The organism is Bacillus sp. FG16 (assembly GCF_057809515.1).
The window spans coordinates 1-100,852 of sequence record NZ_JBMDKC010000005.1; the positions used below are offsets into that span (position 1 = coordinate 1).

111 protein-coding genes, 3 pseudogenes and 1 riboswitch are annotated in these 100,852 nt (G+C 33.1%); of the genes and pseudogenes, 86 read left to right on the forward strand and 28 right to left on the reverse strand.

Features of this window, described 5'->3' with window-relative positions:
• Positions 1–88: 88 nt before the first annotated feature.
• Positions 89–934, reverse strand: a complete 846-nt coding sequence (locus ACODS7_RS03240) for a CPBP family glutamic-type intramembrane protease (RefSeq protein ID WP_016081288.1) — start codon at positions 932–934, stop codon at positions 89–91.
• Between the two features lie 333 nt (positions 935–1,267).
• On the opposite strand from ACODS7_RS03240, the gene ACODS7_RS03245 reads away from it, so the two are divergent.
• Complete coding sequence (locus ACODS7_RS03245; RefSeq protein WP_016081289.1) at positions 1,268–3,343, forward strand: HelD family protein; 2,076 nt, start codon at positions 1,268–1,270, stop codon at positions 3,341–3,343.
• Between the two features lie 116 nt (positions 3,344–3,459).
• Here ACODS7_RS03245 and ACODS7_RS03250 read toward each other — a convergent pair whose 3' ends face one another.
• The gene (locus tag ACODS7_RS03250; RefSeq protein ID WP_043935636.1) at positions 3,460–4,188 is read right to left on the reverse strand and encodes a hypothetical protein; all 729 of its coding nucleotides are present in this window, start codon (positions 4,186–4,188) and stop codon (positions 3,460–3,462) included.
• Between the two features lie 81 nt (positions 4,189–4,269).
• On the opposite strand from ACODS7_RS03250, the gene ACODS7_RS03255 reads away from it, so the two are divergent.
• The 16 genes and pseudogenes from ACODS7_RS03255 to ACODS7_RS03330 all read left to right on the forward strand — a co-directional run bounded on the left by ACODS7_RS03255 (position 4,270) and on the right by ACODS7_RS03330 (position 16,632).
• Complete coding sequence (locus ACODS7_RS03255) at positions 4,270–4,605, forward strand: DUF952 domain-containing protein (RefSeq protein WP_000629081.1); 336 nt, start codon at positions 4,270–4,272, stop codon at positions 4,603–4,605.
• Positions 4,602–4,663: riboswitch (Fluoride riboswitch) on the forward strand. It overlaps the preceding gene by 4 nt.
• A 925-nt stretch (positions 4,664–5,588) precedes the next feature.
• A complete protein-coding gene (locus ACODS7_RS03260) occupies positions 5,589–5,936 on the forward strand; it encodes a PadR family transcriptional regulator (protein WP_000380295.1) in 348 nt (115 codons plus the stop codon).
• Positions 5,923–6,923 (forward strand): annotated as a pseudogene (locus ACODS7_RS03265) (HAAS signaling domain-containing protein). The gene ACODS7_RS03260 and the pseudogene ACODS7_RS03265 overlap by 14 nt, the downstream one beginning before the upstream one ends.
• 80 nt (positions 6,924–7,003) lie before the next feature.
• On the forward strand, positions 7,004–7,516 hold the full coding sequence (locus tag ACODS7_RS03270) for a GNAT family N-acetyltransferase (RefSeq protein WP_029442545.1): 513 nt from the start codon (positions 7,004–7,006) through the stop codon (positions 7,514–7,516).
• A gap of 163 nt (positions 7,517–7,679) precedes the next feature.
• Positions 7,680–8,435 (forward strand): serine hydrolase, encoded by a 756-nt coding sequence (locus ACODS7_RS03275; protein ID WP_488826307.1) that lies wholly within the window; start codon positions 7,680–7,682, stop codon positions 8,433–8,435.
• Entirely contained in the window at positions 8,432–8,803 is a 372-nt protein-coding gene (locus tag ACODS7_RS03280) for a hypothetical protein (protein ID WP_016081293.1), read from the forward strand. Before ACODS7_RS03275 ends, ACODS7_RS03280 begins: the two co-directional genes overlap by 4 nt.
• Before the next feature lie 28 nt (positions 8,804–8,831).
• The gene (locus tag ACODS7_RS03285; protein ID WP_029442543.1) at positions 8,832–9,248 is read left to right on the forward strand and encodes a GNAT family N-acetyltransferase; all 417 of its coding nucleotides are present in this window, start codon (positions 8,832–8,834) and stop codon (positions 9,246–9,248) included.
• A gap of 35 nt (positions 9,249–9,283) precedes the next feature.
• A complete protein-coding gene (locus ACODS7_RS03290; RefSeq protein WP_098629023.1) occupies positions 9,284–9,688 on the forward strand; it encodes a GNAT family N-acetyltransferase in 405 nt (134 codons plus the stop codon).
• A 16-nt stretch (positions 9,689–9,704) separates the two neighbouring features.
• Positions 9,705–10,058, forward strand: coding sequence for an MmcQ/YjbR family DNA-binding protein (locus ACODS7_RS03295; RefSeq protein WP_043935627.1), 354 nt, complete (start codon positions 9,705–9,707; stop codon positions 10,056–10,058).
• Positions 10,059–10,079: 21 nt separating this feature from the next.
• Entirely contained in the window at positions 10,080–10,787 is a 708-nt protein-coding gene (locus ACODS7_RS03300) for a class I SAM-dependent methyltransferase (RefSeq protein ID WP_016081297.1), read from the forward strand.
• A gap of 65 nt (positions 10,788–10,852) precedes the next feature.
• Positions 10,853–11,239: a ribosomal maturation YjgA family protein gene (locus tag ACODS7_RS03305; RefSeq protein ID WP_029442542.1), complete on the forward strand. Its 387-nt coding sequence runs from the start codon at positions 10,853–10,855 to the stop codon at positions 11,237–11,239.
• A 24-nt stretch (positions 11,240–11,263) separates the two neighbouring features.
• A complete protein-coding gene (locus ACODS7_RS03310; RefSeq protein ID WP_029442541.1) occupies positions 11,264–12,193 on the forward strand; it encodes a phosphotransferase enzyme family protein in 930 nt (309 codons plus the stop codon).
• Positions 12,190–12,693, forward strand: coding sequence for a DNA topology modulation protein (locus ACODS7_RS03315; protein WP_029442540.1), 504 nt, complete (start codon positions 12,190–12,192; stop codon positions 12,691–12,693). The genes ACODS7_RS03310 and ACODS7_RS03315 overlap by 4 nt, the downstream gene beginning before the upstream one ends.
• Positions 12,694–12,854: 161 nt before the next feature.
• Positions 12,855–13,535 (forward strand): formylglycine-generating enzyme family protein, encoded by a 681-nt coding sequence (locus ACODS7_RS03320; protein WP_043935625.1) that lies wholly within the window; start codon positions 12,855–12,857, stop codon positions 13,533–13,535.
• Between the two features lie 91 nt (positions 13,536–13,626).
• Positions 13,627–14,820, forward strand: coding sequence for a macrolide family glycosyltransferase (locus ACODS7_RS03325; protein WP_243168218.1), 1,194 nt, complete (start codon positions 13,627–13,629; stop codon positions 14,818–14,820).
• 444 nt (positions 14,821–15,264) lie between these two features.
• Positions 15,265–16,632, forward strand: coding sequence for a lytic polysaccharide monooxygenase (locus tag ACODS7_RS03330; protein ID WP_001065160.1), 1,368 nt, complete (start codon positions 15,265–15,267; stop codon positions 16,630–16,632).
• Between the two features lie 126 nt (positions 16,633–16,758).
• Here the strand turns inward: ACODS7_RS03330 and ACODS7_RS03335 are convergent, their stop codons facing one another.
• The 3 genes from ACODS7_RS03335 to ACODS7_RS03345 all read right to left on the reverse strand — a co-directional run bounded on the left by ACODS7_RS03335 (position 16,759) and on the right by ACODS7_RS03345 (position 18,289).
• Positions 16,759–17,193, reverse strand: coding sequence for a GNAT family N-acetyltransferase (locus tag ACODS7_RS03335; protein ID WP_243168217.1), 435 nt, complete (start codon positions 17,191–17,193; stop codon positions 16,759–16,761).
• Positions 17,194–17,301: 108 nt separating this feature from the next.
• Entirely contained in the window at positions 17,302–17,964 is a 663-nt protein-coding gene (gene rpiA, locus ACODS7_RS03340) for a ribose 5-phosphate isomerase A (protein WP_243168216.1), read from the reverse strand.
• Between the two features lie 4 nt (positions 17,965–17,968).
• Positions 17,969–18,289 (reverse strand): 2Fe-2S iron-sulfur cluster-binding protein, encoded by a 321-nt coding sequence (locus ACODS7_RS03345; RefSeq protein ID WP_001125388.1) that lies wholly within the window; start codon positions 18,287–18,289, stop codon positions 17,969–17,971.
• Positions 18,290–18,432: 143 nt separating this feature from the next.
• Between ACODS7_RS03345 and ACODS7_RS03350 the strand changes: the two genes are divergently transcribed.
• Both ACODS7_RS03350 and clpP read left to right on the forward strand, forming a co-directional pair.
• Complete coding sequence (locus ACODS7_RS03350; protein ID WP_000337521.1) at positions 18,433–19,119, forward strand: RNA polymerase subunit sigma-70; 687 nt, start codon at positions 18,433–18,435, stop codon at positions 19,117–19,119.
• A gap of 21 nt (positions 19,120–19,140) precedes the next feature.
• Positions 19,141–19,722: an ATP-dependent Clp endopeptidase proteolytic subunit ClpP gene (gene clpP, locus ACODS7_RS03355; protein WP_000991610.1), complete on the forward strand. Its 582-nt coding sequence runs from the start codon at positions 19,141–19,143 to the stop codon at positions 19,720–19,722.
• A 43-nt stretch (positions 19,723–19,765) separates the two neighbouring features.
• On the opposite strand, the gene ACODS7_RS03360 is transcribed toward clpP, so the two are convergent.
• A complete protein-coding gene (locus ACODS7_RS03360; protein WP_243168215.1) occupies positions 19,766–20,623 on the reverse strand; it encodes a glycine betaine ABC transporter substrate-binding protein in 858 nt (285 codons plus the stop codon).
• Between the two features lie 171 nt (positions 20,624–20,794).
• Here ACODS7_RS03360 and ACODS7_RS03365 point away from each other — a divergent pair, with 171 nt between their 5' ends.
• Both ACODS7_RS03365 and ACODS7_RS03370 read left to right on the forward strand, forming a co-directional pair.
• Positions 20,795–22,000: a quaternary amine ABC transporter ATP-binding protein gene (locus ACODS7_RS03365; RefSeq protein ID WP_050843913.1), complete on the forward strand. Its 1,206-nt coding sequence runs from the start codon at positions 20,795–20,797 to the stop codon at positions 21,998–22,000.
• Positions 21,993–22,829 (forward strand): ABC transporter permease, encoded by an 837-nt coding sequence (locus tag ACODS7_RS03370; RefSeq protein ID WP_029442536.1) that lies wholly within the window; start codon positions 21,993–21,995, stop codon positions 22,827–22,829. Before ACODS7_RS03365 ends, ACODS7_RS03370 begins: the two co-directional genes overlap by 8 nt.
• 53 nt (positions 22,830–22,882) lie before the next feature.
• Here ACODS7_RS03370 and ACODS7_RS03375 read toward each other — a convergent pair whose 3' ends face one another.
• Positions 22,883–23,119, reverse strand: coding sequence for a hypothetical protein (locus ACODS7_RS03375; protein WP_224980252.1), 237 nt, complete (start codon positions 23,117–23,119; stop codon positions 22,883–22,885).
• Between the two features lie 217 nt (positions 23,120–23,336).
• Here ACODS7_RS03375 and ACODS7_RS03380 point away from each other — a divergent pair, with 217 nt between their 5' ends.
• From ACODS7_RS03380 to ACODS7_RS03400, 5 genes are all read left to right on the forward strand, one after another.
• Positions 23,337–23,504 (forward strand): glycine zipper domain-containing protein, encoded by a 168-nt coding sequence (locus ACODS7_RS03380; RefSeq protein WP_000508401.1) that lies wholly within the window; start codon positions 23,337–23,339, stop codon positions 23,502–23,504.
• Between the two features lie 113 nt (positions 23,505–23,617).
• On the forward strand, positions 23,618–24,442 hold the full coding sequence (locus ACODS7_RS03385) for a PP2C family serine/threonine-protein phosphatase (RefSeq protein WP_080990795.1): 825 nt from the start codon (positions 23,618–23,620) through the stop codon (positions 24,440–24,442).
• Between the two features lie 68 nt (positions 24,443–24,510).
• Positions 24,511–24,834, forward strand: a complete 324-nt coding sequence (locus ACODS7_RS03390; RefSeq protein WP_080990794.1) for a DUF4181 domain-containing protein — start codon at positions 24,511–24,513, stop codon at positions 24,832–24,834.
• Between the two features lie 28 nt (positions 24,835–24,862).
• Positions 24,863–25,303, forward strand: a complete 441-nt coding sequence (locus ACODS7_RS03395; RefSeq protein ID WP_243168214.1) for an NUDIX domain-containing protein — start codon at positions 24,863–24,865, stop codon at positions 25,301–25,303.
• Between the two features lie 21 nt (positions 25,304–25,324).
• Positions 25,325–25,705, forward strand: coding sequence for a DUF4181 domain-containing protein (locus ACODS7_RS03400; protein WP_029442532.1), 381 nt, complete (start codon positions 25,325–25,327; stop codon positions 25,703–25,705).
• Positions 25,706–25,809: 104 nt separating this feature from the next.
• Here the strand turns inward: ACODS7_RS03400 and ACODS7_RS03405 are convergent, their stop codons facing one another.
• Together ACODS7_RS03405 and ACODS7_RS03410 are read right to left on the reverse strand one after the other, a co-directional pair.
• Positions 25,810–26,319 carry a GrpB family protein gene (locus tag ACODS7_RS03405; RefSeq protein ID WP_088115347.1) on the reverse strand — a complete coding sequence of 170 codons (510 nt, stop codon included), beginning with the start codon at positions 26,317–26,319 and terminating at the stop codon, positions 25,810–25,812.
• Between the two features lie 40 nt (positions 26,320–26,359).
• On the reverse strand, positions 26,360–27,205 hold the full coding sequence (locus ACODS7_RS03410) for an oxidoreductase (RefSeq protein ID WP_206781376.1): 846 nt from the start codon (positions 27,203–27,205) through the stop codon (positions 26,360–26,362).
• Between the two features lie 135 nt (positions 27,206–27,340).
• On the opposite strand from ACODS7_RS03410, the gene ACODS7_RS03415 reads away from it, so the two are divergent.
• From ACODS7_RS03415 to lpdA, 8 genes are all read left to right on the forward strand, one after another.
• Positions 27,341–28,300: a helix-turn-helix domain-containing protein gene (locus ACODS7_RS03415; protein WP_243168213.1), complete on the forward strand. Its 960-nt coding sequence runs from the start codon at positions 27,341–27,343 to the stop codon at positions 28,298–28,300.
• Positions 28,301–28,410: 110 nt separating this feature from the next.
• Complete coding sequence (locus ACODS7_RS03420; protein ID WP_224413913.1) at positions 28,411–29,607, forward strand: MFS transporter; 1,197 nt, start codon at positions 28,411–28,413, stop codon at positions 29,605–29,607.
• A gap of 41 nt (positions 29,608–29,648) precedes the next feature.
• Entirely contained in the window at positions 29,649–30,128 is a 480-nt protein-coding gene (locus tag ACODS7_RS03425) for a DinB family protein (RefSeq protein WP_000233794.1), read from the forward strand.
• A complete protein-coding gene (locus ACODS7_RS03430) occupies positions 30,121–30,267 on the forward strand; it encodes a hypothetical protein (protein WP_016081313.1) in 147 nt (48 codons plus the stop codon). The genes ACODS7_RS03425 and ACODS7_RS03430 overlap by 8 nt, the downstream gene beginning before the upstream one ends.
• Before the next feature lie 30 nt (positions 30,268–30,297).
• A complete protein-coding gene (gene acoA, locus ACODS7_RS03435; protein WP_243168211.1) occupies positions 30,298–31,296 on the forward strand; it encodes an acetoin:2,6-dichlorophenolindophenol oxidoreductase subunit alpha in 999 nt (332 codons plus the stop codon).
• A gap of 17 nt (positions 31,297–31,313) precedes the next feature.
• Positions 31,314–32,348 carry an acetoin:2,6-dichlorophenolindophenol oxidoreductase subunit beta gene (gene acoB, locus ACODS7_RS03440; RefSeq protein ID WP_043935606.1) on the forward strand — a complete coding sequence of 345 codons (1,035 nt, stop codon included), beginning with the start codon at positions 31,314–31,316 and terminating at the stop codon, positions 32,346–32,348.
• A gap of 27 nt (positions 32,349–32,375) precedes the next feature.
• On the forward strand, positions 32,376–33,575 hold the full coding sequence (locus ACODS7_RS03445; protein ID WP_224980268.1) for a dihydrolipoamide acetyltransferase family protein: 1,200 nt from the start codon (positions 32,376–32,378) through the stop codon (positions 33,573–33,575).
• A gap of 15 nt (positions 33,576–33,590) precedes the next feature.
• Positions 33,591–34,970 (forward strand): dihydrolipoyl dehydrogenase, encoded by a 1,380-nt coding sequence (gene lpdA / locus ACODS7_RS03450; protein WP_243168210.1) that lies wholly within the window; start codon positions 33,591–33,593, stop codon positions 34,968–34,970.
• An 85-nt stretch (positions 34,971–35,055) separates the two neighbouring features.
• Here the strand turns inward: lpdA and ACODS7_RS03455 are convergent, their stop codons facing one another.
• Positions 35,056–35,649, reverse strand: coding sequence for a hypothetical protein (locus tag ACODS7_RS03455; protein ID WP_016081317.1), 594 nt, complete (start codon positions 35,647–35,649; stop codon positions 35,056–35,058).
• A gap of 220 nt (positions 35,650–35,869) precedes the next feature.
• On the opposite strand from ACODS7_RS03455, the gene ACODS7_RS03460 reads away from it, so the two are divergent.
• From ACODS7_RS03460 to ACODS7_RS03470, 3 genes are all read left to right on the forward strand, one after another.
• Positions 35,870–36,493: a DUF4085 domain-containing protein gene (locus ACODS7_RS03460; protein WP_224980272.1), complete on the forward strand. Its 624-nt coding sequence runs from the start codon at positions 35,870–35,872 to the stop codon at positions 36,491–36,493.
• An 85-nt stretch (positions 36,494–36,578) separates the two neighbouring features.
• The gene (locus ACODS7_RS03465; protein ID WP_000877649.1) at positions 36,579–36,980 is read left to right on the forward strand and encodes an Rrf2 family transcriptional regulator; all 402 of its coding nucleotides are present in this window, start codon (positions 36,579–36,581) and stop codon (positions 36,978–36,980) included.
• An 89-nt stretch (positions 36,981–37,069) separates the two neighbouring features.
• Complete coding sequence (locus tag ACODS7_RS03470; protein ID WP_243168209.1) at positions 37,070–37,675, forward strand: class I SAM-dependent methyltransferase; 606 nt, start codon at positions 37,070–37,072, stop codon at positions 37,673–37,675.
• A 61-nt stretch (positions 37,676–37,736) separates the two neighbouring features.
• Here the strand turns inward: ACODS7_RS03470 and ACODS7_RS03475 are convergent, their stop codons facing one another.
• Complete coding sequence (locus ACODS7_RS03475) at positions 37,737–38,234, reverse strand: hypothetical protein (protein ID WP_224980276.1); 498 nt, start codon at positions 38,232–38,234, stop codon at positions 37,737–37,739.
• Positions 38,235–38,484: 250 nt separating this feature from the next.
• Between ACODS7_RS03475 and ACODS7_RS03480 the strand changes: the two genes are divergently transcribed.
• From ACODS7_RS03480 to ACODS7_RS03505, 6 genes and pseudogenes are all read left to right on the forward strand, one after another.
• On the forward strand, positions 38,485–39,270 hold the full coding sequence (locus ACODS7_RS03480) for a DeoR/GlpR family DNA-binding transcription regulator (protein ID WP_000493642.1): 786 nt from the start codon (positions 38,485–38,487) through the stop codon (positions 39,268–39,270).
• Positions 39,267–39,863 (forward strand): GNAT family N-acetyltransferase, encoded by a 597-nt coding sequence (locus tag ACODS7_RS03485; protein ID WP_000635672.1) that lies wholly within the window; start codon positions 39,267–39,269, stop codon positions 39,861–39,863. The genes ACODS7_RS03480 and ACODS7_RS03485 overlap by 4 nt, the downstream gene beginning before the upstream one ends.
• The gene (locus ACODS7_RS03490) at positions 39,836–40,174 is read left to right on the forward strand and encodes an NIPSNAP family protein (RefSeq protein ID WP_000499988.1); all 339 of its coding nucleotides are present in this window, start codon (positions 39,836–39,838) and stop codon (positions 40,172–40,174) included. The genes ACODS7_RS03485 and ACODS7_RS03490 overlap by 28 nt, the downstream gene beginning before the upstream one ends.
• 314 nt (positions 40,175–40,488) lie before the next feature.
• Positions 40,489–42,339 (forward strand): sigma-54-dependent Fis family transcriptional regulator, encoded by a 1,851-nt coding sequence (locus ACODS7_RS03495; protein ID WP_224980285.1) that lies wholly within the window; start codon positions 40,489–40,491, stop codon positions 42,337–42,339.
• Between the two features lie 114 nt (positions 42,340–42,453).
• Positions 42,454–42,711, forward strand: a complete 258-nt coding sequence (locus tag ACODS7_RS03500) for a DUF3977 family protein (RefSeq protein ID WP_000873841.1) — start codon at positions 42,454–42,456, stop codon at positions 42,709–42,711.
• Between the two features lie 513 nt (positions 42,712–43,224).
• Positions 43,225–44,321: pseudogene (locus tag ACODS7_RS03505) on the forward strand (L-dopachrome tautomerase-related protein).
• Between the two features lie 302 nt (positions 44,322–44,623).
• Here the strand turns inward: ACODS7_RS03505 and ACODS7_RS03510 are convergent.
• Positions 44,624–45,412 (reverse strand): arylamine N-acetyltransferase, encoded by a 789-nt coding sequence (locus tag ACODS7_RS03510; protein WP_095690746.1) that lies wholly within the window; start codon positions 45,410–45,412, stop codon positions 44,624–44,626.
• Between the two features lie 96 nt (positions 45,413–45,508).
• Between ACODS7_RS03510 and ACODS7_RS03515 the strand changes: the two genes are divergently transcribed.
• The gene (locus ACODS7_RS03515) at positions 45,509–45,946 is read left to right on the forward strand and encodes an NUDIX hydrolase (protein WP_075718747.1); all 438 of its coding nucleotides are present in this window, start codon (positions 45,509–45,511) and stop codon (positions 45,944–45,946) included.
• Between the two features lie 35 nt (positions 45,947–45,981).
• Here the strand turns inward: ACODS7_RS03515 and ACODS7_RS03520 are convergent, their stop codons facing one another.
• Entirely contained in the window at positions 45,982–46,593 is a 612-nt protein-coding gene (locus tag ACODS7_RS03520; RefSeq protein ID WP_000798537.1) for a TetR/AcrR family transcriptional regulator, read from the reverse strand.
• 159 nt (positions 46,594–46,752) lie between these two features.
• Between ACODS7_RS03520 and kynU the strand changes: the two genes are divergently transcribed.
• The 5 genes from kynU (at position 46,753) to ACODS7_RS03545 (ending at position 51,220) form a co-directional block, all read left to right on the forward strand.
• Positions 46,753–48,039, forward strand: coding sequence for a kynureninase (gene kynU, locus ACODS7_RS03525; RefSeq protein ID WP_029442519.1), 1,287 nt, complete (start codon positions 46,753–46,755; stop codon positions 48,037–48,039).
• 2 nt (positions 48,040–48,041) lie between these two features.
• Entirely contained in the window at positions 48,042–48,671 is a 630-nt protein-coding gene (gene kynB / locus ACODS7_RS03530) for an arylformamidase (RefSeq protein ID WP_000858074.1), read from the forward strand.
• Between the two features lie 32 nt (positions 48,672–48,703).
• Entirely contained in the window at positions 48,704–49,543 is an 840-nt protein-coding gene (gene kynA / locus ACODS7_RS03535; RefSeq protein WP_000661957.1) for a tryptophan 2,3-dioxygenase, read from the forward strand.
• Between the two features lie 119 nt (positions 49,544–49,662).
• Positions 49,663–50,580: a serine hydrolase domain-containing protein gene (locus tag ACODS7_RS03540; protein ID WP_243168208.1), complete on the forward strand. Its 918-nt coding sequence runs from the start codon at positions 49,663–49,665 to the stop codon at positions 50,578–50,580.
• 16 nt (positions 50,581–50,596) lie between these two features.
• On the forward strand, positions 50,597–51,220 hold the full coding sequence (locus tag ACODS7_RS03545; protein WP_224980289.1) for a Pr6Pr family membrane protein: 624 nt from the start codon (positions 50,597–50,599) through the stop codon (positions 51,218–51,220).
• 101 nt (positions 51,221–51,321) lie between these two features.
• Here the strand turns inward: ACODS7_RS03545 and ACODS7_RS03550 are convergent, their stop codons facing one another.
• A complete protein-coding gene (locus ACODS7_RS03550; RefSeq protein ID WP_000749154.1) occupies positions 51,322–51,654 on the reverse strand; it encodes a DUF3889 domain-containing protein in 333 nt (110 codons plus the stop codon).
• A gap of 145 nt (positions 51,655–51,799) precedes the next feature.
• Here ACODS7_RS03550 and sleB point away from each other — a divergent pair, with 145 nt between their 5' ends.
• The 7 genes from sleB to ACODS7_RS03585 all read left to right on the forward strand — a co-directional run bounded on the left by sleB (position 51,800) and on the right by ACODS7_RS03585 (position 57,270).
• Complete coding sequence (sleB, locus tag ACODS7_RS03555) at positions 51,800–52,579, forward strand: spore cortex-lytic enzyme (RefSeq protein WP_001249053.1); 780 nt, start codon at positions 51,800–51,802, stop codon at positions 52,577–52,579.
• Positions 52,580–52,594: 15 nt separating this feature from the next.
• Entirely contained in the window at positions 52,595–53,935 is a 1,341-nt protein-coding gene (gene ypeB / locus ACODS7_RS03560; RefSeq protein WP_016081334.1) for a germination protein YpeB, read from the forward strand.
• Positions 53,936–53,961: 26 nt separating this feature from the next.
• Positions 53,962–54,558, forward strand: coding sequence for a YhcN/YlaJ family sporulation lipoprotein (locus tag ACODS7_RS03565; protein WP_043315256.1), 597 nt, complete (start codon positions 53,962–53,964; stop codon positions 54,556–54,558).
• Positions 54,559–54,664: 106 nt separating this feature from the next.
• The gene (locus tag ACODS7_RS03570) at positions 54,665–55,021 is read left to right on the forward strand and encodes a hypothetical protein (protein WP_016081336.1); all 357 of its coding nucleotides are present in this window, start codon (positions 54,665–54,667) and stop codon (positions 55,019–55,021) included.
• Between the two features lie 11 nt (positions 55,022–55,032).
• On the forward strand, positions 55,033–55,545 hold the full coding sequence (locus ACODS7_RS03575; RefSeq protein WP_141542537.1) for a GNAT family N-acetyltransferase: 513 nt from the start codon (positions 55,033–55,035) through the stop codon (positions 55,543–55,545).
• Positions 55,546–55,649: 104 nt separating this feature from the next.
• Positions 55,650–56,705 carry an aromatic acid exporter family protein gene (locus ACODS7_RS03580; protein WP_088115353.1) on the forward strand — a complete coding sequence of 352 codons (1,056 nt, stop codon included), beginning with the start codon at positions 55,650–55,652 and terminating at the stop codon, positions 56,703–56,705.
• Positions 56,706–56,733: 28 nt separating this feature from the next.
• On the forward strand, positions 56,734–57,270 hold the full coding sequence (locus ACODS7_RS03585) for a DUF1697 domain-containing protein (RefSeq protein ID WP_000177384.1): 537 nt from the start codon (positions 56,734–56,736) through the stop codon (positions 57,268–57,270).
• Positions 57,271–57,314: 44 nt separating this feature from the next.
• Here the strand turns inward: ACODS7_RS03585 and ACODS7_RS03590 are convergent, their stop codons facing one another.
• The gene (locus ACODS7_RS03590) at positions 57,315–57,719 is read right to left on the reverse strand and encodes a hypothetical protein (RefSeq protein ID WP_001093141.1); all 405 of its coding nucleotides are present in this window, start codon (positions 57,717–57,719) and stop codon (positions 57,315–57,317) included.
• Positions 57,720–57,928: 209 nt separating this feature from the next.
• Here ACODS7_RS03590 and ACODS7_RS03595 point away from each other — a divergent pair, with 209 nt between their 5' ends.
• Both ACODS7_RS03595 and ACODS7_RS03600 read left to right on the forward strand, forming a co-directional pair.
• Positions 57,929–59,098 (forward strand): ParM/StbA family protein, encoded by a 1,170-nt coding sequence (locus ACODS7_RS03595; protein ID WP_000025622.1) that lies wholly within the window; start codon positions 57,929–57,931, stop codon positions 59,096–59,098.
• A gap of 11 nt (positions 59,099–59,109) precedes the next feature.
• Positions 59,110–59,445, forward strand: a complete 336-nt coding sequence (locus ACODS7_RS03600; RefSeq protein ID WP_001257761.1) for a hypothetical protein — start codon at positions 59,110–59,112, stop codon at positions 59,443–59,445.
• A 119-nt stretch (positions 59,446–59,564) separates the two neighbouring features.
• On the opposite strand, the gene mleBCA is transcribed toward ACODS7_RS03600, so the two are convergent.
• A complete protein-coding gene (gene mleBCA / locus ACODS7_RS03605) occupies positions 59,565–60,419 on the reverse strand; it encodes a BCA family alpha/beta fold macrolide esterase (RefSeq protein WP_075718767.1) in 855 nt (284 codons plus the stop codon).
• A 256-nt stretch (positions 60,420–60,675) separates the two neighbouring features.
• Between mleBCA and ACODS7_RS03610 the strand changes: the two genes are divergently transcribed.
• A complete protein-coding gene (locus ACODS7_RS03610) occupies positions 60,676–61,602 on the forward strand; it encodes an NADP-dependent oxidoreductase (RefSeq protein WP_029442511.1) in 927 nt (308 codons plus the stop codon).
• Between the two features lie 127 nt (positions 61,603–61,729).
• Here ACODS7_RS03610 and pdxR read toward each other — a convergent pair.
• Positions 61,730–63,210: pseudogene (pdxR, locus tag ACODS7_RS03615) on the reverse strand (MocR-like pyridoxine biosynthesis transcription factor PdxR).
• A gap of 148 nt (positions 63,211–63,358) precedes the next feature.
• Here pdxR and ACODS7_RS03620 point away from each other — a divergent pair.
• The 3 genes from ACODS7_RS03620 (at position 63,359) to ACODS7_RS03630 (ending at position 66,330) form a co-directional block, all read left to right on the forward strand.
• Complete coding sequence (locus ACODS7_RS03620) at positions 63,359–64,276, forward strand: DMT family transporter (protein ID WP_098139596.1); 918 nt, start codon at positions 63,359–63,361, stop codon at positions 64,274–64,276.
• Between the two features lie 200 nt (positions 64,277–64,476).
• Complete coding sequence (locus tag ACODS7_RS03625) at positions 64,477–65,640, forward strand: FAD-dependent oxidoreductase (protein WP_088115356.1); 1,164 nt, start codon at positions 64,477–64,479, stop codon at positions 65,638–65,640.
• 24 nt (positions 65,641–65,664) lie between these two features.
• The gene (locus ACODS7_RS03630; RefSeq protein WP_016081346.1) at positions 65,665–66,330 is read left to right on the forward strand and encodes a TetR/AcrR family transcriptional regulator; all 666 of its coding nucleotides are present in this window, start codon (positions 65,665–65,667) and stop codon (positions 66,328–66,330) included.
• Between the two features lie 88 nt (positions 66,331–66,418).
• On the opposite strand, the gene secY is transcribed toward ACODS7_RS03630, so the two are convergent.
• Entirely contained in the window at positions 66,419–67,723 is a 1,305-nt protein-coding gene (gene secY / locus ACODS7_RS03635) for a preprotein translocase subunit SecY (RefSeq protein ID WP_243168207.1), read from the reverse strand.
• A 504-nt stretch (positions 67,724–68,227) separates the two neighbouring features.
• Between secY and ACODS7_RS03640 the strand changes: the two genes are divergently transcribed.
• The 5 genes from ACODS7_RS03640 to pulA all read left to right on the forward strand — a co-directional run bounded on the left by ACODS7_RS03640 (position 68,228) and on the right by pulA (position 76,914).
• On the forward strand, positions 68,228–68,716 hold the full coding sequence (locus tag ACODS7_RS03640; RefSeq protein ID WP_098139598.1) for an AraC family transcriptional regulator: 489 nt from the start codon (positions 68,228–68,230) through the stop codon (positions 68,714–68,716).
• A 117-nt stretch (positions 68,717–68,833) separates the two neighbouring features.
• A complete protein-coding gene (locus tag ACODS7_RS03645; protein WP_029442506.1) occupies positions 68,834–69,349 on the forward strand; it encodes a DinB family protein in 516 nt (171 codons plus the stop codon).
• Positions 69,350–69,875: 526 nt separating this feature from the next.
• Complete coding sequence (locus tag ACODS7_RS03650) at positions 69,876–71,828, forward strand: bifunctional metallophosphatase/5'-nucleotidase (RefSeq protein ID WP_243168206.1); 1,953 nt, start codon at positions 69,876–69,878, stop codon at positions 71,826–71,828.
• A 339-nt stretch (positions 71,829–72,167) separates the two neighbouring features.
• Entirely contained in the window at positions 72,168–73,871 is a 1,704-nt protein-coding gene (locus tag ACODS7_RS03655) for a M4 family metallopeptidase (protein WP_098139602.1), read from the forward strand.
• Between the two features lie 484 nt (positions 73,872–74,355).
• Complete coding sequence (gene pulA, locus ACODS7_RS03660; RefSeq protein ID WP_243168205.1) at positions 74,356–76,914, forward strand: type I pullulanase; 2,559 nt, start codon at positions 74,356–74,358, stop codon at positions 76,912–76,914.
• Between the two features lie 318 nt (positions 76,915–77,232).
• On the opposite strand, the gene ACODS7_RS03665 is transcribed toward pulA, so the two are convergent.
• Positions 77,233–78,234: an alpha/beta hydrolase gene (locus ACODS7_RS03665; protein ID WP_043939241.1), complete on the reverse strand. Its 1,002-nt coding sequence runs from the start codon at positions 78,232–78,234 to the stop codon at positions 77,233–77,235.
• Between the two features lie 580 nt (positions 78,235–78,814).
• On the opposite strand from ACODS7_RS03665, the gene ACODS7_RS03670 reads away from it, so the two are divergent.
• Both ACODS7_RS03670 and ACODS7_RS03675 read left to right on the forward strand, forming a co-directional pair.
• Positions 78,815–80,239, forward strand: a complete 1,425-nt coding sequence (locus ACODS7_RS03670) for an ABC transporter permease (protein ID WP_098139608.1) — start codon at positions 78,815–78,817, stop codon at positions 80,237–80,239.
• An 11-nt stretch (positions 80,240–80,250) separates the two neighbouring features.
• Positions 80,251–80,919 (forward strand): ABC transporter ATP-binding protein, encoded by a 669-nt coding sequence (locus ACODS7_RS03675; protein WP_243168204.1) that lies wholly within the window; start codon positions 80,251–80,253, stop codon positions 80,917–80,919.
• A 297-nt stretch (positions 80,920–81,216) separates the two neighbouring features.
• Here ACODS7_RS03675 and ACODS7_RS03680 read toward each other — a convergent pair whose 3' ends face one another.
• From ACODS7_RS03680 to ACODS7_RS03695, 4 genes are all read right to left on the reverse strand, one after another.
• Positions 81,217–81,399, reverse strand: coding sequence for a hypothetical protein (locus ACODS7_RS03680; protein WP_029442500.1), 183 nt, complete (start codon positions 81,397–81,399; stop codon positions 81,217–81,219).
• Between the two features lie 201 nt (positions 81,400–81,600).
• Positions 81,601–82,137: a DinB family protein gene (locus ACODS7_RS03685; RefSeq protein WP_029442499.1), complete on the reverse strand. Its 537-nt coding sequence runs from the start codon at positions 82,135–82,137 to the stop codon at positions 81,601–81,603.
• A gap of 309 nt (positions 82,138–82,446) precedes the next feature.
• On the reverse strand, positions 82,447–83,919 hold the full coding sequence (locus tag ACODS7_RS03690; protein WP_224980428.1) for a sensor histidine kinase: 1,473 nt from the start codon (positions 83,917–83,919) through the stop codon (positions 82,447–82,449).
• On the reverse strand, positions 83,912–84,577 hold the full coding sequence (locus ACODS7_RS03695; RefSeq protein WP_000800739.1) for a response regulator transcription factor: 666 nt from the start codon (positions 84,575–84,577) through the stop codon (positions 83,912–83,914). Before ACODS7_RS03695 ends, ACODS7_RS03690 begins: the two co-directional genes overlap by 8 nt.
• Positions 84,578–85,024: 447 nt before the next feature.
• Here ACODS7_RS03695 and ACODS7_RS03700 point away from each other — a divergent pair, with 447 nt between their 5' ends.
• From ACODS7_RS03700 to ACODS7_RS03715, 4 genes are all read left to right on the forward strand, one after another.
• Entirely contained in the window at positions 85,025–85,717 is a 693-nt protein-coding gene (locus tag ACODS7_RS03700; protein WP_243168219.1) for an HAD family hydrolase, read from the forward strand.
• A 180-nt stretch (positions 85,718–85,897) separates the two neighbouring features.
• The gene (locus tag ACODS7_RS03705; protein WP_029442497.1) at positions 85,898–86,266 is read left to right on the forward strand and encodes a DUF4180 domain-containing protein; all 369 of its coding nucleotides are present in this window, start codon (positions 85,898–85,900) and stop codon (positions 86,264–86,266) included.
• Positions 86,267–86,374: 108 nt separating this feature from the next.
• The gene (locus tag ACODS7_RS03710) at positions 86,375–86,878 is read left to right on the forward strand and encodes a MepB family protein (RefSeq protein ID WP_029442496.1); all 504 of its coding nucleotides are present in this window, start codon (positions 86,375–86,377) and stop codon (positions 86,876–86,878) included.
• 138 nt (positions 86,879–87,016) lie between these two features.
• Positions 87,017–87,784: an arylamine N-acetyltransferase family protein gene (locus tag ACODS7_RS03715; RefSeq protein ID WP_098139613.1), complete on the forward strand. Its 768-nt coding sequence runs from the start codon at positions 87,017–87,019 to the stop codon at positions 87,782–87,784.
• A gap of 20 nt (positions 87,785–87,804) precedes the next feature.
• On the opposite strand, the gene ACODS7_RS03720 is transcribed toward ACODS7_RS03715, so the two are convergent.
• The gene (locus ACODS7_RS03720) at positions 87,805–87,987 is read right to left on the reverse strand and encodes a hypothetical protein (RefSeq protein ID WP_098139615.1); all 183 of its coding nucleotides are present in this window, start codon (positions 87,985–87,987) and stop codon (positions 87,805–87,807) included.
• Positions 87,988–88,130: 143 nt separating this feature from the next.
• Here ACODS7_RS03720 and ACODS7_RS03725 point away from each other — a divergent pair, with 143 nt between their 5' ends.
• From ACODS7_RS03725 to ACODS7_RS03740, 4 genes are all read left to right on the forward strand, one after another.
• Positions 88,131–88,784, forward strand: a complete 654-nt coding sequence (locus ACODS7_RS03725; RefSeq protein WP_029442494.1) for a YdeI/OmpD-associated family protein — start codon at positions 88,131–88,133, stop codon at positions 88,782–88,784.
• A gap of 126 nt (positions 88,785–88,910) precedes the next feature.
• Positions 88,911–90,026, forward strand: a complete 1,116-nt coding sequence (locus tag ACODS7_RS03730) for an NAD(P)/FAD-dependent oxidoreductase (protein ID WP_016081365.1) — start codon at positions 88,911–88,913, stop codon at positions 90,024–90,026.
• Between the two features lie 216 nt (positions 90,027–90,242).
• On the forward strand, positions 90,243–90,683 hold the full coding sequence (locus tag ACODS7_RS03735) for an NUDIX hydrolase (protein ID WP_048564750.1): 441 nt from the start codon (positions 90,243–90,245) through the stop codon (positions 90,681–90,683).
• Between the two features lie 378 nt (positions 90,684–91,061).
• Positions 91,062–91,721 (forward strand): protein kinase family protein, encoded by a 660-nt coding sequence (locus ACODS7_RS03740; RefSeq protein WP_016081367.1) that lies wholly within the window; start codon positions 91,062–91,064, stop codon positions 91,719–91,721.
• 344 nt (positions 91,722–92,065) lie between these two features.
• Here ACODS7_RS03740 and ACODS7_RS03745 read toward each other — a convergent pair whose 3' ends face one another.
• Positions 92,066–92,245, reverse strand: a complete 180-nt coding sequence (locus ACODS7_RS03745) for a hypothetical protein (RefSeq protein WP_000026312.1) — start codon at positions 92,243–92,245, stop codon at positions 92,066–92,068.
• 91 nt (positions 92,246–92,336) lie between these two features.
• A complete protein-coding gene (locus tag ACODS7_RS03750; RefSeq protein ID WP_043938421.1) occupies positions 92,337–92,594 on the reverse strand; it encodes a hypothetical protein in 258 nt (85 codons plus the stop codon).
• A 136-nt stretch (positions 92,595–92,730) separates the two neighbouring features.
• Between ACODS7_RS03750 and ACODS7_RS03755 the strand changes: the two genes are divergently transcribed.
• The 4 genes from ACODS7_RS03755 (at position 92,731) to ACODS7_RS03770 (ending at position 95,969) form a co-directional block, all read left to right on the forward strand.
• Positions 92,731–94,161: a PQQ-dependent sugar dehydrogenase gene (locus tag ACODS7_RS03755; RefSeq protein ID WP_043938420.1), complete on the forward strand. Its 1,431-nt coding sequence runs from the start codon at positions 92,731–92,733 to the stop codon at positions 94,159–94,161.
• A gap of 181 nt (positions 94,162–94,342) precedes the next feature.
• On the forward strand, positions 94,343–94,915 hold the full coding sequence (locus ACODS7_RS03760; protein ID WP_243168203.1) for a hypothetical protein: 573 nt from the start codon (positions 94,343–94,345) through the stop codon (positions 94,913–94,915).
• Positions 94,916–94,947: 32 nt separating this feature from the next.
• Positions 94,948–95,511: a GNAT family N-acetyltransferase gene (locus ACODS7_RS03765; RefSeq protein WP_016081371.1), complete on the forward strand. Its 564-nt coding sequence runs from the start codon at positions 94,948–94,950 to the stop codon at positions 95,509–95,511.
• A gap of 77 nt (positions 95,512–95,588) precedes the next feature.
• The gene (locus ACODS7_RS03770) at positions 95,589–95,969 is read left to right on the forward strand and encodes a nucleotide excision repair endonuclease (RefSeq protein ID WP_001048947.1); all 381 of its coding nucleotides are present in this window, start codon (positions 95,589–95,591) and stop codon (positions 95,967–95,969) included.
• Between the two features lie 57 nt (positions 95,970–96,026).
• Here ACODS7_RS03770 and ACODS7_RS03775 read toward each other — a convergent pair whose 3' ends face one another.
• On the reverse strand, positions 96,027–96,233 hold the full coding sequence (locus ACODS7_RS03775; RefSeq protein WP_243168202.1) for a hypothetical protein: 207 nt from the start codon (positions 96,231–96,233) through the stop codon (positions 96,027–96,029).
• A 132-nt stretch (positions 96,234–96,365) separates the two neighbouring features.
• Between ACODS7_RS03775 and ACODS7_RS03780 the strand changes: the two genes are divergently transcribed.
• From ACODS7_RS03780 to ACODS7_RS03800, 5 genes are all read left to right on the forward strand, one after another.
• Complete coding sequence (locus tag ACODS7_RS03780) at positions 96,366–97,145, forward strand: undecaprenyl-diphosphate phosphatase (RefSeq protein ID WP_016081372.1); 780 nt, start codon at positions 96,366–96,368, stop codon at positions 97,143–97,145.
• Between the two features lie 82 nt (positions 97,146–97,227).
• Complete coding sequence (locus ACODS7_RS03785) at positions 97,228–98,550, forward strand: FAD-dependent oxidoreductase (protein WP_050843848.1); 1,323 nt, start codon at positions 97,228–97,230, stop codon at positions 98,548–98,550.
• A gap of 63 nt (positions 98,551–98,613) precedes the next feature.
• Positions 98,614–99,141: a GNAT family N-acetyltransferase gene (locus ACODS7_RS03790; protein WP_243168201.1), complete on the forward strand. Its 528-nt coding sequence runs from the start codon at positions 98,614–98,616 to the stop codon at positions 99,139–99,141.
• A gap of 16 nt (positions 99,142–99,157) precedes the next feature.
• Positions 99,158–99,679 (forward strand): YfiT family bacillithiol transferase, encoded by a 522-nt coding sequence (locus ACODS7_RS03795; protein ID WP_000999062.1) that lies wholly within the window; start codon positions 99,158–99,160, stop codon positions 99,677–99,679.
• Between the two features lies 1 nt (position 99,680).
• Positions 99,681–100,154 (forward strand): GNAT family N-acetyltransferase, encoded by a 474-nt coding sequence (locus tag ACODS7_RS03800; protein ID WP_000406643.1) that lies wholly within the window; start codon positions 99,681–99,683, stop codon positions 100,152–100,154.
• 120 nt (positions 100,155–100,274) lie between these two features.
• Here the strand turns inward: ACODS7_RS03800 and ACODS7_RS03805 are convergent, their stop codons facing one another.
• Positions 100,275–100,652 carry a PH domain-containing protein gene (locus tag ACODS7_RS03805; RefSeq protein ID WP_243168200.1) on the reverse strand — a complete coding sequence of 126 codons (378 nt, stop codon included), beginning with the start codon at positions 100,650–100,652 and terminating at the stop codon, positions 100,275–100,277.
• Between the last annotated feature and the right edge of the window lie 200 nt (positions 100,653–100,852).

The window sequence follows — 100,852 nt, forward strand, 5'->3', positions numbered from 1 at the left end:
AATTTAGCCATAGAAAAACTGCACCTCCAATTGTTAGACTGTGTCTAACAATTGGGGTGCAGTTCATAAATCCTTACTCTTTTTACTTTTATTGTGTGAATAAATGTCGTTCTCTTTTTATTCTTATAGTTCTTAGTACGATTCCAATTCCGAGAAATAAAACAGTAGCAGCGACCCCGCTAATAGGGTTTAACCAAAAATCACTACTGTTTGTAAGAGTAATAATCCCTGTTATTGTAACTAAAACAGTAGGAACAGCATCCTCGATCGCATGCATGATAACGCATGGCCAGACTGATTTTGTAAGTCTATATATTTCAACATACATAATTGACCAACAAACCATAAGGATACAGCCAGATAAAAGCGTATTTAATCTTGAGATAGATTCAAAATATTCATTTGGCAAAAAGACTATATAATATGCAGCATGCCAAAGTGCCCAAATTAAACCAGAAATAATATAAATGTACCAATCGTTTAGATTTAGTTCAATCAACTTTGGAGTTAAATAACCACGCCAAGAAAACTCTTCAAAAATATTTTTAATAAAGTTACCAATAGTAGACATGACTATGAGTGACAATAACGTGGATATATCAAAACTAGAAATATGAGCTACTCCAAAAATGAGCGATATGCTTATCGTTATTACTGTAACGAATGGATAAATAAGTAGTGCAGTGAAATACCATATAAAGTTTCCTTTTAAATTGGGCTTGATGCCAAAATCATTCCAATCTCGGCTAATGACTCTAAGGAAAATGCTTACGAGGAAAGGGAATATTAGCCATAATCCCATACCTAAAGTGTTTCCTTCAGGTTGATCTGTTAGAAGAAAATCTAGAAATACCCCAATCCATCCACTGGCCAAAACAATGAATACAAAAATAAGTAAATATAACTTTAGCGGTTTCTTTTTCGCGACTTTCATTTGAATAGACTCCTTTACTTTAATTTATCCTACTATTTGTGGGCAGTAAAACCACACTTATAAAATTTTCACTTTATGTATCTTTGACTTTTACATTGTTTGTCAATATATAAATTAAATAGGTGACAAATAAAAAGTGGTATCTTTTGTATGCATCACTATACTATATGTGTAGTGATGTGATTTAGATGTTGTATATATCTTTAAAATTAGAAAGATAAAAAGTAAGTTTTTTCGGAAAATTTAAATTGAAACTATTGACTTTATGATTGAATTTTTAATACAATGATAATTCGACTGAAAAATTAGAACGGACAGGAGGGAATCGTCGAAATGAGCAACATATTTGAAGATGAGTTACAAAAAATGAAGGATACTTTACATACGATGGATGAGCAATTGGATAAGCTTGAAAAAATCCCAGTTTATTATGGGGAAGATTTTAAGGAGCAAATTCTTGAAAGTATGAGAGAGTCTAATAGACAAAATTTACGTATTGGTGTGCAAGAGCCGTACTTTGGAAGGTTAGATTTTCAGGAAGATGGTAAAGAAGCAGTTATGCCGATTTATATTGGAAAAGTAGGGGTTTCGGATATGGACACGATGAAACCAATCATTATTGATTGGAGAGCACCTGTCGCAAGTATGTTTTATTCATTTACCGGTGGAGAAGAATTAGCATTTTATCAATCACCAGATGGGTTAGTAGAAGGTGATGTGTATTTAAAACGAAACATTTCTATTCGAAAAAGAGAACTTGAACGTGTTGTTGATACATATGTAAAAGGAAATGAAGATGTATCGCATGCCGATGATTTTCTTCTATATCGATTAGGTGAGAATAAAGATAATAAGCTAAAGGATATTGTTTCAACGATTCAATCGGAACAAAATGATATTATTCGTGCGGAAAGAAACTTGCCATTATTAATTCAAGGGGTTGCAGGGAGCGGAAAGACAACAATCGCTTTACATCGCCTTGCTTTTTTAATTTATGAATATCGTGAGCAGCTAGAAGCTGAGAGAATGATTGTATTCGCTCCAAACAGTTTATTTTTAGACTACATTTCCAGCGTACTTCCTGAATTAGGGGTAGGAAATATTAGTCAAACAACGTTTCCAGATTGGGCATTACGTACATTAGAGGGTTCCGTGAAACTAAAGCAGACAGAAGAAAAATTGAAAGAAGCCTTTTCAATTAATCGCGATGAAAGAAAGATTATGATCGGTAAATTAAAAGGTACGCTAGAATTTAAGGCGTTTATAGAAGAAAGAATGACTCAATTTGAAAACGATTTAGTGCCAACAAAAGATTTTGAGGCATGGGATAAAGCTGTTATTCCAGTGGAAGACGTTAAAAAATGGATGCAAGTGGAATATAAACATTATCCATTAAAGAAGAGAAGAGAACGTTTAGTCGGCCGTATGAAACGTTGGATTGAAATTGAACTTAAAAAGTATGGAGAAACAAACGAGAAAAAGTTACTAAAAAAAGAAGCAACAAAGAGATTGAACACCTATATGAATTTTTGGCCAAAAATGAGCCCACTTTCACTATACAGTTCAATGTTGAAAAGCAAAGAAATACTCGAAGTATTACCTGAAGAACTTGTTCAAGAAACAGAAAAGAGTTGTCGTAAAAAAGAAGTGTATGTAGAAGATTTACCAGCTTTAATATACATACATCATCGTATAACAGGGATTGAAATCGGGCAGAAGTTTCATCACGTTGTTATTGATGAAGCGCAAGATTTTTCGCCTTTCCAAGTTTATGTATTAAAAGAAATTACACTAGGTAATTCTTTCACTATATTAGGTGATTTATCGCAAGCGATTTATGATTACCAAGGAATTGAAGATTGGAGTGCTTTTAAGGAAGTATTCCAAGAAACAGGATATTATGAACTGACAAGAAGTTATCGTTCTACAAAAGAAATTATTGAATTTGCTAATGAAATAATTAAAAATGCAGAAATTCCAGTAGGACTCGCAACACCAGTCTTCCGCAGTGGAGAAGATGTGAAAGTGATTTATGCAGAAGATCAATTTATTGAAATTGTGAAGACGATAAAACATTTGCAAAATGCAGATGTGAAAACAATTGCGGTAATAGGAAGAACAGAAGATGAATGCCGTCATATGTATGAGAAATTAACTGATGCAGGTTTAACAGTAAACGTCATTGAAGCAAACCAAAGTAAATATGAAGGCGGTATTTCTGTAGTACCTGTCTATTTAGCGAAAGGTTTAGAATTTGATGCAGTGCTTTTAATTGATGTAGATGAGGAACATTACAAAAATACAAAACATGATGCAAAGTTACTATATGTCGGATGTACGAGATCACTTCATGATTTATGGATTTTCCATAGCGGAAAAGCGTCACCTTTAATTAAAGGATTAAAATAAAGTGAAACTATAATCAGTGGGGAGTTTTACTGCAAGTTAATGTGGGATAAATATAAAAAGAGGATTTTCTAGTACAGTATGAAGATCCTCTTTTTTATATTGAAATGGTAGACGAATTAATGACTTGAGCTGTTGTTTAAATGATATACGATGCTTTTTTCTAATTCCTTAGTTTGTTCTTTTTCCCATATACGAACAGCATCTACTGGAGTTTGTGTATGTTTTAACCAATCTAGAATTGAGTGTAGTTGTTCTTGTAATTGCCCAATATTTCGTTCCTTACTGTTCTTATTCTGAATTCTATTAGTTAATTGAAGCATGTAGGGTAGTTTTTCTATACATTCGCTTAAATCTCCGCAATAACCTGACGGGAATTCATGTGTACCAAATTCTAAAGTATTGATGTAATTAGAAACTAGGTATATCATGGCTTTTTGTTCGGTATCACCACCTAATTCAATCGCTTTTCGAAGGAATTTTTCTAAATCGTCTTCTTTATTGCTAGAATTCATATAAATTCCTATCCATCTAAAAGGTCTTGAATCAATCGGGTTGTTTTCTGTCCATCTATATAGAATGTCAATTAGAAAACTATTTAGTGAGAAAGTTAACACCTCATCTTTTTCGTTTAATGCATCTAAAATAGTAAACAGCGAAATGGCAAACTCTTCTTGATCTTTTGATTTCCATTTCTTTGCATTTGAAATAAATACCTCTAAATGTTTATAAGCTAATTTTCGAAGTCCCGCTTCGCGATGCTGACAGTAACAAATAAAATCATGCCAATGCTCATTTGTATTCATATGTATAATAATAGTTTGTAATGTAGTGAGAGGTTTATCCATTATAAGTCCCCAATCTATTAAGAACGTGTTGAAAATTTAGTGTTATTATATCATTACATAAATTAAAAAGGGAGAGTTACTATGATTACAAAAGTAATTACGAAAAGTAATTGGGAAATCGCAAAAATAATTGGAAAAATTAATGAAGATTCCCTTATAGAAGAGGGATTTATTCATTGTTCATTAGTAGATCAAGCTTTAAGAGTTGCAGAAAAATATTTCAAGCATGAAGAAGATGTTTTATTACTTACAATTGATCCAGCCCTATTAAAAGCAGAAGTAAAATATGAACTTGCTTCAAACGGTCAAGAATATCCGCATGTTTACGGAGTAATTAATGTTGAGGCGATTGTAGAGGTTGTTCCATTTTCTAAAGAAAACGGGGAATTTATATTACTTAAATCAGTTCGACTTTAGTAATAGGCGATGGAGTTCGCTATAATTGCTATATATAGCTAATGAATCCTATTGATAAACGAGATTTTTTGTTTATCAGTAGGATTTTTAATTTTATTCGAACAGACTTAAAAAGAGCAGTTAGAGTGGGAAGAATTTAAGATGGATTTTATTGGTCACGGGATCCAATCGATTGGTAATGAAGCAGTTCTAACAGGACTCATTATAGACTTTGAAGATGAAACGTAAAAAAATTATTATGTTTATCTGAATATTGAGGGAATTCAAAAGTTTTATTTATCTAATTTTTAGAAAACATAGACTATAACATTGATAAATGGTATAATTTCCTTGTTATTGGAATTAAAATGAAAATATTAGAAGAAAAAGGATTGGGTTGGTTTTAATGGGGGATTCTGATCACAAAGAAACAAAGGCGATATTAAAGTTATGGTTTATTTATATACCACTTGCATTTGGAGAGTTTGTCTTTTCGAATATCATAGGTTATTTAAAAAAATAAAGATTTTGCATTTGAAAAACAATTAACCTAATTTAATTGTTTTTTTATTTTACTTTAATAAACCAAATAAAAATAGAGATTTTGAACAAGATGAAGTTTATGAAGGAAATAACGTTGATTAGGTGCTGAAAACAGTGTGAAATCAACAGTGCCTAAAGAATAAAACAGGAATCATTCAACCATGGTAATTTTCCGTTTTATTAGCTTCCTATAGTGATATGTTATGGTCACATCATATGTGTACGATACTTGTAACTTAATATAGCATTACTGGAATTTCAAAATTAGTAGTTAAGGTTGCTACCTTTTAGAGTGTTATAGATATATATAACTTAGCTAAAAAAGCACAAATCATATAATTTGCGCTTTTCATTATCTGTTTTTGGTAAAAAAAGCACAGTTTTTGTCACACTAATACTGTACGATACATAGTATAAAACACATACTGTATGACATATAGTAATGGAAATGAGGTGAGTGAATGGATACTTTATTAAACTCGTTAATTACTGAGTTAAGAAGAGGGACATTAACGTTAGCTGTTTTAAGCCAATTAAGAACGCCACAGTACGGATATTCACTTGTCCAGTTATTGGAGCAATCAGGGATTACAATTGATCAAAGTACTTTATATCCACTACTTCGCAGATTAGAAAAGCAGGAGCTAGTAACGAGTAGTTGGGATAAAACGGAGAGTAGACCTCGTAAATATTATGTTTTAAGTGAATATGGATTAGAAATATTTTTGCAGTTAAAAAAGGAATGGATAAAGGATTCGAAAGAACTTTATAACTTATTAAAGGAGGAGGAAGAGAATGAATTTAATTGATCTCTATATCCAGGAAGTTGCGAAGAGATTACCTGAAAAAATCGTGAAGATATTACACTTGAACTAAGGTCAACTATAGAGGATATGTTACCTGAAGATTATAATGAAGAAGATGTAAAGAGCGTTCTCGAAAAATTGGGGAGTCCGGTTTCATTGGCTAATGGTTATTTGGATAGACCGATGCATTTAATTGGACCACGTTATTTTGATGTATATACGACATTGTTAAAAATGATTATACCAATCGCAGCAATCATTGCACTCATATCAATGGTTGCAGAAAATTTTATAGGCTATAGTGGTGATCAAGCGGTATTAAATGTTATTTTACAATTGATAGGTAAAGGTATTGGGGAAATTTTTGAAGTGGGTCTTCATGTATTTTTCTGGTTGACACTTGTGTTTGTTATTTTAGAAAGAACAGATAAAGACAAAGGTATTCAGCCGTTGACGACAAGTTTTAAAAAATGGACACCAGATGATTTGAAAAATATCTCGTATATCCCAAAGAAAAAAATAATCTCGAAGTTTGAAGTTTTTGGAGGTTTAATGTGGACAGCAGTTTGGGCTACACTTTACTTTTATGCGAATCATCTTGTTGGCGTATATCATGGTACGGCAAATGGACTGAAGTTTGTCTCGCCAACTTTTAATCAAGATGTTTTACTGCAGTACTGGCCAATCGTTGTAATTATGATCGTTTTTGAAATAGGTATATCCCTTTATAAATTAGTGCAAGGACAATGGACGCAAAGATTGGCGATTGGAAATGCTATTCTTCAAGTAGCTGGGACGATAGTATTCATTGTAATTGTAGTAAATCCACATTTATTTAACGCAGGATTTATTACGTATTTGGCAAATGCATTTACTATTTCCCCAGAGGAGTTTAAAACGTGGCTCATTGGGGGAGGAATTTTCTTCTATATGTTATCTGCTGTAATAAATATATTTGATGGTTTCCGAAAAGCTAGTATTCGTATGTAGATAAAAATCGGAAATTTCGATAAAATAAAACTATTAAAAAGATAGTGAAATAAGATGAACATGATGAAAGGAAGAAAATAATGATAAGGGAAGCAACGAAAAGAGATTTAGCATACATTTTAGATATTTATAACGAAGCGATACTTTATACAACAGCTGTATATGCGTATAAACCTGTAACCCTTGAAAATAGAATAGATTGGTATGAACAAAAAAAGGCTGAAGGGTATCCTATTTTCATATATGAATTAGATAATAAAGTAGTAGGATTTGCGACATTCAGCCCATTTAGAGCGTGGCCTGCTTATAAATATTCAGTTGAACATTCTGTGTATGTAGATAAGGCATATAGAAAAAATGGCATTGGGTCTTCATTAATGAAAGAATTAATCAAAATTGCGAAGGAAAGAGAGTATATGACCTTAATTGCTGGAATTGATGCAGAGAATGAGAAAAGTATTGCCTTGCATCAAAACTATGGATTTGTTCATGCAGGGACAATAAAAAAAGCTGGTTATAAGTTTAATAAATGGCTAGATTTAGCTTTTTATCAGCTGGAGCTTAACGGTCCTGAAAATCCTATAGAAGGATAAATATTTTTCGGTAGCAAGAAAAAATTCATGCTACCTTTTTCTTATTTTAATAGCTGATGAAAAGGTTTTTTATATTCAATATTGAATTATTAGAAGTTAATATAACGATATGAAAAGAGGGATGGAAATGGAAACTGTCATAAATAAAATAAAATAAAATAAAATAAAAGAGGTACAATCTAATTATGTGGGAATGGCAATTTATTCTACAAAAAACAATCGTATAGTTGCTTCATATAATAGTGAATTAAATATTCCGTTAGCATCAGCAGCAAAATTAGTTATTGGATTTGTAGTAGCACAAATGGTGAGGGAAAATAAACATAATTGGAATGATATACTTCATCACATTAAATTTAATCCGCATGAAGATAGTGCGCAGTTATATCCGCATTTACAAGGAAGAACTTCTTTAACACTTAGTCAAGCGGTCGAGGTAATGATAGCTTGTCATGATAGTTACGTTGCACAGTCAGTTGTAATGCACTGTGGTGGATGGGATGCTGTGAAAATGTATGTACAAACGTACTTTTCAAAAATTCATATACAAGAGAATGCTAGAGATGAGAAAAATATTGGAGACTTAAATGAAGTTCTTGCCCTTTTCATACAAACCTTTCAAGGTTATAAATTAGAACCAGAATTATGGGAACCAATTATTAGTGGCATGGTAAGACAACAAGGAGAGTATGAAGAAATCCCATATTATCATTTAGCTCATATGACAGGTGGATTGCTCACAGCTACAATAAATATTGGTATAATAGGAATGTTTAACGAATTTCCGCTTCTTTATGTAATTGGGGGAAAAGATTTACCGAATCGACGTGAAAATAAAGAGGTAGATGAAGCTTTTGCAGTAGTTTTAAAGTACATATACAAAGAATATAGTGAAAGCATGCTAGGAGTAAGCGATTGAAAAGAAACTTAAAGACTTCAACAATCATTATTTTAATTTTAACGATTATTGCTCTTGAAGTTGGAATCGCACTATATAATCACAATTTGTCATTAGATACAATTTACTTTGCAGCGATCCTTATTTGTATTGTATTGCTTTTTGGCACACGTGTTTCTGAAGAGAAAGAAAGTAAATCGAAACGAGGGCGAAGAAAAACAGCTCTTATATTTTGGCCATCTATTTTATTGTCTATCGCTTGTTTTGCAGTTATAAGTTACATAAGGATAGGCTATGTCTCTGTACCAGGGATAATTGGCTTTTCATGCTTTGTTACATATGGTGGATTCGTATGTATTAGTATTTTAAAGAGAAAAAATAAAATGTAGATTACTAAGCTGAAAGGAAGCAATGTATATGAAACATATAGAGAACGGTACACGTACTGAAGGAGAATATATTAAAAATAAAGTTATTCAATATAATATGTCCATCTTAACAGATGAGGCAAGACAGACGATGGAAGAAGTAAGCCTCGTAGTAAAAAATGAAGAAGGAAAAATTTTTGGTGGCGTAACAGGTACGATGTATTTTTATCACCTTCATATCGACTTTTTATGGGTTGATGAATCAGTTCGTCATGACGGTTATGGCAGTCAACTTTTACATGAAATTGAAGGGATTGCGAAGGAAAAAGGGTGTAGATTAATACTACTAGATTCATTTAGTTTTCAAGCACCAGAATTTTATAAAAAGCATGGTTACAGGGAGTATGGAATTGTTGAAGATCACCCGAAAGGTCATAGTCAGCACTTTTTTGAAAAGAGATTATAATAATATTATGTATACTGTTTGATGGGAGAAAGAATATGTACACGTATAAATTGCAACAAGAACAACCAATCTGTGCAGAAAAAATAAAAAAACTTTATGATTCTGTCGGTTGGTGGCCAGAAAGAAAAGAAGTCGATATTGAAAAAATGTTAAAGAATAGCATAGCCATTGGAGTATGGGAAGAAAATGAATTAGTTGGATTTGCTAGAGTCGTTTCTGATGGTGTTTTTCGAGCATACATTGAAGATGTTGTCGTACATGAGAGTGTAAGAAGTAAAGGTATTGGAGAGAAGATGCTTAAAATATTACTTCGAGAAATATCACATATTGATATTGTTAGTCTATTTTGCGGAGAGAAGCTAATAAACTTTTACGGTGAGCAGCAATTTCAAGCGACGAAGCAAATTGTGATGCACCGCAATCAAATAGGGAAAGAATAAAGAGGTGCCAATTAAAATGAATGCAATAAGAGCGTACTGTTTATCGAAAAAAAAAGCGACAGAAGATTCTCCAGATGGTTGGAGTGCAACATGTATGAGGCTTAATAATAAAATATTTGCGATAGTAAATCATGAAGAAGGTGAAAAAGCTGCGATTACATTGAAGTGTGATCCAGAAGTCGCATTAAGAATAAGAGAAGATTATCCAGAAACAATTATTCCAGGGTATCATATGAATAAAAAACATTGGAATACCGTTTATATTCATAAGGGTATAGAACAGGAGCAAATAAATAAAATGATTGATTGGTCGTATGATTTAGTACTACAATCATTTTCAAAGAAAAAGCAGCAGGAGTTAATGGATTAATATGTATTAGGAGTGTGTGTAATGAAAGATTCGATTAAAGATACGTATGATAAATTGGCGAGTACATATAAAGAAAATCTAGATTTCGCAAATCCATATAACAGTTATTATGAAAGACCGGCGATGATGGAGCTTATTCCAAAGGAACTAGAAGGAAAAAAGATACTAGATGCTGGATGTGCAGCTGGATGGTATACTTCTCAATTCATAGGAAGAGGAGCAAATGTTACAGCAATTGATGTAAGTCCTGAAATGGTAAAAGCCGCGAAAGAAAGTATAAGGGACAAAGCAACGCTCCTTTGTCATGATCTGCAAGAAACATTGCCATTTGAAGATAATACGTATGATGTGATTGTAAGTTCGTTAACTCTTCATTACTTAGAAAATTGGAATCAAGTATTTCAAGAATTTCGTCGCGTATTGAAGCCGGGTGGAGAACTTATATATTCTATCCATCATCCTTTTATGGATTTCACAAAGTTTCCATGTGAAAGTTATTTTGAAAAACAGTTATTAATAGATACTTGGGTTAAACCGAACATTACAATTGAAGTCGAATTTTTCAGAAGGTCACTACAAGACATAATAAATGAAACTACAAATTATTTTGTATTAGAAGAGATAGTGGAACCGAAGGCAGTTGAAAAGATGAAAGAAGTAGACGAAAAATCATATTATTATCTAAATACGAATCCACATTTTCTTATCATAAAAGCAACTAATAAATAGCTAGTAAAATAACTTTATTTTACTAGCTATTTACAGTTATACATTATATATTAGGAGACTTTAAAATGAATACGAAACGAAATAGAGTATTATATGCACTATTTACTATAGTTGTTATTATTTTAGGTCTTAGCTCAAGAAAATTTTCTTTTGCACTACCACATCTATTAAATGATTACTTAGGCGATGCTTTATGGGCATTAATGATTTTCAATGGCTTTGGATTTTTGTTTCCTAAAACAGAGACGAAGAAGTTGGCTTTTATTAGTTTAATGTTTTGCTACGGGATTGAAGTGAGCCAATTGTATCATGCGGAATGGATAGACAGCATTCGTGCAACGACTTTGGGCGGACTCGTGTTGGGATACGGTTTTTTGTGGAGTGATTTAGTGGCTTATACAATTGGTGTTGGAGTGGGGATACTGTGTGAGGTTATTTTTCGGAAGAAATAAGAATTGTAAAAGGGGTATTTATAAATGGAACAAACACTGGAAATTGCAAAGTTTTGGTTTCAAAATAAACATGTCACAGTTACTGTAATTCAACCAAAAACAGCGAAGGTTATATGCAAGAATAAAGAGTATATTTTAAAGAGAACGGGATCGATAAAGCAACTTCTAGTTGAATTCGATGTTTTGGAGCAACTGTATGAAAAGGGAATTAAAGTACAGAGAGTAGTAAAGACAGAAAATGATGAACGATATGTATTATATAAAGAAAAATATTATTGCTTATATGAGTATATTGCCGGAAGTGTTTTAGAAATAAAAGATACGAATAAGCTGGAAGGGCTAGCAAGTACAATTGGAGAAGAAATAGCTAATCTGCACAAAGCATTACATTCGGTGAATAGTGACCATGAGTTAATAAAAAGAGATTTACATAAGATGGTATTTGAATGGGCTATACCGATTTTAGAAAAGAATGAGCATGTTCATCGAGAGGTAATTCAAAAGTTGGAGCGAATGCACACAGTTTTCAAGGAAACGGTCCATCCATTACCGAGACAAATTATTCATCGTGATATGCACCTATCGAATGTAATCTTTAAAGATGATAAACTGGAAGGGTTTATAGATTTCGAAATTTTAGAAAATAATGTAAAAACATTTGATTTATGTTATTGCTGTACAAGTATATTAAGCGAGCTATTTAGTGATGAAAGATTAAGAGGGAAATGGTTACATATCGTTAGCAAAGTCTTTGAAGGTTATTATAAACAAAATGATTTAACCAAAGAAGAACTAAAAGCCATTTGGTATGTTATGCTTTCAATTCAAATTATCTTTATTGCTTATTTTGTCCAGTTACCAGATTTATTAAAGTTAAATGAAGAAATGTTCTTCTGGATTTTTGCTAATAAGGAAGATATTGAAGAAGTTATAGAAGGTATCGTAAAGGTATGAAAAAAATAATATTAATTGGTTCTGGTGGTTCAGGAAAATCTACATTAGCAAGGAAGTTAGGGAATAAATTAAATATTAAGGTGCATCATCTTGATGCATTATTTTGGAAACCGAATTGGGAAGGTGTTCCGAGAGAAGAACAAATAACAGTTCAAAATAACTTAATTAAAGATGAGAAATGGATTATTGATGGGAATTACGGCGGGACGATGGGTATAAGACTGAATGCAGCTGATACAATTATCTTCCTTGATATTCATAGAACAATTTGTGTTTATAGGGCTTTTAAAAGAATTGCAAAATATCGAAATAAAACTAGACCGGATATGGGCGCGGGATGTGAAGAAAGATTTGATTTACAATTTTTTAAATGGATATGGGAATATCCTAATGCTAAACGACCTACAATTTTAAAAGAGTTAGAGCAATTGTCCGAAGAGAAAAAGGTTATTGTTTTAAAATCTCCAAATGAGGTTTGGAAATTTTTAGAGCACATATAATAATAGAATGTGACACAACAATTCTTTGTGGATCTTACCGATTAGTTTAATTAAACTAATCGTTTTTTATTATGAAAAATTTAACGCTTTTTGAAAAATGCATTTTGTAATGAGTATATGACTTTAAGTTCATATAAAATGAACGTTTGGAGGAATAGAAAATGACTAACGATTTAATTCAACTAATCGATTCATTAATGGTCAATATTCCAGCTGGAGAGGTAGTATTAAGAGATGATCGAATAAAAAAAGAATGGCTAGTACAAATTCAACCATTTCTTCTTGCAAAGTATGCTGTAACAATGGAACTATATGATGCTATTACAAATAGTACATTAAATAATTTTGATAAAAATCATAAACCAGTTGTCAATATTTCATGGAACGATGCCATTGCGTTTTGTAATGTACTTTCAAAAAAAGCGGGATTAAAAGAATATTATTCTATTAGTGATGGTGGTCAAATTGTGAAATGTAATTTAGATTCAAATGGCTACCGATTACCATCTGAGGCAGAGTGGCAATATGCATGTAAAGCAAGTACAACCGGATATACATACGGGAAACTTTATGATATAGCGTGGTATAATGAAAATTCAAATGGAGAGATTCATGACGTTGGCCAAAAAGAACCGAATGCATGGGGACTTTATGATATGCTAGGGAACGTTTGGGAATGGTGTTATGATTTGTATGATGAAACAGTGTACGGATCATACCGTATTTTTCGTGGTGGTAGTTGGGCTGAAACAGCGAGAGGGTGCGGCGCTACTTGTCGTCGTCGAAGCCATCCTACATTTCATATAGATGATCTCGGTTTTAGACTCGCTAGGTCAATTTAGCAGGAATATGATACGAACAACTAAGAAAAGAGTATGGAGAGAATCCGTACCTTTCCAACATAGAAATGATTTAACGTAAGGAGTGTTTATAATGGCGCGTGTTTTATTTATTAACGCTGGATCAGAAGGACATATAAATCCAACTTTGCCAGTTGTAGAAGAGTTGATTTCTCGCGGTGAAGAGGTCGTTTATTTTTCAATAGAAGCTTTTAGGGAACGAATTGAGAAGACAGGTGCTACTGTACGAACGATTGACGATCAAAAATTTATAAAAGCGTTTCTATCTGGAGGCAGAAATTATTTACAGGAAAGAATAAACGGTCTTCTACATACAGCAGATGTTGTTATACCTAATGTTCTAGAACAAATTGAAGGTGAACATTTTGATTACATACTTCATGATTCTATGTTTGGCTGTGGGCACTTAATTGCTCAAATTCTTAAATTGCCATCCATAAATTCATGTACATCTTTTGCGCAGGATGAAAAATCTTTTGAGCAAATGTTAGGTCATCTGTCAAAAAATATCCCAGTAGAAATTCATGATAAAATACAGAATGATTTTCAAAACTTAACGAAGGGAATTGCTGAAAAATATGGTGTTGAAATAAAATCATCGTATGAAGTTTTCTGTAATCCTGCACCCCTTACTATTGTGTATACAATTAAGGAGTTCCAGCCTTTTGGTGATACGTTTGATGAAACATATAAATTTGTAGGACCATCTATCTCTACACAAATGAAAAACAGAGACGTTGATTTTACTTCGATTGAAGAAAAAAGTCCGATTTATATTTCATTAGGTACTGTTTTTAATGAAGCGATTGACTTTTATAAACTGTGTATGAAGGCCTTTGAGAATAGTGAGCATACAATTGTTATGTCTATTGGTAATAAAACAAAAATAAGTGATCTAGGCGAAATCCCTAAAAACTTCATTGTGAAAAACTATGTACCCCAAACTGAGCTGCTTACATATACGAAACTATTTATTACACACGGCGGGATGAACAGTGCGCATGAAGGACTGTATAACGGGGTTCCGCTCGTTGTAATACCGCAAAGTGCAGATCAGCCAGTAGTCGCAAAGCAAGTGGAGAGTCTTGAGACGGGAGTTCAGTTACAGATGAAGGAATTAACTGAAGAGCAACTACGTGAAAATGTGGAACTAATTTTAAATAATCCTTCATATAAAGAAGCTGCTTTGAATTTGAAGGAATTTTTCCAAAAATCAGGTGGATATAAGGAAGCTGTTGATGAAATTTTTATATTTGTAGGTCAGTGAAAAAAATGAAATTATACATTAGAAAAGCATCTAAATAGGATGCTTTTTATTTAACTTTATAATTCTTATTTTTAATATCTAGTATGGTTAAAACTAAGGCACTGAAAGATATAAGTATAAGAATAAAAGTTAACCAGTTAAATATATTGTTAATTATGAAGTAAAGATGATAGATAAATATATTCAAATTGTATTTTAAAATGTTAGGACTTAGTTTTACGTGTTAGTAATAATTTCACTATTTCTGCACAACTTCTGCACATGTTTTGGCGATTTCTATGTCATGATATATTCATAAAGTGAAATATTTCACAAGAAAAAAATATATTTTCACTGCGGTGTATGCATAATTAACACATACATCGGTACAAGTTTGTCTCTTGTTATTCTTTTACATCAAAGCCCACATTCCACTACAAAGTATAACAAGAAGGAGACATGAACATGAATAATCGATTTTTAAAACAACTACAAAATATGAAAATGAACAAAAAAAGTTTAGGAGCTGTAGCATTAACAGCTGGAATTATTAGTACGACACTTATTCCTCAAAATGCTTATGCGCACGGTTTTGTTGAAAAGCCCGGTAGCCGATCCGCTTTATGTAGTTCAACTTATGGTGCGCTAAATGTAAACTGTGGAAGTGTTATGTATGAACCACAAAGTTTAGAAGCTCCAAAAGGGTTCCCACAAGGTGGTCCAGTAGATGGACAAATTGCTTCAGCAGGCGGAAAATTTGGTGGTATTTTAGATCAACAAACAGCAAATCGTTGGTTTAAAAATACAATCACTGGTGGGGAAAATACATTTACTTGGAAGTATACTGCGCCTCACTTAACGAGTAAGTGGCATTACTATATTACTAAAAAAGGGTGGAATCCAAATAAAGCGCTAACAAGAGCAGATTTCGAACCAATTGGAACTGTACAACATGATGGTTCTGCAGCTTCAAATAATTTAACTCATAAAATCAATGTACCTACTGATCGTAGTGGATATCATGTGATTTTAGCAGTATGGGATGTAGCTGATACAGCAAATGCATTCTATAATGTAATTGATGTTAATCTTATTAATGATGTGAAACCAGACATAGAAGCGCCAAGTATTCCAAATGGACTTCAGACGCAAAAAGTAACAGCAAATAGTGTAGAACTAACATGGAACGCTTCTACGGATAATGTAGGGGTAAAAGGATATCAAATCTTCCGTAACGGAGAGATGATTGATACAGTAATAGGCACTCATTTTATTGATAAGAAATTACAACCAAGCACAGAATACTCTTATACTGTAAAAGCAATTGACGCAGCTGGCAATGTATCGAAGGAAAGTACAGCGCTTACAGTAAAAACAACAGTTGAGATTCCTGATACAGAAGCACCAACACAACCAAAAGGATTACATAGTATGGGAACGACAGCGTCAAGTGTGGATTTAATGTGGAGTCCATCTGACGATAATATTGGTGTAGACCATTACGATATTTATAGAGAAACAGAAGGATCAATGAAAAAGATTGCAACATCCAATACAACTTCTTATATGGATAAAAATCTGCTCGCTAATACTACTTATAAATATGTAGTAAAAGCTGTTGATGTAGCTGGAAATGAATCCGTACAGAGTGATATATTCACAATTACTACAAAAACTGAAAGCGCTTCATATGAAGCGTGGGATGCAAAAAAAGCATATAAAAAGGGAGATAGAGTTCTACACGAAGGAAAAGTATATGAAGCAGTCCAGAGTTATCAAGGAAATGGTGATCCGAACTGGATTTATGCATTATCATTATGGAAAACAGTGTAAGCTTTACCTAGATATGAACTAAGAGATGATGGGCTTTGATGAAAAAGGGAATCTTGAGAATTCACTTTTCTATTAATAAAAAAGGGTAGTGTATGAATACATAAGATTCATACACTACCCTTTTTATTATGATAACATTTTCGTCATAAGTATATGCGGAATGCCATCTTCCATAAATATATCAGAAGAAGTTTCATAACCTAATTTTTTATAAAATCCTTCAGCATGTGTTTGCCCGTGTAGTTTCACTTTTGTAGCTTGTTCGTTACGAGCAATTTCTTCTAACGTTTGAATGATGACTTTACCTAATCCGTATGTACGATAATCTTTTAAAATGCAAATACGTTCTAATTTTCCGAAGCCATCAACAAATCGTATACGCCCTGTACCTACAGGAAGCTCATTATAATAAACTAAAATATGTTTACATTGCTCTCCGATTTCATCGAATGTATCGAATTCATCTGCAAGAGGGACACCTTGTTCTTTTACAAATACTTCTTTTCGAATATGAAAGGCAGTTTCTAAATCAGTAAGTTCTGTTATAAGTTTGGATTGCAAAATGTTCAGTCCTTTCTAGTATGATGTGTTTTCATAGTATATCATAATAAAGCGCTATCAAGAGAAAAAGAACACACTAAAAAGCCAACTTTAAAAAGTTAGCTTTTATTACAATTCCTTTATCCCATTTTTAGCGCCGATAATTACTTTACTCGTCATACTTATAAACAACCCTGTTTCAACTACACCAGTAATCATTTTTAATTGAGTGTGTAAATGGGCAGGATTAGAAATATGATTAGGGAATATACAATCGATAATCATGTTATTGTTATCGGTTATATAGGTTTCATTATTTTTCAAACGTAATGTTGTTTGACATCCTAAAGACTGAATTTTATTTTCGGTTTGTTTCCATGAAAAAGGGATGATTTCAATAGGTAATGGAAAAGTACCTAAATGTGTTACAAGTTTCGATTCATCAGCAATGATAATTAGTTCTTTAGAGGAAGAGGCAACGATTTTTTCACGAAGTAATGCACCGCCACCGCCTTTTATAAGTTGTAAATTTGAATCAATTTCATCCGCTCCATCAATTGTAAGATCAAGACTTTGTACGTCGTTTAACGAAATTAGGGGGATATTTAGTTGATGTGCTAATGCTTCAGTTTCTTTTGATGTCGGTACAGCTTGAAATGATAATCCTTCTTTTAAACGCTCACCTAATTTTTGTATTGTCCAATATACAGTAGAACCAGTACCAAGCCCAATCTTCATGCCATCGTTTACAAAGTTAGCAGCATATTCGCCAGCGAGCTGTTTTAAATTCATCGCTTTACTCCGCGGGACGTGGCCCAGCATCAAGACCTGAATTTTCAACTGTAAGTACCGGACGAACGACTATATCTTTATGTACACGCATTTGACAAGATAATCGTAAATGATCTTCAATCCCTTTTTCCGTCATTGCATGTTTCTCATTCGCACTCGCTTCACAGAAATCACCTGCTAGTATTTCTACTCTACAAGTTGTGCAACGTGCATTCCCGCCGCAACGATGAAGAATGTTGACACCGCTATCTTCAATTGCTAATACTAACTTCGTTCCTTCTTTTACATCAAATGTTCCCGCACCTTCAATTGTTAATTTTGGCAAATTTGTTCCTCCTCACGTAAAATTGTACATAACATATTTATGACCGCGAATTATTGAACATAAACATTATTTTTTTTATATCCCCGTAACTTTTTTTAATGTTGAATCGTTTATTAAGTAAGCGCTGAAAAGGAGTGGTTATTTTGTGCACAAAAGTAACTCATGTTTTAAAGAACCGTATCGATATGAATCATTCAAATATAAACTTTTTAATTGAACAATATGGAGAGTTAAAAAGATACTGTACTTTTTTAACGAAAAACAAATGGGATGGGGAAGATCTCGCCCAAGAAACAGTGTGTAAAGTGCTTCAAAAATATAGAAATAAAGATATTTGTATGACACTCGTCTATAAAATAGCAAGAAATCGTTGGTTAGATCAGATGAAGTCTAAGTCTGTTCATGAAAAAATCAGAGAACAAATCACTTTTGAAGAACCACATGAGAACATTGCAGATTTGCATGAAATGGTAGGGAAAGTATTGTCTTCATTAAATGTACAGCAATCCGCAATTTTATTATTAAAAGATGTTTTTCAATATAGTATCGCTGATATTGCTAAAGTGTGTTCTGTATCAGAAGGTGCAGTGAAAGCTTCTTTATTTCGGAGTAGAAATAGGCTGAAAACTGTAAGTGAAGAAGGGGTCGAGATAGTCGAATTCACAGATGATATGGAAGTTGTAGTAACGTCTATTCGAGAAGAGAGACCGGAATTATTAACGAAACTGCTTCCGTCAATAGATTTTACTAAGTTACCATCTAAACAGCCAGTCTTACTATTTAATGTGAAACAACCTTCTTCCTACAGTTGTATGCTTTGCGCAGCATAACAAGTATTGGAGGGATTTAAAATGAATGCAATTCCATATGTAGTAGAACAAACAAAATTAGGAGAACGTTCCTATGATATATATTCAAGGTTATTAAAAGACCGCATTATTATTATTGGTTCAGAAATTAATGATCAAGTAGCGAGTAGTGTCGTAGCTCAATTATTATTTTTAGAAGCAGAAGATGCAGAGAAAGATATATTCTTATACATCAATAGCCCCGGCGGTTCAACGACAGCAGGTTTTGCAATATTAGATACGATGAATTTAATTAAACCAGATGTGCAAACGCTGTGCATGGGCTTTGCGGCATCATTTGGTGCATTGCTATTATTATCTGGAGCAAAAGGAAAACGATTTGCGCTCCCTAACAGTGAAATTATGATTCATCAGCCGCTTGGTGGTGCACAAGGGCAAGCGACAGAAATTGAAATAACAGCAAAAAGAATATTAAAGTTAAAGCATGATATTAATAAAATGATTGCAGAAAAAACAGGCCAACCGATTGAAAGAGTAGCACATGATACAGAAAGAGATTATTTTATGACTGCAGAAGAAGCGAAGGCATATGGGATTGTAGATGATGTTGTTACGAAAAAATAAGATGAAAAAGGCTAGAGGATATGTTAATTCTCTAGCCTTTCTATTAATCCTTTACCCATTCATCAACTAATGCTTGATTTTTTTTAATCCATTTTCGCGCAGCTTCTTCAGGATCTTTTGTTTTATTTAACATGACCATTAACGTACCGAGCTGTTCATCGTTCATTTTCCATTTATCAAAGTATTTTATAACATCTGGGTGATCTTTTTCGAAACCTTTACGAACGGAGTAATAAATGTCATCTTTTTCACCATATACTTTCTTAGGGTCTTTTAAATATTTTAAGTCAAATTCTGAAAAACCCCAATGCGGATTCCAAAGCGTAACAGCGATTGGTTTCTTTTTCGTATATGCTTTTTTTAGTTCACTCATCATCGCAGCTTCTGAGGATTGGACAAGTTTTAGTTTTATATCATATTCTTTCATTGCTTTATTCGTTAAATTCATAAGACTACTACCGGGTTCGATACCGACAATTTTATTATCTAGTTCATCTTTATAAGCATTTAAATCTTCGATACTGTTTATGTTTTTCATATAAGAAGGTACGACTAGACCAAGTCCAGTACCTTCGTACCATTTTGACTTTAAGACAATATCATCTTTATAACGATCGTTTAGCGGCTTATCCGTAACAGGTAGCCATACTTCTAAATTCGCATCAACATCACCACGAGCAACACCAGTCCAAATTGCAGCTTTTTCTAAATACATAAGCTCAACTTTGTAGCCTTTTTCTTCTAATAAAACTTTCCACATGTTTGCAGTTGCAATATTTTCTTTCCAACTTGTTACACCAAGTTTAATTTTTCCTTTCGAATTTGCATTTGTTGCATTACATGAAGTGAAAATCATAGTAATAAATAATGCAAGGCATATAAACCAAATTTTCTTTCGCATCGAAAACCTCCTAAGTAACGTTTGCCTTATAAAATAAATGTATAAGTAAGCATTCTTATTATGAACGGAAACGAGAATTTTAAAGAAATCTTATGAATGTCATTTTTATGTAATATTTCTTTGTAAAATCGCAACACTATGTGAATAGATGGGTAGAAAAGGAGTAGTGACATGGATAATACAAAGGTGCGTGTTGAAAACGTAACAAAAGTATTCGGGAAACATCCGCAAAAAGCCCTTTCCTTATTGAAAGAAGGAAAAAATAAATCGGAAATTTTAAAGGAGACAGGAATGAACGTTGGTGTGAAAAAAGCAACGTTTGAAGTATACTCTGGAGAAATTTTCGTTATTATGGGTTTGTCTGGTAGCGGGAAATCTACGCTAGTTCGTATGTTAAATCAATTGATTAAACCAACCGCAGGTCATATATACATAGATGGTGAAGACATCGCAACGATGGGAAAAGAAGAGTTACGGAGAGTAAGAAGAACGAAAATGAGTATGGTATTTCAGAAGTTCGCTCTATTTCCGCATCGTACGGTTATACAAAATGTTGCATATGGTTTAGAAATACAAGGAGTTCCGGTTGAAGAGCGAGAGAAAAAAGCGTTAGAATCGCTACAGTTAGTAGGACTCGATCATCATAAAGATAACTATCCAAGTCAACTTAGTGGTGGTATGCAGCAGCGCGTTGGAATCGCAAGGGCACTAACGAATAATCCAGATGTATTACTAATGGACGAGTCATTCAGTGCATTAGATCCACTTATTCGAAAAGAAATGCAAGATGAATTGTTAGAGTTACAAGATAAAATGGAAAAAACAATTATATTTATTACGCATGATTTAGATGAAGCGCTTCGAATTGGAGATCGTATCGCATTAATGAAAGATGGAGAAATTGTCCAAATTGGAACGCCAGAAGAAATTATGATGAGCCCCGCTAATGAATTTGTAGAAAAGTTTGTTGCGGACGTGAATTTAGGAAAAGTAATTACGGCGGAGTCTATTTTAAAACGACCAGAAACTTTATTAATTGATCGTGGGCCTCGTGTAGCCCTTCAAATTATGAGGAATGCTGGTGTTTCAACTGTATATGTTGTAAACAAAAAGTATGAGTTTTTAGGTATATTAACTGCGGATGATGCGAGTAAGGCAGTACAAAAACAGTGGCCGATTGCTGATTTATTACTTAATGATATTCCACATGTGTATTTAGATACTTTACTGGAAGAGACGTATGCAAAAATGGCGGAGATGAAATATCCGTTACCAGTAATCGATGAGAAGAAAAGGCTAAGAGGAATTATTAAACGTGAAAGTGTCATTCAAGCTCTTGCAGGAAACATTGAGGAAGAGGTGAAAGACGATGAATAGTATACCGCGTATTCCATTAGGGGAATGGGTCGACTCATTTGTTGCAAGTTTATATGAGCACTTTGAAGGATTATTCCGAGGATTCTCTTATATTATCGGAGGATTTGTTGATTTACTCACTAATTTTTTAACAATAATACCTGCCATATTGATGATTATTATCTTATGTTTCCTCGTTTGGTACACAACGAGGAAACTATCTTTAGTCATTTTTACGCTTATTGGATTATTATTTATTTTGAATATTAACTACTGGGCACAAACGATGCAAACATTGGCACTCGTACTTACGTCAGTTATTATTTCAATTATTGTCGGAATTCCAATTGGTATATTAGCATCTCAAAATGAACGTTTCTCAAAATTTTTAAAACCAACATTAGATTTTATGCAAACAATGCCTGCATTCGTATACCTTATTCCAGCGATCACATTTTTCGGAGTAGGTGTAGTACCTGGAATTATTGCATCAGTAATCTTTGCAATGCCACCGACAATTCGTTTTACTGACTTAGGAATTAGACAAGTTCCAGAAGATTTAATTGAAGCAGCGAATGCATTTGGATCCACTGCATCACAAAAACTATTTAAAGTACAATTACCACTTGCAACCGGAACGATTATGGCTGGTGTGAACCAAAGTATTATGCTTTCGTTATCGATGGTTGTAACAGCGTCACTTGTAGGAGCTCCTGGACTTGGAGTTGATGTATATCGCTCGGTAACACAAGTTAATATCGGAATGGGATTTGAAGCTGGATTAGCTATCGTAGTAATCGCAATTATATTAGACCGAATTACACAAGGGTTCCATACGAAAAGAAAATAATGACCAAAAAACACACTTTTATACTACAAAGTGTGTTTTTTATTGCATCCAGTTTACATACGAACGATAACAGAACCTCCAGCTGGTGCACAAACTTGGTTTTGCTGTTGTTCCATGGATTTAATTAATTGATTATTTTCTTCGATTAATGAGATTAATTTAGCTAACTGCCTTTCAAGGCTAGCGATGCGCTGCATCATATATTGTGAATCATGATGCAATGTATTCCTTACAGGATGGGGGGAATAAACATACTGTTGATTTATATTTGGATTCCAATGAGGATGCATTTGAATCGTTCCTCCTTCAATAAATTACGGATCTTTCTTATAGTAAATGCCTATATATATTTAATGGTTACTTGAAATTTTTTCATTATAAAAGGAGTATGTACAGAAAATGGAAAATATTATATATGAAGTTAAAGTGCATTTTTTGAAAAGATTCAAGCGAGATAGTGCGTATATTAATACATTTAAGTGAATGCATGTTGTTTAGGGAGAAATGATGGGAGGAGATGCAATTTTGGCTAAAAATAAAAAAAGAAATGATGCTTTGGCAATAGGTGTCGGTATAGGGGTTGTAATCGGTGTATTTCAAGGGCACTTTACAAATAATTTAGTAATCGGAATTGTGATTGGGATTATAATTGGGATTGCGTTTTTGAAGAAATAGTGAGTATTAAATTTATTTCAAAAATTACCTGATTAAAAGAATGAATTTTCGGAATATAAATCCTGTTTTTCCTTTTTTTATGATATTATATATGAAAAGGTTGGTGAGTGAATATGCATACAACAAATAATAGACAATACTCATGGGTTGGAAATAAGAAGATGTGTTTAGACGAAGTTTCAGTAAAACAATATGGTGATATCGTACTCGGTATATATGGCGGTAATATAAACGCTGGAGCAAAAAAGAACGAAGATGGCGCGTTAGTTTGGTCAAATGATGATTGGGAATTTGCAGCTATTTTAGATGGACATAATAGTGCGGAAAGTGTTGATTTAGTAGTAAATACAATCCAAAAAGAATATGAAAATATAAAAGTAATGATGAATGAATCGATTGATACTGTATTTCGATCTGTTGAAAATCATATACTTACAATCTTTCAGTCCTCTTCATTTAAAGAAAAGTGTCAAAAGATTAAAGGTGAAACAGCTTGCTTAATATGTGTAAGAAAAGAAAATTATATATGGTGGTTATCTATTGGCGATTGCCTCATTTATGTATTTCATGAAGAATTACATAAGTTAGGGCAATATGCATTAAATCAGCGTCATTTTTATGAATGGATTGGAAATATAAACACATTTCATTTACCAGTCCCTTGCTATTCAACAGGCATTCGTGAATTACGTACTGGAAAGAACCGAATTGTAATGGTCACAGATGGAGTATTAGAGTGCGGGGAACGACACTATGAAACACCATTAAATCTGTATAATGATATGAATAGAAATATAATAGAGCTTGAAGAAAGTGTTCATCATGTATTAGAGCACGTTCATCATCAATTCGGACGAGATAGTGCGACAATTATTAGTTGGGACGTTGAAAACAAAGAGAATGCTACGTATCCGAGTGACCAGCCAGATAAAAGGTAAAGGAGGAGACATCACTGTTTTTAGTTAAAGTAATTTTATTAGTATTATGGATCATATTTGTAGTTATTTTGGAAAAAGTAGTGAGAAAAAAATTAAATATACCGAAACAGACTGACTGGAATAGTAAATATGTAAACAACTCTCATAAATGGGGTACTAGGGCTCTTATCATTTCTTATATAATTGTTACGATGATATGCGCTACTTTAAATCCCATTTATATTAGTAATTTACCCATATTATTTTTAATAACTTTATACTGCTTTCAATCATATATGGAGTGGAAATTTGATAAAGAATCGAGGGAATATGTCATTTCTTTAGGAACGGTTCCGCTATTAGTAATAACAGGAATTATGGTTAACCTTTTCTTTTATAGCTATTGGATTTAATTATATGTGGAATGAATGGGGAGAAAAAATGAAAATGGCTAAATTACGTGCTGAAGCAATGATTTTAAATGAAAATCATTCTAAAGTACTTGTACAATGTGATTTAAGAGAAACATTTTATCGTTTTCCAGGTGGCTCTATTGAATTTGGTGAAACGGCAAAAGAAGCAATAATACGAGAATTAATGGAAGAATACGATTTGAAGATTGATGTTCAAGAACTAGCCGCTGAAAATGAGCATATTTTCGAATGGAACAACGAAATAGGACATCATTGTACATTGATACATTGGGGAACGGTTGAAGAGATAATTACAAATGAAATAAGGCATAAAGAGCATGAGGATATTATATTAATTTGGAAAAGTCTAGACGAATTAAAGGAGAAACCAACATATCCTGAAGGAATTGTAAGTTGTTTAGAAGAGAATAACCGAAATATAGTCCACTTTATTTCTAAAAATAAATAAAGGAATAGGAGGTGGATAACAATGGGGACCTCTACAATTTTGATTATTATTATTGGACTAGGTATAGGTGGTTACTTTTTAGAACAGTTTTTAAGAAAAAAATTGAATATGGAGAAAAGAGGCTTCTTTGGATATAAGCATGTGAATAGTTTACATGTAAAATTAGAAATAGGGCTTATTATTATTTATGTAATAGGTAGTTGTTATTATATGTTTAAATTTGAAAATTCTAAAATGGCTTATGTCATGTTCACTTATTTAGGAATATCTTGGACTTTAAGAGCATGGATGGAATGGAAGTATGATAGAGAATCAAAAGAGTATATACTTTCAATAACGGGAATGGTTGCACTTATATTGATGCTCTCAATACTATTTTATTTCGTTCCACCTGCTGTATAATAAAAAATTGATAGTACAAATAATGAGATAACTAATGAATAAGAAACCATTTACTTAGGAATACATGGTTTCTTATTCTGTGTATGAAATTCGGTCTTCTTCATTCAATCATTTATTTTAGCTAGTATGAATGTAATGAAATTTGTTTTATCCTCCGCATACTTATGTTTATCAGTAGGATTAGCTTGTGAAAGTTGAATTTTTAACTGTTCATACTGTATACGAGCAGTTTTATTGTCTATTAAGTAATCTCGAAATTGTAATTGTTCTATTAAATATTTATTTCCTTGTTCATACATATGAATTTGATGAGTTCGTGGCTCTCCTTTATTAAAATAGTATCTTTCAGGCAAGACATCTTTTCTGTATTTATAATTTAGTAGTTCCAACTTTGCGATACATTGTATGCCAACTGCATTATTTTTTAGTTCTATTGCTATATCAATAATTGGCTTTGCACTTAAATCTGGAATAGAAGTACTACCAATATGGTGTATCGCTAAAATATGTTCGCCAATTTGTTCCTCAATGATTTGTTTCTCTTTCATAAACTCAATTTCCCATTCTTCAGTCCACGGCACTAAAAACACTTTCCCATGCGGTAAACCTAACATTTAATTAGCACCTCTTTCAAAATAGTTTTCAAAAAGTTTATTACATTTTCTTAAAGCTTCTCAAAACAAGGTGTTCCCACAATCTCCAAGGAAGAATTTTTTTTGCAAAGATCATAAATTTCACACCTTTACCGATTGGATATCGTAAATTTGTACGCTTAGATTCAGCAATTTCTACAATTTTATTAGCAACATCTATCGGATTACCAAATGTATCACTACCGCTATTAATATGTTTTTGTATTTTATCCATATATTCTTTGTAAGGAGATGTTGTATCAGATTGGTTTTCAGCTAGTTGTTTACCAACCTCCCATATATTTGTGTTGTAAGAACCAGGTTCAATTAAAGCGACGTCTATCCCGAAAGTTTTTACTTCTAAGCGAAGCGATTCACTCCAGCCTTCTAATGCATATTTTGAAGATACATAAGGAGATAAGCCAGGGAATCCAACTTGGCCGCTAATGCTGCTTATATTAATGATTTTTCCGCTTCTTTGTTTTCTCATATATAGTAAAACAAGCTGAGTGATTGATATAGCTCCAAAAAGGTTCGTTTCAAATTGCTTTCGATATTCGTCTACTGGGATTTCTTCTACAAAGCCCCCATTTGCATATCCTGCATTATTTATTAGGAGATCTATTCTATTAATTTCTTTTAAAAACAATTGGAAATTATGTATAGAATTTTGATCTGTTACATCTAATTGTTGAACTTTTATATTGTGCTGTAAGTTGAGCTTAGTAACTTGAGATAGTAAGGTTCCTTGTTTTTCTAGGTTTCGCATTGTAGCAATGACTAAATAGTCTTTTTTTGCAAGTTCAAGCGTTGTTAATAGGCCGAATCCACTTGAAGCCCCAGTAATAATTGCAATTTTTTTATTCATTGTCGGCTCGCTTTCTTTTTCTTTTATCATAACGAGATATAAAGGTAAAAGCTATTTATTGTATAAAAATATTTGTTATAATTGAAAATGATTATCAATTGATTGTAATTTGTATATAAAAGGAGTGTGGATTTCATGAAGACTAACAGTTTTCATGACATTTTTAATAAATATTTTCATGGGTTACAAGTTGTAGAAGAAAGATATATGTATGTGCCAAAAACAATAGGTAAGGGTGAAGTGCGAAGGTGGAGCTCGTTTTCTGGGATGGAAATAGTACTATCAAATTATCAGTTTCATAAAAACCATCGCATTCAATTTGCATCGGATGCAGCAATGGTGGAACTTAATTTTTGTTTACAAGGATCCGGGGAAGTACAAGTTGGTCACTCCACAAATAAATTAATGGCTGGGAATAGCTATTTATATTTTATGAATGACTTTGAAGTTCTATTTGAATATGAAAAAGAAACTCCACTATATTCATTAGCAATTGGAATTCCTGTACAGTTGTTTAATCATTTCATGCTAAATTACGCTATTGAAAAAAGTCATGATTTTCATACTATAATAGGAAATCAATGTTTTAAAAAGTTTCAAACCCCCATTGATTCCCTAACATCTAATATTATTAAGAGAATGTTAGAGAATCCCCAAAAGGATCGTATTAATCAAATCGAAATAGAAAGCAAAGCGCTCGAATTGCTTTCTATATACTTTGGGAAAGTATTACTTAATGATCGTGACGCAAATAAAAGGAGTCAATTATCCAAAAAGGATTTGAATAAAATAAAACAAGCTGAAGAAATTTTACTTCAAAGAATAGAGTCACCCCCATCATTATTAGAATTGGCTAAAATAGTAGGATTAAATGATTATAAATTAAAAATTGGTTTTAAAGAATTATTTGGTACGTCCACATTTGCATATTTAAGAGAACAGCGAATGGAAAGAGCAATGCTTTTATTACGTTCGGGAACTAGTAATGTGACCGAAACGGCAGTTGCTGTTGGATACAATAATATTAGTCATTTTTCAGAGTCATTTAAAAAGAAATATGGAATGAAACCTTCTGAAATTTTGCGTATGTATTAAAAATCCGTTATACCGTAAACTCCTCCGCCATTTGGTAGTTGTATTTTGTCATAATCATTATAATTACAATCAACATCCAATTGGAAATAATTTTTTATGGAGGAATTTAAATGAAAGAGCGGAATGAAAGTCATTTTTGGATATTTGTATTAATAGGAATCTTTCTTATTATAACAACAACTGGTTTCGCCCGTATGGCATATGGAATAATACTGCCATTTATGCAGGAAGGACTTTACTTGTCTACGGCTCAATCAGGTATGCTAGGAACCATACTTTTTTTAGGTTATTTATTAACTGTAGGAACATCTGGAATATTTACTATCCGTTTTGGCGCAAAATCAGTTTTATTAATAGGCTGTTGGTTCGTCGTTATAAGCTTAATGGGATTAGCGTTTGTTTCTTCATTTTGGATAGTTGCTTTTTGTATGCTATGTGCTGGAGTTGGTAGTGCTCTTGTATATACACCACTCATGTCAATAACGGTAGGGTGGTTTCCAGACAAAAGAGGAACTGTAATGGGGCTGTTATTAAGCGGTGCAGGTATAGGTATGCTATTTAGTGGAATAATTGTTCCTTATGTAGTGCACACATTTCCTGAGTATAGTTGGCGTGGTGCATGGTTTTTGTTTGGAGTTATTACATGTATCGTTGTATTCGCCGCTTCAGTTGTTTTGAAAAATCCAGAAGTTACTGAAGATGAGAAAAAAAAGGGTAATAAATCGTTTTTATGGAAAACGAAAGAGCTCTATATCATAGCATGGATGTATTTTATTGTTGGTGTTGTATATTTAATTCCAAATTTATATCAAACTAGTTTTATGATTGATAGTGGTATTTCAGCATCAATTTCGGGAACTGTTTATGCGATTGCTGGTATTTGTTCAATAGCAGGAGCACCTGGCTGGGGATTTATTTCGGATTGGATAGGTATAAAGAAGAGTTTATGTATTGCACTTTTATTAGCTGTTATAGGTGATATGGTTCCAATTATATTTGGAAATATAGTTGGTTTTATCGTGTCGGCAATTATTTGGGGTTCTAGCCTCGGAGGTATACTTTTATTAATTCAAGTTGCAGCTTCAAAGCAAGTATCTCGGAAATATGTATCAATGGCAATTAGTTTTATTTCTGTTTTCTATGCAGTTGGTCAAATGATTGGACCAGGACTTGCGGGCTGGATTATTGGGGAAAGTGGTTATACAGCAGCTTATGGATTAGGTGCTTTCAGTTTCTTTATGTGCATATGTATGGGATTGCGTTTAAAAAGAGGAAATCTTACAAACTCAGCGTATTTAGAGAAGTGAGTCTTGTCATGAAATGAATCTTTTTAACAGGAGGGAGAAAAATGGTCCATGTGAAAGATGTATTAGCAGATCAGCTATTAGCGAATGCAAATGATCCTAGTTGGTATATGCCATTTTCAGATGCAGTTAAGGATTTATCTGAGAGGGAAGCTTTCTGGAAACCGAATGAAGAGAGTAATAGTATAGCTGAAATCGTACAACATTTACTGTATTGGAACTCTACGTGGCAAACTAGGTATAAAGAATCAAATGTGAATGCAGTACCCGCTATAGGAGATAATAACAAAAGTTTTATGCTCTCAGATAATCAAACTTTCGATGAATTACGGGAAAAACTACTAGAAAAACTGTTACAATGGCAAAATCTCATAAATGAAGAAAAGGTTGAAAGTGATGTAGTGGGATTTCCTGTTTCTGCAAAGTGGTGGGAAGTGCTAGCGAATGTAACAACTCATAATGCATATCATATTGGTCAAATTATTTACATCCGAAAACTACAGAAGAGCTTTGATAATGAATAAAGTAACAATTCTCTTATTAAGGGAACAAAAGTGGACAAAACGAGACAAACGTCTCATTTTGTCCACTTTTTTATTGTTAAAAGATAGAGAAAACCTATTAAATCAAGGATTCAAAATTGGCACAATACTTGCAATATAAAAGACGAACAAAAACATAGGAGGGCTGGACATGTTAAAAACAACTGAAAGTAAAGGGAATGAAATTACGAAAGAACAAGCTCGTTGGATGTACGAAAAAATGTTAGAAATTCGTAAGTTTGAAGATAAGGTGCATGAATTGTTCGCGCAAGGCGTTTTGCCAGGTTTCGTTCATTTATACGCAGGTGAAGAAGCGGTAGCAGTTGGTGTATGTGCCCACTTAACGGATAGTGACAGTATTACAAGTACACATAGAGGTCATGGACATTGTATCGCAAAAGGTTGTGATTTAAACGGTATGATGGCTGAGCTTTTCGGGAAAGCGACAGGATTATGTAAAGGTAAAGGCGGTTCCATGCATATTGCCGATTTAGATAAAGGAATGCTTGGTGCGAATGGCATTGTAGGCGGGGGTTTTCCACTTGCTTGCGGTTCAGCATTAACAGCTAAATATAAAGGAACAAAAGATGTAAGTGTTTGCTTCTTCGGTGACGGAGCAAATAATGAAGGGACATTTCATGAAGGGGTTAATTTAGCAGCGATTTGGAAGTTACCGGTTATTTTTATCGCAGAAAATAATGGTTACGGTGAAGCAACTACATTTGAATATGCTTCAAGTTGTGATTCTATTGCTGATCGCGCAAAAGCTTATAATATTCCAGGTGTTCAAGTAGATGGAAAAGATCTTTTAGCTGTATATAAAGCTGCTGCAGAAGCAGTGGAACGTGCGCGTAATGGTGATGGTCCAACAATTATTGAATGTATGACATATCGTAATTATGGTCATTTCGAAGGTGAAGCGCAAACATATAAAACATCAGAAGAAAAAGAAGAACATTTAAATGAAAAAGATGCAATTGTGAATTTCCGTAAGCATTTAATTCATGAAGGTTTATTAACGGAATCTGAACTTATTGATATGGAAAAAGCAGTAGATGATGCAGTACAAAGATCCATTGAATTTAGTGAAAATAGTCCATACCCAGACGATGAAGAATTATTAAAAGATGTATACGTTTCTTACAAATAAGAGGAGGGTGAAAAATTATGACTAGAACAGTAAGTATGTCAACTGCAATTAATGAAGCGATGAAAATCTCAATGCGTCGTGATGAAAATGTAATTTTAATAGGTGAAGATGTTGCAGGCGGTGCACAAGTTGATCATCTGCAAGATGATGAAGCTTGGGGTGGTGTTCTTGGTGTTACGAAAGGACTTGTACAAGAGTTTGGCCGAAATCGTATATTGGATACACCAATTTCTGAAGCGGGTTATATGGGAGCTGCGATGGCAGCTGCAGCAACTGGGTTACGTCCGATAGCTGAATTAATGTTTAATGATTTTATCGGTAGTTGTCTTGATCAAGTATTAAACCAAGGTGCGAAATTCCGTTATATGTTTGGAGGTAAAGCAAAAGTACCCGTTACAGTACGTACGATGCATGGCGCTGGTTTTAGTGCAGCAGCTCAACATTCACAAAGTTTGTACGCATTATTTACGAGCATACCAGGTATTAAAGTTGTTGTTCCTTCCACACCGTATGATGCAAAAGGCTTATTATTAGCGGCAATTGAAGATGATGATCCAGTAATCTTCTTTGAGGATAAAACACTTTACAATATGAAAGGTGAAGTGCCAGAAGGATACTATACAATTCCATTAGGAAAAGCAGATATTAAACGGGAAGGTTCTGATGTAACAATTGTCGCAATCGGAAAGCAAGTTCATACAGCGCTTGCAGCTGCAAAGCAATTATCGAAAAAGGGGATTGAAGTAGAAGTAATTGATCCACGATCTTTATCACCGCTTGATGAAGATACTATTTTATCATCTGTTGAAAAAACAAATCGTCTTATCGTCATTGACGAAGCGAATCCTAGATGTAGTATCGCAACAGATATTGCGGCAATTGTAGCGGATAAAGGTTTTGATTTGTTAGATGCACCTATTAAACGAATTACAGCACCACATACACCTGTTCCGTTCTCACCACCACTTGAAAAGTTGTATTTGCCAACGCCAGAAAAAGTAATTGAAACTGTATCAGAAATGATCGGAGACCAATCTTTATTACATGTGTAATAAAATGATGAGAAGGGAGAGAGACACATGGCTGTAGAAGTTGTAATGCCGAAGTTAGGTATGGCGATGAAAGAAGGTATTATTACGAGCTGGAATATTAAAGCAGGCGATAATGTAGCAAAAGGAGAACTGATCGCTAGTATTAACTCAGAAAAAATTGAAACAGAAATTGAAGCGCCAGCTGATGGTACGGTACTTGATATAGCTGTAAGTGAAGATGAAGGAGTACCGCCTGGTACTGTAATTTGCTACATCGGTAAACCGAATGAAAAAGTAGAAATGCAGGAAAGCACACATGTTGTAGAAGAAAAAACATCTAATATAGAAGTACAAAATGTACAAAATCAAGAAGCAAATGGGAAAGAAGTATCGAAGCAAAGAATTAAAATTTCACCTGTAGCGAAGAAAATTGCAAAGTCTGAAAATCTGGATATCAAGGCATTAGTTGGTACAGGTCCTGGCAGAAGGATTACAAAGGTAGATGTATTAAAAGCACTTGAGGTAAGAGTAAACGTTCCGGAAATATCTGAACAAGAAGAAAGTAAAGTGATTCCTGTTACTGGTATGCGTAAAGCAATCGCAAATCGTATGCACGCAAGCTTACAAAATAGTGCACAATTAACGTTAACGATGAAAGTAGATGTAACAGATTTAGTTGCTTTACATAAAGAAATAACGGAAGTTGTACAAAAAAGATATGATAATAAATTAACCATTACGGATTTCGTCTCGCGTGCTGTTGTATTAGCACTTGGAGAGCATAAAGAAATGAACAGCGCTTATATAGATGATGCAATTCATCAATTTGAACATGTGCATTTAGGCATGGCAGTCGCATTAGAAAAAGGGTTAGTCGTTCCAGCTATTCGCTTTGCAAATAATTTATCTTTAGTAGAGTTGTCTAAAGAGATTAAGAATGTGGCACAACAGGCACGAGCAGGTAGCTTAAGTAGTGATGATATGCACGGAACGACATTTACAATTAGTAATTTAGGTAGCTTTGGTATTGAATATTTTACGCCGGTATTAAATACACCTGAAACTGGTATTTTAGGTGTAGGTGCAATTGAACATGTTCCTGTATATAAAGGGGAAAAATTGAAAAAAGGTAGTATGTTACCTTTAAGTTTAACATTCGATCATCGTGTACTAGACGGTGCACCAGCAGCTGCATTTTTACGCACAATTAAACATTATTTAGAAGAACCTATAACAATTCTTTTATAAAGAGAAGGTGAGAGAATGGGTAAATTAGTTGTTATTGGGGGCGGACCTGCTGGCTATGTAGCAGCGATTACCGCGGCTCAAAATGGCAAAGATGTCACTCTTATTGATGAAGCTGACCTTGGTGGAACATGTTTAAATGTTGGGTGTATGCCGACGAAATCACTGTTAGAAAGTGCTGAAGTACATGACATTGTGAGAAAAGCGAATGCTTATGGAGTTACGATTAATACAGAAAATATCTCAATTGATTGGGATCAAATACAGGCGAGGAAATCACAAATCGTAATGCAACTTGTCCAAGGAATACAATATTTAATGAAGAAAAATAAAATTAAAGTTATAAAAGGAAAAGCGAAATTCGAAACGGATCATCGTGTGCGAGTTGTACAAGAAAATAAAGAAGAATTAATCGATGGAGAGAGCTTTATTATCGCAGCTGGTTCCAAGCCTACAGAATTACCATTCGCTCCGTTCGATGGAAAATGGATTTTAAATAGTAGCCATGCAATGTCTCTTGAGAGTGTACCATCTTCATTGTTAATCGTTGGCGGTGGTGTAATAGGATGCGAGTTTGCAAGTATTTATAGTAGACTTGGCACAAAAGTATCGATAGTTGAGATGGCACCGCAATTAATACCTGGTGAAGATGAAGATATCGCGAATACTTTAAGAGAGAAATTAGAAAAAGATGGGGTGAAAATTTTTACGGGAGCAGTTTTAAAAGGTTTAAATAACTATAAGAAGCAAGCTTCATTTGAATACGAGGGAATTACTCACGAAGTAACTCCAGAATTTGTTCTTGTTTCTGTAGGAAGAAAACCACGAGTGCAACAATTAGGATTAGAAAAGGCAGGAGTTCAGTTTTCAAATAAAGGGATTGCTGTGAATGAACATATGCAAACGAACATATCGCATATTTACGCAGCTGGTGATGTGATCGGTGGAATTCAGCTTGCTCACGTTGCCTTCCATGAAGGAACGACAGCAGCATTACACGCAAGCGGAGAAGACGTGAAAGTAAATTATCGCGCTGTACCCCGTTGTATATACACAACTCCAGAAATAGCTAGTGTCGGGTTAAGTGAAAAAGGTGCAAGAGAACAATATGATGATATTCTCATCGGAGAATTTCCTTTTACAGCGAACGGAAAAGCTCTTATTTTAGGAGAACAAGTAGGTAAAGTAAAAGTCATTGTAGAACCTAAATACCAAGAAATTGTAGGGATTTCTATTATCGGTCCTCATGCAACTGAACTTATTGGTCAAGGAACCGTAATGATTCATACAGAAGTTACCGCTGATATAATGAGAGATTATATTGCAGCACACCCTACTTTATCAGAAGCAATTCATGAAGCGTTAATGCAAGCGGTAGGACATGCTGTACATGCTTAAATGGAAATATGATAAACCACTATTCTCTAAATGAAAGAGAGAATAGTGGTTTGAATTTTTATAGAAGAAATTAAATATCTTATTACTATTTAATTTCAATCGCTGAAGTAATATCGTTCCAATCAGGAGCTAAATTAGCAGTTTTACCATACCAATCAGCGTGTTTAAATATAACACCTTTTCCATATCCTTGTGTTGAAGTGTGCTCCCAAAGTGTCGTTGAATAACTTGCAGAAGGTGAGGCTGTACTTACAGAAGAAATTCTGTCATTCCAGCTAGATGGTAAGTTTTTAAAGCCGCTGCTCCAGTAAATATATTGACCACCTTTATCTTTATGTTCGTAAAAATCAGTACTACCAGCACCGCTACCTAAAGGATTAATATTATTTTTAATTGCTTTTTTATCCTTTGCAATATACGCATCCAATGTTTCGCGGCTAGTAAAACCATAAGCTAGCCAATCTCCATTTTCATTTTGCTTAGGTAATACCATAGTAATTTGGATATCTTTCTTATCCTGATCACTTAATTTTGCAAATGAATTAACATTTTGTTCATCCACTTTTAAATAATCAAATGACTTAATTGTGTTACTTTTTTCCTCAGCACTTACTGCACCTAGTCCTCCAGTTAATGCAAAACCCGCTACTAATGTCCCTGCTACTAATTTCTTCAACATATAACCATCCCTTTTTGTTTAAATTTTTGTACAGGTGAATCTTGTACAGCTAAAATGTATTCTAATTTTATACTTTTGTAAATATTCTGAAGTTTTAGAAATAATAGGCGGAATATTTACATTTTTACATTATTTCTTTAGAAAAAATGGTTATTGGAATGATATAATAAGTGAATGTATTGCTTTTACTGGATGTAAAGATATTTTAGGAGAGGTGTCATTGAAATATTTTACAAGAGAATGGTATAAAAAAATGCAAGTTTTAGAATTTGTAAGTTTTATAGAGTCTATAAAAGAATGGTCGGAAATGGATATACAAAGTTTAAAGGAAGAAATAGAGGAAAGGAAAATAGATTTATTAAAATTCCTTCCTGAATCGATATACTCAATTATACAAAACATAACAATTAATTCAGAATACCCATCAGGTGAACTGAAAAAACGTATGCAAGAGTGGACAACAGATTATGAGAAAAGAGTGGCACAATTAGATCAATCATACGTAGAATATTTTAATTCCATTGAGAAAAAACTTCCGTCAAATGTCGCTCAGTTACACAAGACATCACTACACGATAGTGTAATGAAAGTAATAAAGAGAGAATCAGAAGATACTTTGTCTATCGTATTAGATTGCAGTGGTACTTTTAGTGAATTTGATAAACTTGAAGTAATCTTTATAGGAGTAACAAAGTGTTCTATGCCGGAAAACTTTGAAAGTGCTTGGTGGCTATATCATGAAATAGCTCTTACTGAAGATGGTTTTGAACTAGGTGTTTTATTTGACTCTCCATTTAGAGAAGTGACGATTTGCGCAGCAGATGTATTACTTGTGAAGAAATAATGTTGTATGGAGTATTACAAACGTTTGACATAATAAAAAAACAAAGTTATTGTAGATACATGAAGTCTACAATAGGAGCTGTACTATGAAATATTCTAAAGCTACAAATTATGCTCTTCATACAATGCTTTTTCTGGCAAAGGCCACACCAAATAAGTTAGTTAGTGTTCACCAATTAGCAGAAATGCAAAATGTTTCACCAACGTACTTGTCTAAAATACTAACTAAGTTGACAAAGGAAGGGATGATACATTCATCATCTGGTCCAAAGGGCGGTTACTCGCTTAGTAAGAATTGGGAAGATATTTCATTTTTAGATATTATACATGCAATTGAAGGGAAAACATCATTGTTTGACTGTTGTTTACATGACAAACCTGGATGTTTAATTAATGAGGCAATGCTCGCAGCAGAAGAGAAAATGGAAGAAGAGTTAAGAAATCAAAAAATCGTAGATCTTGCGAAAAAAATAAAAGTGGATTTTTAATCTGCTTTTATTTTTAAATTAATTAAGGATAAAAAGGCTCTTTAATATCTTTAATTGTAGTTAGAAAATGATATGTAGAAGGAGAGAAGATGATGAATAATTTTTGGAATGATCGATATAAATCAGATGAATATTTTTACGGGGAAGAACCTAATACATTTATTAAAGAACAAGCATTTCGTTTAGCAAATCACAATAAAGTAATAGCATTTGCGGAGGGAGAAGGTAGAAATGCTGTATTTCTAGCAAGACAAGGGAACGAAGTAACAGCTATTGATTATTCGGAAGATGGATTAGAAAAGACAAAAAAATTGGCAGAGAAGCATAACGTAAACGTGCATACAAAAAAAGTAGATTTATTAGCTGATAGTTTGCCAGAAAATGAATATGATGCAGCAATTATGGTATTTGGACATTTTCATGATGATTATAAAAAAATGATATTAGGTAAAATGATACAAACGATAAAGCCTGGTGGATTAATTATGTTTGAAGTTTACTCAAAAAAACAAATAAACTATGGTACTGGTGGACCAAAAGATGTTGATATGCTGTATGATCCAATTGATATCCTTACTTGGTGTGAAGAACATAAGATAATTCATTTCTTTAATGGAGAACAAGAGCGAGTTGAAGGGAAAGGGCACACTGGTTTAGCTGATGTTATTCAAGTTGTTATTAGAAAATTAATATAAGTGTTAATGAAAGTGTTAAATGTATAAATGTAAAAAGACCAGTCGTATAAGACTGGTCTTTCTATTTAGATACTAAATTATCAAGCTTCCAATATGTATTTGTTAACGGCGCAGCTTTGCTATCTATGTATAAATACATATTATTTAAATCTTTTGGTGAAGTTTTCAGTTCAAATACAACGTCAGTAGTTAAAGAGAATTCGTGTGGAACATTTTTATAGTGCTCGTCATCTATCGGATGAGCTTCACCTTCATATTTCTCACCAGTTTTTTCATCTTGTATGAAATATTTTATTTCCGAAAGATCAATAGTTTGTCGACCGTCTCGAACATTATTAATCATAACACGAGTAGTAAGGCGCCGCTCTTTGTCTATTTTTTCAAACTTTGCATTCTCAACTGTCGCTCTATAGTATTCATTTTTAACTATTTCTCCATAGTGCATTGCATTCTTTTCGAGAGCGCTCTTTTCTTGTTTTGATGTAGTATTGCTATTACATCCTGTTAATATTCCAGTAAATAATAATGCTGTACATGTCGTTTTGATTAATGATTTCATAGTAATCCCTTTCTGTATTAAAAAGTAAAACATAGGAATAATTTCACATCAATAGGAAGGTAAATGGAAGTATTTTTGCGTAATATACAGATATACATTTATTTGGTTGTCAAGTTAACAGGATAGAAAGAGGGAGAAGACTGTATAAAACGGAATAAATAAGAATTGAAAATATTGTAAAACGGAAGAGGCATGCATATAATTAAAATAAAGTTTAAGTTTCTGAACCTTCAATAACGGTGGTGATAACATGTTTACTGAAGAACGTCGAGAGAAAATTTTAGAACTACTTAATACAGATGGAAGAGTAATAGCAAAGGATCTTGCGGAAAGATTTGATATGTCTATTGATTCTATAAGAAGAGATTTGTCTATTATGGAAAAGGATGGTTTATTAAAAAGAACGCACGGAGGTGCAATTGAACTTACGCGAGTGAGAAACTTAGCTGCGGAACCAACTAAACGTTATAGTGATAGCTCAATATATGAGGACACAATTGCAAGAGTTGCGGTATCTTATATACAAGAAGGTGATTCAATTTTTATTGGTGGGGCTTCCGTTCATAATGCGATGCTGAAATATTTACCGGAAGTATCATTTACGGTTATTACGAATTCTATAGAAATAGCTGGTTATCTACGAGAATATAAGAATATTGATACGTATTTAATTGGCGGAAAAGTAAAACCTTCAGGGAATATTACTGATACACTTGCCTCTGAATTGATAAGTAGATTTTCTATTGATCTGTATTTCTCTACAGGTGGAGGCATTTCATTACAAGGTATTAGTACCGCAACACCTGAAGTTGCTTATTTTAGTAAAAGAGTAAGTGAAATTGCTAGAAGAAATATTTGTTTAGTTCCGCATAATAAACTTGGAATAGATTGTTTTATAAGAGGAGAGTCTCTAAAAAAAATTGACATTATTATAACTGACGAAGAGGCTAGTAAAGAAACTGTTCAGGACTTTGAGAAACAAGGTAAACAAGTTGTAATAGCGCCATTATATTCATTTGAAAGGAGTTTGACATGATTGTAAAAGAGCAAGAGTTTCATATAAATGGATTAACTTATACAATTCGTTCGGCAGCTGAGAAAGATGCTGACCAGTTATCGAAAATTAGAGTTCAGATTGATGGAGAAACTGAAAATATGGATAGAGATGCTGGAGAGGGATTTATAGATAATCTAGGATTTCAAAAAATAATAAAAACAGATAGTGAAGAGACGAAGAATCTCTTTTTAGTTGCAGAAGTGCACAATCGAATCGTTGGATTTTCAAGGTGTGAAGGATCAAATTTTAAGAGATTATCTCATAAAGTGGAGTTTGGCGTTTGCATTTTAAAAGAGTTTTGGGGATATAAAATGGGTAAGAGCCTATTACAACAATCTATTAAATGGGCTGACGAAAATGCAGTAAATAAAATATCTTTACAAGTATTAGAGACAAACGAGAAAGCTATTCATCTTTATAAAAAATTAGGTTTTGAAGTAGAAGGCGTTTTGAAAAATGACAAAAGACTATCGGACGGAAAGTATTATAATACGGTAGTGATGGGAAGGTTTACTGATACTTTTCATAAAAGAGGTGAAGAAGTATGTTTTACAGAAGGAAGTACTATGTAGTGAAAAATGAATTCATAGAAGTATTTAATGATCATTTCAATAACACGAACTTACCTAATCAATTAAAGCATGGTTCTAAGCTAATAGGACGCTGGATGAAAGATAATAAGAATGGTACGTCTGAAGTATTTGCCATATGGGAATATGATAGTTATGAACAGTATAAAGAAATAGAATCGAAAATTAGAAGTGACGAGAGGCATATTAGAAGAATACATGAATGGTATGAAAACCATGGCGGGAAAGAATATGTTTTACAGGAGTACATAGTAGAGATGAAAAATGAAGAGTTAGTATGTACTGTAAAGTAATAGAGGGGTGAGGGATAATAGGAATGAAAACAAAATTATATTTTAGTTTAGCATCCACTATTTTATTTGCAATAGCCGTGATTGTTTTCTTTATAAACGGTAATCCACAAAAGTGGTTTTGGTTATGTATTTTCTTTGCTTCCATTATACAAAATATAGTGCTACTAAAAAAGAATAAAGAAGTGCATTAAGATATTCAAATTATTAACATATTTGTGTCGTCTTTCTAGTTTTATTGAAAACGCTTTTATTCAGTTTTATAATAAAAGTATGTTTTTACAGATCTCCAAAACAATGAATAGGGAGATGATACAATGTTAGCTTCACCGTTTTACTTACATACATGGAAAAAGTTTATTAATGAAGGAGTCCTTGATTCGAACCGTATAAACGAAAGAATTTCAGAGTCATGGCATCGATGTAAACAAGCAAATGTGAATCCTCACATGGATAAAGGTCAGAAAATTTTGTCTTCTAATTTTTTTCAAGATCAAAAGAAAAAGAGTGAAATCTTCCTAGATATCGCAATCCCTCAAATACAAAATATGAGAAAAACCATTGATGAACTACAAATGATGGCATTATTAATCGATCCAGATGGTTATGTTCTATCGTTAAGTGGAAATAAACAAACGTTAAAGCGAGCGAAACATATTAATTTTATTGAAGGTGTAAAATGGACGGAAGCAGCTGTGGGGACAAACGCAATAGGAACAGCGCTAGAAATTGAAGAAGCTATTATGATAAGTGGTACTGAACATTACTCCGTGGCATCTCATAGCTGGAGTTGTGCGGCTGCTCCCATTCATAATGATGACGGGAAATTAATTGGTGTTCTAGATTTCTCCTGTCCAATTGAATTTTCGCATCCATATATGCTCGGTATGGTAACTTCAATTGCACATGCGATAGAACGTGAATGTAGCATAAGAGTTCATCAAAATGAATTACACTTAATTCATCGTTTTTTAGATGTCATTGATAGTGATGAACAAGTAGTTATTTGTAATCATCGTGATGTTATCGTTTCTGCGAGTAAGAGCGTTCGTGAACGAATAAATAATTGGTCAAGAATGAAACTTGAAGAGTTAATGCACCATGGATTAGAAACTAAATTAGAGATACCAGTATATAGTAATGAAAGAATGATCGGGAAATGTATGTATTTAAAGGAAAACGAACAAATGAATACATATTCTGCTCTCACATTTATAAAAGGAATTACTTTTCCAGGAGTTACTGGGACAAGCAAAGCATTTCAACACACACTAGAAGAAATTAAGCTTGTTTCACCGACTGAGGCTAGTGTGTATGTATGTGGTGAGACAGGAGTGGGAAAGGAATATGTCGCGAGAGCGATTCATGAAAATAGTCCAAGAAAAGACGGGCCCTTTATAGCTGTTAACTGCGGTTCTTTGCCTAAAGAATTAATGGAAAGTGAATTGTTCGGTTATGCTGAAGGGGCATTTACAGGTGCGCGACGTCAAGGATATAAAGGGAAATTTGAACAAGCGAATGGAGGAACATTATTTTTAGATGAAATTGGTGAAGTACCACCAGAGATGCAAGTAGCATTATTGCGTGTTTTACAAGAACGTACAATAACTCCAATAGGAAGTTCAAAAGAGGTACCAGTAAATATTCGTATTATTACTGCCACACATAAAGATTTACTACGGTTAGTAGAAGAAGGGAAATTCCGTCAAGATTTATATTATCGTTTGCACGTTTATCCGTTATATGTTCCATCGTTAATAGAAAGAAAAGAGGATATCCCATATTTTATACAACACTTTTGCGAACGGAAGAATTGGAATGTTGTATTTCCGAAGAGTATTTGCAATCAATTTTTACAACATACATGGCCCGGAAATATTCGAGAACTAGTAAATGCATTAGAACGCATTTACATTTTGTCGCAAGGACGGGAAATATGCGAAAAACAAGTCGCTCTTTTGATACAAACAATGATGGGAAATCAACAACAACTTGAGTTACAAGTTGAAAATAAAACCGAACATACATTGAATTTTCGCGAAAAAATACAGCGTGATAGCATGATTGAAGCATTACAAAAGACAAACGGAAATGTTTCATTAGCTGCAAAACTATTAGATGTACCCCGTAGTACATTTTATAAACGAATGCAAAAATATAAGTTATAAAGTAGATTTTTGTAATCTACTTTTTCTTTGCGGGCTCATGTTCTGTCGGAATGTGCGCTTACCGGGGAAATAATAGAATTGTTAGAAGGGAAATTTCCTAATGGGGGTTAGTGTGTGAAGTACATTGAAATTGGAATCGGGAATAGGTGGTTCGTTCGAACGGAAACTGAAAATAAAGATGGAACTGAATTTGAAGAACGAGGAATTATAAAACCTATTTATTTTGAGTCTTTATACATACGTATTTGGTTTCGGAAAACTTGTTTTATTTTTGATACGAAAGAGGGGTTTAAGAAAGATAAGAAGAGGAGGGTTGAATATAAATTTATAGTTGGAATTGTCAGTAGACTGGATAAAGAAGAAGTGGGCTAACATACGTAGTTATATTGGACAGGAAATTCTTTTGACTTATATCAAATTCATGAAAAGCACATTTACTAAATATAAATTGTTAATAAAACCACTAAAAATTATTATCAAGACCTAAAAGCTAAAAATCCTAAAAAAATAAAGGGCCAGATTGTTGAGGAAACAGGAATAATAAGAATACTCAAAAGATTGTTTGTGAAGTGTTACACTTAAACTAACGGGCAGTTTAGCTTAAGTACATTTTTTCACAAATTTAAAGGGGGAAATTTCCCCATTTTTTATACCAACTTAACGTTGATTCGGGAATATTGAACTTCGCTACCTGCTAATTGAATTCTACTTCATCTGGAGACCTTTAAATTAAAATGTTTCCTTTCTTCTGACAGACTTATTAAATTTCGAAAACAATCAATTCAATCATCTTTTCGTATAGAAAAACTTATTAAGAAACATGCACTAGAAAAAATATAAATCATATATAGGAGATATCCCGTTTGAATGCTTGAGGAGGATATTATGAAACCCATGTTACCTAGTGAAAAATATTTCGGTAATTTAGAACTAGTTTATGCATTTTATGGGGCTATGCCTACAGGTGTTACTGTTTCAGAAACCGGTCGTATTTTCATTTGCTTTCCGAAATGGGGAGACGATGTTAAATTTACTGTGGCGGAAATTTTTGAGGATAAATTGCAGCCTTATCCTAATTTACAAACCAATTTGGTTAACCCCGAGAATATCCCAATGACTTTCATCAGTGTCCAAAGTGTAGTTGCTGATGGAAGGGGAACGCTTTGGATATTAGATACAGCGGCACCAAATTTTTCTGAACCTATTAAAGGGGGGCAAAATTAGTCGCTGTTGATTTAGAAACCAATACAATAAGAAAAGTATATACCTTTACAGAAGATGTTGTCCTGCCTACAACTTATCTGAATGATGTCCGTTTTGATTTTCGTGTTGGAAAAGCAGGTTATGCCTATATAACGGATTCTTCTTCAAGAGGACCAGGAGCTATTATCGTCGTAGATTTATCAAATGGAAACGCGTTTAGACGGTTAAATGGAGCAAATTCAACTTCACCCGATCCCTATTTTTTACCGAAAGTAGAAGGTCAAATTTTAATGAATCGAAACAAAGACGGTTCAACTTCTCCATTTAGATTGGCGTCTGATAGTCTTGCGATTTCTCCTGATGGAAAGATATTATTTTTTGCTCCACTAACCAGTCGGCATTTGTTCTCGATCTCAACAGAAGCCCTGAGAGACAGAACGATATCGGACATGAATTTACCTTATCATGTGGAGTATTGGGGAGAAAAAGGTGCGTCTGATGGAATGATCACTGATGCAAAAGGAACTGTTTATGCTGGAGATTATGAAAATAACAGTATCCGTAAGATATTTCCAAATGGCATAATGGAAACTATTGCACATGATCCGAGAATTTTGTGGCCGGATACTTTTTCAATTGGTCCGGATCAATATTTGTATGTCATTGTGAACCAATTACATCGACAGCCTAGATTTCATTATGGAAAAGACTTACGACAGAAACCTTATAGTTTACTTCGTATCAAAATTGATGAATTTCCTGCTCCGACCTTTTCATAATAAAAATAGTCAATTAATTGTTTTCATTGATAGAAAATGATCAAACTTTTTTATAAAATCAAAACATAAACCTGCTGAATAAGAATCCATTTTGATCAATCTTTTTCAAAATGGATTCTTTTTATTTACCATAGAATACGGGTTAACACGATATTTTTAATCAAACTTTATTTTAAAATTACGAAGAAACTCATGAATGTTTTAAAAAATATGGTGAAGTAGTAATACCCGAACTTATGAGTGAAATTAATGAAAAGTTAAAATGGGATGTTGTTAGTTATGTAGATCATAAGGAGTATGCTTTATGGCCACATTCTATTTGAAGATTTTTCATTGAAAATCTCAATAGCTCTTTCACATATTTCTTGATTAATACAAAATCTTTCTGTTATCCAATAATTAAGTTCAGAAGATGTAAGGCTTTGTTCTATTTTCTTACCTTGGAAATATCGTTTTAAAACATTATCATTAATAGAAGTTGGAATACCATCGATATAACCGAAAATCTGAATTTTCTTTAATACAGGAGATGTATGCCAATCGTTAGACTTTTTAATGAGTTCTTTCATACTTGATAAATGTATTGGATCTGTATGTAAGATTTTTGCTGGACCTGGATTTCTAGCAATTTTAATCCTATTATTTGAGACTTCATAAGTGAAAGTTTCTCTTACATTACTTACTTGAAATGATTCATAAAGTGGGTAAGCTTGGAATAAAGGTGCACAATAACCAACATCAACATAATAAGGTTGGTCTAAGTTAACCCGTAAGCATAAATGTCCGGGATCCATATACATATAATGAACATTAAAACCAAGATTTGATAATAACCAATGGAATCCAATTGAGTGCGTCCAACAAGTACCCCCGAGACCTTTTGTTGTAATACGGTTTATGTATGTCTCAATGGAAGGAAAATAATTACCTGTTTCATTACCCTTTTCCCAGTCAATTATTTTAGTAAGGGTTTCCCATTTTATTTTTTCTTGATGAGCTTTAATAAGCTCATTTAAAAACTTTAAGCTAGTAGGCTGTTTTGTCGTACCTAAAAATGATAGAAAGCTATTTACTAGTTGTACTTGGGTCATTTTCTTATCCTTTCTATATAGAAATTGCTATTGGTATTATTATACAATAGGTGTCAGAAAATACAGTTGTTTATTATTGGAGTGGGAGAGAATTATATGTCGATGTCGCTATATTATAAAAAAATCCGTGAGCAATTAGGCCGTGAACTAATTCTAATACCGAGTGTAGCTGCTGTTATTAAAAATGAGCAAGGGAAAATCTTATTTCAATATCCTGGTGGAGAATACTGGAGTTTGCCAGCTGGAGCAATTGAGCCTGGAGAAACTCCAGAAGAAGCGGTAGTTCGTGAAGTGTGGGAAGAAACGGGTTTGAAAGTGCAAGTAAAAAAACAAAAAGGGGTATTTGGAGGGGAAAGGTTCCGTCATATATATCCGAATGGCGATCAAGTAGAATATATTGTTGTTGTGTTTGAATGTGAAATTACTAGTGGAAAACTGAAATCGATAGATGGTGAATCTTTAAAACTACAATATTTCTCATTTTCTGAAAAGCCTACTTTAGCGCTACCATACCCAGATAATATATTTTTATAGATGTAAAATAACACACCTTACTTATTGAAGGTGTGCTATTTATATAACCCGGTCGTATACATCTCCGTTAACGTATACACAATTTCCTCTAAGTTAATCTTTTTATCATTTTGCGTAATAGTCCAAAGAAACGATTCATTCATCGCGAACCAACCGCGTGCTACAATCTCTTTATTTAAATTAGGTTGTGCTAATCCACTTTCTTGAGAGTAAGTAATATCTTGTTTAATACTTGTTATAAAACGTTCCCGAATCTCATCCCATTTTTGCCGTATTTCTCTTGATAATCCTATCGCTTCCTCTACAACTTGCAAAATAGCGCGTTCTTCATCTGCTAATTGCAGGAATGCTCTAACTTGATTTTGGATCATTATACGTGCTTCCTCTTTTGTTTGTGGAGAAAAAGAGCGCTCAGCAATATTATAAAATTGATTCATAACATCTTCCATTAAACTAATTAGGAGATCATCTTTGTTTTTGAAGTATACATATGCTGTTCCATAACCAGTTTCTGCATGTTTAATAATTTGTGTAATTGTCGTTTTTTGAAATCCATTATTTATAAAAATAGTGTAACCAGAGTGTAATAGTTTCTTCTTCGTTTCTAAGGAGCGGTGTTTTCTTGATGAAAGAGTAGAGTTTTTCAAAGAATCACCTCTTTATACTGAAATATCTGAAAATATAACTGTATTGTAAAAGAAGTTCATATATAAAGTCAACTGACACAATATCATTGACGTTGTATCAATTAAGGTGATATATTTCAATTAGTTAGAATAAAAAGAAAATTAAGAGAAGGTGACACCATGTATAAAGAACCATTTCAACCAACTTATGAGTATGCGCTTGAATGTGATAAACATGATGAACTGAAAGATTTTCAAACTGAATTCTATAAAAAAGAAGGTACTATATATTTAGATGGAAACTCATTAGGGCTACTTTCAAAAAGAGCAGAGAAATCATTACTTACGTTGCTAGAATCTTGGAAAGAGTATGGCATTGACGGCTGGACAGAAGGTGAGCACCCGTGGTTTTTCCTTTCAGAGAAATTAGGTAAACTTACAGCCCCTCTTATTGGAGCTTTACCCGAAGAAACTATTGTAACCGGTTCTACGACTACGAATATACACCAAGTTATTGCGACGTTTTATGAACCAAAAGGAATACGTACAAAAATACTTGCGGATGAATTAACTTTCCCGTCAGATATTTATGCACTTCAAAGTCAAATTCGTCTAAAAGGATTAGACCCAAATGAACATCTAGTAAGAGTGAAAAGCCGAGATGGTAGAACACTTTCTGAAGAAGATATTATTTATGCGATGGAAGATGATATCGCTTTAATTTTATTACCTTCTGTTTTATATAGAAGTGGTCAAATTCTGGATATGAAACGTTTAACAACGGAAGCTCATAAACGCGGCATTCATATCGGATTTGATTTATGCCATTCAATAGGATCTATTCCGCATCATTTCAAAGATTGGGATGTCGATTTTGCTGTTTGGTGCAATTATAAATATTTAAATGCAGGACCAGGTAGTGTTGCAGGCCTTTATGTAAATAGTAAACATTTTAATAGACTGCCAGGATTGTCTGGATGGTTTAGTTCTAGAAAAGATAAACAGTTTGATATGGAGCATACATTAACAGCTGCTGATCATGCAGGTGCTTATCAAATTGGTACACCGCACGTATTAAGTACAGCACCATTAATTGGTTCACTTGAAATTTTCAAAGATGCTGGTATTGAACGTTTACGTGAGAAATCTTTACATATTACGAGATACATGCTGAATTTAATTGGACATGAATTAAAAGATTTCGAATTTACAATTGGAAATCCATTAGAGGATGAAAAACGAGGTGGGCACATTTATTTAGAGCATGCAGAAGCAGCACGTATATGTAAAGCACTAAAAGCAAATGGAGTAATTCCAGATTTTAGGGCGCCGAATGGGGTGAGACTTGCGCCGGTCGCTTTATATAACACATACGAAGAAGTGTGGAAATCTGTACAAATATTAAAGAAAATTATGAAAAATGAAGAGTATAAGCAGTTTGAAAATAAGCGAGAGGTTGTGGCATAAATATGAAAACATCAGAGTGGATTGATATTTCACAACCGCTAAATAATAATATTGCAACGTGGCCAGGAGACACACCGTTCTCGTATGAAGTTTCATGGTCAAAAGAAGAAAGTGGCTCAGTAAATGTCGGAAAGTTAACGATGAGTATTCATACAGGCACTCATATTGATGCACCATTTCATTTTGATAATGATGGAAAGAAAGTATTAGATTTAGATGTTCAAGTTTATGTTGGCCCAGCACGGATTATTGACGTTTCTAATCTTGAAAGCATCGGGAAAAAGGAATTAGAAAGCTTTCATTTAGAAGGTGTAGAACGATTATTATTACGTACATCTTCACATGGAAAAGCTGAAGAATTTCCAGAGGTGATTCCTCATTTACGTGCAGACATAGCGTCGTTTCTTTCAGAGAAAGGTATTCGTTTAATCGGAGTAGATGTACCATCAGTTGATCCGCTAGATGATAAAGAATTAGCAGCGCATCATCAATTATTTAAACATGGAATTCATATTTTAGAAAATGTCGTACTAGATCATGTAGCAGACGGTGATTATGAACTTATTGCATTACCACTTGCATTAACTGATGCAGATGGAAGTCCAGTTCGAGCCGTTATTAGACCAATATAAGTAGAATCATATAAAAGGGGCGTTTGGCTAATATGAAAGAAAATGAAAAAGTAATTATGGAAAAAGGGATTCATACGGATTTTAAAGAGAATATGACGTATGGGGAGTATTTACAATTAGATAGTTTACTATCTTCTCAAAAAAGATTATCGGACCATCATGATGAAATGTTATTTATCGTTATTCACCAAGCAAGTGAGCTTTGGATGAAGCTCATTTTACATGAGCTAAATGCGGCGATTGAATCTATTAAACAAGATAAATTACAACCAGCTTTTAAAATGTTAGCACGTGTATCAAAAATTCAGTCTCAAATTATTCAATCTTGGGATATTCTTGCGACATTAACACCATCAGAATATATTGAGTTTCGTGATTCACTCGGTCAAGCTTCAGGTTTTCAATCGTATCAATATCGTATGATTGAGTATGCACTTGGCTATAAAACGCCACACGCATTAAAAATTTATGAAAAGGATCCAGAATTACATGCACGACTTCATAAAGCGCTACATGCACCAAGTCTATATGATGTCGCGATTCAAGCATTAGTAAAAGAAGGATTCCCTATTCATAAAGATGTGTTAAACCGTGATATTACGCAGCCTTATGAAGAAGATGCAACAGTAGAAGCAGCATGGTTGGAAGTGTATGCGGATGTGAAAAAATATTGGAATTTATATCAGCTTGCTGAAAAATTGATTGATATTGAAGACTGGCTACAACAATGGCGTTTCCGTCATATGAAAACAGTAGAAAGAATTATTGGACATAAAATGGGAACAGGTGGATCCTCCGGTGTTTCTTATTTAAAACGAGTACTTGATCAACAATTCTTCCCAGAGCTTTGGAATGTTCGTACGAAATTATAAAAATAAACCTGTCAGTTCATTATGGCTGACAGGTTTATTTTTATTTGAGCACAATTATGTTTAAAATGAAGGGACAAGATATAATAAATGGAGTAACTATTTAAATGGAGGTAAAGTTTTTGGCTTTCAAGCAACTAGAAAATAAATTCGAAAAGAAAAAAGTGAATACATTTCTTGTTTATCAAAAAGGGGAATTAACAACTGAGTACTATAAAACACCTGAATGTGCAAATAACTTATATAAAATAAATTCGATTACAAAAAGTATTGTATCTTTATTAATTGGTATTGCTCTTGATAAGAGCTATATAAATGATATACATACACCGATTACAGAGTGGATTGAAAATGTACCTGGAGAAAAACATGATTTGACGCTTTATCACTTATTAACAATGACTACTGGTGAGGATTGGAAAGAGTTTGGAAATGGAGTAGTATTCCCAAATGACTTTGTAGAATCAGAGAACTGGGTGCAGTACATATTAGAAAAGCCAATAATTGAAGAACCCGCTACAAAAATGAATTATAATTCAGGTTCTTCTCATTTACTGAGCTATATTATTCAAGAAGCTACTGGAATGTCGACAGAGCGGTTTGCAAAGAAATATTTATTTGATCCATTAGAAATTACCGAATACGAGTGGCAACAAGATCCGCAAGGTATATATGTCGGCGGCTTCGGTATGAAAATGAAATCTACCGATTTATTAAAATTAGGAAAATTATGTTTACAAAATGGATATTGGAACGAGAACGAAATTGTATCAGCAAAATGGTTAGACGAGTCAAGTAGGGCTCTATTTGAAACATATGAACATGTCGGTGCATATGGATATCACTGGTGGGTATTACATAACGAAAGATTTCACATACCGTATTGTATATATTTTGCTATGGGATACGGCGGACAATACATCGTTATCATTCCTCAGTTAGAAATAGTAGCTATTATAAGTAGTCATATGCCAAAACGTGGGCTCGTTCCATTGAAATTATTTATTGAGCATGTACAGAATAATTCCGATTATATATAAGAAAAGGAGGGAATGTATGAGGGATGTAAAAACTTTATCTTTATTTAGAATATGTTTAAGTCTTCTAGCGTGTAGCGCCATTATTACGCAATTCATAATTAGGGCACAAGTGAAGCCGTTTAATCCAGTTAACTTTTTTAGTTTCTTCACCATTGAAAGTAACATTTTAGTTGCATGTATTCTCCTTTTAAGCAGTATCGGAACAGCTACATTTGGTCGCTCAGAACAGTTTAGTATACTTCGTGGTGCGGCGACGGTATATATACTTACGACAGGACTCGTTTATTTTTTGTTACTAAGAGGGTTAGAAGAGTCACTTCAAACGGCAATACCATGGGTAAATACTGTGCTACATTATATCATGCCGATTGCAATGCTTTTAGATTGGATTTTAAATCCACCTATTAAGAAAATCACTTGGAAACAAGCTGCAAGTTGGCTCTTATTCCCGTGTTTTTACGTTGTATATAGCTTAATACGTGGTCCAATCGTGAATTGGTATCCATATCCGTTTTTAGATCCGAGAATAGGTGGATATGGTAAAGTACTTTTATATAGCATAGGGATAGCTGTAGTAATTGGCGCTATTTGTATATTGGTAAGATTTTTAGGGAATCGAAACTTTAGGAAAAAATTTTAGAAATGCAAGGAACCCCACTGTTTCCATTTTTAACAGTGGGGTTTCATTTTATCCCGCATTAACGGGCAGCCCGATTGGTGAGGGCTGATTAAAGTTTCACTTTATCTACTCGTCTTCTGAAACGACAACTTTATAAATTTCTCCGTCTTCGTTTCAAATTCTACATCAACAAAAACACCATATTCTTTTCCATCTTCACGTAACCACAATTTAAATTTTTCAACAGTTATTTGAACTGTTTTTGGTTTTCTACCTATATGAAGATAGTCAATAATTTCTGCTTTTGGGTATTGTTCTTTCGTCTTTTCTACGGCAAGTTTACCCCATTTGGCATACGGCGGCTGCGCATGAACAATTGATGAGCCTGTATATATATTTGAACATGTTGTTAGGAACAGAATGACGAGTGCGACACGTTTTAACGATTTCTTCATGATGAACTCCTTTCATCCTTTTTTTATATTGTTTACATATTTTTTCAACGATATTAGTTTGGATTTTTTTGTCTTCTTTACATAAAAGCGAGGCTTTTACAAAACATAACCAAGAAATCATTTCCGTAATTAAGGAGGGAAAATTATGCGCCAAAAAGCTATTTTTAAAATAGCAGTTTTACTTGCGTTCATAGGACTGTCTTTAATGGTCAGTAGTATACAACTAAAGAATGTAGAAGCTTTTTCTAATCAAGTTATTCAAAGAGGAGCATCTGGCGAAGATGTCATTGAACTGCAATCTCGTTTGAAATATAACGGATTTTATACGGGAAAAGTGGATGGTGTTTTCGGATGGGGTACATACTGGGCACTTCGGAATTTTCAAGAGAAATTCGGATTACCCGTTGATGGTTTAGCTGGAGCTAAAACGAAGCAAATGCTCGTGAAGGCAACGAAGTATGACAAGTCAACTGCTAATAAAGGGACAACAACGAATAAAGGAAATAGCGGCGGAACTGCACAAGAGAATAAACCACCTCAAAATAAAGGGACAAATGTTCCGAACGGTTATTCTCAAAATGATATTCAGCTTATGGCAAACGCAGTATACGGAGAATCACGTGGTGAACCGTATTTAGGACAAGTTGCGGTAGCTGCCGTTATTTTGAATCGTGTTACAAGTGCGTCATTCCCAAATACTGTTTCAGGTGTAATCTTTGAGCCTAGAGCATTTACAGCAGTAGCCGATGGACAAATATATTTAACGCCAAATGAAACAGCAAAAAAAGCAGTTTTAGATGCGATTAACGGATGGGATCCAACAGGAAATGCTTTATATTATTTCAATCCAGATACTGCGACTAGTAAATGGATTTGGACTCGTCCACAAATTAAAAAAATCGGTAAACATATTTTCTGTAAATAGAGCGGAGGTGGGACAATGTTACGAGGTATTATCATTGTATTATTAACAGTCGGTGTAGTAGGAACAGGCTATTGGGGCTATAAAGAGCACCAAGAGAAAAATGCGGTTTTAATTCGAGCGGAAAATAGCTATCAACGTGCATTCCATGATTTAGCATACGAAGTCGATTTATTACACGATAAAATTGGCACAACACTTGCGATGAATTCACGATCATCTTTATCACCTGCATTAGCGGATGTATGGCGTTTAACATCTGAAGCTCGCTCAGATGTAGGACAACTTCCTTTAACATTAATGCCATTTAATAAAACGGAAGAATTTTTAGCGAATATCGGTGATTTCAGTTACCGTGCAGCCATTCGTGATTTAGAAAAAGAGCCGTTAAATGAGCAAGAATATAAAACGCTACAAACTTTATATTCAAATGCAGGAAATATACAAGATGAACTAAGAAAAGTACAACATCTTGTTTTGAAAAATAATTTACGCTGGATGGATGTAGAAATGGCACTTGCATCAAATCGTGATCCAGCAGATAACACAATTATTGATGGATTGAAAACTGTAGAGAAAAACGTAACATCATATTCTTCTACAAACTTCGGACCGACCTTTACAAGTGCGCAAAAAAATAAAAAAGGCGGATTTGAAGCGGAAGGAAAGGCAATTTCTAAAGATGAAGCGGCGAAAATTGCCAAATCGTTTTTGAATTTAAAAGGAAATGAAAAAGTAGATGTAGAGAAAAGTGGAAAAGGTGCGAAAGAATCCTTCTATAGTGTGAAAATTAAAGATGAAGCAACGAACAATGAGTTCTATATGGATATTACCGGAAAAGGCGGATATCCAATTTGGGTTATGAATAACCGCGAAATTAAAGAACAGAAAGTTAGTTTAAACGATGCAGGTAGTAAAGGTTTAAAATTTTTAAAGGACCATAAGTTTAATAATATGGAGCTTTATGATAGCTCACAATATGATAATGTTGGTGTATTTACGTATGTAGTAAATGAAAATGGAGTACGAATTTATCCAGAAGCAATCCAAATGAAAATTGCTTTAGATGACGGTTCTATCGTAGGGTTCTCCGCAAAAGAATATTTAGCGTCACATCAAAAACGAACAGTTCCATCGGCAAAGCTAACTGCAGCAGAAGCAAGAAAGAAAATCAATCCGGATGTAAAAGTAATGGAAGAACGTAAAGCTGTAGTAGTTAATGATTTGCATAATGAAGTACTTTGCTATGAATTTGTAGGTACTTTAGGAAAAGATACGTACCAAATATTCATTAATGCTAATAGCGGGGCCGAGGAAAAGGTAAAGAAAATGCAAGCTGTTGAAAAAATTTATGATTAAACTTTAATAGTAAAGTGGTGAAAATAGTGAAAACCCTAATATATATGTTGATGCTCTGTTTCGTTATTACTGGATGTAGTATCGGAAAAAAAGATAATCCAAACGAAAAACCAGAACAAAAAAATGTCTCAATGAAAAATGTTAATTATACGAATAAATCAAATAAGCCAAATGAAAAAGCAGCAGATCATTTAGCATCTTTAGCAGCAAGTGTGCCAGGTGTGAATGATGCGACAGCGGTAGTTGTTGGAAAATATGCTATTGTAGGTATAGACGTAAAAGCAAAACTTGATCGAACTCGTGTTGAATCAATTAAATATTCTGTTGCAGAAAGTTTAAAAAATGACCCTGACGGTGCTAATGCAGTCGTTGTAGCAGATGTTGATACGTATGAACGCCTCAAACAAATCGGAAAGCAAATTAAAAAAGGAAAAACAGGTGAAGGTATACTAGATGAATTAGCGGCTATTGTGGGACGAGTAATGCCACAAGTTCCAAATGATATGATTGAAAATCGAGAAACGAATCCAATTAAAGATAATGATAAACAATTACCAAAAGATGAAGAACAAGAGTTAAGAAAAGAACAGGATGATCAATCAAATAATCATTTGAATAAATGAAATTAGCCTCGTACTTAATTGTGCGAGGTTTTTAAGTATAATATTAAATATTCAGTTTATTTTTAAGGGAATATATGGTTTAATTATGATGGGAGGGACAACTGTTATGATGAAAAAAAGCGCATGTATATTGTTTAGTTTATGCTTAGGTTTCAGTATGACAGCGTGTGAACAGAGAAAAGAAGTGAAAAATCAAACAGCAACTTCTTCTACTGTGATGGAAAGGCAACAGAAAGAATCTATCAATATAAATCATTTCTCGAACATAAATGAAGGAATGACTTATACAGAAGTGAAAGATTTAATTGGTTTTGAAGGGGATTTACTTATAGAAGAAGGGGTAGAACATTCTACACAAATTAAACAAATTTTTGCTTGGAAAGGAAACGATCCAAATTCATTTGTTGAAATTACCTTTTTAGATGGAAGAGTGCATTCAAAAGCACAGCAAGGTATAAGTTAATAAGCTAAAAAATGGGAGAGTTTAGCATGAACACACACACAGGGGAAATTCAATTAGTTCCGTATAAGGAGAAATATAAAGAAGTTATACAAACATTTACTTTACCAAGTGAACAAGTTCAGTTTACAGCAGATCCAAGCGCATTACTGGAAAAAGCAAAAAGTGATCGTACAAAAAATGTGATTGTTATTTTAGATTACAATGGGGTACCGGTGGGTCTTTTCGCATTGGAAACGGGAGATAGAGTAAAGGAGTTCACAGATAATGAGGATGCTTTACTTTTAACGTCATTTTCTATTAATCACAATAGACAAAGAAAAGGATTCGCTAAAAAGTCATTGTTATTATTAGAAGAGTTTGTAAAACGCTATTTTCCAATAAAAAATGAAGTTGTACTTGCTGTGAATGAAAGAAATATTCCTGCACAAAATTTATATGCAAAAGTCGGCTTCGAGGATAAAGGTTTTAGAAGAATGGGACCAATTGGCCAACAAATAATAATGCATTTACCTATAATGAAATAATGAGATAGAAAACTTACTCTTGAATATTCATGTAGTAGGTTTTTTTATTTTAACAATATATAATATATGTATATAAAATGAAATAGAAATGAAGGATATAAAAAATGAATCAAGATAGAAAATGGAATATCGTTGGGGGAAGAGTAATTAAAACTGGGATTGCAGTTTTTCTTACAGTGTTAGTTTGTGAATTTTTCAACATCCCAACTATTTTTGCTGTAATAACAGCAATTGTTACAATTGAACCAACTGCAACAGACTCAATAAAAAAAGGACTTATTCGCTTTCCGGCCTCAACAATTGGATCGGCATATGCCATGACTTTCACATTTTTCCTAGGCCACCAAGCAATTTCTTATGCATTAGCTGCAATGTTTACGATCGTTACATGTCAAAAACTAAGGTTACACGCGGGAACATTAGTCGCAACTTTAACTGCTGTAGCTATGATTCCAATTACGGCAGATCATTATTTCACTGCATTTTTAATTCGTTTAGCTACTACATCTACTGGTATTATAGTATCTACTTTAGTGAATTTTTTCATTTTCCCACCACACTACACGAAAACGATTTTTGGATGTACAGAGGATCTATTTGCTAAAACAGCAAATATTATGGAAGAATGGATTACTGCATTAGTTGCAGGAAAAGGTATGAAAAAGGAGACCGCTCAGGATTTATCTAAATTGACTGTATTATTGCATAAGGCGATACAATTTGTTCAATATGAGCAGAAAGATTGGAAATATCATCAACATACAAAGAAGGAAATGAGAAGCTTTTTAACCATGCAGAACCAACTTCATATATTACAGCAAATCATTTACCATATAGATAATTTAGCTCGAGTATCAATTGAGACTTGTGACTGGTCACAAAGTGAAAGAGAAATATTACAACGAACAATTCATTCTATAATTGCTATATTGAGAAACCGTTGTAATGAAATTGATGAGGAACATTTTAAACTTATTGCTGAATTAGACAAGCAATTTTGGAGTTATAAAAATGATTTAAAAGATTATAAACCAAATCATTATCATCACCATTTTTCAAGTGAGTCTATTATTTTATTTGAGGTATTATCTATTCATGATATGTTAGAAGAATTAAAACAAATATCCGAGAAATATGAGTGGGAAAATCGATTCAATTGATAAGTTTATTTTATTGTGGGGGAATAATATGACACTTTATATTGCATTACTAAGAGGAATCAATGTCGGTGGACATAAAGTAATCAAAATGGCTGATTTAAAACGAGTGTTTGAATCAATAGGGTTAAAACAAGTGAAAACATATATACAAAGTGGTAATATCGTGTTCGAATCTGAGGAAGATATAAACTTTCTAAAGGACCGAATACAATCTGAAATAAAAAATGAATTTGATTTCGATGTTCCAGTCATGCTAAGAACATATGGTGAATTTATAAATATTATTAAACAATGTCCGTATGAAGTTCATTCATTGTTAGAAGGAGAAAGTGTTCATGTTGCTTTTTTAGCTAATGTACTTTCTGAAGAGGAAAGTAGTCAATTGCTTACATTTAAAAGTGAACTTGAAGATTGCTATATAGATGAGAAGGTTGCTTATTTGTTTTTCAAAAATAGCATTCGAAATTCTAAATTAATGAACCAGTTTCAGAAATTACATACACCAGCTACAGTTAGGAATTGGCGTACTGTGAATAAATTAAAAGCAATTGTAGAGAGTATGTAAATATAAAAAGATGAGGTTTTCTACATGTAGAAAACCTCATCTTTTTACTTATATTGTTTTGCAACTATGAGTTCGACAATAGGATAAATAAAGAATGAAGAGCAAATTGCGATGAACAGAGGGAGGTTTTTAACGCCATCTAAATTAGCCCCCATAGAAAATCCTTCGGAGAAGATTAATAAAAGGAACATTACAACTACAAGCACAAAATACGCAATTTTAAAGCTTTTATATGTAATTTGTTGGCCCATTTCATCTTGACTTTCTTCTGATACACCGTGGGGATCTCCCCAAGTAATGTGATTAATTAAATTACTAAGTATTAACGAGATAGCAAAAATCGTACCACCCAAAATAGAACCTTCAGTGATGTATTTATATGTGCCATGTACTAGTATTGCAATTAATGCTAAAACAATGATTATAAAAATAGTTTTTTTAGTATTCAATAAATAATTGCCCCCCTCGATTGTAAAAAACTCTTTACAAATATAAGTATAAAATTGTAGAAGTATCATGTCAAATGCTTTTTACACGAAATATGTAAGTGTGTAATATTTTGTTTTTATGATAAGTAAAAAATTACAATACATTTGAATGTAAAAGAATGGGCTCGCATATATTTGGAAGGGATGTCAGATTAATTTAGGGGGTAGTTATGTCTATACTTTTAAAAGCTGGTGCAGATGCAGGAAACAACGGTTTGAAGTTAATGGTGAAAGGGCAAGACCCTATTTTTATTCCGAGTATTTATTCTTTATATATAGGTGAGCCGACAGGACTCTTAGATGAGGTAGATGTTTCATTATCTGAATTAGAAAACCACATTGATGTGACTATAAGTTCGCCATCGTTAATGCTAAATAATGTACGATACATCGTTGGAGAAAAAGTCATTCAAGATCAATTAAAAGGTACTGAGGTAGAGAAGAAATCAAATAAGTCAACGGATGAGTTAATGGTTATTACAATACTATCAGGTTTGGCGGTAAGCGCTATGCGTCAAAGTCCAACTTCTAGCCATATTAATATTCGATATGATTTATCTGTCGCTCTTCCTATGCAGCTTATTACACAAGAAATAGCTGCTGAAAATGCAAAACGTTATATGGGAAATCATAAGGTTATTTTCCATTATCCGAACGGACGCGATGTGACAATTAATGTTTCAATTGAGTATTGTAAATGCCTGCCTGAGGGTGCTTCTGGGACGTGGGGCATTGTATACGATGAAGAAGGAAATGTTGTGAAACATAAAATAGAATGTGAGCAAAATCAAGTTTCTGAAATTGATTTTGTAGATAAAACACTACTCTCTTTTGATATTGGTGCAGGGACGACAGAAGAAGTCGTTTCATTAGGGGTAAATTTCCGTCCGCAACTAAGTAAAGGTTTATCTTATGGTGTAAAAGAGACGTTACTACAAATCATTACGAGATGGAACCGGAAGTATCCAACTAAGACGATTGATAGTATTACAGAATTCAATCAAATTTATTTAAATGATAAGCATCCGAGAAATACCTTATTAGTTGAGGAATCACAGCCAGCGCTATTAGGTTTAGCAGCACGTGTTGCAACAGATATTATAAATAAAATTGATGATATGAAAGACGATCCATACGTGTTTATTTATGGCGGGGGTGCAGTAATTATTAAAAACAGTTTAAAAATGATTTTAAAGCAAAAAGGACGACTCAAAAATGTAATCTTTGTAGATAATCCGTTATTTACAAATGCACGAGGATTATTAGTTTATACTTGTTCGCCAAAATATAGAGAGCATAAGCAAAAAGAGTTAGGATTTACAAACTTAACGATAAGTTAGTTGGTGGAAGTATGCGATCTAGGCGATATAAACGTGGTGATCGAGTAAAAATCAATATTCATAAATCGGTATCACCTGAAATGCTTGCGTGGCTGAATAAACAATCAAATCCAACTAATTTCTTCTTTTTTGCTGCGCAGCAATTATTTAAACAAGTAGGAGATATTGACGTTTCAAAAGCTTTACCAAGTAGCCATGTTTTCTCATTATATGTGGAGCCTTCATCCTTATTAAAAGTCGAAGTAAACCCTTTTAAAAACATGACACTAGAAGCAAATACATCCACCGAAAATGCAAAAAAAAAATTATGGGAATCTGTTGATCAATTAGATTGTCCATTTTTTTAAACATAGAAAAATATAAGAAGTCCCATCACTATACATACGAATACAGTGATGGGTTTTTGTTTGTAAATGGAAGGGGGCACAATACAATTTGTGCCCCCTTCTGTTAATTATTTGTTTGTCTAAATTTCAGATGTATGTTTAGAAACCGCAGTAATTATGCTTTCCCAATCATTTGGATGATTTTCATGACCTGCCCCTTTAAGAGTTAATAGTACTGAGCTTGGAATTTCATCAATTAGTGCGAGGCCATGTTCAAATGGGAGTGCTGTATCGTCTGTTCCATGAATAACCAATGTTGGTGCTTGTATGGAGTGAAGTACACCTTCATATGCATCATCACCTTGAAGTAAAGCGTGATTAAACATACTTAATAAATTGTTTGCGCGTTCTATTTCTTGTTTTACTTGTGTATAAACTCTATTTTCATCAAATATTCGTTCTGATCCACATAATAGACGAGATCCTGAAACTAAATACTCTGCCACATCATTTTTATTTGTCCAATCAATACTTGCGCTCTTTACATGATGTGTTAAAATCCTTTCATCCATTGGGGGTAAATCGCGAGTATTATTATCAGATCCTATTACACTAGTCGCTAGTAAAGTTAGCGTCAAAATTCTTTCGGGATGTTTTACAGCGGCAATTTGAGCAATCATACCACCTAATGACATACCAAAAAAATGGGCTTTATCAATATGATAAGCGTCTAATACCCCGATTGCATCTTCAGCCATATCTGTTACTGAATAATTTGAAGTGCCAGGTTCATATGTAACAGAGCGTCCAACATCGCGATTATCAAAGCGAATAACAAATTTTCCTGTGTTCGCCAACTGTTCACAAAATTCTTCATCCCAATATATCATTGAACAAGTAGCTCCCATAATTAATAAAATAGCGGGATCATTAGAGTTACCGAAGCTTTCTGTACATATATCAATACCGTTTATTTTAAATATCTTTTCACTCATAAAGTTAGCCCCATTTCTTTTGAATTTAATTAATAATACAGTTTTGAATAATTCTAAGATGTGTGTAAGATTCTTTTTGAAATTCATCCCGCTGTTTGCCGGGCAGTAAGAGCCCGATTGGTGAGGAATGATTAAAGTTTTACTTTATAATGCTTTTTGCATAATTACCCCCAAAAATAAGTATATGGTAATTCAAGGCAAAAAATTTTGAGAAATAATTGTATGTTATTAAAATAAACAGCAAGGAGGAGAGGAAATGAAAGCAATTGTTATTGATCGATATGGCAGTGTTGAAGAATTAAAAGAAAGACAAGTTTTAAAACCGGTTGTTAAGAATAATGAGGTATTAATACGTATTCATGCAACATCTGTTAATCCAGTTGATTGGAAAATAAGAAAAGGTGACTTACAAGAACAGTTACGCTTTTCATTTCCAATCACTTTAGGATTAGATGTAGCTGGAGTTATTGAAGAAGTTGGAGAAGATGTAGAGTGTTTCAATATAGGAGATAAAGTGTTTACGAAACCTGAAAATATAGGAAGCGGCTCTTATGCTGAATTCATTGCAGTACAATTAGATTTAGTATCACATATGCCTAATAATATTAGTTACGAAGAAGCAGCTTCTATTCCTCTTGCAGGACTTACAGCGTGGCAAAGTCTTGTAGATTACGCAAAAATAAAAGAAAATGACCGTGTATTCATTCATGCTGGAGCTGGTGGCGTTGGAAGTTTGGCAATCCAAATCGCAAAATCATTTGGAGCTTTTGTTGCAACGACTGCTAGTAGTAAAAATAAAGAATTTTTACAGTCTTTAGGAGCGGATCTCGTTATTGATTATAAAAAAGATAAATTTGAAGAACTAGTATCAGATTTTGATATTGTGTTAGATACAATAGGTGGCGAAGTGCAAGAAAAAAGTTTTCGAATTATTAAACCTGGTGGTGTTCTAGTTTCCATTGTTCATGAACCACTACAAAAAGTAGAAGGAATAAAATCAGGATTTTTATGGCTAAAACCAAATGGAAAACAATTAGAAGAATTATCAGCTTTAATTGTAAACGGAAAAATCAAACCAATCATAAGTAAAGTGGTGCCATTTAATGAAGCAGGAGTTCGAGAAGCTCATATTTTGAGTGAAGGACAACATGTTAGAGGAAAGATTGTAGTTAAAGTGGAATGATAATGAAGATTACAGCTTATAGAGTAACTAGATTTGAATAACGAAAAAGCTCAACAATAAATAATATCCCATACTACACATTTTCATTTTTGGATATTATTTATTGTTGGCCATTGTGATAGTACTTCTAACCTATACTGTTTCGTATTGTATCATGTAATTTCTCTAATCCAATCGCCATATCTTTCTCGTTTAACATTGAATAGCTAATTCTTAATTGGTTATCATATCTTTCTCGTTTAACATTGAATAGCTAATTCTTAATTGGTTATCATTTGTTTCGTAATTTAATAGACAAGCTGTTCCTGGTAAAAAAGAGACATCTACTTCATTTGCTTTTTGTAATAAGGTAAAGGGATCTATCGAATCAGGCAGTGTCACCCATAAATTAAAACCGCCATTTGGTATTTCAAAGTTTAGTTCTTTTAATGGCGATAATATATCAATTGTTAAATCACGTCTCATTTGTAAAGCTGTTCGTAATTTTTCTAAATGATTTTTCATACGTTCCGCACGTAAAAACGGTAGAAGTGCCTTTTGTGTTAATAAAGGACTACCGATATCCATTGAACCTTTCACTGCATATAGCCATTCAAAAATAGGGCCATCGGCAATAAGTGCTGCGATACGCAGTCCTGGTGCTAACGTTTTACTAAATCCTTTTATATATATTACGTGGCCATCTTTATCAAAACTTTTGATTGGGGGCGGGACTATAGCATCCTCAAAATATATTTCTCCGAAAGAATCATCTTCAATAATAAAAAATTGATATAGCTCCGCTAGTTCTATAAGTTCCATTCTTCGTTCTTTACTCATTACTGTACCTGTCGGATTCTGGAAGGTGGGATTCGTATACAATAAAACGGGATTTTTACTTTGACAAATATCATCAATTAAGTCGGAGCGAACTCCATTATTATCAAGAGAAACGGGAATGATTTGAACACCTTTATTGATGAAAATATCAAGCGCGGCACTGTAACATGGACTTTCTACTAATACAGTATCTCCAGGTTTTAATAATGTTTGAGCAATTAAATCAATTCCTTGTTGTGCTCCGCTTGTAATTAATAATTGAGATGGGTCTGTCACTAATTTCTGGTGTTCATTTAAGTAATTTGCTATTTCAACTCGCAGCTCATAATCGCCTTGAACGGGCCCGTAAGTTGCTAACAACATCGGATTTTTATCCAGCAATTTATGCATTTCGTCTGCCAAAAATGGATTTGGTAACAGACGGGGATACAGAATGGCTTGTGAAAAATCATAATATTTACGGTGTTTATTCATTACATATTGAGAACGCATAACATTAATAGATCTTGATTGTTGCCATTTATACGGTATCGGTTTGAAATCTTTCTTTACACGTTTATATATGTAAGCACCTTTTCCTTGTTCGATGCGTATATATCCTTTCGTTTCTAACTGTTTATAAGCTTTACGAACAGTTAATACATTGATTTGTAAATCTGTGGCCATACAACGTAAAGAAGGAAGGGATTCACCATGTGAAAGCATACCACTTTGTATTCTGTCAACAATTTGCATATATATTTGCTTGTAATACGGTATGTTTGATTCTTTACGCAATACAATCTTCATAGGTTCACCTATTTTTCTTTTTAATTTAATTAAAGCGAAAAATATATAGGGAATCAACTACAACTTGAAGTAACTGTTATATGTACCGATACACTGTTATACACCATACCCTCTATACTCATTTTAAGAGTAAAAAGGAGGAAGAAAAATGGTCATTTTTAATTACATTTTAGTATGTATTATTTTCGGGACAACATTTTTAACGATAAAAATTGGAATTGAAGCAGGGGCGCCACCGTTGTTTTCAGCAGGAATTCGCTTCTTTTTAGCGGGTATAATCCTTATGATTATTTTTAAATTAAAGCGAAAAGAAATTATGCCACATATATTTTCAAAACGCATTATGTATGCTGGATTTTGTTTAACATTTATGACATTCGCAAGTTTATATTGGTCAGAACAATATATTTCTTCGGGATTAGCTGCTGTTCTGTCTGCTACGGGACCAATGATGATTTTATTAATACAAGCAAAGAGGAATAGGGAGAAATTACAAAAGGAACAACTCGTTGCTTTAGTTATTGCACTAATAGGTGTTATATTTGTTTCTTTACCAGGAATGCATCAACAAGTAAGTTTCATATGGAGTATTGCTTGTATTGTTTTAGTTATAGGAGAGTTATTTTACGGAATAGGCTCTATTCGTTCGAAAGAAATACTTTCAGATTTATCAAATGTATCACCATTTCTTATAAACGGAATTCAAATGTTTTATGGAGGGATTTTACTACTAATCGCATCTATTATTGTAGAACAACCAAATGTAACTGTATTAACTTCATGGAGTGTACAATGGCCTATTTTATATCTCATATTTATCGGATCGATCGGTGGACACGGATTATATTACTGGCTCTTATCAAAGACAAACCCAGTATTTCCATCGACGTGGTTGTATGTATCACCATTAATAGCAATTATCGTAGGGTATATCGTATTAGGAGAACCCTTAAATCCTAAAATGGGAATGGGGGCTTGTTTCATTTTGATAGGTGTATTTTTAGCAAACCGTACAACAATTGGAGCTTATTTTAAGCAAGGGAAGCTATTAAAGAAGGAGCTTTAAATAGAAACGACTAAAGTGTTTTGAGAACTTAAATAAATAGATGATACAAAAAACATGCTATTACTAATTTGTAGCATGTTTTTCTTATTGGAGCCGTTACCATAATTTCCTTGGGAGAATAACGAACGCTGCACTTTACGAACACTGTTCGTTATGTTATAAATAAAACAAGTAATTCAAAAACATGTAAGGTGTGATTAATGATGGAAAGAACGAAAAATACGAAAAAAAGAATTGCCATTATAGGCGCTGGACCAGGAGGATTAACATTAGCTCGTACATTACAACAACATGGTTTAAAAAGTGTGGTGTATGAAAGAGAAACATCCCCAATGAGTCGTCAACAAGGAGGTTCATTAGATATCCATCATGATTCTGGTCAAGAAGCGCTAAAAGAAGCAGGATTGTTAGAGAAATTTTATGAATTTGCTAGATATGAGGGAGAAGATTTTCGCTTATTTGATAAAAGTGGAAAAATATATTTAGATGAAGAAGCAGATTCAGCTGGCGGGGATCGTCCTGAAATTGATCGTGGTACTTTGCGTGAGTTGCTTTTAAACTCTGTTGATTCAGAATGTATACATTGGGGATATAATTTAATAAAAGCCGTTTCTCTAGAAAATGGTATGCATAAACTTCATTTTGAAAATGGACATGTAGATATTGTGGATTTAGTTGTAGCGGCAGATGGAGCTTTTTCACAAATTCGCCCACTTGTCACAGATTCGGTACCACAATATACTGGAATTAGTATGATTGAATTGAATTTGCAAAATGTCACGGAAAATCATCCGGGAATAGCGGAGTTTAATCGGCGTGGTAAAGTCTTTGCACTTTCGGATCAAAAAGGTATTTTGGCACAGTTAAATGGAGATGACAGTATTCGAGTATACTTAAGTTTTAGAACTAATAAAGAATGGCTTGATAATTGTGGGATTCCATTTGAAAATGTAGAAGAAGCAAAGAGTCAACTTCTACAATATTTTGAGGACTGGGATGAAACTCTTAAAAATTATATTAGATGTGCAGATGGTGCAATCTTTCCTAGACGAATTTATATGTTACCTGTGGGGCTAACTTGGAATAGTACACCTGGTGTTACTTTAATTGGTGATGCTGCTCATTTAATGTCTCCATTTGCTGGAGAAGGTGTGAACCTAGCTATGCGTGATGCAGCAGAACTTGCACTGGCTATTGTAAAGTATGACGATTTGAACGAAGCAATCAAAACTTATGAAGGAAAAATGTACGATTATTCTTCACAATCTGCTGCTATCTCAAATGATAACCTTGAAATTTGTTTTTCAGAAGATGCTGCTATTAAAATGTACAATCTTATGAATCAACTTCATGGACAACAATAAAACTGGATGTAATTAAGGAGAACTATGGAAGAGAAAACAAATACAACGAATAGCCGTCGTTCGCGACCAGCAAAAGAACCATTGAGTAAAGAAATCATTGTGAAAACCGCATATAACCTCCTGGAGTCTGAAGGAATATCAGGTCTTAGTATGAGAAAAATTGCAAAAGTGCTAGATACAGGACCATCTTCTTTATATGTTTATGTTAAAAATGCTGATGAATTAAGAGCGTTTGTATTAGATTATGGTCTAGGAAAGATTGAAGAAATAGATGTCAAAAATGAAACATGGAAAAAAGAATTATTTGAACTTGTATATTCATATTTCAGAATTTTGTTCAATTCCCCTGGAATGGCAGAATTGGCTTTAATGACAATTCCAATTGGACCAAATTCGTTAGCTCTTACCGAACAGATTTTGCACCAATTACACCTAGGAGGAGTAAATGCGAAATCATCAGCATGGGGAGTAGATATTCTACTGTTATATGCTGCTTCAGTCGCCTTTGAACAAACAGCACGTAAAGAAAAGGGAACTACACTTGACGCAATTCGTGCTTCGTACGAAACATTAGATGTAGTAAAGTATCCGATGATTGTAAGCTTAAAAGATGATATGTTGTCTGGTGGAGAAGAAAGGTTCCGCTGGGGATTAGAAGTTGTACTTCAAGGTATTTTACATGCACAATAATAAGGATTTTAAAATCGAGAATTAATGGCGATGTTTATATAAAATAAAAAACACACTATGTCTTTAAAATATAGTGTGTTTTTTATAATTAATTCACTTTTTTAATAAAGCCTTTATAATGACGTTTTACAAGCTGGCTTTCTAAAGTCTTCATGGTTTCTAGTGCTACACCGACAATGATAAGTAAGCTTGTACCACCAATTTGAGCAGAAGGTGGTAACGTAGAAATTTTCGTGAATACGAGCGGTAATATAGAAATTGCACCTAAGAAAATTGCACCGATAAATGTTAAACGGTATAAAATTTTAGTTACATATTGTTCAGTTGCTTTACCAGGACGAATACCAGGAACATATCCATTTTGCTTTTTCAAATTCTCAGCCATTTGTTCAGGATTTACTTGAATAAATGCGTAGAAGTATGTGAAAGCAACAATAAGACCGACATAAAGTGTCATTCCAATTGGATGTGCGAAATCAAGATTTGCAACTAACCATTTTGATACGCTTGAATCAGGGAAGAGCTGCGCAATTGTACGCGGCGTCATTAAAAATGCAGAAGCAAAGATAACTGGTATAACACCAGCACTATTTACTTTAAGCGGTAAATGAGTGTTTTTTGCTCCTTGATATTGATTGTTTCCTGAAACAGCTTTTGCATATTGGATCGGTATTTTACGTACAGCTTGTTGAATGTAAATAACGCCAACAACTATCGCTAAAATTACGAGTCCAATTAAAACAATTTTTATTATGTGCATGAATAGCTGATCGCCAGCATTTTGGAATTGTTGTAAATAAATTTGATTTGCAACATTTGGAATCGCGGCAACGAGACCTGCGAAGATAATCATCGAAATACCATTACCAACTCCGTTAGCGGTAATTTGTTCGCCTAACCAAAGTAAAAATGCAGTACCTGCAGTTAAAACTGTCGCAATAAATAAGTATGTAGTCCAGCTTTGATCTGTTATTAATTGTCCACCTGCTATATTATTAAAGCCATAAGACATTCCGATGGCCTGTATGAATGCGAGAATGATTGTAAAGTATCGAGTGAATTGAGCTGATTTCTTACGGCCCATTTCTCCTTGCTTTGCCCATTCCGAAAACTTAGGTATAACATCCATTTGTAGTAATTGTACTATGATGGAAGCTGTAATATATGGTGTAATACCTACAGCAAAGATTGAGAAATGTTGCAGCGCTCCTCCACCAAATACGTTTAACATACCTAGAACGTTAGCTTGATCTTGTACTTTTAATACCTCTGCGTTAGTATGAGGAACTGGAATAAACGTGCCAATTCGAAAAACGATTAACATCGCTAGTGTAAAAAGGATTTTCCTTCTTATCTCAGCTACTCTCATGAAATTTGAAATCGTACGAAACATTATGTCGCCTCCTATATTTTTATCAGTAAAAAACTGATTATTATACCCTATGAAGTAACCACAAACCTCCTTCCGCACTAAATTCATTTGACAAATGGATTTTCATACACTTTGTAGTTTTCACGGATATAAAAATATAAGGTGTTATATAAGCGACCTTTACACTTTACGTAATCATTCAATACCCATAATATATCGAATAAATTAACAAATGTACATACATACGCATTAAAAATGAATAAATAGAGTCATTTTTTACATTTATTTAATGATAAATTGATAGGACATTATTATTCAAGATTGTTATACATGTTATCAATTAAAGTTTATCCCGCATTAACTGGTAGCCCGATTGGTTCAACTAATAATCAGTGGGGATGAACAAAACCATCGCTGATTAAAGTTTCACTTTATGTGATTAGAAAATTCTTTTTGTTTAAGAAGGAATAAATATTAAAGAAAGCTAAATAAACAGTGTACGTATTTATAGGGGAGAAGATGTAAATGAAAGTTGTTATAAAAAAATTACCACCATTAGAAGTAGCGTATATAAGACGAACTGGTAGCTACTTTGAACCGCAAGATCACTGGGGGAAGTTACTGAACTGGTCAATTGAAAATAAACTGTATCCACCAGAGCAATCATTTATCGGAATATCATTAGATAATCCTGAACTTGTTGCAAGTCATAAGTGCCGGCATGATGCATGTGTTACAATTCCTGAAAACTTCGATAAAGAAAAGTATCATGATGTGCAATTTAAAAGATTAGATGGAGGTACATATGGTCTATACCAGTTCTATGATGAACCTCATAAATTAAGTGAAGCGTATCAATACATGTATGCAGAGTGGCTACCAAATAGTGAGTATGATGCAGATTATGATAGAGATAATTTAGAGTTTTGCTTAAATAATGTTGCTGCAGATCTAGAAGGAAAGTTAAAGGTTGATTTATTTATGCCAATTAAAAATATACAAAAAAACAAATAACTTCATTTGTGGCTTTAAAATGAAATTGGAATAGTAGTGAAAGAAAATCTTTTTTCGAAGATAATATTTCTAGCGTAGGAATTTAAGTATGTAGGTTGCAATGAAAGGAGAATCCACATGGATACATTTGTAAATGACAGGTTTTATGAAACGAGAAATCAATTAGTTGAGGAAATTACTTTGTTAAGTGATGCTCAATTTAATAGGAAACCAGATAAGGATAAATGGAGTATTGCACAAGTTTGTCATCATTTAGTTTTATTAGATGAGAGAGTTATAACAGTTATTTCGTCAGGATTAAAAAAGTTAGATAGTACCCAAAATGAGCGTAAAGAAATTCACACTATTTTATTAGATAGAACGAAAAAGTTTATAGCTCCAGAAATGATTGAACCAAGTATAGAACCATTTGAAGTGCAGCAAATGCTCAATATGCTAAGCAAATCAAGAAAAGAATTGATGCATTTCCTGAGTACAATAGAAGATGAATCTATATTAGCGAAAAAATCAGTGATGCATCCAGCTCTTGGAGAATTACACCTTGATCAGTGGATAGAACTGATCTATCTGCATGAACAGCGTCATATAGAACAAATTAAAGAAATAAAATTGCTATGTGAAATTGAAAAGTAAAAATCCCCCCTATTTATTGATACGTATTATAAACAGGGAAAACGGTTGATTCATATTGATTCAGAAGAAAACAAAAGTAGAATGAAATTAGTTGAAAGTAACCAATAAACTTAAGAAAATATGAAACTACCCGATTTTCTGTATAAGTGTAACCCCGTCTTAAATGAAGAGCGGGGTTATTTTTTTTGAAAGTGTTTTTATTTAGAAGGAAATAAATCAGCAACGAAATTCAAAAAATTAATCATCATAACATATTGTATATGCCCGTTTTAATAAATAAAAATGATGATGAATGATATGTCCTTATTTTGAAAGTACACTTCACACCCTTAAGGAAGGGGTATTCTGTCAGGAAACGATAAAATACAATTCTGTTAGGGGATGTATGCAATTTATTCTCTTTATTTTTGCAACAGAACCACCTTCAAAATTATTTTTTGTAGTTGAAGTTTCCCGAATAATAAGTTACATTTTTAAAGTTCAAACAACTTTACGAAAGTACAAAAAGGGGAGAAATATTATTATTATGCAAAGAATGAAATGGAAGAACTATGTATGTTACTTTGTAATTCTATTACTGCTCGGAACAGCAGTCATAGTCAAACCACTTATCTCTATGGCTGAGGAATCTGAAGTTAATATTACATTGTTAGGTACTGCAGATATTCATGGTAGATTTATGCCGTGGGATTATGCACTTGATGGAGCAAATATGAGTGGAAGTTTGACGCAGCTTTATACGGTTATAAAGAAGGTCCGTCAAGAAAATCCAAATACCATATTAGTAGATGCCGGGGATACAATTCAAGGAAACTCAGTAGAATTATTCAACGATAAGCCACAATCGCCAATGATGGTAGCGATGAATACAATGGGATATGACGCCTGGGCATTTGGAAATCATGAATTCAACTTTGGATTAGATACATTGAAAAAAGTTAGTGAGCAATATAAGGGAAAAACGTTAGCAGGTAATATTTATAAGGAAAATGGAGAGCGCTTTCTTCCTGCATATACAATTGTAGAAAAAGGTGGAATTAGAGTTGGGATTATTGGTATGAATACACCAATGATTAGTGATTTTGAAAAAGGGACAGATCACTTAGATGGTTTAGTGGTGAAAAATCCGGTAGAAGAGACGAAAAAGGCAATTAAGGAATTAGAAGGTAAAGTAGATGTAATGGTAGGAGTTATGCATATGGGATTAGAAAATGAGAATGGTATCCCTGGTACTGGTGTTCAAGATATTGCAAATGCTTGTCCGGAACTAAGCGCTATTTTTGCGGCTCACATGCATAAACTTGTAAAAAAAGAAGTTGTAAATGGCGTAATTATTACAGAGCCAGATAAATATGGAACACATATTTCACGTATTGATCTTACTTTTACAAAGCAAGATGGGAAGTTGGTTTTAAAAGATAAAACTGCTACCGCTATACCTGTAAAAAATGCTGATGGAACAACGATATTATCTGATCCTACACTTGAAGAATCACTAACACCTTTTCACGAATATGCGAGAGGAGATGCAAATGTTGTAGTCGCTCAATTAAAGGGTAGAAATCTTGTTCCTGAAAATGAAATAAAGGGTATTCCAAGTGTTCAGATTCAAGAAACACCTTTATCAGATTTCTTTCATGAAGTCATGCTCTACTACAGTAAAGCAGATGTAGTAGCCCATCAAATTGATAATGATTATGCCCGTTTGGATACAGGTCCTATTAAGAAAAAAGATATTGCGTACAATTACCAATATGCCTTGGGAGAAATTACAGTATATAAGATTTCTGGAAAAGATTTAAAAGACTATATGGAATGGGCAGCAGGATATTTTAACTCATCTCGTGCCGGAGATGTAACCGTTAGCTTTGATAAAAACCGCCGTGCATCTAAATACAGTACGAACGATTTCTTTGGAGGCGTAAAATACGAAATTGACTTAACAAAACCATATGGAAGTAGAATTACAAATTTACGTTCTATTCGTACAAATAAACCAATCAAAATGAGCGATGTTATGACGCTGGGAATGAATGCATATAGAATGGAGGCTCTTCAGGCAAAAGGGGGAGCTTTAGAGGGGCGTAAGTTTGAACAAATTTGGTCATCTAAACAAGAGAATGCATTCGGAGAAACAGGTGGAACCATTCGTAACCTTGCTATTACATATTTAAAAGAGGTAAAGAACGGTGTATACACACCAAAAGTTATGCATAATTGGAAAATTACTAGTGTAGATTTACATTCTTCAGAGCATAAGGCTGTAGTTGATCTTGTGAATAAAGGGATTTTAGAAATTCCAAAAACAGAAGACGGAAAATACACAAATATAGCATCTATAAATACGAAAGATTCAATTACAAAAGAAGAGATTGTAGCACTCTCACAAAAAGCAAATATTAATCCAAATCAGTTTAAGCATATAAAAACAAAAGGTGAATTTTACAAAAAACTTAGTAGGATTACTAAAAAAATATAAATTATAAGGTTTCTTATAGTAATTGTTATTTTAATAGCATTAAACCCACTCTTACAATAGTAAAGAGTGGGTTTTTATGTTGTTATTTAGATGTAAGTGTACTTTTATTAGAATGAATATAGATAATTAATAATTAACCAATTGGATGAGCGCCTAAAAGGACTCTTTTTTATTCAAATTAATGTTCATATGTGTTCCGTTCATTATTTATAATATTGACCACAATTTATGTAATTTTGCATAATGTTACATAAATTGTGTATTTTCTCTTTTTCCGACAGAAATAGACAGTATACTTTGTACAAGCTTTCTATTTCAAAAATTATACGAGGTGAAATAATGAAAAACACAAAGACATTAACTAAGGTAGCATTAACAACAGGATTAGCTTTAACAGCTGTGGCACCATATGGGGTAGGTCATGCAGAGGAAACAGATCAGCTACAAGTTCAAATTCAGGAGGAATCGTTCCGTTCGGGTGAACTTACACAACCGTCACAAAAGGCACCAGAAAATGTAGTAAAGGATGCACTTAAGGAGAAAACAGAGCAAGCTCTGTCCCAAAAACAAGTCAATGGAGAAGCAGGAGTAGATTATAAAGTCCTTCAAAAACGTGGTTCGTATGATGGAACTACACTTATACGTATGCAGCAAACATACGAAGGAAAAGAAGTATATGGCCATCAATTAACTGCACATGTAGATAATAATGGTGTTATTAAAAGTGTTTCAGGTGATAGCGCGCAAAATTTAAAACAAGAAGAATTGAAAAAAACTATTAATCTATCAAAAGATGAAGCAAAACAATTTATTTATACGAAGTACGGGAACGATATCAAGTTTATTACTGAGCCAGAAGTTAAAGAGGTTATTTTTGTTGATGAAAATAATGGACAAGCTAAAAATGCATACCAAGTTAAATTTGAAGCTGCAACACCAAACTATGTTTCTGGTACTTATTTAGTAAATGCACAAAATGGTGATATGTTAAAAAATATGGTACAAGAATCTAACTTAAAGGCCAGTGACAAACTAGTTGGAGCTTTAAAGAAAAGTAAACAAAGCAGTCTTACATCATTAACCGGAACAGGAAAAGATGATTTAGGTATTTCTCGTTCATTTGGTATCTCTAAACAAAGTAATGGCAAATATGCTCTTGCTGATTATACAAGAGGGCAAGGAATTGAAACATATGATGTGAATTACAAAGATATTACTAAAGAAGAAAGCTATTATCCTGGCACATTAGCGACTAGTACTTCGGCAACATTTAACGATCCAAAAGCGGTAAGTGCTCATTACTTAGCAACAAAAGTATTTGATTTTTATAAAGATAAATACAAGCGTAATAGCTTTGATAATAAGGGACAAAAGGTAGTTTCAGTTGTACACGCTTGGGATTCTGAAGAGACGAATGATCCGAAGAATTGGCAGAATGCATTAAGTGCTAATAATGGAAGTATGCTTGTATATGGTGATCCTATTGTTAAAGCATATGACGTAGCTGGACATGAATTTACACATGCTGTTACTTCTAGCGAATCTAATCTTGAATATTACGGGGAATCTGGTGCGATTAATGAGGCACTATCTGATATTATGGGAACATCTATTGAGAAATACGTAAATAATGGAAACTTTAACTGGACAATGGGAGAACAAACAGGATCTGTTTTCCGTGATATGGAAAACCCAGCTTCTGTTCCATCTTCACTAGGAGTACCTTATCCAGATGATTACAGTGAATTTAACGATTTTAATGGATGGGATCAAGGCGGTGTTCATTTTAATTCAAGTATTATTAATAAAGTTGCGTATCTCATTGCAAAAGGCGGTACTCATAACGGAGTAACTGTTAAAGGAATTGGTGAAGATAAAATGTTTGATATTTTCTATTATGCAAATACTGATGAGTTAAACATGACTTCTAATTTCAAAGAATTGAGATCAGCATGTATTCGAGTGGCAACTAATAAATATGGTGCGAATACAGCTGAAGTTCAAGCAGTTCAAAAGGCATTTGATGCAGCAAAAATTAAGTAATTTAGAAATATAGTCATCATTCATATATTAATACATTATGAAAAACAGCTAATATCATTTTAAGGATATTAGCTGTTTTTTTACGTAACTATGTATTGTTGAAAATAAACTGACTAAGCAATAATTAGGTGCGTTATCTGTAAGAAGTTGCGACAAATAAATAAGGTTTAAAGTGTGTAAAAACAGAAAATTAATAATATATTGACCTCTTGATAGAAAATCTATAAAATGAAAGCGATAACAAACGATTGCTTTAAAATGATTTCCCTGACCTTTTAGCATTTACAAATATATGAGGGCATACACAAATCTATTTTTTTAACTATTAATGCAAACGTTTTCGTATTAAAAGGTCATTGAAATACATACGTGAAAATAGCCAATATGGAGGTGAATTAAAAGAGATTTCTAGATTAATTTAAGAAGTGTTATTCAGTGTAAGCATAATAAATCGCTAGTAATATTTGAAGAAAGGGTGTATGTGGTGCAAATTACAAAAAGATTAATTAACAAAACAGTTTTATTACTTACTTTAATCGTTATGTTATCATCTGTTTTCTCCTTTCAGGGTGTGAGGGCAGTTTCAAATTCGAAAACAACTGAAGTTATCATTCATTACAAAGAGAAGCTTGGAAATACAAAAGACTGGAATCTTTGGTTATGGGGTCAAAATGCAAATGGTACATCTTATGAATTTACTGGTGAAGATGAATTTGGAAAATACGCTAAGATAAAAATAGACGGTGACTATAATCGTGTAGGATTTATAGTTCGAACAAATGAATGGGAAAAAGATGGTGGAGATCGTTGGATTGAAAATATAAAGGATGGTCGTGCTGAAGTATGGATTCTTTCGGGTGATGAAAAAGTATATAACTCTAAGCCTTCTTCAGATCTCTCAATTCAAAAAGCAACTATTGATAGTTTCCATGAAATTACTGTAACGACTAATGTCCCATTTAATATTAGGGAAAAGAAAATTGAAATTGAAGGCATTAAAATTAAGAATATTAGTCCTTATGATATAAACAGTGGAGATATTACTAATAAGGTTAAAATAATTACGGAACAGAAAATTGATTTAAAACAAACATACAAAGTTAAAATAGAAAACTTAGCTGATACGAATACTGAAATTGGTAAAGTCATTCGTAGCGAGGAATTTGATAATTTATTTTATTATAGTGGTAACGATTTAGGGAATACATATACCGCGCAACATACAAAGTTCCGTTTATGGGCTCCTACTGCAAGTGAAGCGAAGTTAGTTACATATAAAAAATGGAACGATAAAATAGGTACTGAAATAAACATGCAACAAGGTGAAAAGGGAACTTGGACAGCAGAATTAAAAGGGAACCAAAAAGGGCTCTTTTATACGTATAAGATCAAAATTGGTGATAAGTGGACTGAAGCAGTTGATCCATATGTGCGTGCTGCTTCTGTAAATGGGGATAAAGGTGCAGTCGTTAATTTAGAAGAAACAAATCCAAAAAAATGGAAAGCAAACAAAAAGCCAAAATTTAAAAATCCGGAAGATGCTATTATTTATGAGTTACATGTACGCGATCTTTCCATCCAACCTGAAAGTGGTATTAAACAGAAAGGGAAGTATTTAGGTGTAACAGAAAAAGGAACAAAAGGGCCAGAAGGTGTAAAAACAGGACTTGATCATATAAAGGATTTAGGTGTTACTCACGTTCAGTTTTTACCGATATTTGATTATGCTTCTGTAAATGAAGAGACTTTAAATGAACCGCAATATAACTGGGGATATGATCCTAAAAATTTCAACGTTCCAGAAGGCTCCTATTCTACAAATCCATATGAGCCAACTGTTCGAATAACTGAATTAAAGCAAATGGTTCAAACACTACATGATAATAATCTTCGAGTGGTAATGGATGTAGTATATAACCATATGTATAACGCTGCTGAATCTAATTTCCATAAGTTAGTTCCAGGTTATTATTATCGTTACAATGAAGATGGAACATTTGCAAATGGAACCGGTGTAGGAAATGATACTGCTTCAGAAAGAAAAATGATGAGGAAGTTTATGATCGATTCTGTAGCATACTGGGCAAAAGAATACAATTTAGATGGATTCCGTTTTGATTTGATGGGTATTCATGATTATGAAACGATGAATGAAATACGTAAAGCTGTTAATCAAATTGACCCTTCTATTATACTGCATGGAGAAGGCTGGGATTTAAATACACCTCTTGCAGCTGAGCTGAAAGCAAATCAAAAAAATGCGGAGAAAATGAAAGGGATTGCACATTTCAACGATGATATACGTGATGGATTGAAAGGTAGTGTATTTGAGGAGAAAGAAAATGGATTTGTAAATGGAAAGCAAAACATGGAAGATCGTATTAAAAAAGGCATTACAGCAGGTATTGACTACGATACAAATTCGTCTACTTATCAAGATCCGGAACAGGTACTAACTTATGTGGAAGCGCATGACAATCATACATTATGGGATAAACTTGAGTTGACTAATTCAGGTGATAACGATGAAGTGCGAAAACAAATGCACAAATTGTCTTCTTCGATTTTATTAACATCACAAGGTATTCCATTCTTACATGCAGGGCAAGAGTTTATGCGGACGAAATACGGTGATCATAATAGTTACAAATCTCCAGATTCAATTAACCAGATGGATTGGCTGCGCCGTGCAACGTTTAATAATGAAGTAGATTATATGAAGGGTTTAATAGAATTACGCAAAAAGTACTCAGCTTTTCGAATGACATCTGCAGCGCAAATAAAAACACAAGTTTCATTTATAGGTGCCCCGAAAAATACGGTAGCTTATACAATAGAGGGGAATAAAAATGAATACTTTACGGTGGCTCACAATGCAAATAGAGAAGCGGTTGAAATAACACTTCCATCGAAAGGGCCTTGGAAAGTACTAGTAGACGGGAAGCAGGCGGGAAGTAAACCACTTTATGTTGTCCATGACAATAAAATTAAAGTTCCTGCATTAAGTTCATTTGTTTTAAAAACAGAGAAACCGATTAAATAAAAGCAAAGAATGTGGAAATAAATAATGCATTGAGCAAATTTAATAAGGATTGTAAATGAAAAAAGCGAAGTGAAAACAACCTTCACTTCGCTTTTAAAATTAATATAGCATAATTTCACATACTGTAATTAAATTACAATTCAATAAAGAATAAACAAAAAGGGAAGAGCTCATCAAGGTTCTTCCCTTTTTAATGTTTCATTAGGGGATCTTTCATTTTTTAATCTTGTATGGATTAGCGTGACGATGATTTATATATGTGATTGGTTAAAATAAAACATTACAAGTATAAGATTATGCGCTTAGTAATCTCGTTATTTAAGGCACGACATTGGATGAGTGCGAGGAGTTCAATCGATTCTGAATAAAATTAATAGTATCAGCGGCAATTTTTTTACGTTTAAGAACGATTCCGGCATGCCCACATGTATAAATATATCGTGTAGGCCTTTCCCAAGATTTCCACAAGTAGTCTGTATCCTCAGAATGCACATATAGATCGTGCTTACCTGAAATTAATAAAATATTTTCTTTTTTTACTTTTGGTAATGCTTGACTCGGTTCAGTGATTTTCCAATAATCTATTAAATCATCATACGTTACACCATGATGTTCCAAGTCTTCTCTAATAAATTTACCTGGAGTTGTATTCCAAATTGAATAAGAGAGTCGATTTGCATAGAAAATGGATGCTAACACATCAATTTCTTCTTCAACAAGAGAGGTTAAGTTAGTAATAAATCCACCTAAACTAATTCCTATTAGAATCAGGGGGCCATTTTTATTTGCTTTAATCCATTTAATCAAAGCTCGTAAATCAGCTACCGCTTGTCTAGTTGCTTGTACTGTTCGTTCAATATTTGCACTTACCATATACTCTCCACTGAAAAAGGATTGATCGGGTTTTCTTTCAAAATGATAGGGTAGAGTGAAATAATACATATTCCACTTCAGGCTGGTCATATGATCGTGGAATATTCTTTTCACACGTTCGTTAGAATCCATTCTCCAACCGTGAACAAAGATAACATGAGGTGCATTTTCATTTTTATGTAAGAATAATTCCCCAGTTACAGAGTCGTTGCGTGAATCACCGGATTGAACTGAGCTTTTATATTTGAATTGCCCAGCCATGTATTCCTTTTCCTGTTTTGAATGCTTAATGTCAAAATGAATATAGGATGGTTTTACTTTATAAAAAGATTCTATGTCCTTTATATTTAATGAAGTGTTAGAAAGGGAAGTATACTGAAACGCTACACTTCTTTTTTTGTGTAAATCATATAAAGCGTACCGATCAATGAGTTTTGAAAAAATCAAATTAACCTCCTCCAAAATACATATTGTTTAAAACATGGACAAAATTTATGGTGTAAATTAATTATAAAATATTCTCTTTTCCTAATAGTAGGTGATAAATTTGTATATCATATTATAAAGCTTGCAATAAAATAAAACTATAAATAAATTATACTAAAATCTAAAAAGCAAGTTAATATTCTTATTCATATAAGAGAATATTAACTTGCTTATTTTCGTATTAAAAGATGCACCTTTTAAAGTGACGTGATTTGTATGAGATACAGTAACTATATTAAAATCCCTATTATAGATATCCAAATAGGTTTCTCTATATTTATTGTATAGAAATTACACAGTAAATATTTTTTGTGCTACATACATTAAATTAATCTTAACCTTTTATATAAATTTATTAAACGGAATAACTCCTTACCAATATTCAAAAACGGCTGCGTTTTTGAATTTGTGTTCTAGCTTTTCTGGAACAAGTAAATAACTACACATAAACTCCTTATATCTCTAGTTAAACTACCGACTAGCTCCATATAAACTCTAGATAACCTATATAGAATACAAGTTATCAAGGAGGTAAGAAAAAATGAATTTTATGAAACGAGCAATTCTCAGTATGAAAAAAAGGATAGGAACATCATTAATTTTGATGGCAGTTTTTCTGATTGTTACAAATTTGGTTCTTTCAGGTTTCACAATCCAAAATGCATCAAAAAAAGCAGCGGATGCTGCAAGAAAAAAACTTGGTGCAGATGTTACTTTAGGTCTTGATTTCGACAAATTAGGTCAAAAAGCTAAGGAAACTGGAGAAATGCCAAATCCGCCGCAGCTCGATACAAAAGAAACAGATCAATTAGCAAAGTCCAAGTATGTAAAAGACTATAATTACATAGCTAACACTTTCGGTATTTCTGATGGACTTAAACTAGTAGGAGCTTCAGAAGGAAAAGAAGAAGGTAAAGCGGGAATGGCGGCTGTGCGAGGCGGTTCAAGCTCTGGTACAGAAATAGATATGAATGCTTCTTTTATGATTGAGGGAGTTCGCAAGACTGCATTACAAGAAAGCTTTAAAAACGGAAAAAGTAAAATCATTGATGGAAAACCAATTACAGAGCAAATGAAGGATCAGAATGTAGCTTTAATGGAAAAACGATTAGCGGAATTAAACAATTTGAAAGTAGGAGACAAAGTTAAAGTACAATCAGGGGATAAGAAGGAAACCCTTGAGGTTGAAATTATCGGTATTTACGAAACCAATGAGCAAGCAATGAGTCAACAGGCTCCTCCTATAATGGATCCGGCTAATAAACTATATATGCCACATTCAACTATGAAAAAATTAGAAGTGGATCAAGGTATAAGTAGTGTTCAAGTCGTGTATTTCTTGAATGACCCACAATATATTGATGCATTTAAAAAAGAAGCAAAAAAATCTAATATTGATTTTAATTATTATAAATTAGATGCGCATGATTCATTGTACAAGCAAATGATTGGTCCTATCGAAAATATCTCTTCGACTTCTCAAATGATTATTTATATTGTATCGATTGCAGGTGCGATTATTTTAGGATTAATCATTATGCTATCAATTAAAGGACGTCGTAAAGAAATGGGAATTCTATTGTCCATTGGAGAGAAAAAGTGGAAACTGATGGCACAGTTCGTAGTAGAAGTAGTATGTGTCGCTATTTTAGCATTTGGATTATCCATAACAACAGGAGCTAAAGTTTCTCAATATATCGGGGATAATTTACTTTCGAATGAAATAGCTACTGCAAGCGAAGAAACAGATACCTCGCAACATGGTACTGTAATGATGGCTGGATCTGGTGGTACTCTACAAAATCAAAAAGAAGATCCGATTGATAAAATTGATGTAAGTGTAACAGGAGAAGATGTAGGGAAAATGGGTGGAATTGGACTAGCTATTGCTATAATAGCAACGCTTCTTCCAGCATTATCTATTCTACGTTTAAACCCAAAACAAATTCTTTTAAAAGATGAATGAGGAGGATCGATATGGAGACGATTTTACAGTTTAAAAATTTGGATTATTATTATGAAAGTAATGGAAAAAATGTAGCGATACTAGATAATGTTAACTTTTCTTTTCAAAAAGGACATTTCTACACGATTTTAGGACCATCTGGATCTGGTAAAACCACAACTCTAAGTTTAGGTTGTGGACTGGATAATGGTTATGTACTGTATAATGGCAAAGATATTAGAAAAATTGGTTTGGATCGATACCGTAATCAAAATGTATCTGTAATTTTCCAATCTTATAACTTAATTACTTATATGACCGCTCTTCAAAACGTCTTAACAGCAATGGAAATTACAGGTGTTAAAGTGCAAAATAAAACAGCAAGAGCATTAGAATTATTAGAGAGGGTAGGACTCTCAGAAGCTGAAGCGAAACGAAACGTCCTGCAACTAAGCGGTGGACAACAACAGCGTGTAGCAATTGCTCGAGCACTATCGTGTAATGTTGATTTACTAATTGCAGATGAGCCGACAGGAAACCTCGACGAGGAAACCGCAATGGATATAATAGAACTGTTTCAAGAACTTGCACATAAAGAGAATAAATGCATTATTGTTGTGACGCACTCACAGGAGGTTGCTAAAAAATCAGATCGTGCAGTGTATTTAAGTAAGAAGAAGTTGGTCGTAAATGAAATCTAATATAAACATCATAACTGTTCAATTCACATAATTTTCAAAATCTATCTCTTTCAAAAGCTTATATTTGATTTATAATAAAATCAAGCCATAACCAAAATGGTCTCCCTGTACTGAATGTTAAAATAGTTTGTTGTTCCCGTTTTAATAATATTTGAAAAAGAACTTGTAGGATATTCTACAAGTTCTTTTTATTATAATTGGTTATCTGTATCATGGGATAATCACACATAAAAAAAACGAGACATTACCTAGATATATAATCTAAATGCTGTCCCGTTTAACTGTGTATCTGTATAGTTATTGCAGAATTAAACCTACAATCATAATTAAACAAAATACTATTATCCAACCAAACGCACAATAGCCAAAAATTCTAATCCATTTAGGTAATTGATTCATGTTAATTTTATTTGAGGGAACTCCCTGCATAGAAAACATCATTTTTTGATCTCTATCTCTATTATTTTGTTGTTCATACATAATATCATCACCTTTCCAGAACTATTGTATTTATAGTATATCAGTCCAAAGAAAATTATGTACAGAATAAGAGGGGATAGCATATATATTATGTGGTGAATTTTATAAATAAATGCATTTAATTGCCATGTTTCTAAGCTTTAATCCGTTATAAATACTGAAAAAGAGCCCTACATAAATAGGATTCTTTTTCTTTAAATATTAACTTGCTGGATATGCATCAGAACCAAGGTAACGTTCTTTTATTATTTGAAGATGATGAAGCTCATGACCAGCAATGATGTATGCTAATGCACGAACTGTAACTTCAGAATTGTTCGCATTTCCTCTTTGAGACCAAGCTTCTTTATCTAAGCTTCTAAGTAAATACAGGGTAGATTGGCGAACAACTATTAAATTTCCAAGAAGATCTTGCATAGATTGCTTATCAAAAGCAGCTCTAAGAACATACATATCATCATTATAGCCTGGAAGTTCTGCTGTCTCGCCTCGAGCGATAGATAGCAATCGATACGCCATAATCCTTTCTGTATCTGCTATATGACCGATTACTTCTTTTATACTCCATTTAGTAGGAGCATACCGGAAAAGTCCCTCACTATCAGAAATTCCCTTTAATAAAAGATTTGTTTCCTTCATTTGTTGTTCTAGAATATGTATGATATTTCCGTCTGATACTAAGTTGGTATACGTTGCATAATAGGAGTTATATTCACTTATCTTTGGTCTTATTTGCATACGAATCATCCTTTATGTTTTATGTTTAATCTTTACATATAGCTTATCATAAAAGAATTCCAAATTAATCTGAAAAATGGAGGCAAATATGCATTTTTCATCCTCCTTTTCAGTTTCATAGATGAAATGCATGTCAAATAAGAGAATCTAATTTGCGCTATGCGGAATTTCGTTTTTTGCTGTTATAGTAGAAGGTAAATATTTAAGTTGACTTATGACAATCGCCATTTAAAAAGCAGCATATGTCATTAAATGAAAAACCTATTAATAAGTTTATATTTACTATAAAAACAAACAAACTCGTCCTATTTAAAGGAGAGTTTGTTTGTTTTTATGTTTAGATAATGGAATACTCATGCAAAATTGCACACTATGTTCCATATTTTTTATTGAATACTTTATATCTAGCGTTTCAAGAATTTGTTTAACAATATATAGCCCCAAACCACTTCCTCCAGTATTTCGATTTCTTGATTTTTCAATTCGATAAAATGGTTTGAAAATTTGTTGTAAATCTTCATCTTTAATATTGACACCTGTATTTATAATTTGCATTTCGATTTGACTTTGTTTAGAATCCTCACTTAATTTTATATAGACTCTTTCATTATGTGGGGAATACATAACCGCATTATGGATAATATTTTTACATGCTTTTTCTAAAAGAGCACAATCTGTATAAATAGAAAGGTCAAAATCAATTTCTTTTATTATTTCGATGCTTTTTTGAGAAGCAAAAAATTCGAGATCTTTTGTAATTGTACCTATTAATTTTGAAAGATTAACTTCCTCTACTTTTAGTTTGAAGGTGTGTTGTTCTAATTTCGATACACTTAAAATTTCACGAACTAATTGTTCCATACTTTCAATAATTTGATGATTTTTCTTTAAATATTGATCGCGATTTTGATAAGGGCCAATATTGTATATCATCCCTTCTAAGTATCCTTTCATTACAGTGAGAGGGGACTTTAATTCATGTGCTACAATCGCAAAAAACTCTCTGCGTTTTGTTTCTATTTCTCTTTCTTTTTCAATATCATTTTTTAATTGTTCATTTGCTTTTTTTAAATCAAACATAGCTTGTTGTAAGTTAATAGACATGTCATTCAAACTATTAGACAATTCTCCTAACTCATCTGTAGAGCGAACCTCAATTTTTTCGGAGAAATCTAAATTTGCCATCTTTTGTGCACCTTCATTAATATAAATAAGTGGCTTTGTAATAAACCTGGAATAAAAATAAGCACTCCCTATACCAATTACGAGTACAATGATACTAATATAGGGGAGAAAGCGTACTAAAACCTGTGAAGCTTCATCAATCGGTTGAAATGTAGCAAACACTACAAGCGTTAAACTACCATCTTGAAATTGAATTGGTTTCGTAACGTTATATGAATTGCTAAGGGTACCTACATTCTCGAACCGTGTTGCTCTAGTAACTACTGTTGTTTGCGAACCACTTTGAGTAAAAGAAAATGAAGGAGAGTATTTAATTATTCCCTCATTATTTTGAAGATAAAGCATCGCATTATTTTTTTTTGCATATTCATCAAAAAGTGGTATCGCATCTTGAAACGTAAGATCTTTAGACTTATCAATGATTTCTTTTATCCCTGTTTGAAGTTGATCTGTTTTGTATTGCTCATAAAATGTAGGGAGAAAGAAGTATAAAGTTAAATAAATCAATACTGCAAAGGATAACAAAATGAGAGATGTAGTCATAAAGAGTTTATAAGTAATTTGCTTCATCTTCATGAGTTTCACAATACTATTCATCAATTTTATAACCAATACCCTTTATTGTTTTAATATAAGGGATAGCTAATTTTTTACGTAGATTTTTAATATGTGTATCAATTATTCGTGTTTCTCCAAAATAATCGTACCCCCAAACCTTCTCTACGATATTTTCTCTTGTAAGTACTTTTCTCTCATTTTGAAATAGTAGTTGTAGAATTTCAAACTCTTTTGTCGTTAATATAATTTCAACGTCATTTACATACACTCTATATGCATCCACATCGATACGAACTTCTTTAAAAATCAAATGATTATTTACATTTTTATCATAACTTCTTCTAAGTACAGCTTCGACTCGTCTAATCAAAACATGAAATGAAAAGGGTTTTGTTATATAATCATCGATCCCAAGATCGAATCCTTTCATTTGATCTTCCTCTTCTTCCAACGCAGTTAGCATAATAATTGGTACGTTTGACTGACTTCGGATCATTTTAGAAACTTCAAATCCATTAAGATTAGGCATCATGACATCTAGAAGAATTAAATCAAATGATTGCTTATTAAATTGTGTCATACCCTCTAGTCCATCTGAAGCGACTACCACTGTATACTGCTGTGTCATTAAAAATTGTTTAATTAATTCCTGAATTTCTTGATCGTCCTCTACCACGAGAATATGATAGTTTTTCATAATATCACCTCTGGTAGTCATTATAGCCGTACTATCTGGAGTTTATGTGGAGATACAGTAGTAAACTTCATAGGACGTTTACTACCAAAAAGTATTATTAGCTATATTACTTTTTTATGGAGAAATAATTGCTTTAAAAAACTTATCGTATGAATTGATGTACGATTAATATTTACGAAAAACTAATGTATAATAATGCGAATCGTATGTAATTTCTTAAAATTTGCAAAAATATACTTTTGCTTCTTTACCAAAAGAGGAAAAGGAATTTCAATATAGAAGAAGCTACTGTAATACTAGAGTGTGTGCCAAGAACTTTGGATTTCTCTCATCTAGTTTCTATTTAATCGTTAATCACTACATAACAATGTTCTGGCTAAACCAAAAGTTTAAAGGTACAAACTTGGAGAGATTTATATAATGTTAGAAAGGTTGTGAAATTATTTGATGGGTTATAAAGCGATGCTGTTTGATTTAGATGATACATTACTTGATAGGGATAAAGCAGTAGAGGCATTATTTTTAATTGTTTTAGAAAAGTGTTATGAGGATGTTAGTGATGCAGTTAAAAGCAACATGTTACAGAAATTCAAAGAATACGATAAAAGAGAATATGGCATAAGTAATAAAACGACAGTTTTAGAATCATTGTTTGATGAATTCACGCCGAAGTATAGATTGCCACGCAATTACATCCAAGATTTTTGGAATAATAATTTCCCTAGATGTTTTTCAATAGACCAAAATACTATTCATTTCTTAAATCAAATAAAGAAGCACTTTAAAGTTGGAATTATAACAAATGGATCAAATCAGAGGCAAAAAGCTAAAATATTTAACACGAATTTAAATAGGTATTTTGAAACAATCATTATTTCTGAAGAAGTGGGATTTAGTAAACCTGATAAACGTATATTCGAACTAGCATTAAATAAGCTAAATTTACAGCCGGAAAATACTTTATTTGTTGGTGATGACTTAGAAAAGGATATTGCTGGTCCTCAAAATGTAAATATAAAAGGTGTGTGGTTTAACCCTCAGAAGATCAAGAATACTACCAAAATACAACCGTATGCCGAGATTAACACTTTGGATAGTTTGTTAAGTTATGTTACTCCACAATATTTTTATAACAAGTAAAAGTAATTCTATATATATTCAAAAATATAAAAAAGAGAAACTATCATTAATTTCATTGACCGTATTAGTAATAAAAAATAGATGTGATTTTAATAGCTGAGGCTAATTTAATCTATGATTAATACGAAGTTTTGTAAAACAATTTTACTCATACTGTGTAAATTATAAAGGGGTGGGACTATGGAAATAAAGAAATTAGTAATCGATGGAATCAATATTGCGGTCATTAGAAACGATAAGGTATTAATATCGGATGTTCAGTCTGCATTAGATACTATGGCAACAGTTCAATATGAGGTAGATGCGAAACATATTATTATCCATAAATCTTTAATAAGTGAAGATTTCTTTAATCTAAAAACACGGCTTGCGGGGGATATCCTTCAAAAGTTTATAAACTACAAGGTAAAGATTGCTATTGTTGGGGATTTCTCTATGTATACTAGTAAAAGCTTAAAGGATTTTATTTATGAATGTAATAAAGGGAATGACATTTTTTACTTAGCAACTGAACAACAAGCAATTGAAAAACTAAGTACATTAAAGTAATAATTATATCCTGCTAAATTCCCCCATTTCACTTAGTTCATAATTATATACGATATAGAAGAACTGATGTTTGTGGTAAACTAAGAGATGGATAAAGGGGGAGTTTTTTTGAACAATTTTAATAATATAATCCAAAATTTAAATAATATAGTTTACAAACCTAACAATTTAATGATTACGAATCTAAAAGAAGAAAAGCAAAACGCAGAATATGCAGGATGTTTATTCCACTTAAATAACAAAACCATTCGTTTTAGAAAATCAAAAGTTACTCCTAATAAAATTGGGCAATTTGTTTCTTTTTGGGAGAAAGATGAAAATATGCGAAATAGAGCTTTCTCTTATGAAGCTGCTCCTGATTTATTAGTAATCACTTGTATTGCTGATAATAAACAAGGGCAATTTATTTTTCCTAAAGAGATTCTTCTTAAAGAAAAAATATTGAGAACACCAAGTCAAACAGGGAAAATGGCAATGAGAATTTATCCTGTTTGGGATACCACTGTTAGCAATCAAGCTAAAAAGAGCCAAATGTGGCAACTTCAGTATTTTGTTGATTTAAGCGATCATAATAATCTACCTATAGACAAACTATTAAATTTCTATTCGTAGCTTCTTATCTTAAGTGATCTTGTCGGTTAGACTTTTTGTACCGGTACAGTTAAACGAAATGTACATTGTTTCAGTACCCCATCAAATTTACAATCAGCATATACTATTTTAACTTATACATTTTAAGGGGTGCTGACTATGACAAGTCTACAACATAAGCTTTTTACAAGATTGAATCTTGCAAAGCGTACTGAAGTGAAGTTTGAAGAATTAAATACAATCCTCTTTGCATTTGCACACACTATACCATTTGAGAATTTAGATGTTATAGCGGGTAATGCAAAAGTAATTTCTAAAGAAAACTTACAAGAGAAAATCTTAATGAACTCTCGTGGTGGCCTATGTTATGAATTAAATACTCTTTTTTACTATTTCTTAAAAGACTGTGGCTATGATGTACAACTGGCATTAGGTACGGTGTATAAAAATGATATAAAAGCATGGGCACTTGAGGATGGCCATATAACAATTATTTTAACTTATGATAATGTACAGTATTTAATTGATGTAGGTATAGCTTCGTTAGTACCTCTTGTTCCTGTACCTTTTACTGGCGAGTCTGTTTCTTCAAAAAATGGTTCGTACCGGGTGAGACGAAAAGATACGAGTAAAGGAAATTATGTTTTAGAAAGAAAAGATGCTGCTGGAGAATGGAAAGTTTGTCATGCTTTTTATAAACATATTATTGATGAGATAGTAGTAAATGATGTTCAAAGAAGAGTGATAGAAGATGAGAAGTCTATTTTTAATAAGGGACCAATTGCAGTAAAGTTGACGAACTCTGGCCATATTTCATTAACGAATACAAGTTTAACCGAAATTATTCATGGGGAAAAAACTAAGCGTGAAATTACAGAAGATCAATATAAAGAGTTTTTATATACTTTATTTGCTATTAAGTCATGAATAATAAAGATAGCCGGTTCTTATTCAGAAGCGGCTATTTTTATTATTTTTGGTGTAAATGGTTTTCTTCTAATATGTTTCGGAAACTGCGGTATAGTTAATGTTTTTAATGTTTCCTCAGCTTCTTCATATGTATGAAAAATTGGTTCTTTTCCATCATTCCCTTGTAAAACTAGCCCTTCATCTCGGATTACATATGGCATAAAACCACCCTATCTATTAAAGAATTATGTTCTTTTGCGGCAGAACAACACGATTTAAAGTTTGATTTTCTTAATACATATAATACACTAGAACAGTACGAAAAAGTATGTACAATGAATTTTGAATGTAAAGGAAGATTATTATGTCAGTTATTGATAAATTGAAACTTAATAAGTATACAAATATGGTCGTTATTAACGAACCAAGTGATTATGACATTTTTACAGGTAAAGAAAATGCATTCTCAAAAGAACACGATGCTATCTTTATATTTGTAGAAACGCTTGATGAAATGGTGAAACAAACGAATTTTATTATTAGTAATGAAGAATTACTAATTGAAAAAGGTTACGTATTCTTCGCATATCCGAAAAAAGGTAATGCTCGTTATAGTACGTTTATTCACCGTGATGAGATGTTTCCGGCATTAAACGTTGGAGAAGATGGTTATGTGGGAGAAAGCGATATTAAATTTGCACGAATGGTAAGTATGGATGAAGTCTTTACTGTTGTAGGTTTAAAACGTGAAAAGAAAAAAACAACGAAAACATCTGCTATGAGTCAATGTGTTGCCGATTATGCAGATCAAATTAAAGATGTTGAAGCATTATTAACAAATCACCCAAATGAACTTAAGTTTTATCAAAGTTTAACGCCTGGATATCAGAAAGATTGGGCACGTAATCTTTTTTCTGTAAAACAAGAAAAAACACGTGAAAAACGTCTAGAGAAAATGATAGAAATCCTTTCACAAGGCTATAAAACAATTGAGTTATTCCGTAAGAAGAAAAAATGATGATTAAGAAAGTCACAATGCTGCAACAATTAATTGTGATGAGTACATTGAAAAAAGTATTCCTTCCATTATACTAAGGAATGTTCTTATATTTATATAATTAGCAAAAGAGAAAAGGTGTTTGAAATGAAATCGTATATTGTAGTTGGATCTGGAATTTTAGGAGCGTCTACTGCTTATCATCTTGCTAAGGCAGGTGCGAATGTTACTATCGTGGATCGCCAACAATTAGGGCAAGCAACTGATGCAGGAGCAGGTATTGTATGTCCATGGCTATCACAGCGTCGTAATAAAGCATGGTATAAAATTGTTAAAGGCGGTGCACGTTACTATTCTTCGTTAATTCAGCAATTAGAAGAAGACGGTGAAACGGACACAGGATATAATCGTGTGGGTGCAATTAGTTTACATACTGACGAGAAAAAGTTAGATCAAATGGAAGAGCGAGCTTATAAACGACGTGAAGATGCCCCAGAGATTGGTGAAATCACTCGCTTATCAGCTGAAGAAACAAAAAAATTATTCCCAGCATTATCAGACGAATATAGTTCTGTTCATATTAGTGGTGCTGCACGAGTGAATGGAAGATTATTACGCAATGCATTAATAAGTGCTGCGAAAAAACATGGTGCAACTTTTATAAAAGGCGATGCCATATTGGTCCGTGAAGGAAATCATATTACTGGAGTTACAGTAAACGATGAAACAATTTTAGCGGAAAAGGTTATTGTAACTGCAGGCGCATGGGCGAATGAAATCTTGAACCCATTAGGAATTAATTTCTTAGTTACATTCCAAAAAGGACAAATTGTTCATCTGCAAATTGAAAATACAGCAACAGAAAATATGCCAGTTGTTATGCCACCAAACGATCAATATATTTTAACGTTTGACAATGGTCATGTCGTAATTGGTGCAACACATGAGAATGATACTGGTTTCGATCATCGTGTAACAGCAGGTGGTTTACATGAAGTATTCCATAAGGCATTAGCAGTTGCACCTGGCTTAGAAAATGCTACAATGCTTGAAACGAGAGTTGGATTCAGACCATTCACACCAGGATTCTTACCTGTTATCGGACCACTACCTAACTTTGAAGGAATTTTCGTTGCGAATGGATTAGGAGCTTCGGGTTTAACAGCTGGTCCATACTTAGGAGCGGAACTTGCTAAATTAGCGCTCGGACAACCGATTGAATTAGATTTAAATGATTATGACGTTGCTGGCGCAATTGAATAATATAGGGTACTGCTAACATTTAGGAAAAATCATGCTAAACAAATTCGACAGAGAATAAGCAGTTTTTCCTCTGTTAAGAGTAAGCCTGTTTATGAAAAATAAAATTCTTTAAAAATAGAGAGCCAACATTATAAACCTGCATTAATAATGTAGAATTGTGATGTCGGCTCTTTATTCATATTGATTTAAAACTTATTTTCGAGAGGAGGTTAAGTAATGAGAGCGCCATATCAAGTATTGATATTTCCTTATATAAAAACTGACGATTCTATTCAATATGCTATTTTTAACCGAAGTGATTATGGTTATTGGCAAGGAATAGCTGGTGGCGGAGAAGACGGTGAGATTCCTATTGAATCAGCAAAACGGGAAGCGTTTGAAGAGGCTGGTATTACAAGAGAATGTCCATATATACAATTAGATTCTGTGTCTTCACTACCAGTAGAGGATGTAGTTGGAGGATTCCTTTGGGGAGAAGAGATTTATGTAATAAAAGAATTTTCTTTTGGAGTTAAAGTCCCTACAAAAAACATATCATTATCTAAAGAACACTTCCATTATAAATGGTTATGCTTTGAGGAAGCAGTAACGCTTTTGAAATGGGATAGTAACAAAACAGCATTGTGGGAATTAAACAAAAGATTATTAAAACAATAAAAGTGTTAGCTAACAAAGATAGTAGTGGAACAAGAATTGAACCATTAACAAACCTTTGCTACACTTCTAAACAATGTTTTAGATTATAAAATAGAGTAATATAGATTTTGTATAGGTAATTTACTAAGAGAACTTGTACTAAGAAAAGCCCTATACAGTTGACTCTGAAAAAATGAAAATAGTTAGAAATATTTTTATATCGTACGGTTTTTGGCTATGAATAACGGAATAAATATTAAGTATTCAACAGTTTAAATAAAACGAGTTAGCTTTTTATTTTAAGAAGAAAGATGACTCGTTTTATGCTAAAATTCGCTTAGTGTATATTTTCGTTAAAATGTGGGTGGGCCCCCTTTTAGCAAAACCGGAGTGGGAATGATGAGTATAAATAGTTTTGTGGGATTGATAAAGGATGAATTATTAAAAGAGGTAAGTATAAGAAGTGAGGATGAATTCGAGCCTGTAGTAGTTAAAGATATTCCTAGACTTTGGAAGTGTTTAGGAACAGGTAATTATGCCGCAGTATTCATGCACAAAGAATACAAAGATTGGGTAGTGAAAGTTTACGTGCGAGAAGGAGAAGGAATTGAAAAAGAGTCAGAAGTATACCGAAGAATTGGAGATCATCCTTCTTATTCAAAACTTATATATAAAGGAGAAAATTTCATAGTATTGAAACGTTTAAAAGAAATTACCTTATACGATGCTATTCATAAGGGGATTAAAATTCCTAAGCAAGTAATACTTGATATTAATGAGGCTTTAGAGTATGCGAGGGAACAAGGGTTAACTCCTTGTGATGTTCACGGGAAAAATGTGATGATGGAAAAAGGAAGGGGATATGTAGTCGATGTATCTGATTTCTTAAAAACAAAAGAAGATAGTAAGTGGAGAGACCTAGAAAAGGCATATTTCACCTTTTATTTTCCTTTCATTTATAAATTGCCTCTCCCCGTTAAAATACCGTATTTTATGTTAAACATTGTTAGACGTTCGTACAGAAAATATAAGAAACTTAAAAAGAAATTCAAATTGTAAAAGGACCACATACTTATCTTTAAGTAGATAAGTGTACCAATAGTAAACAAAAGTACCGTACATTTTAGATATGTCTAATATGTACGGTACTAATTTTATAATTTCATGTAGTATCCAGTTGAACAAATGGTTATCCCGCTACATCGCCATAAACTTAAGAAATGCATTGTTCCTAAAAATGATTTGAATTCACATAAATAACTTTAGAAAAATTTAAAATTTTGTTTAGGGGCTACTTCAAGACCTTAGCTTGCTGGGCATGTGGTGCTATCCCAAAATATAAAAAGATTAGGAGTGAATCCTAATCTTTTTATTTATACATATTTTTGTTAGTTATATCACTATCAATTCCAAAACGGGATATTTTGAATAAATGAAACCGTCAAAATAAGTGTTGATACGGAACCAGCAGTTACTAAAGTTACTATTTTTCGTCCATTCTGTTCTTTTGAAGGTTTTATAAGTTCTGTAATTAACACAATCCATATTATGATAGAGATTATTGAAATAATATTTATAGACATATGTAACACATCCCTTCTTATTTTCACATAAATATTTCTTCTTTTATAAAATAAAAGCAATTTAACAAGAAAATATGTAACGCATTACAAATCAATATTTTCCTGTTAAACCACCTTTTTTAAATAGAAATACGACTGATAAAACGATAACAACAGCCTTCAAACTTCCCCAATATGGATAAATAGCATGATCTGTTAGACTAGTATATTGAAAAATATTCTCCAAACCGAAAATCCCTATAATGATCGCTAAAAGAAAAGCGGCTTTTCCAATAGTCGTATTACGATAGAGGGTAAATAAATAGACTGCGAAAATTATTGGTAAGATGATTTGTAGTACGATTATCATAGTTCGTCCCCCAGAGTATTTATAATTATATTATATACAAAATTGTAATAAAAAGGAATACGACTTATTCGATACTAACAGAACTACTCTAATCATATTCTTCTATAAAAAAGAAGAAAAAGGGGTGTACAGTTAATTGACAAAAGTTAAAGTTAGTTTACGACCCATTATTCATAATATAAATTTACCAACCGTATTGAAAACAACGATACTTCCAGGTGAATCGACTGAAAGACTATTTATCGCAACCCAATTAGGAGAGATTTTTTACATAGGGGACGGCGTTATAAAGACATTTTTAGATATTCGTCAACAAATTATTAAATTAGGTACATTTGAAGAAGGTGTTTCTAGTAGCGGTTATGATGAACGCGGATTGCTAGGACTTGCGTTCCATCCAAAATTTTATCAAAATGGGTTATTTTATCTTCATTATTCAGTAGCCGGAACTCAAGGGCTAGGTGCACTTTCTGAACAATTTAAACCGAATCCTTGTGACCCTAAAACGTTAAATTTAAAGTGGGTTAATAGAAATACGCAATATGATCACATTGATACTGTGGAAGAATGGAATTTACAATCTAATGGTCAAGCTCAAAAGCGACGAACATTACTGAATGTAAGAAGACCATTTTTTAATCATAACGGAGTCAATAGTTTAAACTTTTCACCTGAGACTGGAAAACTTGTTTTTACAAATGGAGATGGCGGATCAGGTTATGATCCATTTAATTTAAGCCAAGATGATTTAGAAATAGCAGGTAAAATAATTGAAATCGATGTAAGTAAAAATACATTTATAAATAACCCTCCTGTAGTTACACGCTTCGATGAACTTCCTTTATCTATACAAGAAACACTTACAGTAATTGCAAAAGGAGTACGTAATATAACTGGCATTTCATTTCAAAGGTTTTATAATCAATATATCAAATACACCGGAAATGTCGGACAGGATATTGTAGAGTCTATTTTTTCATTTATTCAATATAAACCTATACCGGTTACAGAACTTGTTCAAATGCATTTTATGAGGCTAACTCCCACTCAAGATGGGTTTATCAATTTTGGGTGGCGAGGATGGGAAGGGGATTTACCTACTTCTTTTATACGACATTGTTCTGAGAATCAGACTTTGGATGAGAGAACAATGGCTTATTATGATGAAACGATACAAACTTCAGTGAAGCGTATTCTGCCTCTACTTAGTTATTTTCATAAAGATTCCAGACCCGATAAATTTGGAGGAACTTCACTTACAGGAGTTCAGCCGTATATGGGAACTGCAATCCCGAATTTAACAAGTAGCGTCGTATTTACTGACCTTGCCCAGAAAGAAGAATCACAGTCTCCAGTTAAGGGGGTTTTAGCCTATACTAGAGCAGGTACAGACGGTAAACATGCTGAGTTTCATGCTATTGAAACCAATTATGATTTTGGTACGCAAGAAGCTTATTATATGAGTTTAGGAACAAATTTGAATCAAACTAGATTATATTTAGGAGTTTACGGTTCTATGAAAGTAACTGATTTTAACAAAGGTACCATTTTCGAAATTGTTCCTTGATACGATATACACTCGCAGTTTAATAATCCAGGGAATTCATTTTGTTTCAAAACGCACAATTTATCCCCCTAAAAGTCTTTTATTGTCTAGTAATTCATAACAAGTAGAAAGCAGCTCATAAACCACTAGTGTATGAATAATATAGAAAGTAATGAATGAGGTATCTTTAGGGGGTATTTTAATGAATTGGTTTGTACGTTATTGGTATCAATTGATGATAGAACATGATACGAACTTTGTTCATAAAAGAAAATTGTCCCTTGCGAATAAGTTAGTACTTACAGCTTTAATGAGTGCATTGGCCACCATGTTTCAAGCAGCAGGAAACTTAGTTCCTGGTATAGGTTTACTCATTAGTCCATTTTCGACATTGCCAATTTTTTTTGCTATTTTCTATTCTATTCGTGAGGGAATACTTTCTTATATTCTTACTATTTTTCTATTATTTATTATTGAGCCAAGTGAACTAATTGTCTTTCCTTTTACTACAGGCTTATTAGGTCTAGCCTTAGGACTAGCCTTTTTAAAATTCAAGAGGAGAATTTGGATTGTTTCCTTTTCAGCGACTTGTCTACTTATAGGGATTATGATCGTTCTCGATGTTTTCCGTTTTCCGGTACTTGGTCCTACTGTTCATACAACTATGGACATAAAAATTATTTTATCAATATTTATACTGAGCTTTCTATACTGCTGGATTTATGCAGGTTTTTGCAGAATAATGATGAATAGATTATGTAAAGCGTTGTATTGACAATGGCATAATGAAGATTGGAGAATGCATTCATGACTAACGTTGCAGTTAGAAGACCGAATTTGAATGATGTAGATGAACTATATTTATTTTTCCGTATCGTTATTACGAATACATACAAAAATGAAGGATTGTCACAATTATTGGATGATATAGAAAATGAAATTAACTCAAAAAAGCAGTATTTGAAAAGTGATTTTGAAAGTAACGGAGAAAGTCGTTACTTTTTATTAGCGATTGATACAAGTAATGATAAAATCATTGGAACAATCGAAACCGGTCCAGCAAGTACATTGATTACTAGTTGTACAGGTGGTGTACTTAAAAATTTGTATGAAATAGGAACTGTATTCATACTTCCGGAGTATCAAAGAAAGGGAATAGGGAGTTTATTACTACATACAATGTTTCTTACATTACTTAGCAGAGGGATAACAGAATATTGTTTAGATAGTGGATATAAAAATGCGCAAAGTATATGGATGAAAAAGTTCGGAAAACCTAGCTATGTATTGAAAGATTACTGGGGAGAATCCAGTGATCATATGATTTGGAAGAAAAGTTTACATGATACACCTATAATATTTGAATTATAAAATGAAATATGCCCCTGAACATAGCTTTTCTTACTTATGTATGCTATTATTTATCTTTATAATAAAAGAGGACGTGAATGAACTTGATTAAAATTAGTATCCCTGAAGTTGATGTTACAATTACTGAACGTAAACAAGTTATTAAAGGAGACGAGCCAATCATTACTCCAATTAATGGATTTATCGATTTCCACTTGTTCCCTAGAGATAAAGGCGGCATTTTTATGTTTTACAATATTAATGACGAACTACTTTTCGTAGGTAAAGCTCGTAAAATTAGACAACGTATTAAGAAGCATTTTGAAGATAATGTTTCACCAATTAAAAATCACCGTGATGAAGTATACCGCATTGATGCATGTATCGTAGAAGATCCAACAGAAAGAGAAATTTACGAAACATATATCATTAATGAATACAAAGCGAAATATAACGTTGATAAAGTATTCTACAAATAATCAACATTAATAAAAAACAATCCTAGCTAATATGCCAGGATTGTTTTTTATTTAGATTTATTCTTCATATCTTTCTCCTTTTTTTAAATGATTAGCCACAATAAAACAGAATATCCCTATAAATATAAGTACAATACCAAGCGTTTTATGTTTTCCCTCAAAGAAAGGAATATCTGAAATAACATTTGTCATACATAGTCCTAAAAATACAAGGATAGGGCCCATCAAAAGTAATACATTACCGAATTTTGTGTGCTTCCACATAATAACCCTCCTCAATTCTCTTTACATATATATCCATAAATTAAAAGTAAATTCATAGAGAAATATAGTTTTTTTCATATCGAAAATTTAACCCTCATATATTGGTACAAGCAAAAGAGAAAGGAGACCATCATGAATTGGTTAGAAGCTTTCATATTAGGTATAATTCAAGGTTTAACAGAATTTTTACCAATCAGTAGTACCGGACATCTTTATTTAGGAAGACATTTATTTCAATTAGATGAAGCAGGCTTATTTTTAGATACGATGTTGCATATTGGGACTTTACTTGCAGTGTTTATTTATTACAAAAAAGAATTTATATATTTAATTAAAAACCCATTTTCAAAGCTCATGTTATTACTTATCGTTGGGACAATACCCGCAGTTGTAATTGGTTTATTGTTTAAAGACTTCTTTGAAGATATTTCAAAAACAGGAATCACAATCGGTTGGGAGTTTTTAGTGACCGGATTCTTTCTCTACATGGCAGATAAACAAAAGAATGGTCGTAAAAAAATGGATGACATAACATATAAAGACGCATTAATTATCGGTTCATTTCAAGCGGCTGCTATTTTTCCAGCCATTTCCCGTTCTGGAATGACAATTGTCGCTGCATTATGGAGAAAATTAGACCGTGAAACAGCTGCTTACTTTTCTTTTTTACTTTCGACACCAGCAATCGCCGGAGCTATCATTTTGCAATTTGTAGACGTTTTTCAAGGGAAAGCAGAATCTATTTCTAGTACATCTTTAATTGTCGGAACGTTATCAGCATCGTTCTTTGGATACATAGCCGTTTCATGGATGATTCAATATTTAAAACGCCACTCCTTAAAAGTATTCGCGTATTACGTATGGGGATTAGGTATTTTAATTTTAACGTTGCAATTTACTGATGTATTTTAAGTATAATGAAAAAGAAGTTAATTAGTTTAAGATCCTGTTTCATTCATACAAGGCAGGATCTCTTTTTATTAAGGGGGAAAACATGTTTAATAAGGCTATCGTTATTGGTGGAAGTATGGCAGGAAAGTTTGCAGCAAAAGCATTATCAACTTCTTTTAAAGAAGTAATCATTTTAGAAGTCGGTGAAAAATGGGATGGAAAAGCTTCAAGAAAAAGAGTGCCACAAAGTAATCATCCTCACGTGTTATTAAAAGGTGGAGAAAAAGCAATTGAAGAATTGTTTCCTACTATTACGCATGAATTAATAGAAGCGGGCAGTATTATAAACAACTTTACACGTGATTTGAAATGGCATCAATTCGGTCTATGGAAACAACCGTTCATAGGGGAAGTACATATGATTCAACAAAGTCGTCCTTTGCTAGAATGGCATATTCAAAAACGAATACATCAAATTTCAAATATTACTATTAAATATGAAACATTGGTTAAAGGGTTATTGATAGATGAAAAGCTTAACAAAGTGTGTGGAGTAAAAGTTAAATATTTAGAGACTGATACACAAGAAGAAGTCCATGCAGATCTTGTTGTTGATGCGAGTGGATTTGGCTCAAAAAGTATAGAGTGGTTACGAGAATACGGAATTGAAGTACAAGAAGAGAAAGTTCGTATTGATTTATTTTACGCAACGAAAATGTTCAAACTTAAAGAAAATGAGGAGTTAGACTGTTGTAATATGTTAATGTCTCCGAGTTTCCCTGATAACCCTTATGGCGTTCTTATTCAAACGATAGAAGATAATCGTTATTTTGTTACTTTCAGTGGATACGCAAACGAGAAAGCACCACAAACAGATGATGAGTTTTATGATTTTGCTGAAAACCTATCAATTTCTAATGTTACAGATTTCCTAAACAAGGCTGAGGGAATTACTGATATAAAGACATACAAAATTCCTTATCAAGTACGCCGGCGATTTGATTTAGTGAATAATGTACCAGAAGGATTATTAGTTGTTGGAGATGCGCAATGTCGTTTTGATCCCGTTTTCGGCCAAGGTGTATCAGTTGCTGCTATGGAGGCTCACCAATTGCAATTACTTCTGCAAGGTAGAAAACAACTTGATAAAACATTTACACAACAATTTTATAAAAAGGCAGCTAATATAATAGAAACCCCATGGGATATGACAACAACGGAAATATCACGTCACCCGCAGTTAAAGAGAGAATTAACTACAAAACAAAAATTTCAGCTATGGTATACGAAACAAATATATCGACTATCCGCAAGTAATTCTGATGTTTATATTCGGTTAGTACGAGTGATGAATTTGATTCGTAGTCCATTTCATCTTTTTCATCCGAAAGTGCTACTATCTGTATTGCTTAATCGAAAGAAATAGCAGGAATATAATTGATTAAAAAAGAATGTATAACAGTTAGTAAATCAAGAAGGAGAATACGGGATGGAAATATACATAGAGCAACTAAAGAAACAAGATGCTAAGGATTTATTTACGTTTGAACTTACGAATAAATCTTTTTTTGAAACAATGGTACCAAATCGCGGCTCGAAATATTTTGAATTTGAATATTTCCAAAAACTACTAGACGATTTATTAATAGAACAGGCGGATGGAGATTCTTATTTTTATTTAATTCGTAATGAAGAAAAAGAAATTGTAGGACGAATAAATTTAGTAGATATAGATACAGAAACTCGAATTAGTTCGCTAGGGTATCGGGTCGGAGAAAAATTTACTAAAAAAGGAGTTGCAACAGCAGCCGTAAAATTAATTTTAGACGTAGCGAAAAATAATGAAATTAATGGGGTTCATGCTAAAACAACTACTAATAATCTCGCATCACAAATTGTACTAGAAAAAAGCGGATTTTCTTCTTATCAAAACGAATCAGATACAACTTCTGTAGAATTAAATGGAGAACATGTGAAGTTTGTACATTATATTTGGAGAAATACTTCACGCTTATAATAAGGAGGACTTATTCATGAATGATTTACGTTATCCAATTGGCCAATTTACATACAAACGTCCTATAACTGAAGAAATGATTGATACATGGATTCAAGAAATTGAAGATTTACCTCATGAACTAACAAAGGCAATTAAAGATTTAGATCAGAAGCAGTTAGATACACCATATCGCGTTGGAGGGTGGACTGTCCGTCAAGTTGTTCATCACGTTGTTGATAGCCATATGAATAGCTACATACGCTTTAAATTAGCACTGACAGAAAAGAATCCAACTATTAAGCCGTATAAAGAAGAGAAGTGGGCAGAGTTACCCGATTCAAAATTACCGGTAGATGTTTCACTAGTAATGCTAGATTCATTACATAAAAGATGGGTTAACCTTTTATATTCTCTAGAAATTGAAGATTTAGAAAAGACATTTAACCATCCTGAAACTGGTGAAACAAAACTTGCTGTTGCAATAGGACTATACGCATGGCATGGTCGTCACCATACCGCTCATATTACCTCGTTAAGAAAGCGACTTAATTGGTAACATGGAGATTACATTAGAGAAGGCGACAGAAAGTGATGCAGAAGTTATATTTCAAATGCAAATAGACTCATTTAGCCCTTTATTACATAAATATAAAGACTATGAAACAAATCCAGCAAATGAAACTATCGAAAAAACTATTTGTAGAATAAATCATGTAGACGGTGGCTTCTATAAAATAATAGTGGCAATGAATCTTGTTGGGGCGATATGCATTTCACAAAAAGAAACACCCTCTAAATTTTGGATCAGTCCAATGTTTATTCACCCGAGTTATCAAGGAAAAGGAATTGCCCAAAAGGTACTTACATTAATTGAGGAAATGTTTCCTGAAGCAACGAGCTGGGAACTTGCTACTATTTTAGAAGAAGAGAAAAATTGTTTTTTGTATGAAAAGATGGAGTATAAAAGAACAGAAGTTATAAAGAAATTAAATGATGAAACTACACTTATTTATTACAAAAAAGAAAGGTAAAGCATATAAAATACGCTTTACCTTTTTATGTTATTTTAGATTAAATATACAAAAATAATGTATGTTCTTCCAAAATACTCGGATTAGTAATTTTAAAAATGAATAAAAATACGAAAACCACTACTTTGTCGTAAAGGTTACTAACGCTTTTTGAATGCTTAAAATACTATCGTCACCTTTAAATTCTTTCGTAATTGGATCCTCCATACTAGAGACCCAAATTTTAAGTTCTGCATCTAAATCAAAATGCCCAGCCGTTTCGATGCTATATTGTGTAATGCTTTTATAAGGAATAAAATGGTATTCTGTTTTTTTGCCAGTTACTCCTTGTTTATCTACTAAAATAAGACGACGATTTGTAAATACGATTAGATCACGAATTAATTTATATGCATGCTCTACTTTTTCATCGTCTAGCATAATCTTCTCTAAATCACGTTCTACACTTTCAGAACTCGTATTTGATGCATTTCCTAAAATACCGCTAAATAAACCCATATTAAATTCCTCCTTTAATATATGTGGAATGAATTACTTATATTGTAACATGTTACTCACAAAGATATTATGACATTACTTTAGTAGTTTCTGGTTATTGTTGTAATTAGTTTATATAACCTCATCTTAAAATCTTATGCTAATATGAAATTAAGAAAAAAGAAGCAGAGGGATATAGCATGAAGAATATTGGTTTAGTA

Excerpts from the sequence above, each read along its gene's own strand:
- ACODS7_RS03240 (WP_016081288.1), bottom strand. The coding sequence starts at position 934 with ATGAAAGTCGCGAAAAAGAAACCGCTAAAGTTATATTTACTTATTTTT.
- ACODS7_RS03245 (WP_016081289.1), top strand. The coding sequence starts at position 1,268 with ATGAGCAACATATTTGAAGATGAGTTACAAAAAATGAAGGATACTTTA.
- ACODS7_RS03250 (WP_043935636.1), bottom strand. The coding sequence starts at position 4,188 with ATGGATAAACCTCTCACTACATTACAAACTATTATTATACATATGAAT.
- ACODS7_RS03255 (WP_000629081.1), top strand. The coding sequence starts at position 4,270 with ATGATTACAAAAGTAATTACGAAAAGTAATTGGGAAATCGCAAAAATA.
- ACODS7_RS03260 (WP_000380295.1), top strand. The coding sequence starts at position 5,589 with ATGGATACTTTATTAAACTCGTTAATTACTGAGTTAAGAAGAGGGACA.
- ACODS7_RS03270 (WP_029442545.1), top strand. The coding sequence starts at position 7,004 with ATGATAAGGGAAGCAACGAAAAGAGATTTAGCATACATTTTAGATATT.
- ACODS7_RS03285 (WP_029442543.1), top strand. The coding sequence starts at position 8,832 with ATGAAACATATAGAGAACGGTACACGTACTGAAGGAGAATATATTAAA.
- ACODS7_RS03290 (WP_098629023.1), top strand. The coding sequence starts at position 9,284 with ATGTACACGTATAAATTGCAACAAGAACAACCAATCTGTGCAGAAAAA.
- ACODS7_RS03295 (WP_043935627.1), top strand. The coding sequence starts at position 9,705 with ATGAATGCAATAAGAGCGTACTGTTTATCGAAAAAAAAAGCGACAGAA.
- ACODS7_RS03300 (WP_016081297.1), top strand. The coding sequence starts at position 10,080 with ATGAAAGATTCGATTAAAGATACGTATGATAAATTGGCGAGTACATAT.
- ACODS7_RS03305 (WP_029442542.1), top strand. The coding sequence starts at position 10,853 with ATGAATACGAAACGAAATAGAGTATTATATGCACTATTTACTATAGTT.
- ACODS7_RS03310 (WP_029442541.1), top strand. The coding sequence starts at position 11,264 with ATGGAACAAACACTGGAAATTGCAAAGTTTTGGTTTCAAAATAAACAT.
- ACODS7_RS03315 (WP_029442540.1), top strand. The coding sequence starts at position 12,190 with ATGAAAAAAATAATATTAATTGGTTCTGGTGGTTCAGGAAAATCTACA.
- ACODS7_RS03320 (WP_043935625.1), top strand. The coding sequence starts at position 12,855 with ATGACTAACGATTTAATTCAACTAATCGATTCATTAATGGTCAATATT.
- ACODS7_RS03325 (WP_243168218.1), top strand. The coding sequence starts at position 13,627 with ATGGCGCGTGTTTTATTTATTAACGCTGGATCAGAAGGACATATAAAT.
- ACODS7_RS03330 (WP_001065160.1), top strand. The coding sequence starts at position 15,265 with ATGAATAATCGATTTTTAAAACAACTACAAAATATGAAAATGAACAAA.
- rpiA (WP_243168216.1), bottom strand. The coding sequence starts at position 17,964 with ATGAATTTAAAACAGCTCGCTGGCGAATATGCTGCTAACTTTGTAAAC.
- clpP (WP_000991610.1), top strand. The coding sequence starts at position 19,141 with ATGAATGCAATTCCATATGTAGTAGAACAAACAAAATTAGGAGAACGT.
- ACODS7_RS03360 (WP_243168215.1), bottom strand. The coding sequence starts at position 20,623 with ATGCGAAAGAAAATTTGGTTTATATGCCTTGCATTATTTATTACTATG.
- ACODS7_RS03365 (WP_050843913.1), top strand. The coding sequence starts at position 20,795 with ATGGATAATACAAAGGTGCGTGTTGAAAACGTAACAAAAGTATTCGGG.
- ACODS7_RS03370 (WP_029442536.1), top strand. The coding sequence starts at position 21,993 with ATGAATAGTATACCGCGTATTCCATTAGGGGAATGGGTCGACTCATTT.
- ACODS7_RS03375 (WP_224980252.1), bottom strand. The coding sequence starts at position 23,119 with ATGCATCCTCATTGGAATCCAAATATAAATCAACAGTATGTTTATTCC.
- ACODS7_RS03380 (WP_000508401.1), top strand. The coding sequence starts at position 23,337 with ATGGGAGGAGATGCAATTTTGGCTAAAAATAAAAAAAGAAATGATGCT.
- ACODS7_RS03385 (WP_080990795.1), top strand. The coding sequence starts at position 23,618 with ATGCATACAACAAATAATAGACAATACTCATGGGTTGGAAATAAGAAG.
- ACODS7_RS03395 (WP_243168214.1), top strand. The coding sequence starts at position 24,863 with ATGAAAATGGCTAAATTACGTGCTGAAGCAATGATTTTAAATGAAAAT.
- ACODS7_RS03400 (WP_029442532.1), top strand. The coding sequence starts at position 25,325 with ATGGGGACCTCTACAATTTTGATTATTATTATTGGACTAGGTATAGGT.
- ACODS7_RS03405 (WP_088115347.1), bottom strand. The coding sequence starts at position 26,319 with ATGTTAGGTTTACCGCATGGGAAAGTGTTTTTAGTGCCGTGGACTGAA.
- ACODS7_RS03410 (WP_206781376.1), bottom strand. The coding sequence starts at position 27,205 with ATGAATAAAAAAATTGCAATTATTACTGGGGCTTCAAGTGGATTCGGC.
- ACODS7_RS03415 (WP_243168213.1), top strand. The coding sequence starts at position 27,341 with ATGAAGACTAACAGTTTTCATGACATTTTTAATAAATATTTTCATGGG.
- ACODS7_RS03420 (WP_224413913.1), top strand. The coding sequence starts at position 28,411 with ATGAAAGAGCGGAATGAAAGTCATTTTTGGATATTTGTATTAATAGGA.
- ACODS7_RS03425 (WP_000233794.1), top strand. The coding sequence starts at position 29,649 with ATGGTCCATGTGAAAGATGTATTAGCAGATCAGCTATTAGCGAATGCA.
- ACODS7_RS03430 (WP_016081313.1), top strand. The coding sequence starts at position 30,121 with ATGAATAAAGTAACAATTCTCTTATTAAGGGAACAAAAGTGGACAAAA.
- acoA (WP_243168211.1), top strand. The coding sequence starts at position 30,298 with ATGTTAAAAACAACTGAAAGTAAAGGGAATGAAATTACGAAAGAACAA.
- acoB (WP_043935606.1), top strand. The coding sequence starts at position 31,314 with ATGACTAGAACAGTAAGTATGTCAACTGCAATTAATGAAGCGATGAAA.
- ACODS7_RS03445 (WP_224980268.1), top strand. The coding sequence starts at position 32,376 with ATGGCTGTAGAAGTTGTAATGCCGAAGTTAGGTATGGCGATGAAAGAA.
- lpdA (WP_243168210.1), top strand. The coding sequence starts at position 33,591 with ATGGGTAAATTAGTTGTTATTGGGGGCGGACCTGCTGGCTATGTAGCA.
- ACODS7_RS03455 (WP_016081317.1), bottom strand. The coding sequence starts at position 35,649 with ATGTTGAAGAAATTAGTAGCAGGGACATTAGTAGCGGGTTTTGCATTA.
- ACODS7_RS03465 (WP_000877649.1), top strand. The coding sequence starts at position 36,579 with ATGAAATATTCTAAAGCTACAAATTATGCTCTTCATACAATGCTTTTT.
- ACODS7_RS03470 (WP_243168209.1), top strand. The coding sequence starts at position 37,070 with ATGATGAATAATTTTTGGAATGATCGATATAAATCAGATGAATATTTT.
- ACODS7_RS03475 (WP_224980276.1), bottom strand. The coding sequence starts at position 38,234 with ATGAAATCATTAATCAAAACGACATGTACAGCATTATTATTTACTGGA.
- ACODS7_RS03480 (WP_000493642.1), top strand. The coding sequence starts at position 38,485 with ATGTTTACTGAAGAACGTCGAGAGAAAATTTTAGAACTACTTAATACA.
- ACODS7_RS03485 (WP_000635672.1), top strand. The coding sequence starts at position 39,267 with ATGATTGTAAAAGAGCAAGAGTTTCATATAAATGGATTAACTTATACA.
- ACODS7_RS03490 (WP_000499988.1), top strand. The coding sequence starts at position 39,836 with ATGTTTTACAGAAGGAAGTACTATGTAGTGAAAAATGAATTCATAGAA.
- ACODS7_RS03495 (WP_224980285.1), top strand. The coding sequence starts at position 40,489 with ATGTTAGCTTCACCGTTTTACTTACATACATGGAAAAAGTTTATTAAT.
- ACODS7_RS03510 (WP_095690746.1), bottom strand. The coding sequence starts at position 45,412 with ATGACCCAAGTACAACTAGTAAATAGCTTTCTATCATTTTTAGGTACG.
- ACODS7_RS03515 (WP_075718747.1), top strand. The coding sequence starts at position 45,509 with ATGTCGATGTCGCTATATTATAAAAAAATCCGTGAGCAATTAGGCCGT.
- kynU (WP_029442519.1), top strand. The coding sequence starts at position 46,753 with ATGTATAAAGAACCATTTCAACCAACTTATGAGTATGCGCTTGAATGT.
- kynB (WP_000858074.1), top strand. The coding sequence starts at position 48,042 with ATGAAAACATCAGAGTGGATTGATATTTCACAACCGCTAAATAATAAT.
- kynA (WP_000661957.1), top strand. The coding sequence starts at position 48,704 with ATGAAAGAAAATGAAAAAGTAATTATGGAAAAAGGGATTCATACGGAT.
- ACODS7_RS03545 (WP_224980289.1), top strand. The coding sequence starts at position 50,597 with ATGAGGGATGTAAAAACTTTATCTTTATTTAGAATATGTTTAAGTCTT.
- ACODS7_RS03550 (WP_000749154.1), bottom strand. The coding sequence starts at position 51,654 with ATGAAGAAATCGTTAAAACGTGTCGCACTCGTCATTCTGTTCCTAACA.
- sleB (WP_001249053.1), top strand. The coding sequence starts at position 51,800 with ATGCGCCAAAAAGCTATTTTTAAAATAGCAGTTTTACTTGCGTTCATA.
- ypeB (WP_016081334.1), top strand. The coding sequence starts at position 52,595 with ATGTTACGAGGTATTATCATTGTATTATTAACAGTCGGTGTAGTAGGA.
- ACODS7_RS03570 (WP_016081336.1), top strand. The coding sequence starts at position 54,665 with ATGATGAAAAAAAGCGCATGTATATTGTTTAGTTTATGCTTAGGTTTC.
- ACODS7_RS03575 (WP_141542537.1), top strand. The coding sequence starts at position 55,033 with ATGGGAGAGTTTAGCATGAACACACACACAGGGGAAATTCAATTAGTT.
- ACODS7_RS03580 (WP_088115353.1), top strand. The coding sequence starts at position 55,650 with ATGAATCAAGATAGAAAATGGAATATCGTTGGGGGAAGAGTAATTAAA.
- ACODS7_RS03585 (WP_000177384.1), top strand. The coding sequence starts at position 56,734 with ATGACACTTTATATTGCATTACTAAGAGGAATCAATGTCGGTGGACAT.
- ACODS7_RS03595 (WP_000025622.1), top strand. The coding sequence starts at position 57,929 with ATGTCTATACTTTTAAAAGCTGGTGCAGATGCAGGAAACAACGGTTTG.
- ACODS7_RS03600 (WP_001257761.1), top strand. The coding sequence starts at position 59,110 with ATGCGATCTAGGCGATATAAACGTGGTGATCGAGTAAAAATCAATATT.
- mleBCA (WP_075718767.1), bottom strand. The coding sequence starts at position 60,419 with ATGAGTGAAAAGATATTTAAAATAAACGGTATTGATATATGTACAGAA.
- ACODS7_RS03610 (WP_029442511.1), top strand. The coding sequence starts at position 60,676 with ATGAAAGCAATTGTTATTGATCGATATGGCAGTGTTGAAGAATTAAAA.
- ACODS7_RS03620 (WP_098139596.1), top strand. The coding sequence starts at position 63,359 with ATGGTCATTTTTAATTACATTTTAGTATGTATTATTTTCGGGACAACA.
- ACODS7_RS03625 (WP_088115356.1), top strand. The coding sequence starts at position 64,477 with ATGATGGAAAGAACGAAAAATACGAAAAAAAGAATTGCCATTATAGGC.
- ACODS7_RS03630 (WP_016081346.1), top strand. The coding sequence starts at position 65,665 with ATGGAAGAGAAAACAAATACAACGAATAGCCGTCGTTCGCGACCAGCA.
- secY (WP_243168207.1), bottom strand. The coding sequence starts at position 67,723 with ATGTTTCGTACGATTTCAAATTTCATGAGAGTAGCTGAGATAAGAAGG.
- ACODS7_RS03640 (WP_098139598.1), top strand. The coding sequence starts at position 68,228 with ATGAAAGTTGTTATAAAAAAATTACCACCATTAGAAGTAGCGTATATA.
- ACODS7_RS03645 (WP_029442506.1), top strand. The coding sequence starts at position 68,834 with ATGGATACATTTGTAAATGACAGGTTTTATGAAACGAGAAATCAATTA.
- ACODS7_RS03650 (WP_243168206.1), top strand. The coding sequence starts at position 69,876 with ATGCAAAGAATGAAATGGAAGAACTATGTATGTTACTTTGTAATTCTA.
- ACODS7_RS03655 (WP_098139602.1), top strand. The coding sequence starts at position 72,168 with ATGAAAAACACAAAGACATTAACTAAGGTAGCATTAACAACAGGATTA.
- ACODS7_RS03670 (WP_098139608.1), top strand. The coding sequence starts at position 78,815 with ATGAATTTTATGAAACGAGCAATTCTCAGTATGAAAAAAAGGATAGGA.
- ACODS7_RS03675 (WP_243168204.1), top strand. The coding sequence starts at position 80,251 with ATGGAGACGATTTTACAGTTTAAAAATTTGGATTATTATTATGAAAGT.
- ACODS7_RS03680 (WP_029442500.1), bottom strand. The coding sequence starts at position 81,399 with ATGTATGAACAACAAAATAATAGAGATAGAGATCAAAAAATGATGTTT.
- ACODS7_RS03685 (WP_029442499.1), bottom strand. The coding sequence starts at position 82,137 with ATGCAAATAAGACCAAAGATAAGTGAATATAACTCCTATTATGCAACG.
- ACODS7_RS03690 (WP_224980428.1), bottom strand. The coding sequence starts at position 83,919 with ATGAATAGTATTGTGAAACTCATGAAGATGAAGCAAATTACTTATAAA.
- ACODS7_RS03695 (WP_000800739.1), bottom strand. The coding sequence starts at position 84,577 with ATGAAAAACTATCATATTCTCGTGGTAGAGGACGATCAAGAAATTCAG.
- ACODS7_RS03700 (WP_243168219.1), top strand. The coding sequence starts at position 85,025 with ATGGGTTATAAAGCGATGCTGTTTGATTTAGATGATACATTACTTGAT.
- ACODS7_RS03705 (WP_029442497.1), top strand. The coding sequence starts at position 85,898 with ATGGAAATAAAGAAATTAGTAATCGATGGAATCAATATTGCGGTCATT.
- ACODS7_RS03715 (WP_098139613.1), top strand. The coding sequence starts at position 87,017 with ATGACAAGTCTACAACATAAGCTTTTTACAAGATTGAATCTTGCAAAG.
- ACODS7_RS03720 (WP_098139615.1), bottom strand. The coding sequence starts at position 87,987 with ATGCCATATGTAATCCGAGATGAAGGGCTAGTTTTACAAGGGAATGAT.
- ACODS7_RS03725 (WP_029442494.1), top strand. The coding sequence starts at position 88,131 with ATGTCAGTTATTGATAAATTGAAACTTAATAAGTATACAAATATGGTC.
- ACODS7_RS03730 (WP_016081365.1), top strand. The coding sequence starts at position 88,911 with ATGAAATCGTATATTGTAGTTGGATCTGGAATTTTAGGAGCGTCTACT.
- ACODS7_RS03735 (WP_048564750.1), top strand. The coding sequence starts at position 90,243 with ATGAGAGCGCCATATCAAGTATTGATATTTCCTTATATAAAAACTGAC.
- ACODS7_RS03740 (WP_016081367.1), top strand. The coding sequence starts at position 91,062 with ATGAGTATAAATAGTTTTGTGGGATTGATAAAGGATGAATTATTAAAA.
- ACODS7_RS03745 (WP_000026312.1), bottom strand. The coding sequence starts at position 92,245 with ATGTCTATAAATATTATTTCAATAATCTCTATCATAATATGGATTGTG.
- ACODS7_RS03750 (WP_043938421.1), bottom strand. The coding sequence starts at position 92,594 with ATGATAATCGTACTACAAATCATCTTACCAATAATTTTCGCAGTCTAT.
- ACODS7_RS03760 (WP_243168203.1), top strand. The coding sequence starts at position 94,343 with ATGAATTGGTTTGTACGTTATTGGTATCAATTGATGATAGAACATGAT.
- ACODS7_RS03765 (WP_016081371.1), top strand. The coding sequence starts at position 94,948 with ATGACTAACGTTGCAGTTAGAAGACCGAATTTGAATGATGTAGATGAA.
- ACODS7_RS03770 (WP_001048947.1), top strand. The coding sequence starts at position 95,589 with ATGAACTTGATTAAAATTAGTATCCCTGAAGTTGATGTTACAATTACT.
- ACODS7_RS03775 (WP_243168202.1), bottom strand. The coding sequence starts at position 96,233 with ATGTGGAAGCACACAAAATTCGGTAATGTATTACTTTTGATGGGCCCT.
- ACODS7_RS03780 (WP_016081372.1), top strand. The coding sequence starts at position 96,366 with ATGAATTGGTTAGAAGCTTTCATATTAGGTATAATTCAAGGTTTAACA.
- ACODS7_RS03785 (WP_050843848.1), top strand. The coding sequence starts at position 97,228 with ATGTTTAATAAGGCTATCGTTATTGGTGGAAGTATGGCAGGAAAGTTT.
- ACODS7_RS03790 (WP_243168201.1), top strand. The coding sequence starts at position 98,614 with ATGGAAATATACATAGAGCAACTAAAGAAACAAGATGCTAAGGATTTA.
- ACODS7_RS03795 (WP_000999062.1), top strand. The coding sequence starts at position 99,158 with ATGAATGATTTACGTTATCCAATTGGCCAATTTACATACAAACGTCCT.
- ACODS7_RS03800 (WP_000406643.1), top strand. The coding sequence starts at position 99,681 with ATGGAGATTACATTAGAGAAGGCGACAGAAAGTGATGCAGAAGTTATA.
- ACODS7_RS03805 (WP_243168200.1), bottom strand. The coding sequence starts at position 100,652 with ATGGGTTTATTTAGCGGTATTTTAGGAAATGCATCAAATACGAGTTCT.